The organism is Oceanicaulis alexandrii DSM 11625 (assembly GCF_000420265.1).
In the GTDB taxonomy this organism is placed as follows: domain Bacteria; phylum Pseudomonadota; class Alphaproteobacteria; order Caulobacterales; family Maricaulaceae; genus Oceanicaulis; species Oceanicaulis alexandrii.
Genome location: NZ_ATUP01000001.1, coordinates 284,806 through 395,671, shown reverse-complemented (window position 1 = coordinate 395,671; position 110,866 = coordinate 284,806). Strand labels below are relative to the sequence as shown.

Below are 110,866 nucleotides of genomic sequence, written 5' to 3'. Positions count from 1 at the left end.
TAGCGCGTATTCACAGCGCCACGGGCGACCACGCTGCGTCGATTGCCGTCTTCCGGGTCTACCGCATAGAGGTTTTTATGCTGGTTCCCGTCACGCAAGGGCAACAAGATGCGCGCTCGATCGGTTTGCCAGCCTGCGACTTGCGCAGTGTTCTGGTTGAAGCCGGTGTCGCGTCCCTCACGGATCAGCTGCTCGGCGTCCATGGTGTCGGTGTTGATGGTCAACAGCGCCTGAAAGTCGAGATCGCCGCTGATGTAGAACAGTTCGGCGGCGCGCCCGACCCGGGCCATCAGCGTATCTTCATCAGCCCAGAAGGTTTCAAAGGCGCGCATATTGCTGATGTTGATGGCGTTTTGTTCGCCCGTCTCCAGCGATTGAACGACCAGATAGCGGTCGCTGCCCGAGTGCGCGATATACGCAATCCTGTCTCCGTTCGGAGACAGGGACAGGCCCTGTCCGGCCGGCAGCCGGGCAAAGTGTTCAACCGGTATGACGTCAGACGTCTGAGCCAGCGATGACGCTGAAACACACGCCCAGGCGATGGCGGCGCCGAGCAAAGTTTTGAGCATAAAATCCCCCTGTGAGAGGGGAGTTTAGTTCGCAAAAAACGCCTTAAACAAGAGAAACTTCCGTAACGGCTTATTATTCAGCCGCTTGAGAAACCCCATTTAGCCAGGCGTCGCAGTCAGACAGGGCGCGCGCGCTCATGGCGCGTTTCTTGGCGACGGACTTGTCCTTGCCTTTCAGGCGCTTGCCTTCAGCATCCTTGGTGGGCGCCTCGATATCGGGGAAGAGGCCGAAATTGACGTTCATCGGCTGGAACGCGCCTTTCTTGCCCGGCACATGACCCGTGGTGATATGGGTCAGCAGCGCGCCCAGCGCCGTGGTGGGCGGCGGCGGGGTGACGGCCCGTCCAAGTTTCTCAGCCGCCGCGAAGCGGCCTGCCAGAAGTCCCATGGACGCGCTTTCCACATAGCCTTCAACGCCGGTGATCTGGCCGGCGAAGCGCAGGGCGGGACGCGCCTTCAGGCGCATCAGGCTATCGAGCAGCTTGGGCGAATGCAGGAAGGTGTTGCGGTGAATGCCGCCCAAGCGTGCGAAACTGGCGTTCTCCAGACCCGGGATCATCTTGAACACATCCGCCTGCGCGCCGTATTTCATCTTGGTCTGGAAGCCGACCATGTTGAACAGCGTGCCCAGCGTGTTGTCCTGACGCAGCTGCACGACCGCATAGGGCTTGGTCTCGGGATCATGAGCATTGGTCAGGCCGCGCGGCTTCATCGGGCCGTGGCGCAGGGTTTCACGCCCGCGTTCAGCCATCACTTCGATGGGCAGGCACGCGTCAAAATAGGGCGTGTCCTTCTCCCACTCCTTGAACTCGGTCTTTTCCGCCGCCAGCAGGGCGTCCACGAACGCTTCGTACTGGTCCTTGTCCATGGGACAGTTGATGTAAGCGGCCTTGTCTTCCTCGGTCTCGCCCTTGTCATAGCGCGACTGCTTCCACGCCACGTCCATATTGATGGAGTCCGCATAGAGGATTGGCGCGATGGCGTCGAAAAAGGCCAGCTCGCCCTCTTCGGTTGCGGCGTGAACAGCTTCCGCCAAAGCCTGGGAGGTGAGGGGGCCGGTGGCGACGATCACGCTGTCCCAGTCCTCGGGCGGCAGGCCGGTGATCTCTTCGCGCACGATCTCGATATTGGGATGGTTTTCCAGCGCCGCCGTAACCGCTTGGGAGAACGCTTCGCGGTCCACAGCCAGCGCGCCGCCGGCGGGCACCTGATGCGTGTCCCCCATCGCCATGATCAGCGATCCGGCGCGGCGCATCTCTTCATGCAGCAGGCCCACAGCGTTCGTTTCCGCATCGTCGGAGCGGAACGAGTTCGAGCACACGAGCTCGGCCAGGCCTTCAGTCTGGTGGGCGAAGGTGCCGCGCACCGGGCGCATTTCATGGAGCACGACGCGCACGCCGGCGTTCGCGGCCTGCCAGGCGGCTTCAGAACCGGCCATGCCGCCGCCAATGATGTGGATCGGGGTCATATCTGTCATGGCGCGTCATATAGTCGGGAAGGCGGCGCGGCTCAATTGCCTGCGCACAGGGTTTCGGCGCCCTGATCCTTGGCCTGACCGTCGTTTCGGGCTAACTGCACCCTCATGAGACTGATTGATCTTCGCGCCGTGGGCGCCGCTTACCGCTTCGTTCTGGAAAACCCTGCTCCCGTACTGGCGGCAGGCGCGCTTTATGGCGTCGTCTTCGCCGTGCAATCCCTGATGACGGCCTATGCCGGCGCTTATGCGCCGGGCGCGGCGCCAGCGGCGATCGCCTTCATGGCGGTCGCGTTTGGCGCCTTCGTCATTGGCTGGGCGAGCCTGGGGCGCTTGGCGCTTGGCATTCCGAAAAAGGGCTTTTACGGCCTGACGCTCGGCGGGGATGAAGGGCGGTTGATCTGGGCGCTGGCGCTGGTCGTGCTGTTGCTGGTGATCATCCTGATGACGGCGGGCGTCGCCATGGCCTTCATGATCGCCGGTCTCGCCTTTACAGAAATGGATCCCGGCGCGCCGCAGCCCGACGGCTATGTCAATCTGTTTGAGATGATGGGACCGGTCGCGCTGGCGGTGTCTTTCGCCCTGATCGCCGTGTTCATGGTGTTCAGCCTGTGGCTGATCACACGGCTCGCACTGACCGCTCCGGCGACTTTGGAAGCGGGCGCCATCCGGGTGCTGTCCATCTGGCCGGCGTCACGCGGGCGCAGCGTCGAGATCGCGCTGACGGGGCTGGCCAGCCTGGCGCCCGGCATCGTTGTGTTGGCCGTCTTCAATACGGTCTGCGTCGCCCTGCTGGGCGCAGGTCCGGCGATTGCGCAATCGGCGTCTGGCGAGTCGGGGGCGTTGATCGTGAAACCTGTGCTCTTCCTGCTGGCGAGCGCGATTTATGGCGTCGCCAAGATTGCATTTCTGGCTGCGCCCTTGATCGCGGCCCTCTGCGCGCTTTATGGCGTTTACAAGGCTGAAGGCGACCTTTCCCCCGATTAAGGCGAGACCTTCCCGCGGGTCTGGGTTATCCTGCCACGCGATCTTGCTATGTTCGGACACGCGGGGGGAACCATGTCCAAGCCCAGCTATAACTTTGTCGACGCCACCTTCTATTTCCTGAAGGTGTTTGGCCAACGTCCGTTAAGCGTGGCGTGGATCGGCCTGTGGCAGGTCCTGCTTTATGCGGGCTTTGGCGCGCTGATGCTCTACGGTTTCTGGCCCTTGATCCAACTAGTGATCGAGTATGGCGGCAAAGGGGAGCCGACCGACGCGGAGATGGCGCAGGCCGCCTTGCAAGGCATGGGCTTTTACATGCTGGGCATTCTCGGCATCCTGATTTCCGCTCTCATGATCCAGGGCGCCTGGCTTCGCCTTCTGGCGCGGGATCAGGTGGTGGGCGGGCTACCGATCCGTCTGGGCGCGGACGAGCTGCGCCTGCTGGTCGTCAATATCGTGCTCTGGCTGTTGATCATGGCGGCCGGCGTGCTGACCATCGTGCTCTATGCCGTCGTCAACGCAGGCTTCGCCATGGGCGGCGAGCCGGGCGGGGTCGCCGTTCAGGCCCTGGTGAACACGCTTCTGACGGTGATCGTCATTGTCGGCTGGATCATTTTCCTCCTGGGGCTCGCGCCCGCGACGGCTTTGACCGTGCGTCAGCGCGGCATCAAGGTCTTTGACGGCTTCGCCGCCGCTCAGGGCGTGATGTTCTGGATGTTCCTGTCCTATGTGGTGCTCTTTTTCGCCATTCTCCTGGCTTACGTGGTGCTGAGCGTGATGCAGCAGGCGTTCTTGATGATCGGGTCGTCAGAATTGGTGGGCGCGCTGATCAGCTTTGAACAGACGAGTGATCCGGACCTCATGATGGAGGCTTTGCTGGACGCTCTGAACTCGCCGCTATTCTGGGCGATGGCCGGGATCGCCCTGGTCCTGCAGCTGATCTTCGACATCTTCGTCCAGGGCAGTTGGATGGGCGTCGGCGCCTATGTGGCGGTGCGCCATGATGGCGGTTTCGCACCCGATACCCCGCTCGAAGCGCCTGCGGCATCCGTGGGGCAGGCGCCCAGCGAGGGCTGATCCATGACGGACATGACGACGCCGCCCGCCCACCGTTTCACGGTGGGCGGGGCGCTCAGCTTCGGCTTGGAAGTTTTTCGCGCCCGGCCCGGAGCCGTGCTGACCTTGCTGATCGGGTACACCTTTATCTATGTCGTTATGGCGGTGGGGCAGTTCGTTCTGTTCGGAGAGCTAGCGCGTACAGGCGTGCAGGCCGCTGAAATGGGCGATGCCGGTGAAGCCTATGCCCTGAGCATGCAGTTTTCATCCGCCAGTTCGCTCATCTCTCTTCTTGGGCTTCCGCTCTGGATCTGGATTGAGGCGGTCTGGCTCACGCTGTTCATGAGGGGCCGGTTCACCCTCTGGCCCGGCTGGGCGGGTATCGGTCGCCTGACCCTGAGTGGTTTGATCCTCTTTGGCGTTTATCTGGCGGCCTTTCTGGTCCTGTTCTTCGTGATCATGATCGGTATCGTGTTTGCGATGCTGGCCGCAGAGAGCGGGACCGGCGACAGCGCAGTCGCCGCCGTCCTGGTTGTGATCGCGCTGTGCCTCATCGGCGGTCTGGGCCTGGTCGCGATCTTGTCAGTCTTCTCCGGTCTTCCGGCGCATGCCCTGTCCGGGCGGTTTGATATCGGGGGCGCGATCCGCGCAGGTTGGCGACATGTGGTCGGCCTCACCGTGTCATGGGTTCTGTTCTTGATCCTCTACCTGCTGGTGATGATCGTCGGTTATGGCGCCATAGCCTTCAGCGTCGGGGACCACGTTGCGAATACGTTTGAAATGGTGCTTCAGAACCCGGAAGACCCGATGATCACCATGCGCTTGTATGCGCTGTTGATGCCTGGCGTGGACCAGGCATGGATTACTGCGCTCGTACTGACGCCCGTAATGTTCAGCACGGGCCTCGTGATGATGATCGGACGCGGCATCAGCGCCAAACTGGCGCTCTCCATGCCCAATCCTTCTGAGAAAGCTCCGTAAGATGACCCAAGCGCTGTATGCACCCTGGCCGGAAACTGCGCGTCGCACCTGGGGCTGGGGCGCGGTCGGTTTGATGGTGGCGGGCTATCTTGTCTCATCCATTCCCGTACTGGTCGGGACGATCATCTACACCATCGTCCTGACGGTCTCGTCGGGCGAGACCGACCCGCTGGCCGCTCAACGGGCGCTGAACGAGAACACGTTGACGGTGCTGCTGCCGCTGATGCTGTTGCAGTTCATCGCCTGGGCGATCATGACGCTGATGTGGGTGAAGCTGTTTGAACGTCGCCCGCTCTCGACGATCGGCCTTGAGGGACGGGGCTTTTTCGGGCGCTACATTCTGGGCTTGCCGCTGGGCGTGTTTCTTGTGGTCTTGGTCAGCGTTGTCGCGGCCCTGTTGGGCATGGGCGCCAGCACTGGCGCCGCCGATAATCTGGGGGCGATGGAGATCAGCCGCGCCGTCACCCAGACCGCCCTGATCGGCTATGCGGCGCTGTTCGTGGGCTTTCTCATCCAGGGCGGGGTGGAAGAGCTGGTCTTTCGCGGCTGGCTGATGAGCGCGCTGACCGCGCGCTGGGGCAAGCCTGTCGGCGTCTTTGTCGCCAGCTTCGCCTTCGCGCTGTTACACGCCCATGTCTTCATCTCGGGGCTGATGTTCGGCGTGCTGGCGCTGTCGGGAATCGGACTGACCGGCCTCGTCTTCTCGCTGACCGCACTGTGGCGGCGCTCCATCGTCGAGGCCGCCGCCGCCCATGGCGCGTTCAACGCCGTCGCCGTCATCGCGCCCACCTTCGCGCTTCTGGCGTCCGATCCCGATCAGACGATCAAGACCGCTGTCGCCCAGGTGTTCAGCTCCGCAACCGGCCTGGCCGGTGCGGATTCCGTCAGTCTGGGCCCGGAAACCTACGCCCAGCTCATCGCCATGGGCGGGTTGAGCGCACTGATGCTGGCGGGTTTGGTGCTGCGCGGGCGGAAGGGATAGGCGCTCAGAGAAAGCGCCCAGCTTTACCCCGCCAGCTTCTTCTGACGCGCCACATCCCGCTCCAGAAGCGGTTTGAGATAGCGGCCGGTCCAGCTGGCATCCACCTCGGCGACCTGTTCGGGCGTGCCGCAGGCGACGATCTCGCCGCCACCCGAGCCGCCTTCCGGGCCCAGGTCCAGCAGCCAGTCTGCGGTCTTGATGACATCGAGATTGTGCTCGATGACGATCACCGTATTGCCCTGATCGACCAACTCGTGAAGCACTTCGAGGAGCTTGCGCACGTCCTCGAAATGGAGGCCCGTAGTGGGCTCGTCGAGGATGTAGAGCGTCTTGCCGGTGGAACGCTTGGCGAGCTCTTTGGACAGCTTCACCCGCTGGGCTTCGCCGCCTGATAGTTGGGTCGCGGGCTGGCCGACCTTGAGATAGCTCAGCCCCACTTGTTTCAGCGTCTCCATCTTGTCGCGCACGGACGGGACGGCCTTGAAGAAGTCGGCGGCCTCCTCGACGGTCATGTCGAGCACGTCGGCGATGGATTTGCCCTTGAAGGTCACTTCCAGCGTCTCGCGGTTGAACCGTGCGCCATGACACACATCGCACTCCACATAGACGTCGGGCAGGAAGTGCATCTCGATCTTCACCACGCCATCGCCCTGGCACGCCTCGCAGCGCCCGCCTTTGACGTTGAAGGAGAAGCGGCCCGGCTTGTAGCCGCGCGTCTGGGATTCAGGCAGGGAGGCGAACCAGTCGCGGATCGGGGTGAAGGCGCCGGTATAGGTGGCGGGGTTGGACCGCGGGGTGCGCCCGATCGGGCTCTGGTCGATGTCGATGATCTTGTCGACCTGGTCGAGCCCTTCCACCGTGTCATGGGGCAGGGGCACGGCGGAGGCCTTGTTCAGGCGCCGCGCCGCCGCCTTGTAGAGCGTCTCGATGGTCAGGGTGGATTTGCCGCCGCCCGAAACCCCGGTCACACACGTCATCACGCCCAGCGGATAGGCGGCGTCGATGTTCTGAAGATTGTTGCCGGAGGCGCCCTTCACGGTGACGGCGCGGTTCAGGTCCACCGGGCGGCGCTGTTCCGGCACCGGCACCATGCGCTTGCCGGACATGTACTGACCGGTCAGCGATTTGGGGTTCGCGGCGATCTCCGCCGGCGTGCCGGCCGCGATCACTTCGCCGCCATGAACGCCCGCGGCGGGTCCGAGGTCGACCACATAATCGGCCGTCTCGATGGCTTCCTCGTCATGCTCGACCACCAGCACGGTATTGCCCAGATCGCGAAGGCCGCGCAGGGAATCCAGAAGCCGCGTATTGTCGCGCTGGTGCAGGCCGATGGACGGCTCATCCAGCACATAGAGGACGCCAGTCAGGCCCGAGCCGATCTGGCTGGCCAGACGAATACGCTGGCTCTCCCCGCCCGACAGCGTGCCAGAGGCGCGGCTGAGCGTGAGATAATCCAGGCCCACATCGACCAGGAATCTCAGGCGGTCCCGGATTTCCTTCAGGATGCGCCGGGCGATCTCCTGATCCTTGGCCGACAGCGTGTCTTCCACCGCTTCAAACCAGCGCAGCGCCGCCTTGATGGATTTCTCCCCGGCGATGGAGATGTCTGCGCCGTCGATCTTCACCGCTAGCGCTTCGGGCTTCAGGCGCTTGCCGTCGCACACATCACAGGGCTGGGCGGACTGAAAGCGCGCCAGATCCTCGCGCACCCAGCTGGAGTCCGTCTCGCGCCAGCGCCGCTGCAGGTTCGGCATCACCCCTTCAAACGCCTTGGAGGTGGTGAACTGGCGCAGCCCGTCTTCGTAGGTGAACTTGATCTTGTCCTTGGTGCCGTGCAGCACGATCTTGCGAAAGCTCGCGTCCAGATCGCGCCAGGGCGTGTACATGCTGGCGCCGTAATGGTCTGCGATCGCTTGCAAGGTTTGCTGGTAGAGCTTGGAGGTCGCCCGGCTCCACGGCGCAATGGCGCCGTCATAGAGCGACTTGTCGCGGTCAGGGACCACCATGTCCTCGTCAAACTCCAGGCTCTGACCCAGCCCGTCACAGGCCGGGCAGGCGCCGAACGGATTGTTGAACGAGAACAGGCGCGGCTCGATCTCTTCAATGGTGAAGCCGCTGACCGGGCAGGCGAATTTTTGCGAGAAGATGATCCGCTCGCCGGTTTTATGCTCGCCATGGTCTGACGCGAACTCGGCCATGGCGATGCCGTCGGCAAGACGCAGCGCGGTCTCCAGGCTGTCGGCGAGGCGTTGTTCGAGCCCCTCCTTGGTGACCACCCGGTCCACCACCACGTCGATATCGTGCTTGAATTTCTTGTCGAGCTCGGGCGCGTCTTCCAACGCATAGAACTCGCCATCCACCTTCACGCGCTGGAAGCCTTGCTTCAGCAGCTCGGCGAACTCCTTGCGGTATTCGCCTTTCCGGCCGCGCACGATGGGCGCCAGCAGGTAGAGCCGCGCGCCGTCGTCGAGCGCGGTGGTCTTGTCCACCATCTGAGAGACGGTCTGCGCCGAGATCGGCTCGCCGGTGGCGGGCGAATAGGGCACGCCCACCCGCGCCCAGAGAAGGCGCATATAGTCGTAAATCTCGGTCACCGTGCCCACGGTGGAGCGCGGGTTTTTCGAAGTGGTCTTCTGCTCAATCGAGATGGCGGGCGACAGGCCTTCGATGGAGTCCACATCCGGCTTGCTCATCAGCTCCAGGAACTGGCGCGCATAGGCGGACAGGCTCTCTACATAACGGCGTTGGCCCTCGGCGTAGATGGTGTCGAAGGCGAGCGAGGACTTGCCCGATCCCGACAGCCCCGTGAACACGATCAGCTCGTCACGCGGCAGGTCCACCGACACGCCCTTGAGATTGTGTTCGCGCGCGCCGCGCACGGAAATGGTTTTGAGCTTGTCAGTCATGGATGACGCAAAGTCCTTAGCTGGCGGCCGGGCCGGGCGGGCGTATCGGGCGTTACTTAGGGCTCCGCCGCGTCTCTATCCACCGTATAGGCGCCGACAGCGGCGCCCGGCGATGGACTCAAGGGGCGGGATAGGCTTCGTTAACACCCGACTCGCGCCTTAATTGACGCGCGGAACGGAATGTGAACAAATACGACGCGAAAGACAAGCGGGAGACGCGGTATGGCTGGTTCTGTAAACAAGGTGATCCTGGTGGGCAATCTGGGCGCCGACCCTGAAGTGCGGCGCCTGAATTCCGGCGATCCGGTCGTGAACCTGCGCATCGCCACGTCAGAAAACTGGCGCGACAAGTCCACCGGCGAACGCCGCGAGAAGACCGAATGGCACAACGTCGTCATCTTCAACGACAACCTCGCCAAGGTCGCCGAGAACTATCTCAAGAAGGGCTCGAAGGTTTACATCGAGGGCCAGCTTCAGACCCGCAAATGGCAGGACCGCGACGGCAATGACAAATACACCACCGAAGTGGTGCTGCAGCGCTATCGCGGCGAGTTGACCATGCTGGACGGTCGCGGCGAAGGCGGCGGCGACCGCATGGGCGGCGGCTATAACAACAACCAGATGGACGATCGTTCCGGCGGCGGCCAGGGCGGTTACAATCAGGGCGGTGGGCAAGGCGGTGGTCAGCGCAGCAACGCCCCGCGCGAGGATTTCACCTCCGACACCCTGGACGACGACATCCCGTTCTAGGGGCTCTCATCTGGCCCAGACGAAAAAAGCCCGGCGCAGCGCGCCGGGCTTTTTGCTGTTCATTTGCGACTTCGGCTCAGGGCGTGAACCAGTTGAGCGTCGCGGTGGTCTGGCTGCCGCTGGGCTGGGCCGCGCCGCCGATGGTGGCGATCTGTGATCCCACCGTGACCGCGCCCAGGCCGTGCCGGGGCGTGGGCATGCGGCCCATCTCGGTCCAGGCGTCGGTTTGCGGGTCATAGCGCCAGACCTGGGCGTAGACGCCGCCGCCTGAATTATCAAACCACTCGCCGCCAAACACATAGAGCGCGCCATCGACGCTGGCGGCGGCGAGGCCGCCGGCGCCGCGCGGCCCGGCTTCAGGCTCGGGCAGGGGCGCGCGGGTCTCCCAGCTGTCGCTTTGCGGGTCATAGGCTTCGTGCACGGGCGTGTTGCCGCCGGTCACCGTACGTCCGCCCACCACATGCAGGCGCCCCTCCAGCTCTGCGCCCGCTGCGGAATTGCGCGCGGTGGGGGCGGGGGCTGCGACCGACCAGGTCTGGGCGGCGGGGTCCATGACGATATGGGCGTTGGTGTCGGCGTGGTCTGACCAGGCCTTGTTGGTGAGGCCCGCCGGGCGTCGGCCGGTGACCACATGCAGGCGTCCGTTCAGCGCGACGCAGACCGTCTCGGCATAGGGTTCAGCCATGGCCGGGCCATTGCGCCATTGATTGCGACCGGGATCAAACACCCGAACGCCATTGCTCATCGCCCACATGCCGCCGGTCTGGGCGGTGAAACCTCCGACGGCGTACACTAAGCCCTCAAGGCCCACCAGATTGGGGTGGTGCAGCGGCACGGGCAAGCGCGCACGCTCGCGCCAGCGATCTGCGCCGGGCGCCAATGAGAAAACGCGATCCGAGATGCCGATCCGGCCGCGCCCCACATCGGGGCTCAAACCGCCCGCCACGTAAAGCACGCCCTCAAGGACAGCCGGGTAAATCTCCTGAACCCGCAGGGGCAGGTCTGGCCCTGCGCGCCAGGGCGACGCATCAGCCGTCTGGCCCAGAGCGCGGCCGGGCAGGGTCAGGGACAGGCCGGCGGCGCCGAGCCCGGCCAAAGCAGTCCGCCGTGTCAGCATCAGTGCGCCGCCTCGATCACGCCGCAGACATGGCGTGCGCCGGCGCCGCCAATGGGCTGGGTCGTGTGATCATCTTCATTGTCGTGGATGACGAGGGCGGAGCCGTTATCATCCAGCAAGGCCGGGGCGTCATATTCGCCATTGAGGCTGACGCGGTCCGTGAAGACCTGGGCACGCAGCATGCCGTCCTCATGCACATAGATGTTGGGCAGATCGGCGTTGTCCGGGCCTTCGGGGTTCAGAAGGCCGTGGCTGCGCTCTGACGGGTTGATATGCCCGCCGGAGCTGGTGAAATCCGCGTTCGAGCAATCGCCGATCTGGTGCAGGTGCACGCCATGCCAGCCGACGGCGCTGTCGGGAAGGCCGTCCAGCTCAAGCGTGATCAGAACGCCTGTCGGGCCTTGCTGGAGACGGGCGTGACCAACTTCGTTGCGCTCGCGATCGATCAGCACGGCATGGGCTTCGGCGGCGTCGGACATGGCCTCGGCATGGTGGTCGGCTGCGAGCGCGGGGGCGCCAAGACTGCAGGCGGCGAGCGCGGTTGTCAGAGCGAGAGTGTGAAGGGCGCGGGTCATGAGGCGTCTCCTTTGAAAGCTACGCTATCAACGTAGGCGGCGTCGCGCGCGATGCGACCCCAAGAGAGGAAGTCTGCGCTGATTTTCAACAAAAAACAGGCCGGGCCGCAAATCTGTCAGGAAACCGTGGAGACAGCCGCGCACCGTGTTTGCCGCCCGTCTCTGGCCTTGCTAGACATAACATCTAACCGTGCGCAGGTGATTCACGCCCATTCAGGTGAACTGCGCTCGACCGACGCCTCTTTACGCGCGCTGTCCCGCTTGGCGAAGACAGGCGCGCGCCAGCCAGGACGAAACGACGTTGAGCGATTTGCCCCCTGAAACGCCCATGGATGAAGACCTGCCCGCCGCGCCGAGCGGCCCGATGGTGTCCATCGAAGACGAGATGAAGCGCAGCTATCTCGATTACGCGATGAGCGTGATCGTCAGCCGCGCCATCCCCGATGCGCGAGACGGGCTGAAGCCCGTGCACCGCCGTATCCTGTGGGCCATGCATGAGGGTGGCTACACCAAGGACAAGGCGTACAAGAAATCCGCCAATGTGGTCGGCGACGTGATGGGTCGTTATCACCCGCACGGCGACAGCGCGATCTATGACGCTCTGGCGCGTATGGCGCAGCCCTTCTCCATGGGGCTGCCGCTCATGGACGGTCAGGGCAATTTCGGCTCCATGGACGGCGATCCGCCCGCCGCCATGCGTTACACCGAAATCCGCATGGACCATCCGGCCGAAGCGCTACTGGCCGATATCGACAAGGATACGGTCGAGTTTCAGGACAACTATGACGGCTCCAAGCAGGAGCCGATCGTTCTGCCGGCGCGCTATCCGAACTTGCTGGTCAACGGCGCCGGCGGCATCGCCGTAGGTATGGCGACCAATATCCCGCCCCACAACCTCAACGAGGTTGTGGACGCGACGATGGCGCTGCTCGACCAGCCTGACATCACTGATGTGGAGTTGCTGGAATTCGTGCCGGCGCCAGACTTCCCCACGGGCGGCGAGATCATCGGCCGCTCGGGCGCCCGCAAGGCGCTGCTTGAGGGTCGCGGCTCGGTGATCCTGCGCGGCAAGACCTCCATTGAGGATATTCGCCAAGGCCGCGAAGCCATCATCATTCACGAGATTCCCTACCAGGTGAACAAGGCGTCGATGATCGAGAAGATCGCCGAGCTGGTGCGCGAAAAGCGCGTTGAGGGCATTTCCGATCTGCGCGACGAGTCCGACCGCTCAGGCGTACGCGTTGTCATCGAGCTGAAGAAAGACGCCAACGCCGAGGTGATCCTCAACCAGCTGTATCGCTGGAGCCCGCTGCAAACCTCGTTCGGGGTGAACATGCTGGCGCTGATCGGCGGCCGTCCGCAACAGGCGGGGATGCGTCTCTTCCTGGAGACCTTCATCGCTCACCGCAAGGAAGTGGTGGTCCGCCGCACCAAGTTTGACCTCAAGAAAGCGCGCGACCGGGCGCACGTCTTGATCGGTCTGGGCGTGGCTGTCGCCAATATCGACGAGATCATCGCCATGATCCGCAAGGCGCCCGACCCGCAGACCGCGCGTCAGCAATTGCGTGACAAGGCCTGGCCGGCCAAGGACATCGCGCCGCTGGTGGAGCTGGTGGCTGATCCGCGCTCCCGCATCAAGGATGGCGAGATCCGCCTGACCGAAGAGCAGGCCAAGGCGATCCTTGATTTGCGCCTGCACCGCCTGACGGCGCTGGGCCGCGATGAGATCGGCGATGAAGCCAACAAGCTGGCCGAGACCATCGCCGAGCTGCTGGAGATCCTGCGCAGCCCGACCCTGATCCGCGATATCATCCGCAACGAATTGCTGGACGCCAAAGCCAAGTTCGGCGTGGAGCGTCGCTCGATCATTATCGAGGGCGATCTCGGGATCGAGGATGAAGACCTGATCCCGCGCGAGGACATGGTCGTCACCCTGACCCATGGCGGCTACGTCAAACGCACGCCGCTCTCCACCTATCGCGCCCAGAACCGCGGCGGCAAAGGCCGCGCGGGCATGGCGATGAAGGATGAGGATTTCGTGGCGACCCTGTTTGTCGCCTCGACCCATGCGCCGCTCTTGTTCTTCAGCTCGGACGGCATGGTCTACAAGACCAAGACTTGGCGTCTGCCGCTGGGCGCGCCCAACACCAAGGGCAAATTTCTCACAAACCTGCTGCCCAGCCTCAATGAAGGCGCGTGGATCACGTCTGTGATGGCGCTGCCTGAGGACGAGGATCAGTGGAGCGAGTATGACGTGATGTTCGCCACCACGGCGGGTACGGTGCGTCGCAACAAGCTATCGGACTTCGTTCAGGTCAACCGCAATGGCAAGATCGCCATGAAGCTGGATGAAGACGGCTCCGAAATCCTCGATGTGCGCCTGTGCAACAAGGATCAGGACGTGCTGCTGGTGTCTGCGGCCGGTCGGGCGATCCGTTTCTCGGTGGAAGATGTGCGGGTCTTCGCGTCACGCAACTCCACCGGCGTTCGCGGCATTCGTCTCAAAGAGGGCGACCGCCTGATCTCCATGGCGATCCTGAATCATATCGACGTCACCCCCGATGAGGCGCGCGCCTACATGAAGCACGCCAACGCCATGCGGCGTGCGGCGGGGCTGGACGAGGACGACGCCGTCGTCAGCGCGCCGGAAGAGGGCGAAGCGGCGGCGGAGGTGGCGCTGAGCCCTGAACGCATCGCCGAGCTGGGCGCTGCGGAAGAGTTCGTGCTGACCGTGGCCCAGGACGGTCTCGGCAAGCGGTCCAGCGCTTATGACTACCGCGTCATGGGGCGCGGCAATCAGGGCGTGGCCGCTCATGACATGAGCAAGGTCAATGAACTGGCGGCGTGTTTCCCGGTCATTGACGGCGACACCGTGATGGCGGTCACCGATGGCGGTCAATTGATCCGTTTCCCGGTCGACACCGTGCGCATCGCCGCCCGCGCCACCAAGGGCGTGCGGCTGATCCGACTGGCGGAAGGCGAAAAAGTCGTGTCTGTTGTGCGCATCGCGGAAAGCGATGACGACACCGGCGTTGACGAAGGCGATGAGGGTGAAGCCCCGGCGCCGGATGCGCCGCAAGACGAGCACTAGACCGAGCCAAGACCGCACCGGGCTTTGGGGAGACCGCCATGAAACGCCGCGTCGCGCTGTATCCGGGGACTTTTGACCCGGTGACCAACGGCCATCTCGATATTATCGGCCGGGCTGTGAAGCTCTATGACAAGCTGGTCATCGGCGTTGCACGCAATGACGCCAAAAACCCGCTCTTCAGCTTTGAGGAACGGGTCGAGATGGCCCGAGAGCTGGCGGAATCGGTGGCGGGCGACACCGAGATTGAAGTCTTGCCGTTTGAAGGCCTGTTGATGCATTTCGCCGAGAAAGTCGGCGCCAGCTCGATCATTCGCGGCCTGCGCGCGGTGTCGGACTTTGAATACGAGTTTCAGATGGTGGGGATGAACCAGCGCCTGAATGCGGATATCGAAACCGTATTCTTGATGGCTGACCCGCGCCATCAGGCGATCGCTTCTCGTCTGGTCAAGGAAATCGCCAAGCTGGACGGGGATATCACGCCTTTTGTTCCAGCCTTGGTCAAAGCGCGTTTGTTGGAGAAATTCGTCTAATGGCCCAGAGCGCTCTTCTGAAAGCCCGTGTGTTAGCCACCGCCTGCCTGTCAGCCATGATGCTGACGGCGTGCGCGGAGGCGGAAACTGAAAGCCAGACCCAGGACGCGGCGCCAGCAAGCGAGGCGGCTCAGCCTGCAGCGGCGGCGCCGGTTGCGGCGCCAGGCGCGGACATTATTGCAGATGCGCCTGACAGCGCCTGGCGCACTGTGGATGCGGAAGACCTGATCCACATGGTGACCAGCAAGGGCGACGTCTGGATAGAGCTGCAGGACGAGTTCACCCCGATCCATGCCGAGCGCGTACGCATGCTGGCCGAAACGGATTGGCTGGACTGGAAGGTCTTTCACCGCGTGATCGACGGCTTCATGGCGCAAGGCGGCGGGGCTGTGGACAATCCCAGCATCCAGGCGCCGTTTGATCCGATCCAGGCGGAATTCGGCATTCGCCGCGATCCCAACGCCATCATCGTGAATGAGCTTCAGGAGCGCCGCGCCACACGGGGCGGCCCCATGGCTCAGGCTGGATTCTGGAATGGCTTTCCGGTCGGCACACAGCCTGCAGCGCTTGCGGGCATCGTCGCAGACGGACGGGTGGATAGCTGGTTGATGCATTGTGACGGCGCCGTCGCCATGGCGCGCACCAGTGATCCCAATTCTGGCAATGCGCAGTTCTATATCGTGCGCGGCGAGGCTGAACATCTGAACACTCAGTATACCGTCTGGGGCAAGGTGCGTGTCGGGCAAGACGTGGTAGAAAACCTGAATGTCGGCACTCAGGGCCAGACCCTGGGCTTCCGCCCCGACATCATTGAAGAGTTTGAGCTGGCTCGCGACATGACCGATGCGCCGACGGTGCAGGTCATGGATACGCGCTCGCCCAGCTTCACTGCCTACCTTGAAGCGTTGGCGGCCAGCCGTGAGAACGGCCGCCTGCCTGACCTTTGCGCCATCGACGTGCCTGTGCGCGTCCTCGATTAAGAACCCATCCTCCAAAGGAGACCGTCGTGTCCGACGCCAAGCAAGAACTCGTGTTCACCCTGGAAGGCGGCGATGTCGTCATTCGCCTGCGCCCCGACCTGGCGCCCAAGCATGTCGCCCGTATCTCCGAGCTGGCCTCTGAAGGCTTTTATGACGGTTTGACCTTTCACCGTGTGATCGACGGCTTTGTCGCGCAGGGTGGTTGCCCGAACGGCAATGGCATGGGCGGCTCGGGCCAGAACATTGAGGCCGAGTTTACCGCCGAACCGCATGTGCGCGGCACCATGTCCATGGCGCGCGCCATGGATCCCAATTCTGCGGACAGCCAGTTCTTCATCTGCCTCGACGCCGTGCCGTATCTCGACAACCAGTACACCGTCTGGGGTGAAGTAATCTCCGGCATGGAACACGTAGATGCGCTGCCCAAGGGCGAGCCGCCCGCCGAGCCGGGCAAGATCGTCAAGGCGTCCGTACGCTAGATCTTGTTTCTGCGATGATGTGTGAAACGGGCGGCTCATCGAGCCGCCCGTTTTGTTTGTGGCGATCAGTCAGGTCTCGCACCGCTCCACCAGCGTGAAGACGGGGCGGTGATCAGACCCGGCGTCTGGCGCTGCGCCCGTCTGTGACGCGCAGAGCCCGTCACTTACCCAGATATGGTCTATCCCTAGCATAGGCATGGGGATGAGGCGTTCAGACGGCCAGGTGCGCAGGCCGTGGGTTACGCGTTTGAGCGGATAGAGAGCGTCTCTCAAAGCCCGCATTGAAAAGCCTTTTTCGGCGGTGTTGAAATCCCCGGCCAGAATCTGGGCGTGTTCCGTCTGCGCCGCGATCAACGCCGACAGACGTTCGCGATGGTATTGGTACAGGTCCGGTCGTGTCGGGCGCGCGAAATGGGTGCTGGTCAGCCGCAGGGGCGCGCCCTGGAACTCGATCTGCATATAGGCGGCCGGCACGGTGCGGTATTCATCACAGCCTTGTTCGAGCACGGGCCTGCGCGAGATCAGCGCCGTGCCCCAGGCGCAATAGACCTGATAGGGATAGTCCTCTTCCAGACTGAGCGGCGTCTGTCGGGAGGCGCCGCCGACTTCCTGCAGGAAGACCAGATCGAAATCGCCTTCGCGCAGGAAGGCGATCGCGGCGTCCGGGTCCCGGTTCAGATGCCAGTGATTGAAACTGGCCAGACGCAGGGCTTCGCCGGTTTCGCTGCGGGGCGGCAGGCTGTCCGGATGCGGTTGAAGCTGGGCGTAGGGCAGCGCCTGCAAGACCAGAACGGCGCTCGCGGCCAGACCGATGCGCCGGAGCGTCTTCAAGCCTTCTGGGCGCAAGACATAAAGCGCTGTCCCAGCCAGAACGCCGGCCATCACAGGGACTGGCCAGATCATGTTGAAGACATCAGCTTTGGGCCGAAACGCGCCGGACAGCAGCACGCCATAGGTCAGCCCCAGACACACGCACGCCGCGATGCAGATCAGATAGGCGGCCATGCGAAAGGCCTTCGTCAACAAGGGGCGGGGAGGAAGCATGCGAGATTTCTGTCCGGATGTCTGGCGGGCGAGCGAGGCTGTGCGTATATCACCGCCAGCTTGAAGGAATGTTATGACTCAATTGCGACTGACCGATTTTGATTTTCATCTGCCTGAAGACCGGATTGCGCTGCGCCCGGCGCGTCCGCGCGACACTGCGCGTCTGTTGCAGGTGAAGGATGGCGGTTTGTCGGATCTGGGCGTTCTTGACCTTCCAGACCTGCTCGAACCCGGCGATCTTCTGGTCTTCAACGACACCCGCGTCATTCCGGCGGCGCTGACAGGCGTGCGCCCGGCGCGCGCCCATGGCGGCGGCGGGGATGCGCAGATCGAGATCAATCTGCACAAGCGCGATGATGAGACGGTCTGGCGCGCTTTTGTGCGCCCCGCCAAGCGGCTGAAAGAAGGCGATACGCTGCAGTTCAAGGGCGGGCTGACCGCCCAGGTGACTGAAAAGCGCGAAGGCGGGGAGGTCGTGCTGACGTTTGATCGCGCAGGCGTTGAACTCGACAAGGCGATCGTGGAGGCGGGCGCGCCGCCGCTGCCGCCCTACATCGCCTCAAAGCGCGCCGCGGACGCCGCGGATCTCGACGATTACCAGACCGTCTACGCTGCGCCGGACAAGGCGGGGTCGGTGGCGGCGCCGACGGCCGGTCTGCACTTCACCGATCGTCTGTTTTCCGCACTCGACGCGCGCGGGATCAAGCGCACCCATGTGACGCTGCATGTGGGGGCGGGGACGTTCCTGCCGGTGAAAACCGATGATCTGTCCGAGCACCAGATGCACGCGGAATACTACGAGATCAGCGAACAGACGGCGGAGTTGATCAACCAGACCCGCAAGGCGGGCGGCCGCATCATCGCGGTGGGCACCACGTCGATCCGCACGCTGGAAAGCGCCTCGGAGGAGGACGGCACGGTCCGCGCCGAGGCGCGCGACACCGCGATCTTCATCACGCCGGGTTACCGGTTCAAGGTGATTGACGCGCTGATGACCAATTTCCACCTTCCCAAATCCACGCTCTTCATGCTGGTCAGCGCGCTGGCGGGGTTTGAGGAAATGCACGCGGCCTATGCCCACGCCATACGTGAGCACTACCGCTTCTTCTCCTATGGCGATTCCAGCCTGCTCTGGCGGAAGGGCTAGTCGGTGGTCCCGCAGACTGTTCCGTCATCCACCTGGTCATAACCCTGCCGCGTCAGATACATGGCGCAGCCGCAGGCGAGATCAGGGTCGGCTTTCACGGTGTCTTCGTCATCCAGCACCATCAGGCACAGATATTCGTATTCGTCTTTCATCATGGCGGGCTCCTTTGTGTTGAGCCCATCCTGCGCCGGCCCTTCGATCACGGTCCAATCGATAGTTTGTGTACTTGCGAGTGATTGGCTCTATGGCCGGTAACGCGTCCCCGGCGTGTCGCGGGTGCGCAGCTTGGCGGTGAGGTTCGCGAACTCCGTCAGCAAGGGCCGGGTGTCCGCCGGATCGATGATCTCCTCGATCCAGAACCGCTCGGCGGTCTTGAACGGGTCGGAGAGATCGCGCATCCGGGCGCGCAGCTCTTCCTTGAGCGCTTCGGGGTCTTCAGCTTTTTCCAGCACGGATTTGAACGCGGCTTCCACCCCGCCTTCCAGCGGCAGCGAGCCCCAATCGCCCGACGGCCAGGCATAACGATAGCGAAAGCGGGTATGGTCCATCATCGCAGCCCCCGCCACGCCATAGGCCTTGCGGATCAGCATGGTGCACCAGGGCACGCTGGCTTGATAAATGGCGGACAAGGCGCGCGCGCCATGACGGATCGTGCCGGCGCGCTCGGCGCGGGTGCCGATGACAAAGCCCGGCACGTCCACGAAATGCACCACTGGCAGGCGGAAGGTTTCCGCCAGATCCACAAAGCGAATGATCTTTTGCGCCGCTTCCGCCGTCCAGCCGCCGCCATAGACATTGGGATTGCTGGCCAGCACCGCGATGGGCCAGCCGTCGAGGCGGGCGAGGGCGGTGATCACCGAGCTGCCAAAATGACGGCCCATCTCGAACACGCTGCCTTGATCAAGGGTCGCATTCAGGATCGCGCGCATGTCATAGCCGAAGCGCTTGTCGCGCGGCACGATCTCGCGAAGGCTTTCGTCAATCCGTGCGGGATCATCACTCGGCTTTATGCGGTCCGCCGCATCGCCCGCCATGTCGGGCAGATAGGAGAGAAACCAGCGCGCCGCCTCCATGGCGTCCGCTTCGCTGGCGTAGGCGTCGTCTGCGGCGCCCGCGGCGAGCTGCAGGTCGGATCCGCCCAGCTCCTCCTTGGTGACATGCTCACCGACCCCCGCCACCACGGGCGGCCCCGCAATGAACATTTGCGACTGGCCTTTGACCATGACGCAATAGTGTGAAGACACCGCCCGCGCCGCGCCCAAGCCCGCGACCGGACCAAGCGCCAACGACACCACCGGCACCCGTTCAAGATTGGCCACCACCTGGTCCCAGGCTGGATTAAACGGCACATAGCTGGCGCCCATGTCGAGAATGGATTTGACCGAGCCGCCGCCGCCCGTGCCCTCGATCAGTCTGATCAAGGGCAGGCCCAGCTCGCCCGCCATCTTTTCCGCTTCGACCTGTTTCTCGACGATGGCGGCGTCCGCCGCGCCGCCGCGCACGGTGAAATCGTCCGCCACCACCGCCACCGGGCGCCCGCGAACCGTGCCGCGTCCGAAGATGCAATTGGCCGGAGAGAAGCCCTCAAAGCCGCCCTCTGCATTTGTGCGCGCCTTGCCGGTGAGCGAGCCGATTTCCCGAAAACTGCCCGGATCAAGCAAAAGGTCCAGTCTTTCCCGGACGTTGAGCCTTCCTGCCGCCTTTTGACGGGCGAGCTTTTCAGCTCCGCCCATGTTATGAGCCAGCGCCTGACGCTTGCGCAAATGGGCGATTTCGTCTTTCCAACTCACTCAACTCTCTCCCGCAGTATCGCCAGGTTCTGATGCCCAGCTTTGATTTTGATCTTCACGCCACCGACGGCGCCGCCCGAACCGGCGTGCTCAAGACCCCGCGCGGGGATATTCGCACGCCCGCCTTCATGCCGGTCGGCACGGCGGCGACGGTGAAGGCGCTGTATCCTGAACAGGTCAAAGCCGTCGGCGCTGACATCATTCTGGGCAACACGTACCACCTTATGCTGCGGCCTGGGGCGGAGCGGGTCAAACGTTTGGGCGGCCTGCATCATTTTATGCGCTGGGATGGGCCGATCCTGACCGATTCGGGCGGCTTCCAGGTCTGGTCGCTGTCTGATCTGCGCGACATGACCGAAGAGGGCGTGGCGTTCAAAAGCCATCTCGACGGCTCAAAGCATATGCTGACGCCCGAGCGCTCCATCGAGATCCAGGCGGACCTTCTGGGCGCGGACATCTCCATGCAGCTTGATGAGTGCACGCCCTATCCGTGCGAGCGCGACGCCGCCGCCAGCTCCATGCAGCTGTCCCGCCGCTGGGGGAAGCGCTCCAAAGACGCGTTCGGTGAGCGCTCAGGCCAGGCGCTGTTTGGCATCGTCCAGGGCAGCACCTATGAGGATTTGCGCCGCGAAAGCGCTGAAGGACTGATCGAGATCGGCTTTGACGGATACGCCATTGGCGGCCTCGCCGTGGGCGAAGGGTTCGAGATGATGTGTCAGGTGCTCGATGTCACCACGCCGCATCTGCCCCATGAACGGCCGCGTTATCTGATGGGCGTGGGCAAGCCGATTGATCTGGTGGAAGCGGTCGCGCGCGGCGTGGACATGTTTGACTGCGTGCTGCCGACCCGCTCGGGCCGTCATGGTCAGGCGTGGACGGATTGGGGCCCGGTGAACGTCAAGAACGCCCGCTTCGCCGAAGATACCCGGCCCATGGACGAGACGCTCGATTGCCCGGCCAGCCGGGATTATTCACGCGCCTATCTGCACCATCTGATCCGGGCGGGTGAGTATCTGGGCTCGATGCTCTTGTCCTGGCACAACATCGCCTATTTCGAGACCCTGACTGCGCGCATGCGCGCCGCCATCGCGGCGGGGGAGTTCGAGGCGTTTCGCGCCCAGTTCCATGCCCGCATGGATGAAGGCCCGGACGCGATCTAGTCCTCGGATTCCGCCTCTGCATCATTGAGCAAACCATAGGCGTCCATGGCTTCGATCAGGGTCGCCCGCTCACAGTTCAGCGCATCAAAACCTCCGCGCAGCCAGGCGCGGCGTTTGAGCGCCAGCTCGCGCTCTTGCGCGGCGGCGGCTTCAATCTCGCTCGCCCGGCCCAGGAAGCGCACCACGGGACGTGTCGGGTTCAGCCCCACAATCGTGTCGCGCGCCGTATCGGCGGCGAGATCCGGCGCATCTTCAGCGATGGACGAGGCGAAATCGCGCGAGCGGTCCAGCATGCCCTCTGAGTCTTCGTTAGTTTCGGTCTGCACCTCCGGGCGTGGCGCCTCGACATCAGGCCCCAGCAGTGAGGTGAGTCGCGCAATGTCGCGGGCGAGGGCCGGGCAGCTGATCGCTGCGCCAGAACCGCCATAAGGGGTGGGCACGGTTTCATCGCCATTATCGATCACGATCTGGCCGGGCCGCGCCCGCGGCAGGCCCACCGTGTCAGACGCGACTGATTCGGTACGCCCCAAGGGCGTCTCCGGCAGGTCGGGCAGGCTGGAGCACGCGGTCAGGATGAGCGCGAACGCGCCGGAGATCAGCAAATTGGACAGGGTGTTCTTCATGCTTATGTCCTATCATGATCGTGCAACTGTAAAAGAGGGGGTTTCCCGCATATAGCCGGGTTGACCGTATGGGGCGCCGGTTATAGGTTCCGCGCCTCTCGAGACGGAGAGCCGATAGCTCAGCTGGTAGAGCAACTGACTTTTAATCAGTAGGTCCAGGGTTCGAATCCCTGTCGGCTCACCACTTCTCCCTGAAAACATGGCGTTTTATGGGGTGGTGGTGATTGTTTCTCCAGACTATTGCGCTTCCTCATTCCTGACATCGCTATCTCATCAAGCGTTGACGGTGTCGTCAGGCGCGCTTCACTCTGTCTGTCGTTAGATGGAAAATGGGGTCCCCGATGATGATTGTCAGTGCGCTCGCCGCCGCTTTTCTCGTTCAGGCCCAGACGGACGCGCCTTCCTGCAGCGGAACGGGCGCTGAGGTTCAGTCGATCTGTGAGGTGCTGACCGCCCAGCAGGACGCCTGGAACGCCGGCGATATTCCCGGCTTCATGGACGGATATCTTCAAAGCGAGGATTTGCGGTTCGCCTCGGGTGGATCGGTGACCACGGGCTGGGCGGCGACTTTGGCGCGCTATCAGGCGCGCTATGACACGCCGGACGCCATGGGCTGGCTGGCGTTCACCGATCTCGACGTCACCCAGCTCTCAGACGACGCCGCCTATGTGTTCGGGCGCTGGACGCTCTACCGCGAGGCGGATGAACCCACCGGGCTGTTCACGCTGATCGTTCGTAAACGCGAGGAGGGCTGGCGCGTGGTGCATGATCACACGTCGGCGGCGGAATAAGGCCTAGAGCCCGCCCCACCAACTGATCACATGAAGCGTCAGGGCGCCGGCGCCCAGCAGGACGCCGAGCCAGGCGATATCCGCAAGCCCGCCTTTTGGCCTGTAATCGGGCCCGGAGGTCAGCGGTCCTGATATGTGAGGCGGGGCGCTTGCCTGCGAGGCTGAGAAGCCCTGTGGGGCCTGTCTCTGGCGCAGTTCCTTCAGAGCGAGCCGTCTGGAGCGCACATTATATTTCTGGTGCGCCACAAACAGACGCAGATCCGTTTCAGAGAGGCTTTTCAACTGATCATCAGACGGGGTGCGGAACAGGGGACGCATGGCGACGCCTTTGGCGGCTGGCGGTCAACAGACAAGCGGTCTGAAACGGAGTCCCCGTTTCAGACCGCCGATGGAACAGGCTTCTTGTCTAGAAGGCTTTGGAGATGGTGAAGACGGCGGTTTCATCCGACCCGTCCGTGTCTTCGCTGGTGTCGATATAGGCCAGCGCCCAATCCACGCCATACGCCGAGCCGCCGACGCCGATCGTCCAGTCGACCTTGTCGTCGCCATCGCCATCAAGATCGCCGAAGGCGCCGGTTTCATAACCGATGCCCGCCATCAGGCTGAGACCGGACTCACCCAAGGGCGCTGAGCCTGAGAGATTCAGATAGAGATTGTCGTCATCGCCCAGATTGTCCTGTTCGGGGGCGTAGGCGACCGTGCCGGTGGTCTCCACCAGACCGATCGTGCCGGTCAGGCTGCCATAGACTTCGGCATAGGCGACATCTTCAGCGCCGGGATAGAAATATCCGATCAAGCCCACATCATAGCTGAGCGCGCCGACCGTGCCGCCATATCCGGCGTACAGGTCCAGCTCAATTTCCGAATTGCCCACGGGCTCGATGCTCGATCCCCATGTTCCGGCGTAAAAACCGGAGTCAAAGGCAACGTCAAAGCCGCCCTGGATGGCGATGGCCTCATCGCTGAGCGAGGCGCCGCGGAAGCGATAATCCGTGGTCATCGCCACATTCGCCGAGACTTCCTGCGCCTGGGCGGCCCCGGTGGAAAGGCTCGCGGTGGCCACCAGGGCCAGAGGGAGCGCGCTTGCTGCGAGTAAGTTTGCGGATTTCATGGTTGTTCTCCATTTAAAATTGTATCGGTGGTCATATGGCTTACCGGGGGCAGGCGAGGCGGCGCATCAGCCGCCTCGCTGATCCGGTTATTCAGCGGGTTTGTGCGCGGTTTTTGATGTGAACTCGGGATAGGCGCTGTGACCCAGTTCAGAGAGGTCGCCACCGACCTCTTCCTCATCGGGGTTCAAGCGGATGCCGAGCGTGACTTTCAAAGCCAGCCAGAGAACGAAGCTGGTGATGAAGACGAAGGCCCCAATCGCGCCGACGCCGACAGCCTGTCCAAGAAAGCTTGCATCAGAGTTGGTCAAAGGTACGGCCATGGTGCCCCAGATGCCGGCCATGAGGTGGACCGGGATCGCGCCAACCACGTCATCCAGGCGGATGGCTTCCAGCAGCACCGCGCCGAAGGTGGCGATCACCGCGCCGACGCCGCCGATCAGGATGGCTTCCAGAATGGTCGGGGTCAGAGGTTCCGCTGTAATGGCGACAAGGCCGGCGAGGGCGCCGTTCAGAACCGAGCCCAGATTGGCTTTGCCCTTACCCAGAAGCATGGAGACGATATAGGCGACCACGACGCCGGAGGCGGCGGCCATGTTGGTGTTGGCGAAGATCTGCGACACGGCGGTGGCGTCGGCTGCGCTGCCCAGGGCGAGTTGCGAAGCGCCGTTAAAGCCGAACCAGCCGAACCACAGGATGAAAGTGCCCAGCGTCGCCAGCGGCAGGGATGAGCCGTGCATGGTCACCGGCTTGCCGTCGACAAAGCGTCCGCGGCGTGCGCCCAGCAAGATGACTCCGGCCAGCGCCGCCCAGCCGCCGGTGGAGTGCACCAGGGTGGAGCCTGCAAAATCGGAGAAGCCGAACTGCGAATCCAGCCAGCCAGCGCCCCATTCCCAGGATCCCTGGATGGGGTAGATCACCCCGGCGAGCACCGCCGTGAAGATGAAGAAGGATCCGATACGCACGCGTTCCGCGACAGCGCCTGAGACAATCGAGGCAGTGGTGGCCACGAACACCATCTGGAAGAACCAGTCGGACGCGCTTGAATAGCCCGCGGCCGTGACGTCGATCGCGTCATCCGCGGCGGTTTCAGAAGGCGACCACATGGAAGGCGTGCCGATCAGGCCGCCATGGTCCCCCACGCCGGAGTACATCAGATTGTAGCCGATGACGAAGAACATCAGGCCGGCGACAGAATAAAGCCCGATATTTTTCAGGCAGATGACGGCTGCGTGCTTGGTGCGCACAAAGCCCGCTTCCAGCATGGCGAAGCCGGCCGCCATCCACATCACCAGGAAGCCGCCAATCAGGAAGAGCAGCGTGTTGAAAATATAAGCTGTTTCATCGCTTACCTGGGCGAAGGCGGATTCTGACGCCAGGGCCGTGAAACTCAAAGCGGCCAGCGCCAAAGCCCCCAGGCGCGTGGCGCGTGCGCGCAGGCTAGTCTGCGCGCCGTTAAAATCGGTCATGATGGTGTCCTCGGTCGCACTCTGACGGGACGGAGCAAGGCCGGCCTCGTCCAGTCGGGTCGAATGAATACGACGAAGGATGCGGCGCGCTTGCGTGCCGAAGAGCCGGGCGGCGCCGGTCTGGTCCTGTCTCATATGTGCCTCCGTCGCGGTTTGCGGCGGCCGGCGGTGCGTCTCTAAATACGCGCGCAGCTTGAGCTGCGTCTGTCGTTAACAAAACCTTTGCAGAGCGCTTGCTGCGTCGCAACAAAAAAGTGAAAACTTTTTGATGCGCATCAGAGTTCTATGGCGAAGAAGCCACAGTCGCCCTGATTACAAATCTGGATTTGAAAGCAGAAAAAAAGGCGGGACCAGCCCGCCTTCTAGTTTTAGAGACGACCCCGAGGCCGCATGTGCACGGTTCCAGACGGCTAGGACTTTGGTCAAAGAGAATAAAAAATATGCGGACAAGCAGATCGCTGTTGCTCGTCTATCGTGCACCAATTCCTGACTATCGAGCACATGAGTGCCCGCAATCCGCTATTTTCTCGCCAAAAGAGTGTCTAGAGCTCGTTTTCAATCACGGCAAGAAACTCGGCGCCATAGCGCTCGAGCTTGCGGGCGCCGACACCAAAGACATGTGACATGTCTTCCGCGGTTCGCGGTTTGCTGGCCGCCATTTCGATCAGGGTCCGGTCAGCGAAGATGGTGTAGGCGGGTTTGCCGGAGTCCTTGGCGAGCTCCAGACGTTTTTTGCGCAGTGCAGTATAAAGGGCGCGATCAGCCTCGGATAATAATTGGTCGGCGGCGTCGCTGGGGCGGGCCCGGGACGAACGGACGCCGCGTTGTTCCTCCGGCGGACGCAACTTGATCGGAAGCTTGCCGAACAGGATCTGCTTGCCCTTGGGGGTGATGATCCATTCGCCATGACCATCGATCGGCTGATCGATGGCGCCGGAGGCGAAGAGCTGACGAAAGACGCTCATCCATTGGTCCTTGGACAGGTCTTCGCCGACGCCGAAGGTGGGCAGGGCGTCATGGCCCCGCGCCATCACCTTGTCGGTTTTCAGGCCGCGCAGAACGCTGATCAGATGCTCCAGGCCGAAACGCTGGCCCGTCCGGGCGATCGCCGACATGGCTTTTTGCGCCAGGACCTGCCCGTCAATCAGCTTGGGCGGATCATCACACAGATCGCAATGCCCGCAGGGCTCAATCTCGTCGCCAAAATAACCCAGCAGGGTCTGACGCCGACATTGGGGGGCTTCGCAATAGGCGATCAGCGCGGACAGGCGCCGCAGCTCCATGCGCTTTCGCTCTTCGTCCGAGTCGCCTTCATTGATCTGGCGACGGCGCAAGGCGGCGTCAGACAATGACCAGAGCATGAGCGTATCCGCCGGGTCGCCATCGCGTCCGGCGCGCCCGATCTCCTGGTAATAGGCTTCCATGGAGCTGGGCAGGGCGGCGTGAAGGACATAGCGCACGTCAGGTTTGTCCACGCCCATGCCGAAGGCGATGGTGGCGCACATCACCACGCCGTCGCCCTTGACAAATTCGTCCTGTCGGAAGCTGCGCGTCTGGGCGTCAAAGCCTGCATGATAGGACAGGGCGTAGATGTTCTCGGCTTGCAGCTTGGCGGCGATATCGTCGCACGCCTTCCGGCTGGAGCAATAGATGATGCCCGCCCGTTCTGGCCGCGCCTTGACGAAGTCGATGATCTGGGCGGCGCCGGACCGCCGCGCGCCGACGGCCAGGTGCAGGTTGGGGCGATCAAAGCCGGAAACGAATTCGTCGGGGGCCTGCTCGAACAACCGACCGGCGATGTCGCGCCGCGCTGCAGCGTCAGCGGTGGCGGTGAAGGCGGCGATTTGTGGCCGGCCCGCAGCCTGGGCGAACTCCGAGATCCTGAGATAATCGGGACGGAAATCATGGCCCCATTGCGAGACGCAATGGGCTTCATCCACAGCGATCATCGACAGGCCCGCCCGGCCCAGCCGTTCCGCAAGGCCAGGAACCGCCATGCGTTCGGGCGCCATGTATAACAGCCGCAAGCTGCCGTCATCGAGTGCGCGCCAGGCTGCTTCGCGGTCCTGCGCTTCATCGGTGGACGTCAGGGCGGCGGCGTTCACGCCCACGGCCTGCAGTGCGCTGACCTGGTCGCGCATCAGGGCGATCAGGGGAGATATCACGACCGTCAGCCCGCCTCTGAGCAGAGCGGGTAATTGAAAACACATGGATTTGCCGCGGCCCGTAGGCATCACCGCCAGCACGTCGCGGCCTTTGAGGACGCTGTCGATGATCTCGGCCTGTCCGGGCCGGAAGTCGTGATAGCCGAACACCTCCGCCATGGTTTGACGGGCCTGATCGAGCTGCGGGGAAAGGGTCGAATCGCTGTGCGCCATGACGGGCAGGCTAGGCGGCGGGAGAGCGGGAGCAATACGCAAGGGCTGCTTGCGCTGGCGCAGGCGCGGGGGTAGCCCAGACCTCAGCTGTTTTTTCCGCCCACAAGGATCTGTCCATGAGCCCTGCGCCATTATCTCATATTCGCGTTCTGGATCTTTCGCGTGTGCTGGCGGGCCCATGGTGCGCTCAAATTCTGGGAGACCTCGGCGCGGATGTGATCAAGGTCGAAAATCCCAAATCAGGCGATGATACGCGGCGCTGGGGACCGCCGTTTCTCAAAGATGAGGGCGGACAGGACGCCGACGCGGCGTATTATCTCTGTGCGAACCGCAACAAGCGCTCGATCGCCGTGAACATCGCTGAGCCCGAAGGCCAGGCGATGTTGAAAAAGCTGGCCGCAGACAGCGATGTGGTGATCGAAAACTATAAAACCGGCGGCTTGAAGAAATACGGCCTGGACTATGACAGCCTGAAAGCGGTCAATCCCGATCTCGTCTATTGCTCGGTTACGGGCTTTGGCCAGACCGGGCCCTGGAAAGACCAGCCCGGCTACGATTTTCTCATCCAGGCCATGGGCGGACTGATGAGTGTCACGGGCGAGGACGCGCCCATGAAGGTGGGGGTGCCGGCGGTGGACCTGTTCACCGGCGTATATGCGGCCGGCGCCGTGATGGCGGGGCTCCTGGCCCGAACGAAAGGGCAGGGCGGTCAGCATATCGACATGGCGTTGTTTGATGTGCAGGCGGCGATGCTGGCCAATCAGGCGGCGAATTTCTTCGTCTCGGGAAAAACACCCGGCCGCCAGGGGAACGCGCATCCCAATATTGTTCCCTATCAGGACTTTCCGACCTCTGACGGCCGCATAGCTGTGGCTGTAGGCAATGACGGCCAGTTTCAGGCTTTCGCACAGGCGTTGGGACGGCCTGACTGGGCGACTGATTCGCGTTTCATGCGTAACGCGGACCGGGTGGCCAATCGGGAGGTTCTGGTTGCGGACATCACGCTCACCCTGAATGCGGCGACGTCAGCTCACTGGATGGAGCGTTTGCATGAGGCCGGGGTTCCGTGCGGACCGATTCTGGCGCTTGACCAAGTGTTTGGCCATGAGCAAGCGCAAGCTCGAAACTTGGCTTTCACCTTGCCGATGACCGGGGTCGGTGATGCGCCGATGATCGCGAATCCCATGCGGCTTTCAGAGACCGGGCCGCAATACCGAAAAGCGCCGCCTCGTTTCGCGGAACACACGTCTGAGGTGTTGCAAGAACGCCTCGGGTTGACTGAAAATGAAATACAGAGCCTCCGGGACCGCTCAATCGTGCGCTGAGAGGCCTGATTTCACTACAATGCCAGTGGTGTTGTGAAACTAAATCAGGTATCGATGAGCGTGACATGGAACTGGAGCGCATCTTGATGCGTTGGGGCCTGTGTTAAACTTAATGCTCACACGAAGGGCGTTCTCCGCCCGGAGGGGGATAGGATGAAAACAAAGCTTCTTTCGGCAGTCGCCGTCGGGGCCATCCTCGCCGCGCCGTCCATGGCGGTCGCGGATGAAGGTTGGTACGTCAGTGGCGCGCTGGGTTATGGCGCGCCGGGCGACGTAGACGTCTCTGGCAGCCTGAATGGTGAAATTCAAGGCGCTGGCGATATCCGCGAAAAGTTGGCCCTGGGTTACCAGTGGAACAACAACTGGCGTCTGGAAGGTGAGCTCGCTCACCGTTTCAACGACACTGGCGCCGTCGGCAATTTTGAGAACAGCAGCTCGGACTTCCAAGTCTGGTCCGGCATGCTGAACCTCATCTATGATTTCGACACCGGATCCTTCTGGACCCCCTATATCGGTGGTGGTCTGGGCTGGGTTCAGTCCGAGATTTCCGCAGCTGGCTGGGACACCGGTACGTTCAACGCGTCTTCCAACTTCGTCACCGTTGACGATTCTGACGCGGCGCTCGGCTATCAGCTGATCGCTGGTATCGGTTGGGAGCTGGCTCGCAACCTGACCCTGGACACCGAGTATCGCTACTTCGGTTACGGCGACACCGATTACGCTCCGAATCTGGAGCTGGATCGCGTTGGTGGTCACGAGGCCTGGATCGGCCTGCGCTATCTGTTCTCCGCTCCGGAGCCTGCAGCGCCGCCGCCCCCGCCGCCTCCTCCGCCGCCCCCGCCGCCTCCGCCGCCGCCTCCGCCGCCTCCGGCGCCGGTGTGTGACGACGCTGGCTTCGTGGTCTACTTCGCTTGGGATCGCTCCGAGATCTCCAGCCAGGCTGCTGCGGTGATCAACCAAGCTGTCAACCAGGCTCGCGAATGTGGTGTGGCGTCTGTGAACATCGACGGTCACGCTGACCGCTCGGGCGCAGCCTCCTACAATGTCGGCCTGTCCGAACGCCGCGCTCGTGCGGTTCGCGACGAAATGGTGCGCCTTGGCGTTCCGTCGTCCGCCATCTCTCTCGACGCCTTCGGCGAAAGCCGCCCGGCCGTTGAGACCCCGGATGGCGTGCGTGAGCCGCTGAACCGTCGCGCTGAAGTGATGATCGACCTCAACTAGGTCTATCGCACTGGCGAAAGATTGCGGCCCGGCGCTTCATGCGCCGGGCCGTTTTCTTTTGAGCAAAGGGTCAGGGCGGCAAGGACATCCCTCACGGGGGCGCCTTCATTGCGCTGCAGCATCTCGCGTCTGTGAGCGTCCGGGCTGGGGCTGGTCGCCCTCGGCGGGTTGACCGCGCGGAACACGCGTCGCAAGAACCTGCCATCACATTTTTCGATTTGAACGCCCGTGCCTTCGCGTCCGGGCGTCTTGCAGAAGGACTGGCCCATGAGCAAGCCGGACACCCCTTATCGCAAACGTGCGCTGGGCGACCGCGCGCTGAGCCCTGAAACCCTGATGATGAGCTATGGCTTTGACGCGAAAATGTCAGAGGGCTCCATCAAGCCGCCGGTGTTTCTGACGTCCACCTTCGCCTTTGCGACGGCGGAAGAGGGCGCGGCTTACTTCCGCATCATGGGCGGCAAGAAAGAAGCGGGCGATCCGGAAACCGCCGGCCTTCTGTATTCGCGGTTCAACAATCCCAATATGGAAGTGCTGGAAGACCGCTTGGCGGTGTTTGAGGGCGCCGAGGACGCGCTGGTGTTCTCGTCGGGCATGGGCGCCATTTCCACGGTGTTGATGGCGCATTCGAAAGCCGGCGACGTGGTCTTGCAGTCCACGCCGCTTTATGGCGGGACGGAGACCCTGATCCGTTCGATCCTGCCGCAATATGGCATTTCCAGCGCTGACTTTTTCGCCGGCGCGTCTGAAGACGAAATCCGCAAGGTCGTGGACGTCGCCATGAAACAGGGCCGTATTTCGGTTCTGTATTGCGAGACGCCGACCAACCCGACCAATGAAGTGGTTGATCTTCAGCTCATGGCGAAACTCGCCGATGAGATTGGCGAGCGTCAGGGACATCGCCCGCCCGTGGTGGTGGACAACACCATTCTGGGACCGATCGGCCACAAGCCGCTGGAGCTGGGCGGCGATATCGTCGTCTATTCCCTGACCAAATATATCGGCGGTCATTCTGACCTGATCGGCGGCGCGGCTCTGGGCGCATCTGATCTGATGCTGCCCGTGCGCAAGCTGCGCTCGGGCATCGGCACCAATCTCGATCCGCACACGTGCTGGATGCTGGCCCGCTCTCTGGAGACGGTCACGCTGCGCATGCGCGCCGCCTTTGAGGGCGCGCGCAAGGTGGCGGAGTATCTGCGCGACCACCCCAAGGTGAAGCGTGTGCGGTATCTGGGGTTCCTTGAAGAAGGGTCGCGCGATTACGACGTGCACAAGCGTCAGTCAGGCGACATGCATGGCTCGACCTTCGCCTTTGACGTAGAAGGCGGCCAGGCGGCATCTTTCCGCATGCTCAATGCGCTTAAGGTCGCCAAGCTCGCCGTGTCGCTCGGCGGCACTGAAACCCTGATCTGTCATCCGGGCAGCACCACGCACGCCGCTGTAGCGCCGGATCTCCAGGAACGGTTGGGCTTTGATCCGGGCATGGTGCGGGTCTCGATCGGCGTGGAGAACCCTGACGATCTGATCGCTGATTTCGAACAGGCCCTCGCAGAGGTCTAAACCAGAAGGACGGCCATGACTGACATCTCCCTCGACCAGGACGAACGCAAGATTCTCGATTGGGTTGAAAGCCGGGGCGATCACATGATCGACACGGTCAAAGCCTGGTCGCGGATCAATTCAGGCAGCCGCAATCTCGACGGGCTCGAGACCATGCGGTCTGTTTTGTCCGACGCGTTTTCCGAGCTTGAGGGCGATGTCAGCGCGGTCGAGCTGAAGCCGTCCACGACGGTGGAGCTTGATGGCGACATCAAGGAGGTGCCGTACACGCCCTCCATGAAGGTCTCCAAACGTCCCGAAGCGCCAGTGCGGATTGTCCTGACGGGCCATCATGACACGGTGTTTCCAAAGGGCTGCGGGTTTGAAGACTGGCGCCTCCTTGATGACGACACCCTCAACGGGCCAGGCGTGGCGGACATGAAGGGCGGCCTTCTGGTCATGCTTCACGCGCTTCTGGCGTTGGAGCGCAGCCCCTGGGCGAGCCAGATCGGTTATGACGTTCTGGTCAGTCCGGACGAAGAGATCGGCTCTCTGGGTTCGGGGCCGGTGCTGATGGATCTCGGCGCCAAGGCGCATGTGGGCATGACCTATGAACCCGCGCTGGCGGATGGCTCGCTGGCCGGCGCCCGCAAGGGCTCGGGCAATTTCTCGCTCCGGTGCCGCGGCCGCGCCGCCCATGCAGGCCGTGAACACCATCTGGGACGCAACGCCATCGTCGCAGCGGCGGAGTTCGCCCGCGGACTGGATCTGCTGAATGGTCAGCGCCCCGACATCACCTTCAACGTCTCACGCATTGATGGGGGTGGAGCGCCGAACGTGGTGCCGGATCTGGGCATCTGCCGTTTCAATGTGCGGGTGAAGACGGAAGATGACGCCCTATGGGCCAAGACCAAGATCGAGAAACTGGTGCGCGCAGCCGATGCACGCGACGGGATCACGGCGGATTTGCATGGCGGGTTCACGCGTCCGCCCAAGCCGATGAGTCCGGCCAATCAGCGCATGTTCGACTGGACGCGCACTGCGGGACAGGCCATAGGTCTAGACATAAAATGGGCCGATACGGGCGGTGTTTGCGAAGGCAATAATCTGTGGGCGTCTGGCTGTCCGAATGTGGATACGCTGGGGGTTCGCGGCGCCGACATTCACTCTGACCGCGAGATCGCCAAGCTTTCGAGCTTTGTGGAGCGCGCGCAATTGTCAGCGGTGATGTTGATGCAGTTCGCCCGGGGACGGTTCAACGCATCAGACGCCCGCGCGCTCAGTCCGGCGGGATAAGTAAAGTAAAAAGGGGGACGCGCCATGCTCGTGGTGCGCGCCGCACGGTCTGACGACCATGCCGCATTTGTCGACCTGGCGAGGGCTGCTGGCCCTGGCTTTACCAGCCTGTCGCTTGATGACGAAGCGCTGCACGCCAAGCTGTTGAAGTCTGAACAGGCGTTTGAAGGCAAGCTGCCGGACCGGTCAGACTGCGTCTACCAGCTGATGCTGGAAGATGACGTGACGGGTCAGGTTTACGGCACCGCCGCAGTGAAGGCGGAAGTGGGGGTGAAGAAGCCCTATTTCGACTTCAAGATTTTCACTATCGCCCAGTCGTCCAAGGAAGCGGAGCGTCGCTTTGATATGGACGCCATGTTGCTGGTGAATGATTTCGCCGGCTGCACCGAAGTGGGGTCGCTGTTCGTCAGCGACGCCCTGCGCGGTTCGGGGGCCGGGCGCCTCACCTCTCAATGCCGGTACATGCTGGTGGCCGCAGACCGGTCTCGCTTTGGCGCGCGCATCTTGTCTGAGTTGCGCGGCGTGGTGGACGAGGCGGGGGAGTCTGTTTTCTACGAACATGTCACGCGGCCGTTTTTTCGTATGACGTTCGAAGAGGCGGATTCCCTGTCGGCTTCCACGGACAACCAGTTCATCCTGGACCTGATGCCGCGTAGCGCGATCTTTCTCGACTTGCTGCCCGGCGAGGTCCAGGCGGTGATCGGAAAGACCCATCCCCATGGCGCCAACGCCTTGCGTCTTCTGGAGGATGAGGGCTTCCGCTATGATCGCTATGTGGACATTTTTGACGGCGGGCCGCTGGTCAGTTGCGAAACTGACGATGTGCGCACCATCAAGGATAGCCGCCTGATGACTGTGGCGGGCAGTGCGCCGGGTTCAGAGCGGATCCGGGCGCTGGTCTCCAACAATCAAATGCCTGATTTTCGATGCGTGCATGCAGAAGTCAGCGTCACAGGCGACGCTGTGTCTCTGGATGCCGACGCAACCCGGGCGCTGAAGGCCAGCGCGGGGGACACCGTACGTCTATGGACGAAGGAGCTAAGCTGATGGCGCATTCCGCATTTATCTCGGGGCAGTGGGTGTCTGGCGGCGGCGCTGACATCGTTTCCATCAACCCTGCGGACGGCGAGACGGTCTGGACCGGCTCCAGCGCCACGCCCGAGAGCGTCCGGCAAGCCTTCGCCGCCGCACGCACCGCTTTTGAAGACTGGGCGCTGACCTCATATGACGAGCGCCGCTCTGTGGTTCAGGCCTATGGCGATATCGTCAAGGCGGAAGCCGACCATATCGCCCAGCTGATCAGCCGCGAGACCGGCAAGCCGCTCTGGGAGACCAAGGGCGAAGCCGGCGCCATGGCGGCGAAGGTGGGCGTGTCCATTCAGGCTCATGACGAGCGCGCAGGCCGCAAGGTCACCGAAACCGAGTTCGGCGAGGCTGTGCTCGATCACAAGCCTCTGGGCGTGATGTTCGTGTTGGGGCCGTATAATTTCCCCGGTCATTTGCCGAACGGCCATATCATTCCGGCGCTGCTGGCGGGCAACACCATCGTGTTCAAACCGTCTGAACTGACCCCGGCTGTGGGCGAGTTCATGGTGCAGTGCTGGGAGAAGGCGGGCCTGCCCGCCGGCGTTCTGAACCTTGTGCAGGGCGCGCGCGAGACCGGCGCGGCGGCGCTGGACGATCCTGATCTTGACGGCGTGCTGTTCACCGGCAGCTGGAATACGGGCGCCTTCATTCACAAGAAATTCGCCGGTCGCACCGGCATCCAGCTGGCGCTGGAGATGGGCGGCAACAACCCGCTTGTGGTGTGGGACGCTGCGGACGCGGAAGCCGCCGCCCGGATCGCCGTCTTGTCGAGCTATATCACTGCCGGCCAGCGCTGTTCGTGCGCGCGTCGCCTGATCCTGCCGCAAGGCGCGGCGGGTGATCAGGTGGTCGATCATCTGGTAGAGATGATCAAAAAGCTCAGCGTCAATGTCTGGAACGCCGATCCCGAGCCCTTCATGGGGCCGCTGGTCTCCGCGCAAGCGGCGAGCCATGTGCTCAAGGCGCAGGACGACCTGATCGCGCTGGGCGCGAAACCCATCGTCAAATCCGAACGCATGGCGCTGGGCGACGCCTTTGTCAGCCCGGGCCTTCTGGATGTGGACGGCGTGACCACGCCGGACGAGGAAGTCTTCGGTCCGCTTCTGCAGGTGCGCCGTGCGGACAGTTTTGAAGCCGCCCTCGCAGAAGCCAATAACACCGCCTATGGCCTCTCGGCCGGGCTGGTGTCAGACTCAGAAACGCTGTGGAAGCGGTTCTGGGCGGGCAGCCGCGCCGGCATCGTCAATCGCAACCGCCCCACGCCGGGCGCCGCGTCCTCCATGCCGTTCGGCGGGCCGGGCCAGTCGGGCAATCTGCGTCCGAGCGCGTATTATGCGGCGGATTATGTCGCTTATCCGGTGGCGACCCAGGCGGCTTCGACAGTGGAGAAAATGCCGGTGAAAGGGCTGTAAGTCATGACGGCGGTGGAAGCCAATTTCGACGGTCTGGTCGGGCCGACCCATAATTATGGCGGGCTTGCGCCGGGCAATCTGGCCAGCGCGAAGAACTCAGGCTCCATCGCCGCCCCGCGCGCCGGCGTATTGGAAGGCTTGGCCAAGGCGAAATCATTGGCTGATGCGGGCCTGGTCCAGGGCGTTCTGCCGCCGCAGGAACGTCCTTACATTCCGCAACTCAGAGCGCTGGGGTTCTCGGGCGCCAGCGACGGCGCGATCTGGGAAGCCGCCTACAAGGCGCAACCGGCGCTGGCGCTGAACATGTTGTCGGCCAGCTCCATGTGGGCGGCGAACGCCGCGACGGTCAGTCCAAGCGCCGACACATCAGACGGGTGTGTGCATTTCACGCCTGCGAACCTTCTGACGGCGCTGCATCGATCCATCGAGGGCGAGCAGACCCGGCGGGCGCTGTCCGCGATCTTTCCCGATCCAAGCCGGTTCGCCGTCCATGAGACCTTGCCTTACCAGTCTGCTTTCGCGGATGAGGGGGCGGCCAATCATGTGCGCCTGTGCGCCGAGCATGGCGGTCAGGGCGTCGAGATTTTCGTTCATGGCCGCGACGCCTTTGAAGCCTGGGCGGGCAAATACCCCGCGCGGCAAACCCTGCAAGCGTGCGAAGCGGTTGAGCGGCGCCATGGCCTGAAGTCTGAGCGCACGGTGCACATTCGCCAGTCGCGCAAAGCCATCGACGCCGGCGCCTTCCATAATGACGTGGTGTGTGTGGGAACCGGCCCGGTGCTGTTCTTTCATGAGCATGCCTTCGAGGACAAAGCCGCGGCGCTCGACGCCATCCGCAAAGCTGCGGACGGTCTGTTCGACCCGATCTTTATGGAAGTGCCCGACGCTGAAGTGCCGCTCGGCGATGCGATCACCTCTTATATCTTCAACTCCCAGCTTCTGATCATGCCGGGCGTCGACCGTCAGGTTTTGTTGGCGCCCAGCGAAACCGAAGAGACGGATTCCACCAATGTCTATTGCGCCAATATGGTGGCGGGCAACGGCCCAATCGGCGCCGTGAAGTTCGCGCATGTTCGCCAGTCCATGCGCAATGGCGGCGGCCCGGCTTGCTTGCGCTTGCGGGTGGTGCTGACCGAAGACGAGCTTAGGTCAGTCAATCCCAAGGTGATGATGAATGACGCGCTTTATGCGGCTCTGACGGCTTGGGCGGAGACCCATTACCGCGAAGCGCTGGCGCCGAGCGATTTGGGCGATCCGGCGCTTGTGGCGGAAAGCCGTGCCGCTCTGGATGCGTTGACGGGCATTCTGGGGCTGGGTTCGGGTTTTTATCCGTTCCAGCGCGCGGGCGCCTGAGGCTTTTGACCTGATAGCGGACACAAAAAACCCCGGCGCTGAGCGCCGGGGTTTGTCTTGATAGACCGGTGTGTGTCTAGCGAACGCAGAGCACGTCAGCCAGCGCTTCACGGCCCTGGGTCGTGCGGCGCTCATCGAGCGACCAGACCGATCCCCGAGCGCGCACCGTGCCGTAATAGACAGCGCGGTTCATCCCGCTGGCCCGGCACAGATCATCGGCGGCGCTTTGTCCGCAGCGGCCATAGCCGCCGCGTTCACACGCGGACACCGCATAGCCGTTGATGGTGGGTTCAGCGAAGAAGACCGTCTCCACGCCGCGCACGCCGCCATCCACACGGTTGGAGCCATAGCCGGGGCGCCCGCCATAATTGTCGTCATCGCGCGGGATGCGCTGATTGGTGGCGGAGGTGATCTCGCGGTTCAGGTTGAGAACGCCCAGATTGCGCACATCGCGATCGACTTCCACGCAGCGCCCGCCGAAGTCATCATGTTGGCAGAAGGTCCAGTCGCCTGAATGCACCTCGATGGACTGGGCGGCGTCGTTGAAGCCCAGCCGGCTCAGATTTCCTACCGGCTCGATCAGGGTAACACTGCGGCCGGTGAAGTTCGTGCCGGACCACAGGGTGACGCCATTGTCGCGCGTGCGGCCGCGACGGCCCTGATCATGAACCGGGCGGATCGAGCTGATGCGGTCGTTGAACGCCCATTGGGTCATGTTCGGCAGATCGGAATCGATCACCTGGCAGGACCCGCGATAGCTGGCGTCGACACAGACTTCCCATTGACCGCCGCTGACGCGGATGGAGCTGGCCATGTCGTTGAAGTTCACCCAGTCGAGGTTCTCCGCGTCAGAATCGATCACCACGGACCGGCCCTGATAATTCGGCGCGTCATAAAGGGTGATGCTGGCGCCCCGCTGACGATCGCCGCGATCGCCGCGGCCATTGCGCTGGGCTTCCGCCAGATCCGCCGTCACGACCAGTCCGGCCAGCGCGGCGAGCATTACAGGGGCGAAACGCATTTCAGTCTCCTAACAACCAGATCAGAGTATGCCTCAGTCTATGAAGCCTCCAACCTGAACCGGGACTGAAAGCGTTTTCGCCCCGCCGTTCATCTACGCTCAAAGGCTTAATACCCTTGAGCGTTTCCGTCCTTGCGCATCTCGCTGGCGCCATAGAGGACGCCGGTTTCGCGATCGCGCCAGATGGCCTGATAGCCGCCGAATCCGCCATCGCTATCGCCGATGACGTGGCCGCGCGCTTCCAGCGCGGCGCGGACTTCTGAAGGCACGCCGCTTTCCAGATGCACGACGCCGACGCCTGCAGTTTCGCCCGCATCATCGGTTTCAGAGGTCGAGCCTTCATGGCGCCAGCGGGCGGCGTCGCCCGCTTCCTGAACATTGAGCCCAAAGTCGATGATATTGGAGACGATCTGCACATGGCCCTGCGGCTGCATGCCGCCGCCCATCAGGCCGAAACTCATCACGCCATCGCCGTCCTGGGTGATCATGGCGGGGATGATGGTGTGGAAGGGGCGTTTGCCCGGCGCGTAGACATTGGGGTGATTGGGATCAAGGCTGAACAGCTCGCCGCGGTCCTGGAACATGAAGCCCAGGCCGTCCGGCACCAGGCCTGAGCCCATGCCGCGGAAATTGGACTGGATCAGCGACACCATCATGCCGTTCCCGTCCGCCACCGTCAGATAGGTGGTGTCGCCGTCTTCCAAAATGGCCGGATCGCCATGGGTGACGCTCTGCATCGCCTGCTCCATGGAGATCAGCGCGCGGCGCTGATCAGCGTAGGCTTCGCTCAGCAGCGCCTCGACCGGGGCGGGGGCGAAGTCGGGATCCGCATAGAAGCGCGCCCGGTCTTCAAAGGCGAGACGCTTGGCTTCGATCTGAACATGCAGGGCGTCCGCGCTCATATAGCCCATGCTCGCCAGATCATAGTCTTCAAGGATCTGGAGCATTTGCAGGGCGGCGATGCCCTGGCCCTGGGGCGGCAATTCCCAGACGTCATAGCCGCGATAATTGACGCTGACCGGGTCCACCCATTCCGAGCGATGGTTGGCGAGATCCTCATAGCGAATCCAGCCGCCGATGCGCTGCATATAGGCGTCGATGGTGCGCGCGATCTCACCTTCGTAGAACGCGTCACGGCCACCTTCGGCGATCTGCTGCAAGGTGTTCGCCAGATCCGGATTGCGGAAAATCTCGCCCTCAAGCGGCGCGTCGCCGTCTTCGGTCAGATAGGTGGCGCGGGCGTTGTCGAACTCCTCGAACTGGTCCTGCGCGAACCGGTTCTCGAGGATGGTCATGTTGCGGTCCCAGTAATAGGCGATGGTCTGGGTGAGGGGGAAACCCTCCTGCGCGTAATGAATGGTGGGGGCGAGGACGTCGGCCATCGGCATTTCGCCAAAACGCTCGTGCAGGGCGAACCAGCCATCCACCGTGCCCGGCACGGAGACAGGCATGGCGCCAAGCGGCGGAATGGCGCCGTCTTCGCCGACAATCTCCACGACCTCGTCATAGCTCAGCCCCATCGGCGAGCGGCCGGCGCCGTTCAGGCCATAGACCTGGCGCGTCTCGGGGTCATAGACGATGACGAAGATGTCCCCGCCTATGCCGTTGCCCGTGGGCTCCATCAGTCCCAGAGCCGCATTGGCGGCGATGGCGGCGTCCACCGCATTGCCGCCAGCCTTGAGCACGTCCAGCGCGATCTGTGTGGCCAGCGGGTGAGCGGTGGCGGCCATGCCGTTCGTCGCGGTGACGGGAGAACGGGTGGCGAAATGATCGCCGCTGACCCGGTCGCCGGGATAGAAGTCCTGCGCGCCTGCTGACGCTCCGAATTCACTAAAGGTCATGGCGGCGACCACGCCGGCGGCGGCGATCTTTTTCATCTGCTTGCTCCCCGTATGTGCGGCAGACTTCTGGCCTGCGCGTTGAGGGCAAGTAGATAAGCCCGCGCCCTAAGGATCAAGACCTAGTTCGGCGCCTCACCTTGTTCATCGTCTCCGTCTGTCGGCTCGTCTGCGGCGTCGTCATCATCATTGCGCGCATTGTTCAGAAGCTGGCCAAACAGGCCGCGCACCACGTCTTCGGGCGATGCGGGTTCTTCACCGTCGCCGCTGTCGCCGGTCTGACCGCCGATCAGGCGCCCGGCTTGCTGGCGCAGCAGATTGCGCGCCACGGCTTCAAAGTCGATCCCGGCGGAGACCGAGTTAAAACCGCCCCGCAGACGCACCGGCACTTCCAGCCCCTGAAGGTCGAGCTCGCCGCCCTGACCGGCCAGGGACTGCACCGCACGTGCGGTGAGGCGGTAATCAATGTTTTGACCGCCCAGATCGATTTCTCCATTGCCCAATACGCGCAGGAGCGGGCTCAGCATGGTCGTGTCGGTATTGCGCACCACGCCATTGGTGACCGTAAAGCTGCCGCCCAGGCTGGAGAAGTCGGTCTGCTCGGTGTCGGCGAAGGCCGTGGGCAGGGCGCGGTTCTGCAGCGCGGTCTGAATGGTTCGGATCATCTGGGCCAGGTTCACGCCGCGCAGCGCGCCGTCGGTGAAATCAAACCGTCCCGTGCCCGAGAGGGAGTTCATGATGGCCGCCGGGCTGGCGCCGCTGGCGGTGAGGTCCATGGTCATGCCGCCATCGCCGATCAGGCGATCAAACTGCGCCGCAGCCAGCAAGAAGGGTTGCGCCTCCAGCCCGTCCAGACGGGCGTTGAAGGAATAGCTGGGCGTGTTCGAGCGTGCATTGATCACCGCGGTCGCCTCACCCGACCCGCCATAAAGCTGGAACCGGTTCAGACGCGCGGTCATTCGGCCCTGATCCACCGAGATCAGCGCGGTCACGTCGCTGATCTCGATATCGCGCGCTTTCAGCTCATCGGCGCGAATGGTCAGCTCTGAATCCATGGTGCGCAGGGGCGCCAGATCAATCGGTTCATCGCTCCATTGCGACACGCCTGCATTGGCGTTTCGATTGCCTTGAGGCGCGCTGTCGGCAGGGATGTAGGGGGTGAGGTCGAGCATGGCCGTGCTCAGATCCCCTGTGATGCGCGGCCGTGCGCCGGAAGAGTTCAGCGTCAAGTCGCCATTGGCCGCGATATCATCAAAGCGGATGGCGGCATTGCGCAGCCGCACGATTCCCGGCTCCCCCGACAGGTCCGAGCGGGCGCTGAATTGGCGGAAAATGTCGCCATCGGGCAGGTCTGCGCCCAGATAGCGCGCCAGGGCCCGCAAGGGCAAAGTCACGTCCACATCCCCGTCAAAAGCCAGCTCTGTGCTCTCCAGAAAGCGGCCTTCCAGCGTCAGATCCGCCAGCGGGCCATTCAGCGTGGTTGAGAAGGGGGTTTCCTGCCCTTCAAAGAAGCCGCGCAAGGAGCCAAGCTCGATGGAGAACGTCATCGGCCGACCGTCCGCTTCAAACGAACCGCGCAAGCGCACAGGATCATCCACGGAGGGCAGCTCCACGCTCAGATCCAGCGCTTCGATCTGGCGGCTTTGGGAGCCGTCTTCAAAATAGACGGCGCCGTTTTCAATACGCACATCGCCAAAGCTCGCTTCAAAGGGCAGGGCGCCCGGCTGGCGCCGGAAGCCGTCGCTGGAGGACGCCTGCGCTGTCTGATCAGCGGCGTCCCCGAAGGTCCAGTTATTGCCGCGAGCGTTCGACTGAAGCCGGATCACCGGCTCGACCAGCACAAACTCCTCGATTTCGACCTGGCGCGACAACAGCGGGATCAGCGCCACCGACACCCGCATTTCCTGCATTTCGGCGAACGGCGCATCGCCAAAACCCGGCGCATTGGCGATCTCCGCGTTCTGGGCGCGCACCTGAAGCTGGGGCAGGATTTGCAGGCGGATATCGCCGGTCAGCCGCACCTCGCGCCCCAGGGTCTGACTGGCTGCGGTCTGGGTGCGTTCACGAATGAGGTCTGCGGGGATGAGCGCGGGCGCCAGAACAGCCACGCCGATCACCAGAATGAACAGAACGAGCAGGGCGATAATCAGACGGCGCATGGGCTCAGCTCCAAAAACAGCGCGTTCAGGGGCGGGCGCGTCCCGTCCCCGGCTTGCGGATTTCCCGCGATGAGCGACAATGATTCACCATATCGCTCAGTCTGGCCACAGCAGGTAAGGGCTGGAAGCGGCGATTTAATGGCGAACAGGCCGGAAGATCATACAGGGGGAGACCATTATGACCGAAGACGAACTGAACGCGTTGCCGCGCGTCACCATGGGACGCCGTGAATTGCTGGTCGGACTGGCGGCGGGCACGGTGTTTCCGCTGGCCGGATGCGCCACCGATGGTGGTTTCGGCGCGGCGCTGGTGTCTGACGCCCAGATCATGCAGGCCTCGCAGGCCGCTTGGGAACAGGCGCGCCAGCAAGAACGCATCAGCCAGGACCGCAATCTGAACAACAAGGTCCGCCGCGTGGGCCAGCGCATCGTGCCGGCGTCGGGGCTGACCCAATACCAATGGGAATTCGTGGTCTTTGACTCAGACCAGCAAAACGCCTGGGTGCTGCCCGGCGGCAAGGTCGCCTTTTATCGCGGCATTCTCGAGACCATGAGCAATGACGACCAGGTGGCCACGGTCATGGGCCATGAAGTGGCCCATCTCAGCCGCAATCACGCCGCCCAACGCGCGCGTCAACAGGCCGCGGCGGGGCTGGGGCTCGCAGTGGTGAACGCCGGTCTCGGCGCCGCCAATGTGGAGAACAGCGACACCTGGGCCGGCATTCTGGGCACGGGCGTGACCTATGGCGTGCTGTTGCCCTATTCGCGTCAGCACGAGCTGGAAGCGGACATTCTGGGCGTCGATTACATGGCGCGATCAGGCTACCGTCCGTCAGAAGCGCTGGCGTTCTGGCGCGCCAAGGCCGCGCAAAACGCCCGCCGGCCGATTGAGCTGATGTCCACTCACCCCTCGGACGCCACGCGCATCGAAAACCTCGAGCGTCATATCGCCGAGCAGGGCTATGCCTGAGCACTGAAACGGGTGTGCGCAAAGCGCAGACACGGGTCTTGCGCGCCGCCGCGCGCGGCGCTAGTTTCCGCGCCCTGCCGACCGGGCTTCCAGGCCCCGGCAGGGCGCATTGCGTGCCGCCTTAGCTCAGTTGGTTAGAGCGCTAGATTGTGGATCTAGAGGTCCCCTGTTCAATCCAGGGAGGCGGTACCATTTTCTCCAAAATTTGATGGCCAGAAGCAGAGCCTTGATCTTTGCTAGCTCAGCGCCTGTTTGAGCGCTGTGACCGCCTCATCCCTCGATCCGGACACGTCGACGCGGGTCCAGCCTTGGGGCTCGTCTTCGAGCAATTGTTTTTCGAGCACGTCCACGCCGGCGTCGGACGCATCCCCGCGGCGCGCGGCGACGCGGGCGCGCAGCACGTCTGTCGGCGCCTCCAGCCAGAGCGTTTTCACCTCGCCGTCGAAATCCTGGGTGATGTCCGCCAGGTTCGCCTCGGACTTTTCCGATAGGAAGGTCGCATCGAGGATGCAGGCATAGCCTGCAGCGAGGCAGGATTTCGCTTGCCTCACTAGTTCGGCATAGACGCGGGCCGAGGTTTCGGGGGTGTAGGCGCTGGGCGGCAAGGGGTCTTCCGGCGCCTGTCCGGCCATCACCTTGCGGATGACGTCGCTGCGCAAAATGATCGCGCCTGGGCGCTTGCCAAGCGTCGGCGCGATGGCGCTGGCGAGGGTGGATTTACCGGTCCCTGAACGGCCGCCCAGAGCGATCAGTTGAGGTGCGGGCGCGGGGGCGAGACTCTCAAGCGCCAGATCAAGATAGGCGTCGGCCTCGGCCTGTTGATCGGCCAGACCGCTGGCCATGGCGCGCACGGCGGCGCGCAGTGACAGATACAGATCAAACAGGGGCAGGCCGTCATACTCTCGGGTCCGGGCGAGATAGCGAGTGAGCAAAGCGCTCGCCGCCCAGCCCGCCTTGTAGTGCAGGAAATCCATGACCGGGAAGGCGGCGTCGTAGAGCACGTCGATCGTGCTCAGCGCATCGTCAAATTCCAGCGCGTCATAACCGACGAGCCGGTCCTGCCAGACACAGATATTTTTCAGATGCAGATCGGCGTGAACCTGGCGCACCTTGCCGGTCTGGCCGCGCGCGTCAATGAGGCCCCTGTGTGTTCTCAGCGCGGATCTCGCCCGTTCATGCCAGCGCTCGCTGGCTTCGCGAAAGAGTGGGGTTGCGCCAGCCGCCGCCATATCGCCGGCGACCTGATCAATCAGCCCTGAAACGTTCTGAGACAGGCTGGACGTGTCCGAGATCGGCGCGCGCTCATGATTTGCAGCCAGATCATCGGCGAAGCGCTCGACCTGCGCCAGGGTTAGCCTGCCAGCCGCCAGTCGCTTGTCGAGCCGGTCTTCGTCCGCGAACCGATGCATGCGCACCAGCCAGTCCACCGGGGCGTCGCCGGGCCTGTCGCCGCCAATCTGGAACCCTTCGGGTGTTTTCCAGACCGGCGCGGCGTCCAGATATAACGATCGCGCCCATTGTGTATTGGCGGCCAGCTCCCGCTCGCAATACGTCCGGCGCTGGTCAGGCGTGGAATAATCCACAAAGTCGAGCGTGAGGGCGCGTTTGAGCTTCAGGACGGTCTGCGGACCCAGAAAGACATGCGACAAGTGCGTGTCGATGCGCTGGGGCGTTGCGCCGCCATGCGCCTCCGGCGTGCCCAAAAAGGCGACGAGTTCAGCCTGTTCCGGGGCGATGGGGTGGGGCGCTGCGGGCTCCGGCATGAGAGGCGACTCCGGCCTGTCTGGTCGCTGGAAACGTGACGATAGGCTGGCCTACGGTCCGCTGTCATCCATCCGCCGCCCGCTTAAGGCTCGCCATCAGAGCGCATCATGGGCGGCGACACGGAGAACTTTCTCCAAATGCGGGAAAATATGATTTCCAAGCTTCTGTGAAATATAACAAAAGAGAAGTCTTCCACAGCTTCCGCCCAAATCGTTAACGCGGGGTCTTGCGACTCTGGCGAATTGCGACACCATTATTTCTTCACGCGAATCCCTAAGCTCGAAGAGGCGGATATGGGACGGTTGAGTTCAGGCGGGACGACACAGTTTGTCATTATCGAGAGCGATCCGATTTATTCGGACTCCGAACTCGACCGGATTTGCGCGCGTCACGACATTGCGTCCACGCACCGCAGCGCCCTGAAGCGGGTGCTGGAGGAGGCGGGTCAGATCTATCTCGATCAGATGCAGCTCAATGGCCGACCGACCCAGACCATCCGCCTGCGACAGGATCTGCGCAAAGGCCTGTGCCTGCTGACCGAGTTGATCGAGCTTGTGCCCGATCTCCGGGAGCCGGGGCAGTCCGGGGCTGATTCCGCGCATGCCGCGGCCTTGCGCGAGGGCGACCGGCAGGTCAAGGCCGCAGCGACCAGCAGCCTGGCTTTGCTGGCGGATGCGCCTTCGACCTTGTCTTATCTGCGCGATGTCTACGAACTGGCGCTGGAAAGCGCGGCCCGCGGCGCCCGCGGCGCGCCTGAGCGCGCCCGGACTGTGGATCGCTGGCGTAGTCCGATCATCGAGTTTTACACCCTGACGCTGGGGCGGACCTGGATGGATACGGGCACCGAGCATGACGGCGAGCGCTTCGTGCGTGATTGCCTGTCCGTGCTTGAAGAAGGCGCTGAGAGCGAAGAGGCTGTGATCGCGACTGCGGAAGCGGCCAGCTGACTGAGGCCCCCCCCCTGAGCGGCCGCCGCTCTACCGGCTCTCGCCTTCTGACGGCTCCGCGCGCGCGTCGATCAGGCGCCGGGCGGCCTGCACATCGTCCACCGCTTCGATGGACTGGATGCGGCAACGCCCCCCTTCAGGAACCACCAGATATTCAAGCGACGCATTGCAGATGCGGGCGGTGTCGGGAAAGCTGAGACCGACCTGCATGCCATGCTCCAGCCCGTAACAGGATCGCTGCGTCGTCACCAGATAATGACGGCTCGCACCTCCAGACAATAACAGATGCTGATCATCCAGCGTGGTGTAGCCATTGATATTGATCAGGCGCACGCAGGTTCGTTCGACCGGGTCTTCAGAGGTGGAGGGGGAGTGCGCCATCGCCGCTCCGGACAACACACTGGCTGTAAGCAGGGCGGCGCCCAGCACGGTTGCAGCTTGTCCCATGGCTATGCCTTTCATCTCAGATTACATCACAGAGGTCGATAATGACTTCGCCCCGTGGATGCGCCCGCCCCATGCCTGCTCGCAGTTTACCTGAAAACCTGCCCGAACGCATTGTCATCGTCGGTGGTGGCGCGATGGGTCTGGCGAGCGCCTGGGCGCTTTGCGAAAAGGGCGTGCGAGTCACGGTTCTTGAGGCCGGCAAGGCGGGTCAGGGCGCGCTCTGGGCGTCTGGAGGCATGCTGGCGGCGGGATTTGAGACCTGTTTCGAGCTGGATTCCGACCATCCGCTCGCTGATCCTTACGCCGGGCTTCTCAGCCAGTCGCTCCAGCTTTGGCGGGATTGGGCGCCCAGGCTGCAAGCCGCTAGCGCGGTCGCGCTGGGCTATGATCCACAAGGCGCCGTGACGCCGGCGTTCAGCCAGGCTGATGAGGCGCGCCTCGATCAAGCCGAGGCTTTGGCCAAGCGTTTCGGTGTGACGGCGGACCGGATCAGCGGCGAGGCGCTCACCGGGCTTGAACCGGCCCTGGCGCGGGCGCGCGGCGCTCTGCTTTTTCCCAGCGACGCGCAACTCGACAACCGGGCGCTCGGCAGCGTCTTGTCAGACGCCATTCGCGCCAGGGGCGGCGACATTGCGGAAGGGCGCCGCGTGACGGGTCTGGACATGACCGCCGGCCGGGTCAGCGGCGTCGTCCTGGAGGAGGGTGAGCGCCTTGCTGCAGACGCCGTGGTTCTGGCGACTGGGGCGGAGCGCTTTGCTGATATGCCGAGCTTTGCGCAGATCAAGCCTGTGAAAGGTCAGATGATCCGCTTTGACGCCACGGATCTGCAGGTTCCCCAGCGTGTGGTGCGCGGTTTGTCGATCTATCTGGCCGCCAAATCCGGCGGGCGCCTGATCGCCGGCGCCAGCTCTGAACCGGGTCAGGCGGGGCTCGGTACGGACCCTGACACGCTGGAGCGCCTGACAAAGGCGGCGCAGGCTGCGATTCCAGCGCTGCAAGGCCACATGGTGGTGGAAAGCTGGGCCGGGTTGCGACCCTGCTCGTCTGACGCCATGCCCATCGTGGGCGAGGCCAGGCCAGGGCTTTACCTGGCTCTGGGCGCGTACCGGAACGGGGTTCTGACGGCGCCCGGCATGGCGGAGCTGGTAGTGCAGGCGTTAGGCGCGTCCTCGCGAAGCGATGGTGCAGATTTTTTCTCGCCTGGGCGGTCGGGGCTGAAGGCTTAACGAATGTTTACCACATCGCAGGCACTCTGGATGAGTAACGATTCGCGGTGTCAGCCATGTCCGATCCAATCAGCAATTCCGGCGCAAATGCGCTGTCGCCCTCGAGCCTGATCGCGCGAGCGGCGCAGAGCACGGGCGCAGACTTTGACTTTCTGATGCGCACCGCGGCGCGCGAGAGCAACTTTGACGCCAATGCGCGGGCGACCACCTCCAGTGCCGCGGGCATGTTCCAGTTCATCGAACAGACCTGGTTCGCAATGGTGTCGCGCTATGGCGCCGAGCATGGCCTTGGGGATGCGGCGGCGTCGATCGAGCAGAATACGGACGGGCGCTTTCGCGTGTCTGATCCGGCCCAGCGTGAGGCGGTGCTTAATCTGCGCCTTGATCCGCAAGCTGCGTCCGTCATGGCCGGAGAGCTGGCGGCGGAGAATGCGAACCGGATCGAGACCGCCATCGGGCGCAAACCCACCAGCGGTGAGCTTTATGCGGCCCATTTTCTGGGCGCAGGCGGGGCGGTGCGGCTGATCGAAGGGGTTGAAGCCAATCCCAACCAGCGCGCGGATCAGTTGTTTCCCAACGCCGCCGCGGCCAACCGGCCAGTCTTTTATGACAACGGGCGCCCGCTCAAAGCCAGTGAGCTGATGGAGAAGCTGACTGGCGAGGCGGTCACGCTGACCCGTGAAGTGGCCTCTGTCACGGATGCCTCATCGCCTGTGACCGCAATGGCGGCGTCCTGGGCGCGCTATGCGCAGGGCGCTTACGGCTCGGCCCGTGTGGGCGACGGTGTGTTGACCCCGGCAGTGGTTGAACTGCTCGCATCTCTGCGCGCTCCGGAGCGCTCGTCTTCCGAAAGATAAATCGGCGATAATTCGCGCAACAGGTCATTAACTTCTTGTTGAGACCCTAGAGGCGCGAACAGACCAAGTATGAGGCTCGTATTGCCATGACTGTTCAGACCCTTCGCGCCCGCCTGACCCGCGACGATATTCAGCGCTTGTCAGACGCCACTGATGCAGAAGGCCGCGCGCTGGCTGCGCGCAAATTCTGCGCCCGCTTCGCGTCTGTGGACCTTAGCGATGACGAACGAAAGATCGGCTCGGAAGTCGTCCGGCTTCTCGCTGATGACGCCGCCGAGCTGGTGCGCCGTTCGCTTTCGGTCACCTTGCAGCGCTCTTCGCACCTGCCGCCTGATGTGGCGCGCAAACTGGCTCAGGACATCGACTCTATCGCCATGCCGGTGATCGCAGGATCGCCCGTGCTCAGCGATGAAGATCTGGTGGAGATCGTGCGGACGTCGCCCTCGCGGCGGCAAGCGGCGGTTGCGGCCCGGTCTGAAGTCTCTGAAATCGTCGTGCATGAGATCGTCGAAGTCGGTGACCGCGAAGCGGTGAAAATTCTGGCCTCCAATAACGGCGCCCGGTTTGATGATCGCGGCTATGCGTCCGCGCTCAACCGGTTTGACGGTGATGCGGATGTGCTGGACCAGTTCGTCCTGCGTGACAGCCTGCCGATCACCATCACTGAGAAGCTGATCGCGCATATTTCTGACAGCGCCATGCAGACTCTCGTAAACCGGCATGCGCTTCCCGCCCAGCTGGCTGTTGAGCTGGCCGAAGGCGCGCGTGAGCGCGCGACGGTCGATCTTGTGGAGCAGGCGGGGCTGTCTGATGAGCCGCGCCGCTTCGTGCAGCAATTGCAACTGAACGGACGCCTGACGCCGTCCTTGATCCTGCGCTCGCTATTCCGCGGCCATATGAGCTTTTTTGAGCATTGCATGGCCGAGATGGCCGGTGTGACTCATGAAAAAGCCTGGCTGCTGGTCCATGACGCGGGTTCTTTGGGGCTTGAGACTCTGTTTAAACGCGCCGGCATGCCCGAGCGTATTTTGCCAGTGGCGCGTTCTGCGGTTTCAGCCTGGCATTCGCTGGAGATTGGCCCGAACGGAACACCGGACATTGTCCGCTTCCGTCGTCTTCTGGCCGAACGCATTCTGACCCAGTTCCAGGGCGTGCCGCAGGCTGAACTGGATTACATCCTGGACCGTCTCGACGCTGATGAAGCGGAGCTGGGCCAGATGCGCTTGTCCGCCGCCAGCTAGGTGCGGGCGGGCAAAACGTCTTGTTGAATTGAAAAATCGCGAGGTCGGCGGGGATCAGTCCGCGCCGACCAGTGCGATGACCTGGGTTTCCAGCTCTTCGGCAAGCTGACGGCCAACCGGATCGTCTTCCGTGCGGATATTCTGGATCAGCGCGGCGCGGATCGAACTGGCGTGCGCGCGAACCAAGGCCAGCGGCGCGATCGAGCGACGTTCCTTGGTCTCGATCAGTTTCGCGAGCGATCCTGAAATGCGCGAGATGATCGGAAACTCGTAAGTGGAGCCAAGCCCGCGCAAATCATGGGCGGACGTGAACAGCATTTCACCGCTTTCACCCAGCAGGCCATCCTGACTGACAGACTCGATCAGGGCTTCCATCTTGGTGACTTCTTCAGCCAGCCAGTCCTGGAACTGGTGTTTGATCTGTCCCAGAGCCATCTCAGCGCGCTCAATCGCAGCCTGGTCTGCAGGAGGAAGTTTTCCGCCGACCTTGGCCTTGAGCATGTTCGGCGGATTGATGATCTCAACCGACTTATCAGGTTTTGCCATGCTTAGAAGGCTCCGCTTCCCATGTCTTCGTCGTGACCCTACGCACCGCGACGTTCAGCATCGATGTGCGAGTCTATCTTACGGCGCCTGTCGGGTCCAAAAAAGCTGTCAGAGTCGACAAACCGCCGCGGTTTTCTGAATATCGCCGAAATGTGTTGGTAAATGCTTTCCGGGCTGAACGGTTTCACCATGAATTCAGTGACACCGGCGTCGCGGGCGACTTTGACGCGCTCGGCTTCCGCATAACAGGTGAGCATCATGATCGGCAGCGTGGGGCAGGGGCTCTTGCGCGGATCGCGCACCCAGCGCACCAGTGCGATGCCGTCCACGGGTTTCATTTTCCAATCGCAAATCAGCAAATCCACATGCTCGTGCTGCAGTATGTCCATGGCCGCCCGCACATCGCCCGCTTCATAAATTCTCGGCGCGCCCATGGCGTTCAGAATGGTGCGCAGAATCCCGCGCATGGCGGCGTTGTCATCGACAATCGCCACGGTCATGCGGTCCAGTGCGAGATAGGCGTCCTTCGGTTTCAAACCGGGCTCCCTGCCAGCGTATCCCTTTTGCTACCAGTCAGACTTTAATGCCGGGTAAGCCAAAAGGTTAGGTGGCGAATTGCTCCAGCAGGATGCGCTCATCCAACGCCCGACCCTTGTCAAACAGCATGGTCAGGGTGTGTCCGGGCGCCTGGCAGATGGTGACAGTCTCGGCGTCACGAAATTCCTTGTTGTCTGCGACCACGGCCACCGGGCGCTTGCGCGGCTCCAGTACGTCAAAGCGAACCATTGAAGACTGCCGCAGCAACGCGCCACGCCAACGCCGGGGGCGGAAAGCGCTGATTGGCGTCAGCGCCAGCAAGGTCGCATCCAGCGGCAGGATCGGACCGTGAGCGGAGAAGTTATACGCCGTGGATCCTGCGGGGGTGGCCACCAGAACGCCGTCCGCCGCCAGTTCTTCAAGCCGCGTTTTGCCGTCAATGCTGACGCGGATCTTGGCGGTCTGCCGGGTCTCGCGCAACAAGGAGACCTCGTTGATCGCCAAGGCTTCGAAGGTCTGGCCCTGGGTGTCACGGACAATGGCCCGCAGGGGATGAATCTCTGCGCGTTCGGCCTGCTCAAGGCGTGCGATCAGGTCCTCAACGCATGGCTCGTTCATCAGAAAGCCGACCGACCCGAAATTCATGCCGAACACCGGGATCTTGCGTCCCATGACGGAATGCAGCGCATCCAGCATGACGCCGTCGCCGCCCAGGGCGATCAAAACGTCTGCGTCCAGAAGCTCGCTTTCGCCATAGCGGTTGATCAGTTCGGCCTTGGCCGCTTGGGCGTCGTCACGATCAGAGGCGTGGTAGGCCAGGCGCATAACGGCTCCTGTCAGCTCGCCGTAAAGGCGCTTCGGGAAAAGAGGGGCTTAGTGGATTGAACCGTCTGCGCTCATCCGGTGCAAGGCCTGACGTGCGGCGTCTCTGGAGTATTGCTGGTACAATTCTCCCACAGCCCTCTTGGCGGCGTCCAGAGGTAAAGGGTGCGCGCGGCCCTGCTCGCACAGAGCTTCAAAGAACAGATGAGCGTGATCAATATTCATCGCCATGGCGCGCGCCGCGAGAATTGATACGCGCACCGGAGAGCGCCGCAGCGCTTGCCGCCAGTCCGCAGGCTCCAGGCCGGTCAGGCGCGCAACGGCGTGGTCGGAAATATCTGCGCGACCGTTCTGTGTAGCGCGCAGGACATCTGCGGCGTTCAGCGCGTCAATTTTGCGCAGTTCGTCAGTCAGGCTGGCGCCGAGATCGTCAAGTTTGTCCTCATCATCCGCCGTGCCGTATTCGCCCAGATGGTCCAGGGCTTCGGGACAAACCTCTTTCAATAGGGCGCTCACGGCTTCGCCCGCAGCTTCATAGAGCGCTTGCGCGAAATCAAGCTCGAGCGAACCCCGTCTCGACAAAGCGCTCTGCAACATGGCGTCCGCCTTGATGATGTCAGCAGTCTGTTCCGCGCAGGTTGCGGTCAGCTGAGCGCCAAGGTTTGCGAAAAGCAGAGCCAGACAGCCGCGTTCGCGATACTGGCTGATACGTTCCGCCAGCTTGTCACTGATCACACGTCGTTTTGCGAGGGCGCTCCTTTGCTCGGCCCCCAATCCCGCCAGCGCCAGAAGGTCCTGCTCTTTAAGGCATTCCGAGTGCAGCAGTACGGGCGCAGAAACAGCATAGGCGTCAAACGCCAGAACGCGGATGGTTTCCAGCGGCGCCCAGTCGCACTGAGAGAGTTTCAGCGCCGCCTGTGCGCGCACCCGGGCTTCGGCCGCTTGTAAAAAGCTCGTGAGGTGACGGTCGATCTCTTCAAGGACCGGTTCAGGCAAAGGCCGAAGCATGCAAAGATCGGTCAAAGCAAGCGCTTTACGGCCCGCCCTGTCAGGCGGGTTTGCAGACGCGATCACGGGGTCTGAGGTCGAACGCAGCATTTGCCCCTCATGCTAAATCGGCCTGACCGAACGAATCATAAGCATCAAATTGACTGAATCTTGGTTAGTGAATCATTATCAACGGCGGAGATTAAGATGGCTAAAGACATGAATGCAGTCGCCTTTAGTGCTCTGAGAGACCGCTATAACGCTGTTCGCTCTCAGACCGAGGCCCTCTCTGCGGCTTTTTCTGCGGAAGATCTGTGTGTCCAGACCATGCCGGACGTTTCGCCCGGCAAATGGCACCTCGCTCATGTGACCTGGTTCTGGGAGACGTTTCTGCTGTCAGAGGCGCTACCGGGCTATCAGCCTTTTGATCGGCGATTCAACTATCTGTTCAATTCTTATTATGAAGCGATTGGCGAACGCCATGCGCGCCCGGAGCGGGGCTTTCTGACCCGGCCAGGTCTTGAAGAGGTTCTGGCCTATCGCACCCATGTGGACCGCGCCGTGAATGGCTGGTTTGACCAGGCGAGCGCTGAAGCGATTGAAACCTATCGCACCGTGATTGAGACCGGCTTCGCGCATGAAGAACAGCATCAGGAACTCTTCCTCACAGACATCAAGCATGTGCTGTCACGCAACAGCTTTCCCGAGGCCGCCTATGCCCGGACGCTGGACACTGCGCCGGATCTGATCGCCACGCGCCCGGACCCGGTCTGGCTGACCTTTGAGGGCGGGCTCGCGGAGTTCGGGCATGAAGGCGAGGCCTTCGCTTTTGACAATGAAGGCCCGCGGCACAAGGCGTGGCTGGATCCCTTCGCCTTGGCGAGCCGTCCGGTCAGCAATGCCGAGTATCTCGCCTTCATAGAGGATGAGGGCTATGGGAGGCCGGAATTCTGGCTCTCGGAGGGCTGGGCGCGGATGCAGGATGAAGGGCGCACTCAGCCCTTTTACTGGCGCCGTCGGGACGGTCGATGGGCCGAATTCACCCTGCACGGCGAGCAGGCCTTGCACCCTGACGCGCCCGTCAGCCATCTCGACTATTTCGAGGCGAGCGCTTTCGCCAGCTGGGCCGGCGCCCGTCTGCCTGAAGAGCGCGAATGGGAACAGGCTGCGCAAGGGCTTGCCGTTCAGACAGTGCGGTGGGCGAGCGCTGACGGCTTGCTTCACCCCCAGCCGCAGACATCCGCCACAGATTTGCAAGCCCTGTTCGGCGAAGTCTGGGAATGGACCCGGTCCGCCTATAGCGCCTATCCCGGTTTTGCGCCCGCAGCAGGCGCCATCGGCGAGTACAATGGCAAATTCATGTGCGGCCAGTTCGTCTTGCGAGGCGGTTCATGCCTGACGGCGCCCGACCATGCGCGGACCACCTATCGCAATTTCTTCCCGCCTGACGCCCAGTGGCAAATGACCGGGTTGCGCCTTGCGAAAGACCTTTAGTCGCGCCTGACCTTGTCCGCCGGGCATGGGCAGAGCCGGAAAAATGCGGTAAACAGTGTTCACACAACCGCCAAAGAGCGGGTGAGCGCACAATCGCCTGTCAGAGGGAGGAGAGCCTTATGGACGACGCCAGCCAAATCTCGGTGAAAGACCAGGTCAGCGAAGACGAGTGGAAAGCGCGGTGCGATCTCGCGGCGCTCTACCGTCTGGCGCGGATGCACAAATGGGATGACTTGTTTTTCACCCATATCTCCATGCGCGTGCCAGGCCCGGACGAGCATTTCCTGATCAACCCCTTCGGTCTTCTGTTTGAAGACGTCACCGCGTCCAACCTGGTCAAGGTTGATATAGACGGCAATGTGCTGCCGCCATCGCGCTATGGCATCAATCCGGCGGGCTTCACGATCCATTCCGCAATCCACCATGCGCGCCCGGATGTGAAAGTGGCCATGCACCTTCATACCGATCAGGGCGTCGCCGTGGCGGCGCAGAAACGCGGCCTGTTGCCGATCTCGCAACTGGCGATGAATGTCATGAAGGACGTGACCTATCATGACTATGAAGGCATTGCGCTGGATGCGGACGAAAAAGAACGCCTGGTCGCTGATCTGGGCTCCAACAACCTGATGATCTTGCGCAATCATGGCACGCTGACGGTCGGGGACCACCCGTTCAATTGCTATCTGCGCATGTATCTTCTGGAGCGCGCCTGTTCGATCCAGACCCTCGCTCAGGGCGCAGGCGCAGAGCTGATCGAGTGGGATGACGCCATGCAGACCCGGGTCTTCAAGCAAGGCGAGGAAGGGGTCACCAATGAGCTCTTCCTGGAGATCGCCTGGCACGCCCTTCGTGGCCGCGTGGACCGGGAATGCCCGGGATATGATGTGTAGATTTCCCGTTTGAGGGGAATTTTCTGGACAAGTCGCCGCGCCTGAGTTTGGCTCCCTTCAAGGGGGCTAGGCGATGGGCGGCGATGTCCGGGCGAAGCGATCAAGACCAGCGGCCGCTCTGTGGTTGTGCGGGTGCGCGATCGGTTTATGGGGGCTGGCCGTCGCGCCCGCTTCAGCGGGTGCCTGGACACGCCCTGCGGGCAGCGGGCTGACGATCACCTCCGCCAGTCATCACGCCTTCGACTTGAGCAATTCCGATGCGGCGTTCTCAAAGATTGAAACGTCGATTTTCACAGAATACGGGCTGACTGACCGCCTGACTCTGGTGGGTCGGGTGGCGCGGGAAACGCGCTTTCGTCGTTCTGTGAGCCAGGTCAGCAAGGCGGGCGCCACCTACAGCCTATCTTTCAACACCGTCAGTCAGGGCTGGGGCGAGCTCGAGGCCGGCATGCGGCTGAACGCGCTTGAGTATGGGGATTGGGTGCTGAGCAGCCAGATCAGCGCCGTGCGGTTTCCAGGCGACCCAGACGACGCCCTTAACGCCGTTCCGGTCTGGGGCGCGGATGCGCGGCTTCTGCTCGGGCGCAGCCTGGGGGCGCGCATGTTCGCAGAGGCGCAACTGGCTCACCGCAGCCGCTTTGATAATGCAGGCGGCGAGCACCGCATGGACCTGACGTTTGGCCTCCGTCCATCTGAGCGCTGGCTGGTTATGGCGCAGACTTACTCGGCTTGGGGTGAGCGCTACGCCCAGCCGTATGAAAGTCATCGGCTTCACATATCTGTGACTGCGCCAGTTGCAGACCGGCTTTCTTTACAGCTAGGCGCCACTAATTCTTTTTATAACGACGGATTATCACCTGAGCGCGCATATGTAATAGCGCTATGGCGTGAGTTTTAACTGCATTTCAGCGTGCGAATTTTGATTTTCGCATTAAACGGCGCATATCGAGCGCACAAACAGGTTCAGGAGACGGGCAGATGCAGCGTTGGCTCTTTTTGGCGGCGACGGCAGTGATTTTTGCAGTCATGGCCCTGGCTGTGATCATCCGCGCCATATCCGGCGGCGAAGAGCAGGGCGGAGGATGGGGCGGCGGTCGAACGCTGGTTTCAGTCTACACCGTTCAGCCTGACACTTTCGCTGATGTGGTTGAAGCGCTGGGCAATGCGGGCGCCAATGAATCTGTCAGCCTGACCGCGAAGGTCTCCGACATCATTGCGCGACTTGATTTTGACTCAGGCGCGCGTGTCGAACAGGGCGAAATCCTTGTGGAGCTCGCGGACGCAGAAGAAGCCGCTGGATTGAGTGAGGCGCGCGCCACCCTGCGCGAGACGCAGCGCGATATCGCCCGCATTCAGGACCTGACAGATCGCGGCGTCGCTTCACGCACCCGTCTGGACGAGGCGCAGGCGGCGCTGGATCGCGCCCGGGCGCGGGTCGAGGCGATTGAAGCGCGTATGGCGGATCGCATCATCCGGGCGCCGTTTTCCGGCGTGATCGGCCTGCGGACCGTCAGTGTTGGCGAATTGGTGGGGCCGGGCGATGTGATCGCCCGCCTCGACGACACGTCCGTGATCAAGCTCGACTTCACCGTTCCAGAGCGGTTCTTGTCCGTGATCGACGCCGGCCAGGTCGTCCGCGCGCGCAGCGCGGCCTTTCCTGAAGAGGTGTTTCAAGGCGAGGTCAGCCAGGTTGATAGCCGGATTGATCCCGCCACGCGCACGGTCACGGTGCGCGCGCTGATCGACAATGCCGATGGACGCTTGCGCCCGGGCATGCTGATGACGGTCGAGCTGCGTCGCGACGAGCGTGAAAGTCCCGCCGTTCCGGGGTCTTCTATCGTCCGTTTTGGTGAGCAGACTTTTGTTTACGTGATCACCGAAGGCCAGGCAGGCCCGATGGCGGTGCGTCGTGACATCGAGCTGGGCCTGCGCAATGCGGGCATGGTCGAAGTCGTGAACGGCCTGAGCCTGGGAGAGCGCATCGTGTCTGAAGGCGTACACCGCGTGCGTGAGGGCGCCCCGCTGGAGCTGGCGAACGCGCCTGCGCAAGGCGGTGGTCAGGGCCTTGAAATTCAGACCGGGGAGGCTGCCCGATGACCCTGACGGATATTGCAGTTCGCCGTCCCGTGCTCGCTTTCGTGGCGAGCGCCCTGATCATCGTTTTCGGCTTCATGGGCTTGCAAGAGCTGCCCTTGCGAGAAATGCCCGATGTGGACCGCCCCATCGTCTCTGTCAGCGCAGACTATCCCGGCGCCAACGCCGAGGTGATGGAAAACCGCGTCACCCAGGTGATCGAAGACAGCCTGTCCGGCATTGAAGGCGTGGATACGATCAGCTCATCCTCTCGCGATGGGTCGTCCCGCGTCACCATCACCTTCACCCTGGAGCGCGATATTGAAGCGGCGGCGAACGATGTGCGTGACGCCGTCTCCCGCATTCGCGACCGCATGCCAGAAGACGTGCAGGGCCTTGAAGTGTCCAAGCAGGACAGCGATGCGCGGCCCTTCCTGTGGTACATGCTCAGCTCGGACCGGATGACGCGCGAAGAGCTGACCGATTACGCGGACCGCAACATCGTCGACCGGTTCACCGTGCTCGACGGCGTTGCCAATGTGCGTATTGGCGGACAACGCCGTTACGCCATGCGCATCTGGCTTGACCCTTATGAGATGGCGGCGCGTTCTGTGACGGTGTCAGACATTGAAGCGGCGCTGCGTTCTGAAAATGTCGAGGCGCCGGGCGGCGCCGTTGAAACCTCCGACACGCAATTATTTGTCCGGGTCGAGCGCCTGTTCGCCGATGAAGACGCCTTCGCGCGCATGCCGATCCGGGTGTCAGAAGATGGCCATGTGATCCGTCTGGGCGAGGTCGCGGATGTCGAGCTGGCCGCTGAAGAGCATCGATCCCTGTTCCGCGGAAATGGCGAGAACATGGTGGGCCTGGGTTTTGTGCGTCAAAGCAAGGCCAATTCGGTCGCCGTGGCCGAAGAGATCAACGCCGCTATTGATCGCCTGCGTCCGCAATTGCCTGAGGGCATGCAAATTGTCGCCGGGTCTGACGATACGATCTTCATCAAGGAATCCATCAAGGAAGTCTGGCGCACCTTCGCCGTGGCCGCCACATTGGTGGTGCTGGTGATTTACCTCTTTCTGGGCAGCTTTCGGGCCGCCATCGTGCCGGCGGCCGTGGTGCCCGTCTGCATGATCGGCACGTTCGCCATCCTCGCGGCCGGCGGCTTCTCCATCAATATCCTGACCCTTCTCGCGCTCGTGTTGGCGATTGGTCTGGTGGTGGACGATTCCATCGTTGTTCTGGAAAACATCCAGCGCCGGGTCGATCTGGGCGAACCGCCCATGCTGGCCAGTGAACGCGGCGGTCGTCAGGTGTTTTTCGCCGTGATCGCGACCACCGCGACCTTGGTGGCGGTGTTCATGCCGCTGATTTTCCTTCCGGGCCTCATTGGACGGATCTTCGCTGAGCTGGCGGTGACCATCACCGGCGCCGTGGTGTTGTCGAGCTTCGTCGCGCTCACCTTGTCTCCGATGATGACGTCAAAACTGCTCAAACCCAGCACCGAGCTGCGTGGTCCCGCCCGATGGGTGAACAGAGGCCTCGATCAGGTTCAGGTGAGCTATCGCCACAGCCTGAAGCTCATTTTGAGCATGCCCTGGATCGTCGCGCCGCTGATCATCGTTGCGGTGGCGGGTTCGGCTTTCATGTTCTCACGCTTGCCTGGCGAGCTGACCCCGCCGTCTGATCGCGGCAGTTTCTTTGGGTTTGTCGGCGCTCATGAAGGCGCAAGCTTTGACTATATGAGCGGCCAGATGATGCAGGCCGAAGAGATCGTGAACAGCTATCTGGACAATGGCGAACTGCGCCGGGTTCTGGTGGTGTCGCCGGGTTGGGGCGGGTCGGGGTACAATTCCGGCATTGTCATCGGCAGCATGACCGATTGGGGCGAGCGCCGTCCGGGTGATGAGATCGTCAATGAAATCAACGCCCGTTTGGGCCAGTTGCCAGGCGTTCGCGCCTTTGTCTCCATGCGCTCGCCCTTGGGCGGCGGGGGTGGCGGCGACGACATCCAGTTCGTGCTGCAAGGTCCGGAATATGAGCTTCTGGACCGTGAAGCGGACCGGCTGATCGCGGACATGGCCGAGCGCAACCCCAATCTCATCCGCGCCCGCAAGGATTACCAACCCACCGCGCCGCGTCTTCTGGTCGATATTGACCGCGAACGCGCCGCAGCCCTTGGCGTGTCGGTGTCTGACATCAGCGGCGCCTTGCAAACCCATCTGGGATCACGCCGGGTCGGACAATTCATTGATCGCGGCGAGGCTTATAACGTGATCATGGAGAACCGGCAGGCGGACCGGTCCAGCCAGAACGACCTGGAGGCCTTGTTCGTCAGGGCGCAATCTGGCGATCTCATCCCGCTTTCGAGCCTTGTGAACCTGCGTGAGGTGGGCGAAGCGCCCAGCCGCTCGCGGATTGACCGCCAGCGCGCGGTCACCGTCTCGGCCACCATCCAGGGCGATTACACTATCGGTCAGGCTGTGGAATGGCTCGACGCCTGGGCGGCGAACACGCTGCCGCCGGAAGTGGGCACGACCTATGTGGGCGAAGTGCGCGAATTCCTGCGCTCCAACAACGCGATCTATTTCGCGTTTGGCCTGGCCCTTCTGATCGTTTTCCTGGTGCTGGCGGCGCAGTTTGAAAGCTTCATCCAGCCCGCCGTGATCATGCTCACCGTGCCGCTCGCCGTCGCGGGCGGCCTGTTCGGCCTTTATATGGGCGGGTCGAGCCTGAACATCTTCTCCCAGATCGGATTGATCATCCTGATCGGGCTGGCGGCAAAGAACGGCATTCTGATCGTGGAGTTCGCCAACCAGCTGCGTGAAGAGGGGATGACCCTCGCCGAGGCGACGCTGGAGGCGTCTGTCACCCGTCTGCGTCCGATCCTGATGACCGGCGTTTCGACCGCCATCGGCGCCTTCCCGCTGGTGATCGCCAGCGGCCCGGGCTCTGAAACACGCGTGACCATCGGTCTGGTGATCTTCACCGGCGTGATGGTGGCCACGCTGTTCACCCTGTTCGTGGTGCCGGCCGTGTACGGTGTTCTGGGCCGATACACCAAGACGCCGAACTGGGTGACGCGCCAGCTCGAAAAAGAAGCACGCGAAGTGCGCGGCGCCGACCCGATCGATCCGCCCGCGGCGCCCGCGGAATAGCAAAGAAAAACCCCGGAGCGCTGCTCCGAGGTTTTTTGTTCAGGGCTTTTGCGGACAACGCTTAGTGCGTGTTCACCGCCAGCCAGGCGATCAGGTCGTTGCGATCTTCTTCGTCACGCAAACCGGCGAAGCTCATGCGGTTACGCGGGATGTATTCACGCGGATTGGTCAGATAGGCGTCCAGCGTTTCAGCGGACCAGACGATCCCGGATTCTGACATGGCCGGTGAATAGCGGAAGTCTTCCTTATGGCCGGCTTCCGCGCCGAACACGCCGTGAAGATTGGGGCCGACCATGTTGCGGCCGCCTTCATCCACAGTGTGGCAGGATTGGCAGCGGCGGAAGATGCGGGCGCCGTTTTCGATGCTGGCGCTCACATAGGGCTCGCCCAGCTCTGTCAGGATGCTGGCTTCGGCGTCGTCTTGCGCCTGCGCCGCGCTGGTCAGGGCGAGGGCGGCGAAACCGGCGAAAATCATACGCATTGGGAACTTACTCCTGTTGCACTCGGGTCTGGATGAGCATCTAGCGCGTCGCATGGGGCCCGGCAAATGCGCCAAGCGTCGCAGGATGCGCCAATCTCCACTCTAAAATCATGAGCTTGCGGCCTGATTAAGGCAGTGCGTGAGCAGGTGCGGCAAGATGAAACAGCCCCGCGCATCTGTCCTGGCTGACCATCGGTCCCCGATCTCGTTAAGATGGTTCCTGATCAGGCGGGGATGAAAAAGGCCGGATGGCGAACACATCACCCATAGCGTGTTTTGAAACGCGCGATCTTTGCAAGGTTTACGGGGAAGGCGCAGGCGCCGTTCACGCCTTGCGCGGCGTCAACCTGCTGGCGCCGGAGGGCGAGCTCGTCGTGTTGCTCGGGCCGTCAGGGTCCGGCAAATCCACCTTGCTCAACATTCTGGGCGGCTTGGATCGCGGCTCCAGCGGCGAAGTGTTCTTTCGCGGCCGACCGCTGCATGAAGCCAGCGAGCGTCAGCTGACGCGCTATCGGCGCAATCATGTGGGCTTTGTCTTTCAGTTCTACAATCTGATGCCCAGCCTGACCGCGCTTGAAAACGTGGCGCTGGTCACCGAAGTGGCGCCCAATCCGCTGCCGCCGGAAGAGGCGCTGGCGCTGGTAGGCCTGCACGAACGCATCCATCATTTTCCCGCTGAGCTGTCGGGCGGCGAGCAGCAACGCGTCGCCATTGCGCGCGCCATCGCGAAACGGCCTGAAGTCCTGTTATGCGATGAACCCACAGGCGCGCTGGATTCCGCGACGGGCGTCAAGGTTCTGCAGGCGCTGCGCGAGGTCAATGAGACCTTGGGCGCGACGACGTTCATCATCACCCATAACGCGTCTGTGGCGGACATGGCTGATCGGGTCATCGTCTTCGGCGATGGTCAGATCCGGGAAAACCGGGAGAACGCCACCAAGCTGGACCCCAAGGAGATTGTCTGGTGACCCGGCGCTGGCTCTCAGTGCTGGACCTCAAGCTCTGGCGCGATGTCTGGTCCATGCGCGGCCAGGCGCTGGCGATTGCGCTGGTGATTGCGGGCGGCGTGTCGGTGCATCTGGTGATGGCGGGCATGCTGGGCTCGCTCGATGAGACCCGCTCCGCCTATTACGAGCGCTATCGGTTCGCTGATATCTGGGCGCCGGCGGTGCGGGCGCCCAATGCGGTGCTGGATGATATTCGCCGGATCGACGGGGTGGCGGCTGCCCAGTCGCGCATCCTGTCGCCGGTCCTGTTCGACATTCCAGACATGGCCGAACCGCCCAGCGGCGTCATCTATTCCTTGCCACACGCTGGACGCCCCCTGGTCAATGACATTCATCTGGTTTCCGGCTCCATGCCCGACCCGGCGCGCCGCGATCAGGTGGTTGTGCTGGAGGGGTTTGCGACCGCTCATGGTCTGACGGTCGGCGATACGGTCACGGTCACCATTCGGGGCGGGCGAGAGCGGCTTTCGATCTCTGGAATCGCTCTCTCGCCTGAATACGTCTACGCCATCGCGCCCGGCCAGATCGTGCCCGACCCGTTATTGTTCGGCGTTTTATGGATGGACCGTGAGGCGCTGGAGACCGCCGCTGATCAGCAAGGCGCCTTTAATGAGGTGGTGGTGCGTTTGTCACGCGGGGCGGATCCAGCGCCCGTACGCGCCGCGATTGACCGCATTCTCGAGCCTTATGGCGGGGCGGGGGCGTATACGCGCCGCGAGCATGTCTCCGCCGCCTTCTTGCAAAGCGAGCTCGATCAGCTGCAGACCATGGGCGCTATCTTGCCGCCAATCTTTCTGGCGGTCGCAGCGTTCCTGGTGAACATCGTGATCTCACGGCTGATCGCGGTGGAACGTGAGCAGATCGGGCTGTTGAAGGCTTTCGGATATTCGTCAGAGGCTGTGTCCCTTCACTATCTCAAGCTGGTCGGCGTTATCGCCGCGCTGGGGCTGGTGATCGGTTTCGCTTTGGGGACCTGGCTCGGTCACGCCATGGCGATGATGTATGTGCAATACTACAGCTTCCCCTTTCTCATTTTTTCGGCCAGCCCGTCTGTTTACGCCATCGGCGTTCTGGTCACTGTTGTTGCAGTTGGCGGCGGCGCGGTCTGGTCCGTGCTCAAAGCGGCCCGGCTGGAGCCGGCGGTGGCGATGCGCCCGCCGCCGCCGCCTGATTATTCGCGCGGCGCGGGGGTGATGTTGACCCGGCTGAGCTTGCTCGACCATCAAAGCCGGATGGTGTTGCGCCAGATCTTCCGCTGGCCTGTGCGGGCGGGACTGACCGTGACCGGCATCGCCGCCTCCGGCGCTCTTTTGGTGATGACGCTCTATTTCCTCGACGCCATGGAGGTGATGATCGAAAATTATTTCGACCTCTCCAACCGGCACGACATGGCGGTCAGCTTTACCGAGCCGCGCACCATGGCGGCCTTTCATGACCTTGCCGGACGTGAGGGCGTACTGGAGGCGGAACCCTTCCGGATAGCGAGCGCGCGTCTTCGCTATGACAATCGTGAGGTTCTGATGGGAATAACGGGCGTCATCGACGATCCGGCCCTGTCGCGCATGATGGACAGCCAGGGGCGCACGGTGTCGCCGCCGCCCGGCGGTCTGATCTTGTCGCAGGATCTGGCGAACCGGCTTCATGTGCAGTCAGGAGAGCTTTTGACCGCTCAGATCACCGAAGGCTCCAGGCCGCGGCTTGAGCGTCTGGTGGTCCAGACGCCTGACGTGCTGATCGGCTCGGGCGCGCAGATGCGACTTGAAGACCTGAATGCGGCGCTGGGTGAGGGACGGGTGATCTCTGGCGTATATTTGCGCGTGGATCCGGCGTTTGCGGACGCGCTCTATCTGGCGCTGAAAGATGCGCCGCTGGTGGCGGGCGTCCAGCTTCACACCATCGCCAGAGAGAACTTCACCGAGCTGATGGACCGGTCCATCGGCCGCTCGATCTTCATCTACACGTTGTTCGCCGGCATGATCGCGCTGGGGGTCATTTATAACTCTGTACGTGTCTCCCTCGCCGAGCGCGAACGCGAGCTGGCCTCATTGCGGGTTCTGGGTTTCACCAAGGGCGCGGTCAGCTACATCTTGCTCGCCGAAAGCGCCATCCTGACCCTGGTGGCCCTGCCGATTTCTCTGGTCGCTGGCGCGGCTCTGGCCTGGGGCATGGCCAAGGCGATGAGCTCGGACTTTTTCCGCCTGCCGTTCGTGATCGAGCCGTCCACCTATGGCTATACGACGTGCGTGCTGATCGTGATCGCCCTGATCAGCGGGTTGATCGTGCGCCAGCGCATTAACCGGCTTGACCTGATCTCCGTGCTGAAAACTCGCGAATAGCCCAGGAGGCGCTTGATGACATTGAACTTTCGAACGGTGTTCTGGTCTGCAGCCGGGCTGATCGCCCTGGCGTTGATCATTTACGCCTTCCTGCCGCGCCCCGTGCCGGCGGATTTCGCAACTGTCGAGCGCGGCGTCCTGACCGTGACCGTTCAGGATGAGGGCTATACGCGGGTGCGAGAGGTCTACACGGTCTCAGCGCCTGTCGGCGGACGGCTGCTGCGGGTGGAGCCTGAAGCGGGGGATACGGTGAGCGTGGGACAGGTCCTGGCCAATATCCTGCCCTCTGACCCGGCCTTTCTGGACGCGCGCAGCCAGGGTGAAGCCGAGGCGGCTTTGCGCTCGGCTGAGGCCTTGTTGGGCTTTGCGCAAGCCGATGTGGAGCGGGCGCGCGCTGAAGCTGATTTCGCACAGACCGAGATGGATCGGATCAATACGCTTTACGAGCGCGGCACCGTCAGCGAAGGCGCGCTGGACCGGGCGCGTCTGGCGCTCAGAAGCGCTGATGCCGCTTTGAACACAGCCCGCGCCAATGTGCGCGCCCGTCAGGCGGAGCGCGACGCGGCGGCGGCGCGACTGATGGAGCCGGGCGATAACGGTGATGCGCGCGGCCTGGTGGAAGTGACGAGCCCGGTCAGCGGCCGCGTGCTCCGGCTGGTTCAGGAGAGCGAGACGGTTGTCGCGCCCGGCGCGCCCTTGCTGGAGCTGGGCGACCCTGAAGATCTGGAAATCGTCGTGGAGTTGTTGTCCACCGACGCCGTCCGCATCACCGAGGGCGCTGCGGCGACGCTGGAAGACTGGGGCGGGGCGCCGCCCTTGCGCGCCCGGGTCAGCCGGGTGGAGCCGTTCGGATTTCTGAAAATCTCTGCGCTGGGCGTCGAGGAGCAACGGGTGCGGGTGCGGCTGGATCTGCTGGACCCGCCGCAGATGTGGGAGAGCCTGGGCCATGGCTTCCGGGTGGAGCCGGCGATTGAGGTCTGGCGCGGCGAGGACGTGCTGATCGCGCCGGTGGCGGCGCTGTTCCGACGTGAAGGCGGCTGGGCCTGTTATGTGGTGGAGAATGGACGCGCGCGCCTGCGCCAGGTCGAGATCGGACAGGCCAATGGCGTTGACGCTGAAATCCTCAATGGCCTCGAAAGCGGTGAAACCCTGGTGCTCTACCCCTCAGACCGGATCGAGGATGGCGTGCAAGTCACCGAGCGCGGGGAGTGAGGCTGGCGTCACCGAACCCACAGGGTTCGCAAGCGCGACTGTGCGCCCGCAGCGTCAGCGAGGAACTTCAAGAAAACAGAGAAAATGGCGCCGGCTGAGGGAATCGAACCCCCGACCTTCGGTTTACAAAACCGCTGCTCTACCAGCTGAGCTAAGCCGGCGCGTCTGGGCTTTCTACGCGGGAGCCGGTCTGTTGGGCAAGCGCCCGGATGCAGACAATGCAGGTTATGGGGGCGGGCCGCTGAACCGGGCTGGTTTCCCTTTGCCGTGAGCTTGGGTAAGAGTGCGCGTCTCATCCCGTGACAGACCGGATCTATTTCCCATGGCCCGCATACTCATCACCAGCGCTCTACCGTATATCAACGGCGTCAAGCATCTCGGCAATCTGGCCGGCTCCATGCTGCCCGCCGACGTATATGCGCGTTTCATGCGGTTGAGCGGCCATGACGTGCTGGCGATCTGCGCGACGGACGAACATGGCACGCCCGCCGAGCTGGCCGCGGCGGCCGCCGGGCAGGACGTGCGGGCTTATTGCGACGAGCAGCACAAGATCCAGAAATCCATCGGTGAGCAGTTTGCGCTGAGCTGGGATTATTTCGGCCGCACTTCCTCAAAGCAGAATGCTGAACTGACCCAGCACTTCGCTGAAGTTCTGGAAGCAAACGGGCTGATCGCCGAAGTCGTCGAGCAGCAAGTCTATTCCATTGATGACGAACGCTTCTTGCCCGACCGCTATGTGGAAGGGACTTGCCCCAATTGCGGGTTTGAGAAAGCCCGCGGCGATCAGTGCGACAATTGCGGCAAGCTGCTGGATCCGATCGAACTGATCGAGCCGTATTCAGCGGTGTCGGGCTCCAAGAATCTCGAAGTGCGCGACACACGCCATCTGCAGCTCAAGCAGACCGATATGGAAGCGCGCATTCGCGCCTGGGTGGACGCGGCCGACGGGTGGCCGCAATTCGCTAAATCCATCGCCTATAAATGGCTCGATGAAGGCCTGCGCGACCGCACCATCACGCGCGACCTCAAATGGGGCGTGCCGGTCACCAAGGACGGTAAGCCGCGTGAAGGCTTTGAAAACAAGGTCTTCTATGTCTGGTTTGACGCGCCCATCGGATACATCTCCGCGACCCGTGAGTGGGCGGAGACAAGCGGCGGCGACTGGGAGAGCTGGTGGCGCACCGACAAGGGCGCCGACGATGTGCGCTATGTGCAGTTCATGGGCAAGGACAATGTGGCCTTCCACACGGTCAGCTTCCCGGCCACGCTTCTGGGCTCAGAGGAGCCGTGGAAGACGGTGGACGCGCTCAAGGCGTTTAACTGGCTGACCTGGTATGGCGGCAAGTTCTCCACTTCCAACAAGCGCGGCGTCTTCATGGATCAGGCGCTGGAGCTTTTGCCGTCCGATTACTGGCGCTGGTATCTCACCGCCTATGGCCCCGAAGGCTCTGACGCGCAATTCACCTGGGATCATTTCCAGGCCAGCGTGAACAAGGATCTTGCGGATGTTCTGGGTAATTTCGTCAACCGCATCCTGAAATTCGGCGCCAGCCGGTTTGACGGCGTGATCCCTGAGGGCGGAACGCCGGGAGAGGCGGAAGCCTGGCTGGAAACCGAAGTCGAGACGCGTCTTGCCGCCATCGCTAGCCATTACGAGGCGATGGAGTTCCGTAAAGCCGCCGCGGAAACGCGCGCGCTGTGGGCGGCGGGCAATGAATACCTGACCAAGGCTCAGCCCTGGGTGCATTTCAAGACCGATCCGGTCCAGGCGGCGTTGGGCGTCCGTGTGGGGATCAATCTGGTGCGCCTGTGCGCCATCGCCGCTCAGCCGGTAATTCCCAATGCGGCGGGCAAGATCTTGTCAGCGCTGGGTCTTGAAGGGGCGCAGGGCTGGCCGACGGGGGATGCGAAAACCCTTCTGGCTGCGCTTGAGCCGGGTCAGAGCTTCACGCCGGCTGAAATCCTGTTCGCAAAGATAGAGGATGATCAGGTCGCAGAGTGGGCGGAGCGCTTCGGCGGCGCCGAATAAGGCGAGTTCGCGCGCTGAATACGCCCATGACGGTTAGTCTTTCGTTTAGGCTGACTTGGCATTGTCTGCGTTGGACCAGACGACGGGGCTGATCATGAGCGAAGCGGCGACCTTGGGTGCGGGCGCGCTGTCAGCGGAGGCGTTGACGGCGGCCAACGTGCATCCCGACACCGGCTTGGCGACTGACTATCTCAATCATTTCAATGAGGTGGTCATGCTTCTTGAGATGTTGCCCGATATGCCGGACTTCGCCGAGGAAGTCCTGGCGTGGGAGCCTGTTCCCTATGAAGAGCATTTCGAGCGCACCAATTATGTGGGCAAGGAAACTGTAATCGCCGCATACGCCGCGGTGGACCACACCTTGAAAGCGCATCTTGAGACCATCGTCGCCGCCGTGAACGACGAAATGCGCGAAGCCCAATCCAAAGTCGAGGCCGGCGATTTCGCGGGCGCTTCGGCCATGGCGGGCAGCGAAATTGAATCGCTTCTGGCCGCGGCCCGCGCCGCCGTACAGGGGCGAATCGAAGGCGAAGGCATTGATGACAGCGCCGCCGCCCAGGCCGCAGCCGACGCCCTGTTTGATTGACCCTGAATTTCTTTCTTCGTTGACCTCTCCTCTCTAGCGGTCTGCAATGCCGCCAAGAAAAAAGGGGAGTCGCACTTATGCGTCATTTGTTCATGGCCGCCGCCGCAGGGCTGGCGCTGACCGCGCCGTCTTTGGCTCAAGACGATCTACGCACCGCCATCGCCACTGACTGGGATAACCATCTGCAAGCGCTCTACGAGCACTTCCATGAAAATCCCGAACTGTCCTTCATGGAGACCGAAACCGCCGCCCGTCTGGCGCAAGAGCTGCGCAGCGCCGGCTTCGAAGTGACCGAAGGCGTTGGCCGTACCGGCGTTGTCGCGGTGATGGAGAACGGCGAGGGGCCGACCATCATGCTGCGCGCCGACATGGACGGGCTGCCGGTGCGTGAAGACACGCCGGTGGATTACATCTCTGAAGTCATGGGCGAGGACCGGATGGGGAACACCTTCCCGGTCATGCATGCCTGCGCGCATGACACGCACATGACCTCGCTGGTCGCCTCGGCGCGTTATATGAGCCAGAACCGCGATGACTGGTCGGGGACGCTGGTGTTGATCGGTCAACCCGCCGAAGAAGTGGGCCTGGGCGCGCTCGCCATGTTGTCAGACGGCCTTTATGAACGCTTCCCGGCGCCGGATGCGGTCGTATCCTATCACACCTGGGGATACATGCCGGCGGGCGTGATCCGCTATGCGCCGGGTTGGGCGATGGCGAATGTGGATTCGGTAGATCTTTACGTGCGCGGCGTCGGCGCTCATGGCGCCTCGCCGCATCTGGGCAAGGACCCGGTGGTCCTCGCCAGCCAGATCGTCACCAATCTGCAGACGCTGGTCAGCCGCGAGCTGTCGCCGCTTGAAACAGGCGTCGTCACCGTCGGCGCCTTCAACGCCGGGACCAAGCACAACATCATCTCCGACGAGGCGCATCTTCAGATTACCGTGCGGTCCTATTCTGACGAGGTGCGCGAACGCCTGATCAGCGGGATCGAACGGATCGCGCGGGGTCAGGCCATGGCGGCGGGCCTGCCTGATGAACTGATGCCGGTGATGGAAGTCGAAGAGATCTACACGCCTGCGCTCTATAACGATCCGGCGCTGTCTGATCAGGCGGGCGCCGTGCTGTCCGCCCGGTTTGGCGAGAACGCCGTGGGGACCGCGGACCCTGTGACCGGCGGAGAAGACTTCTCCCGTTATGGCCGCACCGAGGAAGACGTGCCGATCTTCATGTTCTGGGTGGGCGGCGCCCCGCAGAGCGTGTGGGAAGAGTATCAGGCGCGCGGTGAAACTCCGCCCGCCAATCACTCGCCCTTCTTCTATCCCGATGGCGAGGGCGCCGTGACCGTCTCTTCTGAAGGCATGGTCGCGATTGCGCTCGACCTGTTCGCCAACGGCGTGCCTGAAGGCGAGTAGATCTTGACCAAGCCCCGTCACGACATCCAGCGCGTCACCTCCGGCGCGCCGTGGGAAGAGCTGGTCGCCTATCGCCGCGCCGTGCGCGTCGGCGACCAGGTGTTCGTGGCGGGGACGGTGTCGGTCGATGCAAAGGGACAGCCCTTCGCGCCCGGCGACCCCGGCGCCCAGACCTCACAATGTCTTGAAATCATCGCGCAAGCGCTGGACAAGGCGGGCTCCCATATCAGTCATGTCGTGCGGACTCGGCTTTACGTGACCGATATGAGCCCTGAAACACAACGCGCAGTGGGGCAGGCGCATCGCAAGGTGTTCGCAGAGTTTCCGCCCGCCAGCGCGATGATCGGCGTGGCGGCGCTCGCCGGGCCCGAGTTTATAGTTGAGATTGAAGCTGATGCGGTCATTCCGCCCGGCGACTGACCCATTCAGGATATTATGATGGATGCTTCCCTGATCCCCGCCGACCAGCACCTTGCGGTGATGGCCGGGCTGACCGTGATCGCCGCTGCCGGCTTTCTGCTTGAAAAAACCAAATTCGGCGCTCTGCTGACCGGCACGGTGTGGACGATCCTGCTGGCGATCCTGGCGTCCAATCTGCGCATCCTGCCGTTTGACGCGCCCGCCTACGGGTTCGTGTTCTCCTACGCTGTGCCGGTGCTCATTCCGCTCTTTCTGATGAAGGCGGACCTCAAGCGCATCTTCTTTGAGACCACCCGCATGACCGGGGCGTTCCTGATCGCGTCCCTGGCGACGGTGATCGGCGTCTTCACCGCTGTGCTGGTGGTCCGATTGGGTGATTGGGAAGCGGCGGTCGCTGCGTCTCTGACGGGGTCGTATGTGGGAGGATCGGTGAATTTCGGGCCGCTGACCGAGATGACCGGTCTCGCCGAGGGCGCTCCCAGCCTTGTCTCCGCGATTGTCGCGGCTGACCATCTGGCGAGCGCGGCCTATCTGGGTGTTCTGGCCGTACTGCCGAGCGTGGCCTGGATCGCCAAGCGCTTCGTGTCGCGTGATCACACGCAAGACCACACCGACACCCTGAAAGAGGGCAGCGAGGGCGCGACCACGCCCTTGTCTCTGGCGCTGACCCTGGCCTATGCGCTGACGGTCGTCGCCATCGGCACATGGCTGTCGAGCGTGGGCGACGGACTGGTGTCGCCTGATGCGATGCGCGAGGCCATCGGCGTATCCTTCGGCGATCTCAAATACGTCTTCATCACGCTATTGGCGCTGATCCTGCCAACGGCCATTCCGACACAAATGGCCAAGCTCAATGGCGGGTTCGAGCTGGGCGTGGTGTTCGCCTTCCTGTTTTTCGGCGCCATCGCCGCCGGCGCCAATGTGGCGCAATTGCTGGCCGATGCGCCGCTGATCATGCTCTTCATCGCCATTCTGGTGAGCGTTCATGGCGTGGTGGCGTTCGTGCTCGCCAAGTTCTGCAAGCTGTCCCTGCCTGAAATCATCATCGCGTCCAACGCTGCCATTCTGGGCGCGACCACCGCTCCGGCGCTGGCGGCCGCCAAGGGGTGGCGCGACCTTGTGACGCCGGGCGTGCTCGTGGGCGTTCTGGGCTATGCGCTGGGCACCGTGCTGGGCACGGTCGTCTATGGCCTTTTGGGCTGACGTGTGCAGCCGATGCCACGCGATCACGGACGGGTGGAACATTGTCCGCCCGTTTCCTCTCGCTGTTCATGGATGACGCTTCGCGGCCATAATCGCCACTCTCGGATAGGCGGCGTCCATCCGCCATGTGTTTTGCCTCGGTAAGACTTGTTGGGGTTGCGAGCGCTCACAGGGTGTCGATAATTCGCCTGTCAGGGAGGTGTCATGGCGGATGTACCTATGCAGGAACCAAACGGCGCGGGGGGCGGCTTCGGCGGTTTTCGCGGCGATTTCGGCGATGATGGTGACGGTGAGTTTCATGTCAGCCTGGAGATTGAGGTCAGGCTCGACCTTGAGACAAGCGAGTTGGGCTCTGTCGCTGCGCAGTTCGCTGACGGTCTCAGGGATCGACTGAACGCCTGGTATCAGCAAGAGGTCGCTCCGGCGGACAGTTTCCCGCCAACGCATGACCAGCTCAGTGTGGAGCTGATCGAGGTTCGCCCCGGCAGCGTCATCGCGCGGCTTCGTGTGAGCCTGAGCGTCTGGGGAGGCCGTGCCTGGAAAGCAATGCAGGCTCTGGCTGTTTTGATCACGCTGACAGGCGCCGTACCCGACAGCGATCCACCGTCCAAGACAGAGGCGGCTGCAGGCTTTGAGGTGCTCGTGATCAAGCAATGCGAGATCACGGGTGAACAGATGACGGGCAAGAAACCCGTGGTTACGCCCATCGGACCTTCGGACACCAAGCCGGTCATGAAATCCTGATCAGCCCGCCAATCGCGCCCGCCCGATCAGCCAGTCATGATCGATGGCGGCTTCGCCGGCGCCCAGAGATGTCGGGTTTTCGGCGATACGGCGCCCGATATAGGCGTCCGCCGCCGGCTCCAGCCCGGCGCGGATCAGGGCGCTGGCGGTCAAAGCCGTGGCTGACCACTCCGCAAATCGCCGTGCATCCGCTTCGCCAATTCCGCCTGAGGCCATCTGGGTCAGCGCGTTCAGACGCGCGTCCAGAGCGGGGTGTCGGCCGAAGGCGGGCGCCAGCTCGGCGGCGAGGGCGTCCCGCGCCGCCGTATCACGCGACAGGGCGCGCAGCACGTCTAGGGCGATGACATTGCCCGAGCCTTCCCAGATGGCGTTTAGCGGACTTTGGCGGAACATGCGCGGCAGGGGATGCTCTTCCACGTAACCGGCGCCGCCATGGGCCTCCATCGCTTCATAGGTTAAGTACGGCGCGCGCTTGCAGATCCAGTATTTCGCGATCGGGGTAAGCAAGCGCGCCAGCGCAGCTTCGTGCGGGTCGGTCTCGGCCTTGTCAAAGCTTTCCGCGACCCGGAAGGCGAGGGCGAGGGCGGCTTCCGCCTCCATCGCCAGTTCGCCCAGCACTTCGCGCATCAGCGGCTGATCAATCAGGCGACGCTGAAAGGCGCTGCGTCGGTCGGCATGCCAGACCGCATAGGCGGCGCCGTTGCGAATGAGGCCCGCCGAGCCCGCCAGGCAATCAAGACGGGTGTGATTGACCATTTCGATGATGGTACGCACGCCGCGGCCCGGATCGCCGACACGGCGGGCCCAGGCGTCCTTGTATTCGATCTCGGAGCTGGCGTTGGACCGGTCCCCCAGCTTGTCCTTCAGACGCTGGATCTCGATGGTGTTGCGCTCCCCGTCCGGGGTCCAGCGCGGCACGAGAAAGCAGCTCAGCTGCGCATCATCGCCTGAGCCTTCATAAGCCAGGGTCAGAAAGCCGTCGCTCATGGGCGCCGAGCAGAACCATTTATGACCGGTCAGCGTCACCACATCGCCGTCCTGGCTTTCTGCGGTGGTGGCGTTGGCGCGCACATCAGACCCGCCTTGTTTCTCGGTCATCGCCATGCCCAGCGTCAGCCCGACCTTGTCTTCAGGCGGCAGGAAGCGGGGGTCGTAGCGCCCCGACGTGACGCCCTGAATCCAGGGGCCGGTCCAGTTTGATTTCTTCAGCGCCGGCACGCTGGCATAGGTCATCGATTGCGGGCAGCACACACCGGCGTCCGCGGTCCCCATCAGCATCAGAAGCGCGGCGTGCAGCGAGTGCGGCGCTTGCTTTTCCGTCCAGGCCGCGGACGACACGCCATGGCTCAGCCCCAGCTCCATCAGCGCATGATAGGCGGGGTGGAACTCGACCTCGTCTATGCGATGACCAAACCTGTCGAAGGGTTTGAATTTGGGCGGGTTTTCATTCGCTATCCGGGCCAGGTCCTGAACGCTGTCAGAGCCGATTTCGGCGCCCATGGAAGACAGCCGGTCTGCATGCACATCCGCGCCATTGCGCGCCAACGCGTCCCTGAGCATGGCGTCGTCAGAATACCAATTCACGCCGACAAGCGGTTCGGACTGGTTTTCAACACTGTGGGTGGCGAGGTCGGTGCGGGGGGCGTGATGTCTCATGCCTGGCATCAAAGCGCTTTGAGCGGCGGCTGTCGACCGGCGCGACATGGAGAAAAGTTTAGTTTGCCGCAATGTTGCGGTGGGGTCTGATCAGCCAGCATGCTGATGCGACGGCGCCGGGGGGGAACAACCCGCGCTGAACGATAACAACACTCAAAGAGATGAGGGTCGATATGACGGTCATGGTTCTGGCGCTGGCGACGGCGATGCAAGCGGGCGGCGCGCCGTCCGTAGAGATTGAAAACTTCATCGGGACGGTGCGTGTGGAACAAGGCGCTGCGCTTGAAGCCCGATACGAACGCGGCGGCTCGAGCGCTGATATCCGCAATGCCAACGGCGCGCTTTACGTGGACGGCGGTGAAACCATGCGGCGCATGCGATGCTTTGGCGGCTGGCGGGACCAGCGTGTCGGGCGCAATCGGCGCGAAGCGCTGTCTTTTGACGAGCTGCCGATTCTGATCATCACGACGCCGAACCCGGCCAGCGTGGAGCTCGATGACTCCATTGTCCGCGCCGAACTGGGCGCGACCCAATCGCTTGATCTGGTGATGTCGCATTGCTCAACGCTTGAAGCAGGTGATGTAAACAACGACGCAAACTTGGCTATTCGCGGTTCGGGCCATGTGAGCGTAGGCGAAATCGGCGGCGCCTTGAATGCGGCCCTGTCTGGCTCGGGACATCTGAGCGCCGAGGATATCGGCGAGTCAGTCGATCTGGCCGTGTCCGGTTCCGGCGATGTGGAGCTTGGGGATGTGGGCGGCGACTTGGAAGTCGGTATTTCCGGCTCCGGCGAAGTCGAGGCTGGTCATGTGGCGAGCCTTGAGGCGAGCGTGTCTGGCTCCGGCAATGTTGAAATCGGCAATGCCCCGGGCGGTGTTCAATACGCAGCATCAGGCAGCGGTGATCTGTCGGTTGGCGCCACGACGAATGTGTCTGTCAGCATTTCAGGCTCCTCCAACATGGAGGTCGCCAGCATGGACGGCGTTCTGGAGATGAGCAGCAGCGGCTCGGGCGATGTGCGCATCGAGCAGGGCCGCGCCAGCTCGGTGGAGGCGCGCTTGGGCGGCTCGTCCGATCTGTGGTTCGGCGGGATCGCCGAGGATGTGGACATCCATGTGAGCGGCGGCTCTGACGCTTACATCCGCACCGTCACCGGCCAGCGCAATATCCGCACCTCCGGCGGCGGCGACTTCACCACCGGCGGCTAGACCGACCGAGAATCGGGTCAGTCCGCTTTGGGGGTGATCCGGGGATCAAAGCGGGAAGCTTCATAAAGCGCGATCGCCGCGGCGTTCGACACATTGAGGCTTTCCGCTTTCGGCCCCATCGGAATGCGCGCCAGCGCCGAGCAATGCTCGGCCACGCGCGGGCGCAGGCCATCGCCTTCCGCGCCCAGCACCAGCACCAGGCCCGGCCCGGCGTTCGCGGCGACTTCGTCTGACAGGCTGGCTTCCGCTTCGCCCGCCAGTCCGATCACATAGCGGCCGGCCTCCTGGAGCGCGATCAGTGTATCGGCGATGTTGGTGACCTTCACATGGGGAATGGTCTCCGCGCAGCCGACCGCGGTCTTGCACAGGGCGCCAAAAAACGGCGGCGATTTTCGGTCCTGAACAATGACAGCCCGGACGCCGAACGCGGCGCACGAACGCAGGATCGCGCCGACATTATGCGGGTCGGTGATTTGGTCCAGGACGACCAGCAAGCCATGGGTGGGCTCCATCACGGCGTTCAGCGATTCCGCAGGCGGCGCGCCGGTTTTCAGCGCGAAGCCCTGATGCACCGCGCCTTCGGGCAAGCGGGCTGTGATCTGGCCGGGCAATTCGATGTCGGCGAGCTTCTGAAAGGTGTCGTCCAGCTCGGTCGCGGCATTGCGCGTCACATGCAAAGAGATGTGTTTTCGCTTGGAGTTGGCCAAGGCCGCCAGGACCGCATGGCGACCCCAGATCCACCCCTGATCGGGGCCGTCACGTCGGGCTGCATTTCGCGCTGCAGAACCCTTTTTATCGGTGTTGCGCCGTTGAAAAGCCATGACTATAGTCCGCGCTCCAAATCAGGGAGCGGCCTCGTTAAAGCCCTTAGCGCTCTTGCGCAATCGGTTGATGCGGTGGAACCCTGAATTGGCCCGGCGACTGAGCTCCCAATCAGTCGTTCTCGCGGTGACGCGAACCCTGTGGAGGGGTGGGAGAGTGGTTAAATCCAGCAGACTGTAAATCTGCCCGTTTCGGCGTACGCTGGTTCGAATCCAGCCCCCTCCACCACTTCTTTTCAAATGAGCTGAAACGTTACCCGTCTTGCCGTCAGGCATGGGCGGAAAAGTGTTCGTGCGCATCCCGGCATCTGCATTCTGACCGCTTCTGCCATCTCGACAAGCGGGTCAGGGACACGCTATCTAATTCGTCCGGCGCGGGTATAGCACAATGGTAGTGCAGCAGCCTTCCAAGCTGAGGATGCCGGTTCGATCCCGGCTACCCGCTCCATTTCCCTGCATTTCCTGAAATCGAACGCGTGCAGGCCGTGACGGCGATTGCGCCGCGAGGGCGAACCACGTCACACTTTGAGCAAGACTTGCTGGCGAGGCGGGTCATGGTGACAGGGTGGAGGAAGCATGGCGCGCGTACTGGTTTACTTCGCTCATCCCGGTCGACGCTATTCACGTGCGAATCTGAGCATGGCGGAAGCCGTCAATCATCTGGCCGGCGTCACCTTCGTTGATCTGTACGAGCTGTATCCGCGCCACGATATCGAAATCGAGGACGAGCAGGCGCGTCTGGTCGAGCACGATGTCATCATCTTCCAGTTTCCGCTGTTCTGGTATTCCACGCCCTCGCTTCTGAAAGAGTGGATGGATCTGGTTCTGGAGCATGGATTCGCCTATGGCTCCGGCGGAGAGGCGCTGAAGGACAAGATCTTCATGTGCGCCGTCACCGCGTCGTCTCCGGAAGACGCGTACAGCCCTGACGGCTTTCAAAATCACTCTTTGCGCACCTTCCTGACTCCGCTGGAGCAGACCGCGCGGCTCTGTCAGATGCGGCACTTGCCTCCCTACGTTTTGTTTGAATCGCTCGTCGCGTCGGAGGATGACCGCCTGCCCGATCATGTGAAAGGCTATAAGGCGCTGATCATGGCGTTGCGCGAGGAGCGCTATGATTGCGACCGCGCTGGCGAGCTCGACCTGGTTCAGGCCCGAGACCTTGAGGCTCTGGTGCGCGATGGGGAGACGGCCTGATGGGTGATTTTCTGCTTCTGGCGACCGTGTTTCTCACCGCGGGGGTCATCGCTGTTCCGCTGGCGTCTCGTCTGGGGCTGGGATCGGTGCTGGGCTATCTGCTCGCAGGGATCGTGCTGAGCCCGATCCTGGGTCTGCTTGATGTGGATGTGATCGCCATCCAGCACTTCGCCGAGTTCGGCGTCGTGATGATGCTGTTCATCGTCGGGCTGGAGCTTGAGCCGCGTCGCCTGTGGGATATGCGCGCCCGGTTGATGGGGCTGGGCGGGCTGCAGGTTGGGGTGACCGCAGCGGTCGTCATCGCCGTCTGCCTGATGCTGGACATGCCCTGGCGGCAAGGGGTGGCCATAGGTTTCATTCTGGCGCTCTCCTCCACCGCCATCGTCATCCAGACCCTGAACGAGCGGGGGCTGATGAATTCGGATGGCGGTCGCAGCAGTTTTTCGGTGCTGTTGTTTCAGGACATAGCGGTCATTTTCATGCTGGCCTTGTTCCCGTTGCTCTCTTCACCAGAGATCGCGGCCGACGCAGCCGCACATGCCGGGGCGTCCGCCTCTGATCATGGCGGCGAAAGCGCAGATCTGGCGCTGTTCGCAGGCGTGCCCGGATGGGGGCGAGGGCTGATCAGTCTCGCCGCGATTGCGCTGGTCGTGGGAATTGGCAGCTATCTGACCCGTCCATTGTTCCGGTTCATCGCCATGGCGCGGCTCCGCGAGCTGTTCACTGCGGCGGCGCTCATGCTGGTGGTGGGGATCGCTTTGCTGATGACGCTGGCGGGATTGTCGCCGGCTCTGGGGGCGTTCCTGGCGGGCGTGGTTCTGGCCAATTCCGAATACCGGCACGAGCTGGAAAGCCATATCGATCCGTTTCGCGGGCTTTTGCTGGGTCTGTTTTTCATCACGGTCGGGGCGGCTGTCGACTTCACGCTGTTGGCGGACCAGCTCTGGGTGACGTTGGGTCTCACGCTCGGACTGATCGTGATCAAGGCTCTGATACTGTGGGGGCTCAGTCTGATCTTCCGGATCGGCGGGGCGGATCGCTGGCTGTTCACGCTGGGACTGGCGCAAGCGGGCGAGTTCGGTTTCGTGCTTTTGACGCTGACCGTCTCTGAATCGATCTTGCCGCCCGCCACCGCAAGCCTGCTTTTGCTTGTGGTTGCCTTGTCCATGCTGATCACGCCGGGCCTGTTCGTGCTCAATGACAAGATCAGCGCGATGATGGCCAGATCGCGAACGCCCCGGGACGCCGACGAGATCGATTCCAAGGCCAAGATCATCATCGCCGGACATGGGCGCGTCGGGGGCATAGTCAACCGCATGCTCCGCGCCTACGGGCATGACACGACCGTTCTGGACTATTCCTCAAGCCAGCTCGAAGTGCTTCGCGCCTTCGGCATCAAGGTCTTCTTCGGAGATGCGACTCGGCCCGACCTGCTGCACGCCGCCGGGATCGAGCAGGCGGAGCTGCTTGTGGTCGCCATCGACAACCGAGATCAGATCACCGAACTGGTCCGCCATGTGCGCCGCAATCATCCGCATGTGCATGTGATCGCCCGGGCGGTCTCGCGCGAGCATGTCTATGATCTGTATGCCGTAGGGTGCCGGGACATGATCCGGGAGACGTTTGATTCCAGCGTGCGGATCGGGCGTAGCGCGTTTGAGGCGCTGGGGGCGCATCCGTTCGACGCTGAACAGATGTGCCGCGCCTACGTTCAGGAGGATCGCAAGATCCTGCGTGAGATGGCGGAGGTTTATGACCCGGAAATCCCAAATCACAAGAACCCGCCCTTCGTCGCCAGAGCTCGCGAAGCGCGCGAACGTCAGCAGAACGAGTTGAGCGGCGGCGGGCGCGTTCTGGGTGCGATGAATGACCGACGCTGGTCGCCGCCGACGCCGAAAGATGTCCGGGTCGAACGCGATCAGGCGCGTTCGGACCCGGACACTCCAGATTAGGCGGCGCGATTGATGAGGCCCATGGCCTCGCCGATGCTGAGAGAGCCTTCTGACAGCTCAAACACGGCGCCAGAGGCTTCGGGGACGCTGACGCATCGTTCCAGCACTTCCGCCACATCTTCACGGGAAATACTCTCTCCGCTCACATGACCGGCGGAGACCTCGACCTGTCCTGCGCCGGTCTCATGAGTGAGTGCGACAGGGCGCACGATAGTGAAGTCAATGCCAGCGGTTTCCAGGTAGGCGTCGGCCTCGCCCTTGGCCTTGAGATAATGGCGCAGCGCTTCTGGTCCGCGCTCAGGCTGGTCTGCGCCGACAGTGCTGAGCATGACGAAGCGTTGAACCCCGGCCTGCTTGGCTTTCTCGATGAGCGAGATGGCGCCGTCCCGGTCGATGGCGTCGGTCAGGGCGTCCGGCGTGTCGCCGCCCGAGCCGGCGGCGAAGATGACCGCATCCATCGAGTCGGCCACGTCGTCGGGCAGCGCGGTCAGATCTCCCGTCCGCGTCTCGACGCCCTCAGGCAGAACGGATACGTCAGAACTCTCCCGCACAAGCGCGACCGGCGTGCCTCCCGATTGCTGGATCTTGCGGGTGAGGGCGCGGCCGGTGTGACCCGTGGCGCCTGCAATGAGAATACGCATCGTCTTCTCCTGTTCTGCTGGACGGCTGACGGTCGCCAGCCTGGTAAAACAACGAAGGGGCAGGGCTTTTGTTCCGTTCCAGGAACATGAAGGGGTGGCGGAGGAGGGGGCGGAACGAAGCTTCATCTGCAGAAGCCTGCGTCCGGGGCGCTTTCTCCCTTGCCTTGCGGGCGAGCGGGCGCTATGCCCCGCGCCATCGCCAAGGCGCATCGTTCAGCAGTCGGACCGTCGGCTGATGCAAGCGCCGCAAATCCATGTTCCAGCTTGAGGGTCCACGACAATGGCCAAGGAAAAGTTTGAGCGTACGAAACCGCATGCCAATATTGGCACGATTGGTCACGTTGACCACGGCAAGACGACGCTGACCGCCGCGATCACCAAATACTTTGGTGACTTCCGCGCGTACGACCAGATTGACGGAGCGCCTGAAGAGAAGGCGCGCGGCATCACGATTTCGACGGCTCACGTTGAGTATGAGACGGAAAACCGTCACTACGCGCACGTGGATTGCCCCGGTCACGCCGACTACGTGAAGAACATGATCACGGGCGCTGCGCAGATGGACGGCGGCATCCTGGTTGTGAACGCGGCTGACGGCCCGATGCCGCAGACGCGCGAGCACATCCTTCTGGCGCGCCAGGTCGGCGTTCCGGCTCTGGTGGTGTTCCTGAACAAGGTTGACCAGGTCGACGACGAAGAGCTTCTGGAGCTTGTTGAGATGGAAGTTCGCGAACTTCTGTCCTCTTACGACTTCCCGGGCGACGACATTCCGATCATTGCGGGCTCTGCGCTTGCTGCGATGGAAGGCCGTGACCCTGAGATCGGCGAGAACAAGATCCGCGAACTGATGGCGGCTGTGGATGAGTACATCCCGACCCCTGAGCGTCCGGTTGACCAGGCGTTCCTGATGCCGATCGAGGACGTGTTCTCGATTTCGGGCCGCGGCACGGTTGTGACCGGCCGTATCGAGCGCGGCGTGATTCACGTGGGCGACGAGATCGAGATCATCGGTCTGCGCGACACCGTGAAGACGACGTGTACGGGCGTTGAGATGTTCCGCAAGCTGCTCGACCAGGGCGAAGCGGGCGACAATGTGGGCCTTCTGCTGCGCGGCATCGACCGTGAGGGCGTTGAGCGCGGCCAGGTTCTGGCCAAGCCGGGTTCGATCACGCCGCACGCGAAGTTCGAAGCCGAGGCCTACATCCTGACGAAGGAAGAGGGTGGCCGCCACACGCCGTTCTTCTCCAACTATCGTCCGCAGTTCTACTTCCGCACGACGGACGTGACCGGCGTTGTGACCCTGAAAGAGGGCACCGAGATGGTGATGCCGGGCGACAATGTTGAAGTGTCTGTTGAGCTGATCACCCCGATCGCGATGGAAGAGAAGCTGCGCTTCGCCATCCGTGAAGGCGGCCGCACCGTGGGCGCTGGCGTGGTGTCCAAGATCACCGACTAAGCGCACGCGCTGTTCGCAGCGTACCGCACAGATCAACGCCCCGGAGCCCAGCTCCGGGGCGTTTTTCGTGCGCAGAAAGAGGACGCGCTGAATCGCCCTGGAGCCAACAGAGAATCGGTGCGGAATAACTGCAGCGGCGTGTTGATTCCGAGGGGCGGAGGGCGCACTGTGTGCCTGTCAGAATCGTGTCACACGGACTGGCGCGGCTTTCTATGCCGTTCATGCTCTTTGACAGCCCTTCGGGGCGATCAATTCCCCGTCAATCGCGACTAGCGCGCCTGACACAGAGTTTGAACTGCCGAAGTCGCGGTGAATCTTGTGGCAAGGTGTTGACGGGGAGGGGCGGAGCGCGTATTGCACGGTCCCTCTAGCGAGCTGGCTGTGCCGACAGGCAAACGCAGTTCCTCGAAGCGAAAAAAATTTGGATTGCAAGAGCTGCCGGGGCGACATGTCCTTTGCGCGGCTCTTGTGCATGTTGGGACCGGACCGATGGCGCAACAAAACATCAGAATCCGCCTGAAGGCGTTCGACCACCGCGTGCTCGACACTTCGGCGCGTGAGATCGTTTCCACCGCAAAGCGCACCGGCGCGAATGTGCGTGGCCCGATTCCGCTGCCGACGCGGCTGGAGAAATTTACTGTTCTGCGCGGTCCGCATATCGACAAAAAGTCGCGCGAGCAGTTCGAAATCCGCACTCACAAGCGGATGCTGGACATCGTAGACCCCACCCCGCAGACCGTGGACGCGCTGATGAAGCTCGACCTGTCTGCTGGTGTGGACGTCGAGATCAAGCTGGGAGCGTAGGGCCATGAAGCAGGCTGCATCCATGCGCACCGGCCTACTGGCCAAGAAGCTGGGCATGACCCGTATCTTCTCTGAAGATGGCGATCATGTGCCGGTGACCGTGCTTCACCTGGACGGGCTCCAGGTGGTTGCACAGCGCACCTCCGATACCGATGGCTACACCGCAGTCCAGCTGGGCGCGGGCAAGGCCAAGGCGAAGCGCACCTCGAAAGCGATGCGCGGCCATTTTGCGAAGGCTTCTGTTGAGCCCAAGCGCAAGCTGGTTGAATTCCGCGTGCCGGAAGACGCGCTGATCGAAGCGGGCTCCGCCCTCTCTGCCGAGCACTTTGTGGTCGGTCAGAAAGTGGACGTGTCCGGCACCTCGATCGGTAAGGGCTTCGCTGGCGGCATGAAGCGTTGGAACTTTGGTGGTCTGCGCGCCTCGCACGGCGTGTCGATCTCTCACCGTTCCCACGGTTCGACCGGTCAGTGTCAGGATCCGGGCAAGGTCTTCAAAGGCAAGAAAATGGCCGGTCACCTCGGTTCCGAGCGTGTCACTATCCAGAGCCTTGAGATCGTCCGTGTGGACGCTGATCGCGGCCTGGTGCTGGTGAAGGGCGCTGTTCCGGGATCCAAGCAAGGCTGGGTCGAAATTCGCGACGCCGTCAAGGGTGTTGGCGTTGACGATCTGCCGTACCCGGCAAAGCTGATCGAAACGGCCGAATCGGCTCCGGCCGAGGCTCCGGCTGCGGCTCAAGAAGCCCAGGACGAAGGGGCTAACTGATGAAACTCGATGTTGTGACGCTCGACGCCGGCAAGGCCGGCTCGATTGATCTCTCCGACGCCGTGTTCGGCATCGAAGAGATCCGCGCGGACATCCTCCAGCGCGCCGTCAAGTGGCAGCTGTCGCGCCGTCAGGCCGGCACTCACAAGACGAAAGAGCGCGGGGAGATTTCCCGCACCAAGAAGAAGTTTGGTCGCCAGAAAGGCGGCGGCGGCGCCCGTCACGGTTCGCGCAACGCCCCGATCTTTGTGGGCGGCGGCGTGGCTCATGGCCCGCGCGTTCGCTCTCACGCGACCGAACTGCCGAAGAAAGTGCGCGCCATGGCGCTCAAGCACGCCCTGTCCTCCAAGGCTGGCTCCAAGCAGCTGGTGGTTCTGGACGAGGCGCGCCTGGATGAAGCCAAAACCAAGGCCCTGATCGAGAAGTTCTCGAAACTGGGTCTGGCCAAGGCGCTGATCATTGATGGCGAGACGCTGGACGAGAACTTCGCCCGCGCCGCTCGCAACATCCCGCTGATCGACGTTTTGCCGGCTCAAGGCCTGAACGTGTACGACGTGCTGCGTTGTGACACGCTGGTGCTGACCAAGGCGGCTGTCGAGAAGATCAATGAGCGGCTTGCGCCGCAGGAGGCTGCGTAACATGCCCGCTGCTCGCCATTACGACACCATTCTGTCGCCGGTGATCACCGAGAAGGCGACTATTCTCTCTGAAGAGAACAAGGTCGTTTTCCGTGTGCCGCTGTCTGCGAACAAGAAAGAGATCGCCGAAGCGATCGAGGAATTGTTCAAGGTCAAAGTGAAGGCCGTGAACACGCTCGTTCAAAAAGGCAAAACCAAACGTTTCCGCGGCATTGCGGGCAAACGTGATGACGTCAAAAAGGCGGTTGTGACCCTTGAAGAGGGCCACTCCATCGACGTCAGCACTGGCCTGTAAGCGCGGGCAGAGGAGAGAGAACCATGGCTCTGAAGACTTTCAAGCCGACCTCGCCTGGCCGCCGCGCACTCGTGCTGGTGGACAAGTCCGGGCTGCATTCGGGTCGCCCCGAAAAGACGCTCGTCGAGGGTCTGCATAAATCTGGCGGTCGTAACAACACCGGTCGCATCACGTCGCGTCGTCGCGGCGGCGGCGCCAAGAAGCTCTATCGCGTCATCGACTTCAAACGTCGCAAGTTTGATGTCCCGGCGACGGTCGAGCGTCTGGAATACGACCCGAACCGCACCGCCTTCATCGCACTGATCAAGTACGAAGATGGCGAGCTGGCCTACATCCTGGCTCCGCAGCGTCTGTCTGCTGGCGACACTGTCCTCGCGGGTGATCGCGTTGATGTGAAGCCTGGCAATGCGATGCCGCTGAAGAACATGCCGGTCGGCACCATCATCCACAATGTTGAGCTCAAGCCGCTCAAGGGCGGCCAAGTGGCCCGCTCCGCCGGCGCCTATGCTCAGCTGGTGGGTCGTGACGCAGGTTACGCTCAGGTTCGCCTGATGAGCGGCGAGCTGCGCATGGTGCACCAGGACTGCATGGCCACTGTCGGCGCCGTGTCGAATTCTGACCACCTGAACACCAATCTGGGTAAAGCCGGCCGCAAGCGCCATATGGGCAAGCGTCCGGCGGTTCGCGGTGTGGCCATGAACCCGGTTGATCACCCCCATGGCGGCGGCGAAGGTCGCACCTCGGGCGGTCGTCACCCGGTCACCCCGTGGGGCAAACCGACCAAGGGCCGCAAGACCCGGTCGAACAAATCCACCGATAAATTCATCATTCGCTCGCGCCACGAGCGCAAGAAACGCTAAGGGACGGCTGCGCCATGCCTCGTTCTGTCTGGAAAGGTCCGTTTGTCGACGGATACCTCCTGAAGAAAGCCGATGCTGCTCATGATGCCGGCCGCAAGCAGGCGATCAAAACCTGGTCGCGTCGCTCGACGATCATGCCGCAGTTTGTGGGTCTGACCTTCCAGGTCCACAACGGCAACAAATTCATTCCGGTTCTCGTCTCCGAAGAGATGGTCGGTCACAAGTTGGGCGAATTTGCTCCGACTCGGACCTATTACGGCCACGCGGCGGACAAGAAAGCCAAGAGGAAGTAAGCGATGGGCAAGGCTGCAAATCCCCGCCGCGTCGCGGACAACGAAGCTCGTGCAAAACTGCGCATGCTTCGCATCAGCCCGCAGAAGCTCAACCTGATCGCCCAGTTGATCCGTGGCAAGAAGGTTGAACGCGCTCTGGCTGACCTGGAATTTTCGCGCAAGCGTCATTCCGCCGACGTCAAGAAGGTGCTCGAGAGCGCCATCGCCAACGCGGAAAACAACCACGGTCTGGACATCGACTCTCTGGTCGTGTCCGAGGCCTATGTGGGCAAGAACCTGGTCATGAAACGCTTCCGCGCCCGTGCGCGTGGTCGCGGCGCCAAGATCCTGAAGCCGTTTTCCGAGCTGACGATCGTCGTGCGCGAAGTTGAGGAGGCCGCCTAATGGGTCAGAAGGTTAATCCGATCGGCCTTCGCGTCGGCATCAACCGCACGTGGGAATCGCGTTGGTTCGCCAAAGGCGACGAGTATGCGGACCTGCTGCACGAAGACCTGCGCATTCGCGACTTCCTCAAAAAGGAACTCAAGAACGCGTCTGTGTCGCGCATCATCATCGAGCGCCCGCACAAGAAATGCCGCATCACCATCTACACGGCTCGTCCGGGTGTGGTGATCGGTAAAAAGGGTGCGGACATCGAGAAGCTGCGCCGCAAGGTCTCGAAGATGGTTGACGGCGAAGTGTTCCTCAACCTCGTCGAAGTGCGCAAGCCGGAAGTCGATGCGACCCTGGTCGCAGAGAGCGTGGCTCAGCAGCTCGAGCGCCGCGTGGCGTTCCGCCGCGCCATGAAGCGCTCCCTGCAGACGGCCATGCGCATGGGCGCACTGGGCTGCAAGATCATGTGCGGCGGCCGTCTGGGCGGCGCCGAGATCGCGCGCGTTGAAAAGTATTCTGAAGGTTCGGTTCCGCTGCACACCCTGCGTGCGGACATCGACTATGGTTTCGCTGAAGCCAAGACCGCGATGGGCATCATCGGCATCAAGGTCTGGATCTACAAAGGCGAGATCATGGAACATGACCCGATGGCGCAAGAGCGCCGCATGCTCGACTCTGGCGAGCAGCGCGCACGCTCTGGCCGTCAAGCGGCGTAAGCGGAACGAGGGAGTAGAACCATGCTTCAGCCGAAGCGCACCAAATTCCGCAAGGCGCATAAAGGCCGCATCCACGGTCAGGCCAAGGGCGGCTTTACGCTGACCTTTGGCTCTTATGGCCTGAAAGCGGTTGAGCCGGAGCGGATCACCGCCCGTCAGATCGAGGCGACCCGTCGCGCCATCACCCGTCACATGAAACGGGCTGGTCGCGTCTGGATCCGGGTGTTCCCGGATCTGCCGGTCTCCAAGAAGCCGACCGAAGTCCGGATGGGTAAAGGTAAAGGCTCACCCGAATACTGGGTGGCCAAAGTCAAGCCTGGCCGGATCATCTTCGAGATCGACGGTGTTCCGGATGATGTCGCCCGCGAAGCCCTGCGCCTCGGCGCAGCCAAGCTTCCGATCAAGACCAAAGTCGTCACCCGTCCGGGTGAGTAAGAGGAGGGAAGAATGAAAGCCGAAGACGTCCGCGCGTTTAGCGACGATCAGCTTCAGGACGAACTCCTCAAGCTGAAAAAAGAACAGTTCAACCTGCGTTTCCAACAGGCCACCGGCCAGCTGGAAAACACTGCGCGCTTTATGCAGATCCGCCGGGATATCGCCCGGGTCAAAACGGATCAGCGTCGCCGCGCGCTTGAAAATTAAGGGGGCTTGGGTCCATGCCGAAGCGCATCCTTCAAGGCGTCGTGGTGAGCGACAAGCAGGAAAAAACCGTGATCGTGCGCGTTGAGCGCACCTTCCTGCACCCCCTGCTGCGTAAAACCGTGCGCCGTACGAAGAAATATCACGCCCACGACGAGTCGGGCGCGATCAAAGTGGGTGAGCGCGTCCAAATCCAGGAGTGCTCGCCGAAGTCGAAGCTGAAGCGGTGGGAGATCGTCTCCGAGCAGGCGTAAGCCTGGCCCGGTGGATGATCCACTGATAACGGAGGATTAGCGATGATCCAGATGCAAACTAATCTGGACGTGGCCGACAATTCCGGGGCCCGCCGCGTACAGTGCATCAAAGTACTGGGCGGCGCGAAACGCCGCTATGCAGGCGTCGGCGACATCATTGTCGTCTCGGTCAAGGAAGCCACGCCCAAGGGCCGCGTTAAGAAGGGCGATGTCCGCAAGGCCGTCGTCGTGCGCACCGCTCGCGACATCAAGCGTCGTGACGGCAGCGTCATCCGTTTCGACGGCAACGCGGCTGTGATCTTGAACACCAACAACGAGCCGGTCGGCACCCGGATCTTCGGCCCGGTTCCTCGTGAACTTCGCGCCAAGAGCCACATGAAGATCGTCTCCCTCGCGCCGGAGGTCCTGTAACCATGGCTGCGAAGATCAAAAAAGGCGACAAGGTCATCGTTCTGACCGGTCGCGACAAAGGTAAGACCGGCGAGGTCACCCAGGTTCTTCCGAAAGAAGATCGTGTGGTGGTGTCGGGCGTCAACGTGGTCAAGCGCCACCAGCGCGCGACCCAAACGGCCCCGGGCGGTATTGTTGAGAAAAACGCGTCCATCCACGTGTCCAACGTGGCTCTGGCCGATCCGAAATCTGGCGAAGCCACCCGTGTGGGCTTCAAGATTGAAGACGGCAAGAAGGTTCGCGTGGCCAAGAAATCCGGTGAGGTGATCGATGGCTGACGTTGCTGCATACGAACCGCGCCTGAAAACGAAGTATCGCGAGGAAATCCGCGCGACTTTGAAAGAAAAGTTCGGTTACGCCAATGAAATGATGATCCCGCGCCTGGATAAGGTCGTGATCAACATGGGCGTCGGCGAGGCTGCTCAGGATTCCAAGAAAATCCGCGGCGCGCTCGCAGATCTCGAACTGATCGCTGGCCAGAAGCCGGTCGGTACGATCGCCAAGAACTCCATCGCCGGCTTCAAGCTGCGCGAAGAGCAGATGATTGGCGCCAAAGTCACCCTGCGCAAGGATCGCATGTTCGAATTCCTTGATCGTCTGGTGACCATTGCTCTGCCGCGCGTCCGCGACTTCCGCGGTCTGAACGGCAAGAGCTTTGACGGCCGGGGCAATTACGCGATGGGCTTGAAAGAGCATATCGTTTTCCCCGAGATCGATTACGACAAGGTCGAGAAAATCCGCGGTATGGACATTGTTGTCTGCACTACGGCTAACACCAATGAAGAAGCGAAGGCCCTGCTGGCCGAGTTCGATTTTCCGTTTTCGAACTAACGCAGCAGGAGAGCGAGACCGTGAGGGTCTCGCACGCGAGGAGAAGAACTGAATGGCTAAGAAGAGTGCAGTCGAACGCAATCTCAAGCGCCAGCGCCTGGCTCAGCGTTTCGCCGCCAAGCGCGAAGCGCTGAAAGCGATCGCACGCGACACGGACAAGCCGGTTGAAGAGCGCTTTGCAGCGCAACTGAAGCTGGCCTCGTTGCCGCGCAACTCGGCGCCGACCCGCATCCGTAACCGATGCCAGGTGACCGGCCGCCCGCGCGCTTATTACCGCAAGCTCAAGATGTCGCGCATCGCGCTGCGTCAGCTGGCCAGCCACGGGCTTATCCCGGGCATGGTCAAGTCGAGCTGGTAGGAGGGATTTAGATGTCCGTGAACGATCCTCTCGGCGATATGCTGACCCGCATCCGTAACGCGCTCATGCGCAAGCGGAGCAATGTGGTGACCCCGTCTTCCAAACTTCGTGGCCGCGTGCTCGAAGTGCTTCTGGAAGAGGGCTTCATCCGCGGTTACACCGAGACCACCGACGCCAAGGGCTTCAAGCAGTTCGAAATAGAACTGAAATACCATGAAGGCCAGCCGGTGATCTCCGAGATCAAACGCGTGTCCAAGCCGGGCCGTCGCGAATACCGCAAGGTGCGCGATCTGCCGCTCGTCATGAACGGCCTGGGCATCGCCATCATTTCGACTCCGCAAGGCGTTATGAGCGATGCACTGGCGCGCTCAAAGAATGTCGGCGGCGAAATCCTTTGCCACGTCAGCTAGAGACAGGGAGGCTAGAACTATGTCGCGTCTAGGCAAACTGCCTGTCGAAATCCCCGCCGGGGTGACCGCCAATATCACTGGCGCTCAGGTGTCGGTCAAAGGCCCGAAAGGCGAACTCAGCTTCGAAGCGCCCGCATGCGTGCGTCTGAAGCAAGAGGACAACGCCATTACGGTCGAAATGGCTGACGGCACAAAATTCGCGAAAGCCATGTACGGCACCGCGCGCGCCCGCATCAAAAACATGGTGCAAGGCGTCACTCAGGGGTTCTCAAAGAACCTTGAGCTGGTCGGTGTTGGTTACCGCGCCCAAATGCAGGGCACGGATCTCAAGCTTTCGCTCGGTTTCTCGCACGACGTGATCTACACGCCGCGTGAGGGCGTCAAAATTGCGACGCCGAAACCGACCGAGATCACCATTGAGGGCGCTGACGCCCAAACCGTGGGTCAAACCGCGGCGGAAATTCGTGAATTCCGTCCGCCTGAGCCTTACAAAGGCAAGGGTGTGAAGTATTCCGACGAATATGTCCGTCGTAAGGAAGGCAAGAAGAAGTAAGGGGCCAGGCGATGAAAAATGCTGCAGAAACCATGCGGCGCCGCGCTCAGCGCACGCGCACCCGGCTCCGCAAAATGGGCAATGGACGACCGCGTTTGTCGGTGTTCCGTTCCTCAAAGAATATTTACGCCCAGATCATCGACGATGCGAACGGCGTGACCCTGGTGTCGGCCTCCACTCTGGAGAAAGACGCCAAGATCTCTTCGAACGGTGTCGAAGCGGCTGCCGAAGTCGGCAAGCGCGTCGCAGAACGGGCGAAGGAAAGAGGTCTGATCGACGTGGTGTTCGACCGCGGCGGTTACATCTTCCACGGGCGTGTTAAAGCGCTCGCAGACGCCGCTCGCGAGGGCGGTCTGAACTTCTAAGGAGCGAACGCATGGCACGAGAAGACAATCGCGGCCGCGATCGCCGCCGCCGGGACGACGATAACGCCGAACCGGAACTGGTCGACAAGCTGGTCCAGATCAACCGCGTCGCCAAAACCGTGAAAGGCGGCCGGAACTTCCAGTTCGCCGCTCTCGCGGTGGTCGGCGACCAGAAGGGCCGCGTCGGCTTCGGACAGGGCAAGGCGCGTGAAGTGCCGGAAGCCATCCGCAAGGCGACCGAAGAAGCCAAGAAGATGATGGTGCGCGTGCCGCTGCGTGAAGGCCGCACCCTGCACCATGATGCAAAAGGTCGTTGGGGCGCCGGCAAGGTGATCCTGCGTTCCGCGCCTCCGGGCACCGGCGTCATCGCCGGCGGTCCGATGCGTGCGGTGCTGGAATCGCTCGGCGTTCAGGACGTGGTCGCAAAATCGACCGGTTCGTCCAACCCGTACAACATGGTTCGCGCAACGTTCGAGGCCCTCAAAGCCCAGAACAGCCCGCGTTCGGTGGCCGCCAAGCGTGGCATCAAGGTCGCTGATCTGGTTGAGCGTCGCCAAGATGGCGCCAGCTCACCTGAAGCCATCGAATCCTAGGAGGGACGCATGGCTGAACAAAAAACCCTGGTGGTGCGCCAAACCGGCAGCCCCATCCGCCGTCCGAAGGACCAGGCCGCGACCCTCAAGGGTCTTGGCCTGGGCCGGATCGGCCGCGAGCGCGAGCTTGAGGACACCCCGTCCGTGCGGGGCATGATCCGCAAGGTCGCCCACATGGTTGAGATTGTGGAGGAGCGCGGTTAATCCCGCGCCCTCTCACCAAGGAGACGAACGATGCGCTTGAATGAACTGCGCGATAACGACGGCGCGACCAAATCGCGTACGCGTGTCGGCCGTGGCATCGGCTCTGGCAAAGGCAAAACCGGCGGACGCGGCGTTAAAGGCCAGAAGTCTCGCTCGGGTGTCGCCATCAAGGGCTTTGAGGGCGGTCAGATGCCGCTCTATCAACGTCTGCCCAAGCGCGGCTTTAACAAGCCGAACCGTTTGGCGTTCGCTGAAGTGACCCTGGGCCGCCTGCAAACGGCAGTGGACGCCGGCAAGCTGGACGCGAAAGCGCCTGTCGACGCCGCCGCTCTGATCAAGGCTGGCGTCATTCGCCGCGCCAAGGACGGCGTGCGAGTGATTGGCGGCGGCGAACTGACCGCGAAACTGGACCTGACGGTGGCTGGCGGCTCCAAGCCGGCGATCGAAGCTGTGGAAAAGGCTGGCGGTAAAGTCACCGTCACCGCCAAATCCGCCAAAGACCAGTCCGAATAAGCTGGCGTTGAGACGGACCGCTTCCTAACTGGAAGCGGTCCCTCCGCGCTTTGAGGGCTTTCTCAGGGAGCATCCGACCGATATGGCGTCAGCCGCTGAACAGCTCGCCCAGAACATGAATTTCGGGGCGTTCGCCCAAGCGAAGGAGCTGCAGAAGCGCATTCTGTTCACGCTCCTGGTCCTGGTCATCTACCGTATCGGCACGTTTGTGCCTGTGCCGGGCATCGACCCCTCGCAATTTGCGCTGGCCTTCCAGCAGCAAAGCCAGGGCGTGCTGGGCATGTTCAACATGATGTCCGGCGGCGCCGTCGAGCGCATGGCGATCTTCGCGCTGAACGTGATGCCCTATATCTCCGCCTCCATCATCATGCAGCTTATGGCGGCCACCGTGCCGTCGCTCGAGCGCTTGAAAAAAGAAGGCGGCGAGGCGGGTCGCAAGCAGATCAACCAATACACACGCTATCTGACCGTGGTTCTGGCCGGCGCTCAGGCGTTCGCCATCGCCATCGGCATGCAGACGGTGACCGACGGCGCCTCCATCGCGATCAATCCCGGACCGTTCTTCCTGATCACCACCGTGACGACCCTGGTGGGCGGCACCATGTTCCTGCTGTGGCTGGGTGAGCAGATCACCGCACGCGGCGTGGGCAATGGCGTGTCCCTGATCATCTTCGCCGGCATTGTGGCCGAGCTGCCCCGCGCGCTGGTCAATGCGCTGCAACAGGGCGCTTCGGGCGCCATTCCCGGCGGCGTCATCATCGCCATGCTGATCGGCATCATCGTCGTGCTGGCCTTCGTGGTGTTCATGGAGCGCAGCCAGCGCCGGCTCTTGATCCAGTATCCCAAGCGTCAGGTGGGCAACCGCATGATGGGCGGCGAATCGAGCTTCCTGCCGCTCAAACTGAACACGGCCGGCGTGATCCCGGCGATCTTCGCCTCGTCGCTGCTCTTGCTGCCGGCGACTGTGGCGGGTTTCTCCACCACCGGTCCGGAATGGATGACGACCATCGTCGCCCTGCTGGGCCCGGGGCAGCCCCTGTTCCTGGCGTTCTACGCCTCGCTGATCATTTTCTTCACCTTCTTCTACACCTCGCTGGTCTTCAATCCGGAAGACACCGCGGATAATCTGAAGAAGTATGGCGGCTTCTTGCCGGGCATCCGTCCTGGCAAGCGGACGGCGGAATATCTCGACTATGTGCTCTCGCGTCTGACCGTCATCGGGGCGGCGTATCTGACCATTGTCTGTGTTTTGCCCGAGTTCCTGAAGGCGCAAGTTTCCGGCATCCCGTTCTACATTGGCGGCACCTCGCTGCTGATCGTGGTGTCGGTGACGCTTGATACGGTTGGTCAGATCCAGTCCCATCTGCTGGCCCACCAGTATGAAGGCCTGATCAAGAAGACCAAGCTGAAGGGGCGCAAGAGATGAATCTGGTACTGTTCGGACCGCCTGGCGCGGGCAAGGGCACCCAAGCCAAACGTCTGGTCGCTGATTACGGATGGCTGCAATTGTCCACCGGCGACATGCTGCGCGCCTCTATCGCCGCAGGCACCGAGTTGGGCCAGAAGGTCAAAGGCATTATGGACCGGGGCGACCTGGTTTCCGATGACATCGTCATCGCACTGATCGAGGAACGTCTGCCGGAGGCTGAAATCGCCGGCGGCGCCATTTTCGACGGTTTCCCGCGCACCGTGGCCCAGGCCGAAGCGCTGGATGAACTCCTGCAATCACGCGGCACGCAGATCGACACGGTCTTGCGGCTGGTGGTGGACCAGGACGAGCTGGTGGCGCGTATGGAAAAACGCGCCGCTGAAGAGGGCCGCGCCGACGACACTGTCGAGGCGTTCAAAGTGCGGCTTGAGAATTATAACGCCCAGACCGCGCCGCTGATTCCCTATTATGAGGGGCAGGGCAAACTGTCTGATGTGGACGGCATGGGTGAGATGGACGAGGTTGCTGCACGTATTGCAGCCGCGCTCGGCCAATAAAAGAGCAGCTTCCAGATCAGCATGGTCTGGAAAAACAGGACGGGTGGCTTCCTCTCGCGGTTGACGTGACTGGTGAGCGCCTATAATAAGCGCCCTTCGCTCGCAGGGGCAGACGTCGAAACAAGCGCCGCCATTCCGGTTGCGCTCTTTCGCCGTCTTCTGTGCGAAGGCTGATGAGACAAGGAGAGCGTCGTGGCACGTATCGCCGGCGTCAACATTCCGACCAACAAGCGCGTCACGATCGCGCTGCGCTATATCCACGGCATCGGCCCGGCTATGGCGACGGAAATTTGTGACAAGGTGGGGATCCCCGCCGAAAAACGTGTGAGCCAGCTCACCGACGCAGAAATTCTGCAGATCCGTGAAGCCATCGACGGTGGATACACCGTTGAAGGTGATCTGCGCCGCGAAGTTGCGGTGAATGTGAAGCGTCTGATGGACCTGGGTTGCTATCGTGGTCTGCGTCATCGCCGCGGCCTTCCGGTCCGCGGTCAACGCACGCACACCAATGCGCGCACCCGTAAAGGCCCGGCCAAGCCGATCGCCGGCAAGAAGAAATAAGGAAGCAGGGTAATGGCAAAAGAACCGTCCCGCGTCCGCCGCCGCGAGCGCAAGAATATCACGGCCGGCGTCGCACACGTGAACGCCAGCTTCAACAACACCATGATCACCATCACCGATGCGCAGGGAAATGCGATTTCCTGGTCGTCGGCTGGCGCCATGGGGTTCAAGGGCTCGCGTAAATCCACGCCGTATGCTGCGCAGGTTGCTGCTGAAGATGCAGGCCGTAAAGCGCAAGAGCACGGCGTGAAGACGCTGGAAGTGAAAGTCTCTGGTCCGGGTTCGGGCCGTGAGTCTGCGCTGCGTGCGCTGCAGTCTGTCGGTTTCACGATCACGACGATCCACGACGTGACCTCGATTCCGCACAATGGCTGCCGTCCGCCGAAGCGCCGCCGCGTCTAAATTCAATCAACGCCGTAATGCGTTGATTGACGACTTTGGTCCGGCGCGCAGTCCCTATGACTGTCGCGCCGCACGCCTGAAGGGGTGATGTCCGTGATTGAGAAGAACTGGCAGGAACTGATCCGCCCGATGAAGCCGGAAGTCCAACCTGGCTTTGATCCGGTGCGCCAAGCCAAAATCATTGCTGAGCCGCTCGAGCGCGGCTTCGGCATGACTTTGGGCAATGCGCTGCGCCGTATTCTGCTGTCCTCGCTGCAGGGCGCGTCGATCACGGCCGTGCAGATTGATTCCGTGCTGCACGAGTTCTCGTCCATCAAGGGCGTGCGGGAAGATGTCACCGACATCATCCTGAACCTCAAGCAGGTCGCTCTGCGCATGCATGGCGAAGGTCCCAAGCGTCTGACCCTGAAAAAGCAGGGCCCGGGCGAAGTGACCGCCGCAGACATCGAAGAGACCGCCGACGTCGAGATCATCAACAAGGATCACGTCATCTGCACTCTCGACGAGGATGCGGACGTGCGCATGGTCCTGACCGTGAACACCGGCAAAGGCTATGTCCCGGCTGACCGCAACCGTCCCGAAGACGCCCCGATCGGCCTCATCGGCGTGGATGCGCTGTACAGCCCGGTCAAGCGCGTGGCCTATCGCGTGGAGAACACGCGTGAAGGTCAGGTGCTCGACTATGACAAGCTGATCCTGGAAGTCGAAACCAACGGCGCTGTGACCCCTGAAGATGCCGTGGCTTATGCTGCGCGCATCCTGCAGGACCAGTTCCAGATCTTCGTGAACTTCGAAGAGCCGTCCGAAGCCCGTGCGGCGGAAGACGACAAACCCGAGCTGGACTTCAACCCGGCCCTCCTCAAAAAGGTGGACGAGCTGGAACTGTCCGTGCGTTCGGCGAATTGCCTGAAGAACGACAACATCGTCTATATCGGCGACCTCATTCAGAAGTCCGAGGCGGAAATGCTCCGCACCCCGAACTTCGGTCGCAAATCGCTCAACGAGATCAAGGAAGTTCTCGCACAGATGGGTCTGCATCTGGGCATGGACGCGCCGAACTGGCCGCCGGAGAACATCGAAGATCTCGCCAAAAAATATGAGGATCAAATCTAGGAGGCGCGCCGCGAGGCGTCCCTAACCGGGATTGAAGGAGAACACCGATGCGTCATGGCGTCGCCCACCGCAAGCTTAACCGCACCTCGACCCACCGTCGCGCCATGTTCGCCAACATGGCCGCGTCGCTGATCGAGCACGAACAAATCGTCACCACCCTGCCGAAGGCCAAAGAGCTCAAGCCGATCATGGACAAGCTCATCACCCTGGCCAAACGCGGTGATCTGCACGCTCGCCGTCAGGCGATCTCCAAGATCCGCAACAAGGATCAGGTGGCCAAGCTGTTTGAAGCCCTCGGCCCGCGCTACCAGGAGCGTCAGGGTGGTTACACCCGCGTTCTGAAAGCCGGCTTCCGTCATGGCGACAACGCTCCGATGGCTGTGATCGAACTGGTTGATCGCGATCCGTCCGCCAAAGGCGCCGCCGACCGTGCGCGCGAAGAGGCGGCCGAGGCCGCTGAAGACTAGGTCTTCGCACTCTCGACTGAATAAAGGGCCGCATCTTCTGGATGCGGCCCTTTTTCGTTTGCAGGTGTCTAGACCGTGGCGTTCAAGCAGATCTTGTTGTTGTCGAGATCTCTTACATACGCGGAATAATACGGCCCGCGCTGTCCGGGTTTGCCTTCATCCGAGCCGCCGAGTTCAAGAACTTTCCGATAGAGTGCGTCCACCTGATCCGCAGATCCGACATTGAAGCCGATCATGGTCCCGTTGCCATGTGTTGCAGGCTCGCCGTCAAAGGGTTCAGCGACAGCGAACGCGAAACCCTCTCCCAGCCAGTAGGTCATGCGCTCGGTCCGCGCCGCCTGCGCGATGCCGAAATGGCCGAAGAGCTGATCGTAGAAGGCTGTGGCAGCCGCCATATTGTTCGTCCCGGCGACGAAATAGTTCATCTGCACGTCAAAATCTCCCAAGTGACGATAGGTTTGTGAGCCGCGACGCTATTGGCAAATATAACATTTTATGTCGTATTAGTTTTGTGCCCCGGTCAAATTCATCCAATCGCCTGCAACGGCTTGAGCGGCTGACCGCGCAGCTGAAGGCCGAGCCGTTCTGCATCATCAAGGATCTGGCTAAGCAGCTTGGCGTCAGCGAGCGTACGCTGGCGCGTGATCTGGCGCTCTTGCGTGAACAAGGGCTGCCTGTCGAGGCTGATCGCGGGCGAGGGGGCGGCGTTCGGCTTGACCGTCGATGGGGCGTGGGGCGGCTGAATCTCGCTTACGCTGAAGCGGTCGACCTTCTCATAGGCATCGAAGTCGCTCAGAAAATGGGCTCGCCGATCTTTCTGGCGAGCCTTGAGAGTGTGAGACGGCAGCTCATTGCGTCCTTCTCTGCGGATAAACGGGAGAGGGTGGAGGCCCTGAAATCGAGGATACTCGTGGGGGTGACCGCATCGACCTTCGTTCAGGTGAGCGCATCGCCGCCGCCTGATCTGGTGATCAAGGCGTTGCATCAGGCCTTCATGGACAAGGAGCGGCTCGAGATTCGCTATCAGCGCGAAGACCTGGAGATGTCAGAGCGTCAGATCGAGCCTCACTATCTTTTGCTGAAATATCCGGTCTGGTACGTCATCGCCTTTGATCATTTCCGAGGCGAGCCGCGGACCTTCCGCTGTGATCGCATACAGGCGGCCAGCCTGACCGGTACGCGGTTCAGGCTGCGCCCGCTCGATGAGTTCAAGCACATCTGGAACGGTGAGGATTTACGGGTCTGACTGAGGCGTGGCCATGCCCAGAGCCTCGCGCGCCTTGGCGCGGTGGGCGTCCGTGATCGCGCCGCCCACTTGCAGGATGATCGTGGTCAGCACGGTGCCGTCATCGGCGTATCCGACGAAGCCGAGAAAATCGGGAATGATGTCGAAGATCCACAAAAAGTAGAGCAGGCCCAGGGCGAGGGCGGCGCGCACCCGGAGCGGCGTTTCCGGGTCACGCATGGCGTAATAGGCGGCCACCAGATCTTCCAGGAACGGGATTTGCCGGGCGACTCGCTGGACCTTCGGCCAGAAACCGGCTTCGACCTTGGCTTCGTCGCGCGCAAATTCGTCTTCGGTGCGCTCAGCCGCCTCGGCCACGCGCTGAAGGGCCAGCTCTTCGGCGCGGTCCAGCGCAGGCGTCCGTCCCTCCCGATAGAGCGGAGTGTAGGCCGCCTCGGCCTTTTCCTGGATTTTCGCCAGAGTTTTCTCGCCTTTGCCGCGACGGAATATCAGACGATTGATCGTGTTGCGCATGACGTTTCCCTTCCTGAGCAGTTTAGCCCAAATTCTGACGTGTTGGGTGTCGATCTTGCGAAATCGTAATTGCTCAGCCTCTGTTCAGGCCCGGTTGGCCATCCTACATCGGCCTGACATTTGCTTTGTCATTACAGGCTTACCCTGAGGAGATTGCTCCATGTTCCGAACCCTGTCCCTCGCGCTTGCAGCCAGTGCGGCTCTCATCGCGCCGGTTACGGCGCAAGAGCGCGCCGTTCCTGACACACAGGCTCAGGTTCAGTTGTCCTTTGCGCCCGTGGTGCGTCAGGCGGCGCCTGCGGTGGTGAACGTCTATTCGCGCCGGGTCATCGCTCAACGCACGCCGTTCGCGGGCGATCCCTTTTTCGAGCGTTTCTTCGGCCCGCAAGTGCGTGAGCGTGAGGTGAACTCACTGGGGTCCGGCGTGATCGTGGACGCCAGCGGCGTCATCGTCACCAATAACCACGTGGTTCAGGGCGCGCAGGATCTGCGCGTCGTCTTGTCAGACCGGCGCGAGTTTGAAGCGGAGTTGCTGCTGGCGGACGAGCGTACGGATCTCGCCGTCCTCAAGATCAGCACGGACGAGGCCTTGCCCGTCCTGCCGTATGATGACGCTGGTGATAGCGAAGTGGGCGATCTGGTGCTCGCCATCGGCAATCCGTTCGGTGTGGGGCAGACGGTGACCAGCGGCATTGTCTCGGCGCTGGCGCGCACGGATGTGGGCATTTCCGACTATGCCTTCTTCATCCAGACCGATGCGGCGGTGAATCCGGGCAATTCCGGCGGCGCCCTGGTGGATATGGATGGTCAGCTGATCGGCGTGAACACCGCGATCTTTTCGCGCTCTGGCGGATCAAACGGTATTGGCTTCGCCATTCCCTCTGAAATGGTGCGCACTGTGGTCGAAGCGGCTTTGGTGGATGGCGAGATCATCCGGCCCTGGCTGGGCGCCCGCCTGCAGCCCGTGACTCAGGACCTCGCCAGCTCTCTGGGGCTGGACCGTCCGCGCGGGGCGATCGTCGCGGATCTGTGGGAGGGCGGCGCGGCGGACCGCGCCGGGCTCGAACAGGGCGATGTGGTGATTGCGGTGGATGGCGTCGAGGTCAATGACGAGATCGGCGCACGGTTCCGCTTTGCGACCCGCATGATTGGCGATAGCGCTGCGCTGACCGTGCTGCGTGACGGACGTGAGCGTGTGCTGAATGTGGATGCGGAACCGGCGCCCGGCGCGGTTGAGGGCGCCCGGATGGATATTTCCGGTGAAAATCCGCTTCACGGCGCCGAGCTGGTCCAGCTCAGTCCCGCCTTTAATGAAGAGAATGGCATTGACCCCTTTATGGATGGGGTGCTCGTTTCTGGCGTCACGCGTCGCTCAGCGGCGGCGTATTTCGGGTTCCGCCCGGGGGACCGCATTCTCTCCATCAATGAAGAGCGGATCGAAACCCTGATCGACCTCAACCGGGTCTTGCGCGATCTGGACGGCGAGAAAAACTGGCCGATGGAAATCGAACGCCAGGGTGAGCGGTTCTCACGGACGCTGTCGCTTTAGCGGCTTAGGACCAAAGCGCCGGATCGGCCCAGGGCGCGGGGACTTGCAAGGTCCCGCGCTCGGGCGCCTGCGGGCTTAGAGTTCTCATACGCCAGGCGTCGCGCCATTCCGGTTTGAGCGGATAAGGCGGCTCGATCGGGCTGACCTGATCAAAGCCGCGCAAGGCATAATAATCGGGATCGCCCAGCACCAGCATTGCGCTCACGCCTTCAGCTTCCAGTTGATGAGCCGCCTCTTCGATCAAGGCGCGGCCCAATCCCTGACGCTGGGCTTCCGGCGCCACGCAGAGCGGCCCCAGCAGAGCCACACGCGCATCGCTCTCAGTGACGGAGCATCGGGTCAGCGCGGCGTGCCCGGCAATGCTGAGTCCTGTCCAGGCGGTCAGGGACAAGACGTCGGGGTGGCTGAGCAGAGCCGCGACCAGCCCCGTCAGGTCTTCCTCTGGAAAGGCTCGCGGATAAAGCGCAAGAAGCGCGTCCTGGTCCTCGGGCGTGCTGATCGTGATCCGGGTGGCGTCCATAGTATGCCTTACTCGCGGTTGAGGGCTCGCCAGGCGATGTCGCGGCGACAGACGCCTTCGGGCCAGTCAATCGTGTCCACGGCCTTGTAGCACCGCTCTACGGCTTGTTTCAGGTCATCGCCGACAGCGGTCACATTGAGCACACGACCGCCCGTGGCGATCAGGTCGCCATTGTCATTGGTGCCGGTTCCGGCGTGAAACACGGTGACGCCGTCGATCTCGCCGGCGGCTTTCACGTTCTGGATCACCGAGCCTTTGGCGTAGGCGCCGGGATAGCCGCTGGTCGCCAGCACAACAGTCGCAGCCGGCAGGGCCTGATCCGCAGCAGGCAGCAGGGACTGGAAATCGCGTTCGGGCATGCCGCCCGTCGCGCAGGCCAGGAGCACCGGCACGATGTCGTCCTGCATGGACGCCATCAGAACCTGGCACTCCGGATCGCCAAAGCGGACATTGAACTCAACCACTTTGGGGCCTTCTGGGGTGATCATCAAACCGATGTAAAGCACGCCCTGATAGGGATGGCCGGCCTGGTTGAGGCCGTCGAGCATGGGCGCAGCGATCTCTTCATCCACTTGCGCCATCAGCTCAGGCGTCATCACCGGGGCGGGGCAGTACGCGCCCATGCCGCCGGTATTGGGGCCTTCGTCATGATCCAGAAGGCGCTTGTGATCCTGGCAGGCGGGCAGGGTGATGCGGTTCACGCCATCGGTCAGCACGAAGACGCTGGCTTCCTCGCCATGCATGAACTCCTCGATGACCAGTTCGGCCGAGGCGTCGCCGAACTTGCCCGACAGCATGTCTTCGGCTTCGGCTTTGGCCTCCTCAAGGGTGGGGGCGATCACCACGCCCTTGCCGGCGGCCAGGCCATCGGCCTTGAGCACATACGGCGCGTCCAGCGTCTCCAGAAAGGCCTTGGCCTTGCCGGCGTCGGTGAAGCGGCCATAGGCGGCGGTCGGGACGCCCAGCTTCGCCATCAGATCCTTGGAAAAGCCTTTGGAGGCTTCCAGTTGCGCGGGTTCCTTGTTGGGGCCGAACACGTCAAATCCGCGCGCGCGCAGCATGTCCGCCGCGCCGAGCGCCAGCGGCGCTTCGGGACCGATGACAATCAGGTCCGGCTCCAGCTGCAACGCAAGCGCTTGCAAACCCTCCAGATCATCGGGCTGGACGTCAAAGCACGGACCGATCTGATCCAGCGCGACGCTGCCCGGCGCGGACCAGACCGTGTCCACCAGCGGGCTCTGAGCGATTTTCCAGGCCAGGGCGTGCTCACGGCCGCCCGATCCGATGATGAGAATATTCATGTGCCGCCCTTGCCGTCTTTGGCGCAATCGCTGCGCCCGATATCCTTGGTGCCTGCTGAATGGCCTCGGGAAGGCCGCACGTCAACGGCGCCTGAGCGGTACACGCCGTCCGAATCCGCAGCTAGGGTGAGCCCATGACTGACGCCAGCGCCTCCAATACGCCCGAATACACCGTCTCCGAGCTCTCCAACGCGCTCAAGCGCACGGTGGAGCAGGCCTATGACCATGTGCGGGTGCGTGGCGAGCTGGGGCGCGTGACAATCGCCAAGTCCGGCCATGTCTATCTGGACATGAAGGACGAGAAGGCCGTCATCGACGCGGTGATGTGGAAGGGCGTGGCCGCCCACCTCAATTTCCGGCCCGAGGAAGGCCTCGAAGTGATCGCTGAAGGGCGGCTCTCGACTTTCCCGGGGCGCTCCAAATACCAGATGATCATCGAGCGCATGGAGCCGGCGGGCGAGGGCGCCCTGATGGCGCTGCTGGAGGCGCGCAAAAAGGCGCTGGCCGCTGAGGGCCTCTTCGCGCCCGATCGCAAGCAGGCTCTGCCCTATTTGCCGCGCGTGATCGGCGTGGTGACCTCGCCCACAGGCGCCGTGATCCGCGACATCCTGCATCGACTGGAGGATCGCTTCCCCACCCATGTGCTGCTCTGGCCGGTGCTGGTGCAAGGGGACAAGGCCGCCGAGCAGATCACGCGCGCCATCGAGGGGTTCAACGCCATCACGCCGGGCGGGCCCGTCCCTGTGCCCGATTTGCTGATCGTGGCGCGGGGCGGGGGCTCCATCGAGGATTTGTGGTGCTTTAACGAGGAGAGCGTGGTGCGCGCCGCCGCGGCGTCTCGCATCCCCTTGATCTCGGCTGTGGGGCATGAAACCGACACCACCTTGATCGATTATGCGTCAGATCGGCGTGCGCCCACGCCCACCGGGGCGGCGGAGATCGCGGTGCCGGTCCGGCGTGAGCTGGCCGAACGCATCTCCACCACCAGCGCCCGGTTGATGAGCGCGCTGGTGCGCGGGCTGGACCGCAAGGCCGCCGATCTCAAATCCGCCTCACGGGGTCTGCCCAGTCCCAAGGCGATGCTCAATGAGAATGCGCAAAAGCTCGACTTCATCGCCAGCCGCCTCAATGGCGCCGCGCAGACCGGGTTGGAGCGCAAGCGCAACCGCCTGCAGACCGCCGCGCTTCAGATGCGCCCGGCGGCGCTCCGGCGCGATCTGGCGCTGAAAGGCGAGCGGTTCAATCAGGCGGGCGTCCGTCTGGACCAGGCGTTCCGGCGTGAACTGTCAGACCAGGAGCGGACCTTGTCAGGCCTGGGCGCTCGGCTTGACTCCCTGTCGCACAAATCCGTCCTCAAGCGCGGCTTTGCGCTGGTCAAGGACGAGAACGGCGCGCTGGTGCGTCAGGGCGCAGCGCTTGCAGCCGGTCAAGCGGTGTCGCTGGTCTTTGACGACGTTGAGCGCCGGGCGGTGATTGACGGTAAGCCCTCTGTTCCCGCCGCAGCGCCGTCTCCGACCCCGCCAGCGAAGCCAAAGCCTGCGCCTAAAGCGAAGAAGCGCCAGGCCAATCCGGATCAGGGTAGCCTGTTCTAGGCGGCTCTCAGACGCTTGAGGAATTGAGCCACGTCTTCCCGCAGCTTGTCCGCCTGTCGCCCGAGGTCGTCTGACGACTGCACCAGGCCTTGAGCAGAGCTGGCGGTGCTTTGCACGCTGCTCAGCACGCCCACTATCGTCTGTGACACGGAACCGGCGCTCTGGGCGGTCTGCTCGGTGTTGCGGCTGATCTCGGCGGTCGCAGCGTTCTGTTCTTCGACCGCAGCGGAAATTGAGGTGGAGACCCCATTCACGCGATCGACGGAGCGGGCCACATCCTCGATGGCTTCGACCGCGCTCTTCACAACGGTTTGGATGTTGTTGATTTGTTGTGATATTTCGTCGGTCGCCTTGGCGGTTTGACCGGCCAGGGATTTCACTTCGCTGGCCACGACCGCAAAGCCCTTGCCGGCGTCTCCGGCGCGGGCGGCTTCGATTGTGGCGTTCAGCGCCAGCAGGTTGGTCTGCTCCGCGACGCCCGTAATCAGGGTGATTATCTCACCGATTTTCTGGGCGGCCTCATCAAGCGTGTTCATGGTTATGCGAGTCTTCTCAGCCTGCTCGGCGGCTTTCGAGGACCCGTCCGCGGCTTCACCGGCGCTGGAGGAGATTTCCTGGATGGCCTTGGTCAGCTCTGACGAGGCGCCCGCTACGCTCTGTGCGGTCGCCGTGGCTTCTTCGGCGGCGGCGGCGACGGTTGAGGCCTGTTGAGACGAGGTCTCGGCGTCCTTCGCCATGGTGCGCGCGCTGTCGGCCAGATGGGTGGAGGTTTTCGCCAGTGTATCGGAGATGACGCCGATCTGGGCCTCCATCTCGTTGGCGAGCGTGTCAAACATCTCCAGTCGTTCTTCGTTCTGGCGCTCATAGATGACGCTCAGCACCAGCTCCATATCGAGCATGACCGCTTTGACCAGAACCGAAACCCGCTTGCGGGCCGCTTCAGCATGGCTGCGCCAACCGTTGAGGCCGCCCTGTTTGCGGCGCTCGTCGAGCACGGCCTGGATCAGGTCCATCATCAGGAAGTTGTAGGCGCCGAAATACCATTGCGGCTGGAGCTTCAAACGGGCGTGCGCATTGCCGATCGCCGTTACGGAGCGGGCGTAGTCCTCGTCAAACTTGGCGTCAGCGATCCTGAGCCAGTGCTCCAGCTGCTTGGATCGGGCGTGCTTGACGCCAGCCTCGCCGCCGAACATGCCGTAGATCTCTGGCCAGCCTTTGAGGTGTTCATAAAACGCATCAAGAATGGACGGGAACTCACGCTCTATGACCGGCTTGAGCCGCCGCAACAATTCCCGTTCCTCCTCCTCGATTTTCATGAAGGCGACGCGGGTTTTGAAATCAATCGAATAGGACATGGGGCCCTGCAAAGCTGACTGTGAATCGCGCCCGTTCAGCGCACAGTGACACTCGTGCCGGGATGGTTAACAGCTCGCTTCACCACTGCGGTGATCGCTGCTCAATGTCTGAGTGCGGCTCGACAATAAGGCCAGGCTGACCAGGCGGTCACCAGCGCCAGGAACCAGACCGCGCCGATCCAGTAATGATACCAGGCGGCCACATCGCGAAAGCCCATAGAGATCAACACAAAAGGGGCTGCAGTTATAAGCATTTGCAGCGCAGTCTTGGTCTTCGCCATGAGTGTCACGTGCAGTGTGCCAGGAGAGGGGCGAACAAAGCGCAGGACCGTAACTGCGACATCACGTCCCACAATGACCAGGACGGGCAAAACCAGATAGGCGTCAAAACCGCTGATCGCGCAATAGGCGATCAGATAAGCGCCCACGAGGCATTTGTCGGCGATCGGGTCTAGCAAGGCGCCGAGCGCGCTTTCCGCGTTCAGAAGGCGCGCCAGCCAGCCATCGAGCCAGTCTGTCAGCGCAGCGATGATGAATATCAGAGCGGCGAAAAGCCCCAGACGCACAGCCTCACTTTCCACGCTGGCCTGAGAGCTTTGCACCAGCAAGATGGCGCCGAGCGGCCCGGCGAGAGCCCGCGCCAGGGTCAGGGCGTTAGGCGAGTGGCGCAGAAGGCTATTCATGAAAATGCTCGTAGATTTTGCGGGCCAGCGCCTTGGAGACGCCGTCCACCGCTTCCAGATCCGCCAAGTTGGCGCGAGAGACTGCTTTCGCCGAGCCGAAATGCTTCAGCAATGCGCTTTTACGGTTGGCCCCGACGCCCGCAATGTCGTCTAGCGGATTTTCGCGCATCTGCTTGGCGCGTTTGGCCCGGTGGCCGGTAATGGCGAAGCGGTGGGCCTCGTCACGAATGCGCTGCAGGTAATAGAGCACCGGATCATTCATCGCCATGCGGATCGGCGGCTTGCCCGGCATGTAGAAGACTTCACGTCCTGCATCCCGGTCCGGTCCTTTGGCGACCGCGGCGACCGCCACATCGTCCACGCCCAGCTCTTCCATCACCTCCATCACCGAGGAGAGCTGACCCTTGCCGCCATCGATCAGAATCAGGTCGGGAACCGGCGCGCCGTCCTCTCGGTCTTTCTGCAGCCTCATGAAACGGCGCCGGAGCATCGCCTTCATCATGGCGAAGTCATCATTGGTGGCCGCGTCGTCGCCCTTCATGTTGAACCGGCGATAGCTCTGTTTATCAAAGCCGTCCGGACCTGCCACGATCATGGCGCCGAGCGCGTTCGTGCCCTGAATGTGGGAGTTGTCATAAACCTCGATCCGGTCGGGGCGCTCTTCGAGTTCGAAAACCTTCGCCACACCGTCCAGCAATTTCGCCTGGGACTGGCTTTCCGCCAGCGTCCGGCCAAGGGCCTCCTTGGCGTTGCGCTCCGCCGCTTCGACCAGCGCCTTTTTCGAGCCGCGGAGCGGCGTCTTGATCTCCACGGAATGCCCGGCGCGCAAGCTCAGCGCTTCAGCCAGCAGCTCGGATTGCTGCGGGTCTTCTCCGGTCAGGATCAGACGCGGGGCGGGTTTGTCGTCATAGAACTGGGCGATGAAGGCGGCGAGGATTTCATCGGTGGAGGCATCGGCTTCGTGCTTTGGATACAGAGAGCGATTGCCCCAGTTCTGACCGGCGCGGAAGAAGAAGATCTGTACGCAGGTCTTCCCGCCCTCCTGATGCAGGGCGATCACGTCCGCCTCTTCAACGCCATCGGGATTGACGTCTTGCTGGCTTGTGACGGCGGCGATGGCGCGGATACGGTCGCGCAGCTTGGCGGCGGTCTCGAAATCGAGCGTCTCTGACGCCTCGGTCATCTCGTCCTGCAGCCGCTGACGCAGGGCGTTGGAGCGTCCTGACAGGAAATCCTTCGCTTCGCGCACCAGCTCGTCATAGTCAGCCGGGCTGACCAGGTCGACGCACGGCCCGGCGCACCGCTTGATCTGGTAGAGCATGCAGGGACGCGTGCGAGCCTCATATGTGCTGTCGGTGCAGGTCCTGATTCCGAACGCCTTTTGCAGCGTGTTCAGCGTGTTGTTGACCGCGCCGGCGCTGGCGAAGGGGCCGAAATAATCGCCTTTGGCCTTGCGGGCTCCGCGATGCTTGACCAGCTGCGGGCTCTCATGCTCGCGCCGGATCAGGATGTAGGGAAAGCTCTTGTCGTCGCGCAGCAGGATGTTGAAGCGCGGCTTCAGGCGCTTGATCAGGTTCGCTTCCAGCAGCAGCGCTTCGGTCTCGGTGCGCGTGAGCACGAACTCCATGGATCGCGTCAGCGAGATCATCAGGGCGATGCGATTGGTGTGGCCGCCGGACTTGGCGTAGCTCGAAACCCGGTTCTTGAGCTTTTTCGCCTTGCCCACATAAAGGACTTCGCCGTCCGCGCCATACATGCGGTAGACGCCCGGTCCCTGGGACAGGTTCTTCACATAGTCGGCGATGATCTCCGGACCGGTGCGATACTCCTTCGGCGCCGGCTTGGGGCCAGCGTCAGAAGTCTTGTCTAGCGGCGGAGCGTCGGGGCGATTGGCTTTGACCATGGGCCTAAGATAGGCGCGAAGGACTGAGTCGTCAGCGCCAGCGACTGAGGCTGACGCCCACGCTCTGCGCATCCTCCAGCGCCGTCAGCTTGTCGAGCGTCAGATCAAGGCGTTTGACGCGCGGATCGGCGAACAGGGTGTCGGCGATGATTTGGGCCAGATCTTCCAGCAGATCATGATGGGCGGCGCCGACGATCTGGCGCACGGTTTCGGCCATGGCGGCGTAATTGACTGCGTCGCCCAAAGCGCCGTGGGGGTGGGTGGCCTCGGGCGCGACTTCCGCTTCCAGACTGATTTCCAGGGGCTGTTTGCGGCCGCGCTCTGAATCATACACGCCCACTTCCGCCTCAAGGCGCAGGCGGTTGACGCGCACGCTCACCCGTTCGCCCGCATAATCGGGGCGAGGGTTCGCGGCGTTTTGTGCAGCCAGAGCGTCGAGTTTCATAAGGCGGCCTCTACATCCATCTCTCTGACAGCGGTATAAGCCGGATTGCCGGCGCGCCAAACCGCTGAGGGCTGACAGAGTGCAGATAGGATTATCATGAGCGATTACACCTGCGACAAACCCGCCGCCCTGGTCACAGGCGGCGCCAAGCGTCTGGGCCGCGCTTTCATCGAGGCGCTGGCGGCGGACGGTCATGATGTGATCATCCATTACAACAGCTCGTCAGACGAGGCAGAAGCGCTGGCGGCCGAGTTGTCAGAGAGCGGCGTGAAGGCGATTGCTCTGGGTGCGGACCTCTCACAGCCTGAAGAGGCGGCGGGGCTGATCGCCCGCGCCAATGAAGCGCTGGGGCCGGTGGGCGTGCTGGTCAATTCCGCGTCGGTGTTTGAACAAGACCAGCTCGAAGATCTGGGCGCAGACAGTTTTCATCGGCACATGACCGCGAACACCTTGTCTCCGGCGCTTTTGACCAAGGCGCTAGCCGGGCAGGGGCTGGAGCGGGCCTGCGTGGTCAATGTGCTCGATTACAAGCTCTTTAATCTCAACGCGGATTATTTTTCTTACACGCTCTCAAAAGCCGCGCTGAAAACCATGACGGAGATGCTGGCGAAGTCGCTGTCGCCCAAAGTGCGGGTGAACGCCATCGCGCCGGGGCTGACGCTGCCGAGCGCGCATCATTCCGAAGCCGAGTTCGAGCGGGTCCATGACGACACGCCGCTCAAGAAGGGCTCGACGCCGGAGGATCTGGTCGCGGCGCTGCGCTTTTTCGTGAACACGCCCTCCGTCTCGGGGCAGACTCTGTGCGTGGATGGCGGTCAGCATTTTGACCCAAGGCTCAGTCGGGACGTGTTCGAGGCGCTTTGATTGGGGTCACGCCCTTAAGGCGTGACGATCCTCGCTTCGCTGCGGGCGGCCTTTGGCCTAGCGAACCCTCTGGGTTCGATGCGCATTACGGGGGGCAGGTCCTAACCCCGACGCACCACAGCCTTTTCGCCACAGCTGGGACGGCGAATCTCGACGGCGGTCAGACCGGGCAGGGTCTTCTCAAGGCGTTCGAACACCCAGAAGGCGATGGCTTCGAGCGAGGGGTGTTCGAGGCCTTCCACATCATTGAGAAGGCGGTGGTCGAGCTGATCGCGGATCTTGTTGATCTCGGCGTCGATCTCCCAGAAATCGCGCACCATGCCGCTTTCGGCCGCACGAGGTCCGGTCAGCGTCACGGTTCCGGCAAAGGAATGCCCATGCATCCGTGAAAACGGATGGCTGGCGTCCTTGTGCTCGAAATGGTGCGCAGCGTCGAAGGTGAAGTCCTTCGAGATTTCCAGATGTAGATCGGCCATGGGATCAGGGTTTCTTGTTCAAGCAAGCCGGGCCATATACAGCCCTAACGCCCAAAAGAGAACCTTTGACTGCGGTTTGACGCAGTCTTGCTGGAAAGACCGCCCCATGTCCGACGCCCCGACGCCCCGTCCCATCTCCAAGCTGACCCTCGCGCTCTGGGCCTTGCCGGTTCTGGCGGGCTTCGTGGTTCTGGCTCTGGCCTACGCCCTGAACTGGGAGCCCTGGTTCGGCTTCGCCAGCATTATCGCCGGCGGCTTGCTGACCATCATGCTGGTGGGCAATCACTATAATGTGGGCCCGGACGCTTAAGGCGCTCTAGTCCGCCGACTTCAGCGTCACCAGCGACCAGACATGGCCATACGGGTCGCGCACCTTGCCGTGACGGCCGAAGAATTCATCGGTGACGTCCCGGATGGAGATGCATCCGGCCTCAACGGCGCGTAAGTGCCAGGCGTCCGCATCATCCACCTGCAGGCTGATGGTGAAGGTGGTGCGGCCCTCCAGCGTCGGCGGCGCCACATTGCCGGTCATCGCCTCGTGTTCGGGAAATTCGTCCGCCATGAAGATGACCCCGCCATTGATGCGCAGGGCGGCATGGCCAAGCTTGCCTTCGAACTCATAGCGTTCGGCTTCTTCGGCGCCGAAGGCGGTCTCGTAAAACCTGATCGCCTCAAGGCCGTTGCGGACGGACAGATAGGGCGCGACCGAGTGGCGGGCGGGCGCTTGGGGCATGACGCGTGCTCCACTGGCTAGAACATTTGCGAACAATCCCCAGCTTAGCCCATAGTCCGCGCCATGAGTGATCTGTTTTCTTCCGCCGGACTTGAAACCGAGGCGCCGCGTCCGTTGGCCGACCGACTGCGCCCGCAAACGCTCGAAGACGTGGTCGGCCAGGACCATGTGCTGGGCCCCGACGGTCCTTTGGGCCGCATGCTGGCGCAGGGGCGCTTGTCATCGCTGATCCTGTGGGGGCCGCCCGGCGTTGGCAAGACCACCATTGCGCGCCTGCTGGCCGAGCGGGCGGGGCTGGAATTTGACGCCATCTCGGCGGTGTTCTCCGGCGTCGCCGATCTCAAGAAAGCCTTTGAACGCGCCCGCGCCCGGCGTCAGGCGGGATGGGGCACGCTGTTGTTCGTGGACGAGATACACCGCTTCAACCGCGCCCAGCAGGACGGCTTCCTGCCGGTCGCCGAGGAAGGGATCATCACCCTTGTCGGCGCCACCACCGAGAATCCCAGTTTCGAGCTGAACGCCGCTTTGCTGTCGCGCTGTCAGGTGATGGTGCTCAAACGCCTCGACGCCGAGGCGCTGGAAAAACTGCTCAGGCGCGCCGAGGCCGAGGAGGGGACGACATTGCCCCTCACCGAAGACGCGCGTGAAGGCCTGATCGCCATGGCTGATGGCGACGGACGCTACATGCTCAATCTGGCGGAAGAACTGATCGCGCTGAAACCCGAGGCGCCGCTCGATCTCAAGGACCTGTCCTCGGTGCTGCAAAAGCGCGCCCCGGTCTACGACAAGGACCGCGAGGAGCATTACAACCTTATCTCGGCGCTCCACAAATCCGTGCGCGGCTCGGACCCGGATGCGGCGCTCTACTGGCTGGCGCGGATGCTCAGCGCCGGCGAGGACCCGCTCTATCTGGCGCGGCGCATTGTGCGCATGGCGAATGAGGAGATTGGCCTCGCTGATCCCGGCGCCGTACATGCCGCGCTGGCGGCCAAGGATGTCTATGAATTCCTCGGCAGTCCCGAAGGCGATCTGGCGCTGGCCCAGGCGGTCGTTCACATCGCCTGCGCGCCCAAATCAAACGCGGTCTATTCCGCCTGGAAAGCCGCCCTGCGCACCGCCAAGGGCACCGGCTCCCTGATGCCGCCCGCCCATATCCTCAACGCCCCCACCAAGCTCATGAAAGAGGTGGGCTATGGCCAAGGGTATGAGTACGACCACGATGTGGAAGGCGGCGTCTCGGGCCAGAACTATTTCCCGACCGAAATGGGCAAGCCCCCCACCTTCTACGAGCCCAAACCCCAGGGCCGCGAAGCCGCGCTGCTGGAGCGGCTAGAGCGGTTTCGCGCTGTGCGCGCCGACCGCGCGAAACGCGGGGATTAGGCGCTGCCGTCTCATAATTCATTCCCCACCGCCTGATCCTCTTGCGCCAGCGCGCTCACACGCCTAACCCTCTCGCCCATGCAACATGTGCTTCTCATAGCGCTGGGCGGCGCGTTGGGCGCGGTGTCGCGGCATGTCGTCAATCAGGCGGGAATGCGCCTGATCGGGCCGGAATGGCCGTACGGCACCTTCACGGTGAATGTGCTGGGCTGTTTCCTCCTGGGCGGCCTGGTGGGCTGGCTGGCGCTGGCCGGGCGGCCGGACGCTACCGAGCTGCGCTATGCGCTGGGCGTGGGGTTCCTGGGTGCGTTCACGACGATGAGCGCCTTCTCCCTCGACGTCATGGTGATGGTGGAGCGCAAGACTTATGTAATGGCCGCGATGTATGCGGGCGGAACGCTGATGGCCTCGATGGTCGCTGTGTTCGCCGGGCTCATCCTGGCGCGAAAGGTATTTGCCGCATGAGCGGAGTTCAGACCAAAGACGTGACCGCCGACGAAGACGAGATGCGTCTCGATCGCTGGTTCAAGAAACATTTCCCCCATGTCAGCCATGGCATGATCGAGAAATTGCTGCGCAAGGGCCAGATCCGCGTCGAGGGCGGCCGGGCCAAGGGCAGTCAGCGCCTGAGCGCGGGCCAGTCCGTGCGCATTCCGCCCATGCCGGAACCCGGCGAGCAGAGCGAAGCGCCCGCGATCAATCGCGATGACGCCGCCTATGCCCGTTCTCTGGTGATCTATCAGGACAAGCATCTGATCGCGCTGAACAAGCCGCCGGGGCTGGCGGCGCAGGGCGGCTCCAAGATCAAGATGCATCTCGATCATCTGCTGCAGGCGTTCGGCAAGGGCGATCAGAAACCGCGTCTGGTCCACCGGCTCGATAAAGACACCTCCGGCGTGATGGTTGTCGCCAAGACCGCGCAAAGCGCCAAATCGCTGGCGCGCCTGTTTCAGACCCGCGATGTGAAAAAGACCTATTGGGCGGTCTGTCTGGGCGTGCCCACCCCGCGCGCCGGCGAGATCAAGGGCTTCATCAAGAAGTCCACCGAAGGCGATCGTGAGCTGATGGTCGGCGCCCACCATGGCGAAGAGGGCGCCCAGCATGCGCTGACCCGTTATGCTGTGGCCGATAATGCCGGCCAACGCGTGAGCTGGGTCGTGCTGCGGCCCGAAACCGGACGCACGCACCAGCTGCGCGTGCACATGCAGGCCCTGGGGCATTCCATCTATGGCGATGGCAAATACCCGTGCGATTATCCCGACCCTGAAGGCCTGTCGCGCAAGCTGCACCTGCATGCGCGCAAGATCGAGATTC

Annotated in this window: 113 protein-coding genes and 5 tRNA genes (2 of these 118 running past the window's edge); 81 read left to right on the top strand and 37 right to left on the bottom strand. The window is 62.6% G+C overall.

Features of this window, described 5'->3' with window-relative positions:
• Both G405_RS16295 and trmFO read right to left on the bottom strand, forming a co-directional pair.
• Positions 1-569 carry the start of an alpha/beta hydrolase family protein gene (locus G405_RS16295; RefSeq protein WP_022699812.1) on the bottom strand. It extends 1,366 nt beyond the left edge of the window, so 569 of the gene's 1,935 nt are visible here — the first part of the coding sequence; it begins with the start codon at positions 567-569; its stop codon lies beyond the left edge, outside the window.
• Positions 570-642: 73 nt separating this feature from the next.
• Complete coding sequence (trmFO, locus tag G405_RS0101950) at positions 643-2,046, bottom strand: methylenetetrahydrofolate--tRNA-(uracil(54)-C(5))-methyltransferase (FADH(2)-oxidizing) TrmFO (protein ID WP_022699811.1); 1,404 nt, start codon at positions 2,044-2,046, stop codon at positions 643-645.
• A 105-nt stretch (positions 2,047-2,151) separates the two neighbouring features.
• Between trmFO and G405_RS0101945 the strand changes: the two genes are divergently transcribed.
• The 4 genes from G405_RS0101945 to G405_RS0101930 all read left to right on the top strand — a co-directional run bounded on the left by G405_RS0101945 (position 2,152) and on the right by G405_RS0101930 (position 6,046).
• Complete coding sequence (locus G405_RS0101945) at positions 2,152-3,030, top strand: hypothetical protein (protein ID WP_022699810.1); 879 nt, start codon at positions 2,152-2,154, stop codon at positions 3,028-3,030.
• Between the two features lie 72 nt (positions 3,031-3,102).
• Positions 3,103-4,104 carry a hypothetical protein gene (locus G405_RS0101940; RefSeq protein WP_022699809.1) on the top strand — a complete coding sequence of 334 codons (1,002 nt, stop codon included), beginning with the start codon at positions 3,103-3,105 and terminating at the stop codon, positions 4,102-4,104.
• Positions 4,105-4,107: 3 nt separating this feature from the next.
• The gene (locus tag G405_RS0101935; protein ID WP_022699808.1) at positions 4,108-5,064 is read left to right on the top strand and encodes a hypothetical protein; all 957 of its coding nucleotides are present in this window, start codon (positions 4,108-4,110) and stop codon (positions 5,062-5,064) included.
• Position 5,065: 1 nt separating this feature from the next.
• Positions 5,066-6,046, top strand: coding sequence for a CPBP family intramembrane glutamic endopeptidase (locus tag G405_RS0101930; protein WP_022699807.1), 981 nt, complete (start codon positions 5,066-5,068; stop codon positions 6,044-6,046).
• Between the two features lie 23 nt (positions 6,047-6,069).
• Here G405_RS0101930 and uvrA read toward each other — a convergent pair whose 3' ends face one another.
• Entirely contained in the window at positions 6,070-8,952 is a 2,883-nt protein-coding gene (gene uvrA, locus G405_RS0101925) for an excinuclease ABC subunit UvrA (RefSeq protein ID WP_022699806.1), read from the bottom strand.
• 222 nt (positions 8,953-9,174) lie between these two features.
• On the opposite strand from uvrA, the gene ssb reads away from it, so the two are divergent.
• Positions 9,175-9,702 carry a single-stranded DNA-binding protein gene (gene ssb / locus G405_RS0101920; protein ID WP_022699805.1) on the top strand — a complete coding sequence of 176 codons (528 nt, stop codon included), beginning with the start codon at positions 9,175-9,177 and terminating at the stop codon, positions 9,700-9,702.
• A gap of 76 nt (positions 9,703-9,778) precedes the next feature.
• Here ssb and G405_RS0101915 read toward each other — a convergent pair whose 3' ends face one another.
• The gene (locus tag G405_RS0101915) at positions 9,779-10,819 is read right to left on the bottom strand and encodes a Kelch repeat-containing protein (RefSeq protein WP_022699804.1); all 1,041 of its coding nucleotides are present in this window, start codon (positions 10,817-10,819) and stop codon (positions 9,779-9,781) included.
• On the bottom strand, positions 10,819-11,394 hold the full coding sequence (locus G405_RS0101910; RefSeq protein ID WP_022699803.1) for a superoxide dismutase family protein: 576 nt from the start codon (positions 11,392-11,394) through the stop codon (positions 10,819-10,821). Before G405_RS0101910 ends, G405_RS0101915 begins: the two co-directional genes overlap by 1 nt.
• Before the next feature lie 328 nt (positions 11,395-11,722).
• On the opposite strand from G405_RS0101910, the gene gyrA reads away from it, so the two are divergent.
• From gyrA to G405_RS0101890, 4 genes are read left to right on the top strand one after another with little or no spacing between them, the layout of a single operon-like run.
• Positions 11,723-14,485, top strand: coding sequence for a DNA gyrase subunit A (gene gyrA, locus G405_RS0101905; protein WP_022699802.1), 2,763 nt, complete (start codon positions 11,723-11,725; stop codon positions 14,483-14,485).
• 38 nt (positions 14,486-14,523) lie between these two features.
• On the top strand, positions 14,524-15,015 hold the full coding sequence (gene coaD, locus G405_RS0101900; protein WP_022699801.1) for a pantetheine-phosphate adenylyltransferase: 492 nt from the start codon (positions 14,524-14,526) through the stop codon (positions 15,013-15,015).
• Positions 15,015-15,995: a peptidylprolyl isomerase gene (locus tag G405_RS0101895; RefSeq protein ID WP_022699800.1), complete on the top strand. Its 981-nt coding sequence runs from the start codon at positions 15,015-15,017 to the stop codon at positions 15,993-15,995. The genes coaD and G405_RS0101895 overlap by 1 nt, the downstream gene beginning before the upstream one ends.
• Before the next feature lie 26 nt (positions 15,996-16,021).
• Positions 16,022-16,474, top strand: coding sequence for a peptidylprolyl isomerase (locus G405_RS0101890; protein WP_022699799.1), 453 nt, complete (start codon positions 16,022-16,024; stop codon positions 16,472-16,474).
• 69 nt (positions 16,475-16,543) lie between these two features.
• On the opposite strand, the gene G405_RS0101885 is transcribed toward G405_RS0101890, so the two are convergent.
• Positions 16,544-17,479 carry an endonuclease/exonuclease/phosphatase family protein gene (locus G405_RS0101885; RefSeq protein ID WP_022699798.1) on the bottom strand — a complete coding sequence of 312 codons (936 nt, stop codon included), beginning with the start codon at positions 17,477-17,479 and terminating at the stop codon, positions 16,544-16,546.
• 121 nt (positions 17,480-17,600) lie between these two features.
• On the opposite strand from G405_RS0101885, the gene queA reads away from it, so the two are divergent.
• Positions 17,601-18,665 (top strand): tRNA preQ1(34) S-adenosylmethionine ribosyltransferase-isomerase QueA, encoded by a 1,065-nt coding sequence (queA, locus tag G405_RS0101880; protein ID WP_028284470.1) that lies wholly within the window; start codon positions 17,601-17,603, stop codon positions 18,663-18,665.
• Here queA and G405_RS14715 read toward each other — a convergent pair.
• Positions 18,662-18,820, bottom strand: a complete 159-nt coding sequence (locus G405_RS14715) for a hypothetical protein (protein WP_156861318.1) — start codon at positions 18,818-18,820, stop codon at positions 18,662-18,664. The two genes, queA and G405_RS14715, sit on opposite strands and share 4 nt — an antisense overlap.
• 87 nt (positions 18,821-18,907) lie before the next feature.
• A complete protein-coding gene (locus G405_RS0101870; protein ID WP_022699795.1) occupies positions 18,908-20,455 on the bottom strand; it encodes an acyl-CoA carboxylase subunit beta in 1,548 nt (515 codons plus the stop codon).
• Between the two features lie 32 nt (positions 20,456-20,487).
• Here G405_RS0101870 and tgt point away from each other — a divergent pair, with 32 nt between their 5' ends.
• Complete coding sequence (tgt, locus tag G405_RS0101865; protein WP_022699794.1) at positions 20,488-21,615, top strand: tRNA guanosine(34) transglycosylase Tgt; 1,128 nt, start codon at positions 20,488-20,490, stop codon at positions 21,613-21,615.
• On the opposite strand, the gene G405_RS0101860 is transcribed toward tgt, so the two are convergent.
• Complete coding sequence (locus tag G405_RS0101860; protein WP_022699793.1) at positions 21,612-22,238, bottom strand: hypothetical protein; 627 nt, start codon at positions 22,236-22,238, stop codon at positions 21,612-21,614. The genes tgt and G405_RS0101860 overlap by 4 nt on opposite strands.
• 108 nt (positions 22,239-22,346) lie before the next feature.
• Between G405_RS0101860 and G405_RS0101855 the strand changes: the two genes are divergently transcribed.
• Positions 22,347-22,422: transfer RNA gene (locus tag G405_RS0101855), tRNA-Lys, on the top strand.
• 157 nt (positions 22,423-22,579) lie between these two features.
• A complete protein-coding gene (locus tag G405_RS0101850) occupies positions 22,580-23,029 on the top strand; it encodes a YybH family protein (protein WP_022699792.1) in 450 nt (149 codons plus the stop codon).
• A 3-nt stretch (positions 23,030-23,032) separates the two neighbouring features.
• On the opposite strand, the gene G405_RS0101845 is transcribed toward G405_RS0101850, so the two are convergent.
• The 4 genes from G405_RS0101845 to recQ form a co-directional block, all read right to left on the bottom strand.
• Positions 23,033-23,347, bottom strand: a complete 315-nt coding sequence (locus tag G405_RS0101845; protein WP_022699791.1) for a hypothetical protein — start codon at positions 23,345-23,347, stop codon at positions 23,033-23,035.
• 88 nt (positions 23,348-23,435) lie between these two features.
• Positions 23,436-24,140, bottom strand: a complete 705-nt coding sequence (locus tag G405_RS0101840) for a TorF family putative porin (RefSeq protein ID WP_022699790.1) — start codon at positions 24,138-24,140, stop codon at positions 23,436-23,438.
• An 87-nt stretch (positions 24,141-24,227) separates the two neighbouring features.
• Complete coding sequence (locus tag G405_RS0101835; RefSeq protein WP_199285744.1) at positions 24,228-25,607, bottom strand: ammonium transporter family protein; 1,380 nt, start codon at positions 25,605-25,607, stop codon at positions 24,228-24,230.
• A gap of 542 nt (positions 25,608-26,149) precedes the next feature.
• A complete protein-coding gene (gene recQ, locus G405_RS0101830; RefSeq protein ID WP_040704883.1) occupies positions 26,150-27,985 on the bottom strand; it encodes a DNA helicase RecQ in 1,836 nt (611 codons plus the stop codon).
• A 116-nt stretch (positions 27,986-28,101) separates the two neighbouring features.
• On the opposite strand from recQ, the gene G405_RS0101825 reads away from it, so the two are divergent.
• The 7 genes from G405_RS0101825 (at position 28,102) to astB (ending at position 37,217) form a co-directional block, all read left to right on the top strand.
• Positions 28,102-29,310, top strand: coding sequence for a CaiB/BaiF CoA transferase family protein (locus G405_RS0101825; protein ID WP_022699787.1), 1,209 nt, complete (start codon positions 28,102-28,104; stop codon positions 29,308-29,310).
• A 153-nt stretch (positions 29,311-29,463) separates the two neighbouring features.
• Positions 29,464-30,531 carry an OmpA family protein gene (locus G405_RS0101820; protein WP_022699786.1) on the top strand — a complete coding sequence of 356 codons (1,068 nt, stop codon included), beginning with the start codon at positions 29,464-29,466 and terminating at the stop codon, positions 30,529-30,531.
• Between the two features lie 267 nt (positions 30,532-30,798).
• Positions 30,799-32,091: a cystathionine gamma-synthase family protein gene (locus G405_RS0101810; protein ID WP_022699784.1), complete on the top strand. Its 1,293-nt coding sequence runs from the start codon at positions 30,799-30,801 to the stop codon at positions 32,089-32,091.
• A gap of 15 nt (positions 32,092-32,106) precedes the next feature.
• Positions 32,107-33,366 carry a hydrolase gene (locus G405_RS0101805; protein WP_022699783.1) on the top strand — a complete coding sequence of 420 codons (1,260 nt, stop codon included), beginning with the start codon at positions 32,107-32,109 and terminating at the stop codon, positions 33,364-33,366.
• Positions 33,367-33,390: 24 nt separating this feature from the next.
• Positions 33,391-34,413, top strand: coding sequence for an arginine N-succinyltransferase (locus G405_RS0101800; protein ID WP_022699782.1), 1,023 nt, complete (start codon positions 33,391-33,393; stop codon positions 34,411-34,413).
• Positions 34,413-35,864: a succinylglutamate-semialdehyde dehydrogenase gene (gene astD / locus G405_RS0101795; RefSeq protein ID WP_028284467.1), complete on the top strand. Its 1,452-nt coding sequence runs from the start codon at positions 34,413-34,415 to the stop codon at positions 35,862-35,864. Before G405_RS0101800 ends, astD begins: the two co-directional genes overlap by 1 nt.
• A gap of 3 nt (positions 35,865-35,867) precedes the next feature.
• On the top strand, positions 35,868-37,217 hold the full coding sequence (astB, locus tag G405_RS0101790; RefSeq protein WP_022699780.1) for an N-succinylarginine dihydrolase: 1,350 nt from the start codon (positions 35,868-35,870) through the stop codon (positions 37,215-37,217).
• Positions 37,218-37,293: 76 nt separating this feature from the next.
• Here astB and G405_RS17065 read toward each other — a convergent pair whose 3' ends face one another.
• The 3 genes from G405_RS17065 to G405_RS0101775 all read right to left on the bottom strand — a co-directional run bounded on the left by G405_RS17065 (position 37,294) and on the right by G405_RS0101775 (position 42,235).
• On the bottom strand, positions 37,294-38,238 hold the full coding sequence (locus tag G405_RS17065) for a beta/gamma crystallin-related protein (RefSeq protein ID WP_084683384.1): 945 nt from the start codon (positions 38,236-38,238) through the stop codon (positions 37,294-37,296).
• A gap of 107 nt (positions 38,239-38,345) precedes the next feature.
• Positions 38,346-40,079: a gamma-glutamyltransferase gene (ggt, locus tag G405_RS0101780; protein ID WP_407667927.1), complete on the bottom strand. Its 1,734-nt coding sequence runs from the start codon at positions 40,077-40,079 to the stop codon at positions 38,346-38,348.
• A 119-nt stretch (positions 40,080-40,198) separates the two neighbouring features.
• Entirely contained in the window at positions 40,199-42,235 is a 2,037-nt protein-coding gene (locus G405_RS0101775; RefSeq protein WP_022699777.1) for an AsmA family protein, read from the bottom strand.
• A gap of 178 nt (positions 42,236-42,413) precedes the next feature.
• Here G405_RS0101775 and G405_RS0101770 point away from each other — a divergent pair, with 178 nt between their 5' ends.
• Entirely contained in the window at positions 42,414-43,205 is a 792-nt protein-coding gene (locus G405_RS0101770) for a M48 family metallopeptidase (protein ID WP_022699776.1), read from the top strand.
• Positions 43,206-43,320: 115 nt separating this feature from the next.
• Positions 43,321-43,397: transfer RNA gene (locus G405_RS0101765), tRNA-His, on the top strand.
• 44 nt (positions 43,398-43,441) lie between these two features.
• Here G405_RS0101765 and G405_RS14705 read toward each other — a convergent pair.
• Positions 43,442-44,968, bottom strand: coding sequence for a bifunctional aminoglycoside phosphotransferase/ATP-binding protein (locus tag G405_RS14705; RefSeq protein ID WP_022699775.1), 1,527 nt, complete (start codon positions 44,966-44,968; stop codon positions 43,442-43,444).
• Positions 44,969-45,262: 294 nt separating this feature from the next.
• Between G405_RS14705 and G405_RS0101755 the strand changes: the two genes are divergently transcribed.
• Complete coding sequence (locus tag G405_RS0101755) at positions 45,263-45,916, top strand: hypothetical protein (protein ID WP_022699774.1); 654 nt, start codon at positions 45,263-45,265, stop codon at positions 45,914-45,916.
• Between the two features lie 30 nt (positions 45,917-45,946).
• On the opposite strand, the gene G405_RS0101750 is transcribed toward G405_RS0101755, so the two are convergent.
• Entirely contained in the window at positions 45,947-46,363 is a 417-nt protein-coding gene (locus G405_RS0101750) for a DUF6491 family protein (RefSeq protein WP_022699773.1), read from the bottom strand.
• A gap of 71 nt (positions 46,364-46,434) precedes the next feature.
• Between G405_RS0101750 and G405_RS0101745 the strand changes: the two genes are divergently transcribed.
• The 3 genes from G405_RS0101745 (at position 46,435) to G405_RS0101735 (ending at position 49,687) form a co-directional block, all read left to right on the top strand.
• Entirely contained in the window at positions 46,435-47,589 is a 1,155-nt protein-coding gene (locus tag G405_RS0101745; RefSeq protein ID WP_022699772.1) for an NAD(P)/FAD-dependent oxidoreductase, read from the top strand.
• 56 nt (positions 47,590-47,645) lie between these two features.
• Positions 47,646-48,446 (top strand): hypothetical protein, encoded by an 801-nt coding sequence (locus tag G405_RS0101740; protein WP_233345974.1) that lies wholly within the window; start codon positions 47,646-47,648, stop codon positions 48,444-48,446.
• Between the two features lie 86 nt (positions 48,447-48,532).
• Positions 48,533-49,687 (top strand): DUF2336 domain-containing protein, encoded by a 1,155-nt coding sequence (locus tag G405_RS0101735; protein ID WP_022699770.1) that lies wholly within the window; start codon positions 48,533-48,535, stop codon positions 49,685-49,687.
• Positions 49,688-49,741: 54 nt separating this feature from the next.
• On the opposite strand, the gene G405_RS0101730 is transcribed toward G405_RS0101735, so the two are convergent.
• The 4 genes from G405_RS0101730 to G405_RS0101715 form a co-directional block, all read right to left on the bottom strand.
• Entirely contained in the window at positions 49,742-50,233 is a 492-nt protein-coding gene (locus tag G405_RS0101730; RefSeq protein ID WP_022699769.1) for a hypothetical protein, read from the bottom strand.
• Between the two features lie 38 nt (positions 50,234-50,271).
• The gene (locus tag G405_RS14700) at positions 50,272-50,769 is read right to left on the bottom strand and encodes a response regulator (protein ID WP_022699768.1); all 498 of its coding nucleotides are present in this window, start codon (positions 50,767-50,769) and stop codon (positions 50,272-50,274) included.
• A 67-nt stretch (positions 50,770-50,836) separates the two neighbouring features.
• On the bottom strand, positions 50,837-51,595 hold the full coding sequence (locus G405_RS0101720; RefSeq protein WP_022699767.1) for an NAD kinase: 759 nt from the start codon (positions 51,593-51,595) through the stop codon (positions 50,837-50,839).
• A 48-nt stretch (positions 51,596-51,643) separates the two neighbouring features.
• Positions 51,644-52,690 carry a DUF2336 domain-containing protein gene (locus G405_RS0101715; protein ID WP_022699766.1) on the bottom strand — a complete coding sequence of 349 codons (1,047 nt, stop codon included), beginning with the start codon at positions 52,688-52,690 and terminating at the stop codon, positions 51,644-51,646.
• Between the two features lie 96 nt (positions 52,691-52,786).
• Here G405_RS0101715 and egtB point away from each other — a divergent pair, with 96 nt between their 5' ends.
• From egtB to G405_RS0101690, 5 genes are all read left to right on the top strand, one after another.
• Positions 52,787-54,073: an ergothioneine biosynthesis protein EgtB gene (egtB, locus tag G405_RS0101710; RefSeq protein WP_028284466.1), complete on the top strand. Its 1,287-nt coding sequence runs from the start codon at positions 52,787-52,789 to the stop codon at positions 54,071-54,073.
• Between the two features lie 119 nt (positions 54,074-54,192).
• Positions 54,193-54,963: a class II aldolase/adducin family protein gene (locus tag G405_RS0101705; RefSeq protein ID WP_022699764.1), complete on the top strand. Its 771-nt coding sequence runs from the start codon at positions 54,193-54,195 to the stop codon at positions 54,961-54,963.
• A gap of 73 nt (positions 54,964-55,036) precedes the next feature.
• The gene (locus tag G405_RS16285; protein ID WP_022699763.1) at positions 55,037-55,861 is read left to right on the top strand and encodes a hypothetical protein; all 825 of its coding nucleotides are present in this window, start codon (positions 55,037-55,039) and stop codon (positions 55,859-55,861) included.
• Positions 55,862-55,941: 80 nt separating this feature from the next.
• On the top strand, positions 55,942-57,060 hold the full coding sequence (locus G405_RS0101695) for an efflux RND transporter periplasmic adaptor subunit (RefSeq protein ID WP_022699762.1): 1,119 nt from the start codon (positions 55,942-55,944) through the stop codon (positions 57,058-57,060).
• A complete protein-coding gene (locus G405_RS0101690; protein ID WP_022699761.1) occupies positions 57,057-60,191 on the top strand; it encodes an efflux RND transporter permease subunit in 3,135 nt (1,044 codons plus the stop codon). Before G405_RS0101695 ends, G405_RS0101690 begins: the two co-directional genes overlap by 4 nt.
• A 61-nt stretch (positions 60,192-60,252) precedes the next feature.
• On the opposite strand, the gene G405_RS0101685 is transcribed toward G405_RS0101690, so the two are convergent.
• Complete coding sequence (locus G405_RS0101685; protein ID WP_233345973.1) at positions 60,253-60,672, bottom strand: c-type cytochrome; 420 nt, start codon at positions 60,670-60,672, stop codon at positions 60,253-60,255.
• A gap of 248 nt (positions 60,673-60,920) precedes the next feature.
• On the opposite strand from G405_RS0101685, the gene G405_RS0101680 reads away from it, so the two are divergent.
• Genes G405_RS0101680 through G405_RS0101670 form a run of 3 tightly spaced genes read left to right on the top strand, consistent with a single transcriptional unit; the run spans position 60,921 to position 65,227 of the window.
• A complete protein-coding gene (locus G405_RS0101680) occupies positions 60,921-61,640 on the top strand; it encodes an ABC transporter ATP-binding protein (RefSeq protein WP_022699759.1) in 720 nt (239 codons plus the stop codon).
• Positions 61,637-64,015, top strand: coding sequence for an ABC transporter permease (locus G405_RS0101675; RefSeq protein WP_022699758.1), 2,379 nt, complete (start codon positions 61,637-61,639; stop codon positions 64,013-64,015). The genes G405_RS0101680 and G405_RS0101675 overlap by 4 nt, the downstream gene beginning before the upstream one ends.
• Before the next feature lie 15 nt (positions 64,016-64,030).
• The gene (locus G405_RS0101670; protein WP_022699757.1) at positions 64,031-65,227 is read left to right on the top strand and encodes an efflux RND transporter periplasmic adaptor subunit; all 1,197 of its coding nucleotides are present in this window, start codon (positions 64,031-64,033) and stop codon (positions 65,225-65,227) included.
• 85 nt (positions 65,228-65,312) lie between these two features.
• Here the strand turns inward: G405_RS0101670 and G405_RS0101665 are convergent.
• Positions 65,313-65,388: transfer RNA gene (locus G405_RS0101665), tRNA-Thr, on the bottom strand.
• Positions 65,389-65,549: 161 nt separating this feature from the next.
• Between G405_RS0101665 and metG the strand changes: the two genes are divergently transcribed.
• The 6 genes from metG (at position 65,550) to G405_RS0101635 (ending at position 71,621) form a co-directional block, all read left to right on the top strand.
• Positions 65,550-67,256 carry a methionine--tRNA ligase gene (metG, locus tag G405_RS0101660; RefSeq protein WP_022699756.1) on the top strand — a complete coding sequence of 569 codons (1,707 nt, stop codon included), beginning with the start codon at positions 65,550-65,552 and terminating at the stop codon, positions 67,254-67,256.
• A gap of 94 nt (positions 67,257-67,350) precedes the next feature.
• On the top strand, positions 67,351-67,842 hold the full coding sequence (locus tag G405_RS0101655) for a hypothetical protein (protein WP_028284463.1): 492 nt from the start codon (positions 67,351-67,353) through the stop codon (positions 67,840-67,842).
• Between the two features lie 77 nt (positions 67,843-67,919).
• Complete coding sequence (locus G405_RS0101650; RefSeq protein ID WP_022699754.1) at positions 67,920-69,254, top strand: amidohydrolase; 1,335 nt, start codon at positions 67,920-67,922, stop codon at positions 69,252-69,254.
• A gap of 3 nt (positions 69,255-69,257) precedes the next feature.
• Complete coding sequence (locus G405_RS0101645; RefSeq protein WP_022699753.1) at positions 69,258-69,674, top strand: RidA family protein; 417 nt, start codon at positions 69,258-69,260, stop codon at positions 69,672-69,674.
• Between the two features lie 18 nt (positions 69,675-69,692).
• The gene (locus G405_RS0101640) at positions 69,693-70,877 is read left to right on the top strand and encodes a DUF819 family protein (protein WP_028284462.1); all 1,185 of its coding nucleotides are present in this window, start codon (positions 69,693-69,695) and stop codon (positions 70,875-70,877) included.
• 204 nt (positions 70,878-71,081) lie between these two features.
• Positions 71,082-71,621 (top strand): hypothetical protein, encoded by a 540-nt coding sequence (locus G405_RS0101635; RefSeq protein WP_156861316.1) that lies wholly within the window; start codon positions 71,082-71,084, stop codon positions 71,619-71,621.
• On the opposite strand, the gene G405_RS0101630 is transcribed toward G405_RS0101635, so the two are convergent.
• Positions 71,622-73,277, bottom strand: a complete 1,656-nt coding sequence (locus G405_RS0101630) for an acyl-CoA dehydrogenase family protein (protein WP_022699750.1) — start codon at positions 73,275-73,277, stop codon at positions 71,622-71,624. It abuts the gene before it with no gap.
• 173 nt (positions 73,278-73,450) lie between these two features.
• Here G405_RS0101630 and G405_RS0101625 point away from each other — a divergent pair, with 173 nt between their 5' ends.
• Positions 73,451-74,485 carry a GIN domain-containing protein gene (locus tag G405_RS0101625; protein WP_022699749.1) on the top strand — a complete coding sequence of 345 codons (1,035 nt, stop codon included), beginning with the start codon at positions 73,451-73,453 and terminating at the stop codon, positions 74,483-74,485.
• A 17-nt stretch (positions 74,486-74,502) separates the two neighbouring features.
• On the opposite strand, the gene G405_RS14690 is transcribed toward G405_RS0101625, so the two are convergent.
• Positions 74,503-75,306 carry a TrmH family RNA methyltransferase gene (locus G405_RS14690; RefSeq protein WP_022699748.1) on the bottom strand — a complete coding sequence of 268 codons (804 nt, stop codon included), beginning with the start codon at positions 75,304-75,306 and terminating at the stop codon, positions 74,503-74,505.
• A gap of 143 nt (positions 75,307-75,449) precedes the next feature.
• Between G405_RS14690 and G405_RS0101615 the strand changes: the two genes are divergently transcribed.
• The 4 genes from G405_RS0101615 to G405_RS0101600 all read left to right on the top strand — a co-directional run bounded on the left by G405_RS0101615 (position 75,450) and on the right by G405_RS0101600 (position 78,455).
• Positions 75,450-75,535, top strand: a tRNA-Tyr gene (locus G405_RS0101615).
• A gap of 145 nt (positions 75,536-75,680) precedes the next feature.
• Positions 75,681-75,754, top strand: a tRNA-Gly gene (locus G405_RS0101610).
• A gap of 128 nt (positions 75,755-75,882) precedes the next feature.
• Positions 75,883-76,503 (top strand): NAD(P)H-dependent oxidoreductase, encoded by a 621-nt coding sequence (locus G405_RS0101605; RefSeq protein WP_022699747.1) that lies wholly within the window; start codon positions 75,883-75,885, stop codon positions 76,501-76,503.
• Positions 76,503-78,455, top strand: a complete 1,953-nt coding sequence (locus G405_RS0101600; RefSeq protein ID WP_022699746.1) for a monovalent cation:proton antiporter-2 (CPA2) family protein — start codon at positions 76,503-76,505, stop codon at positions 78,453-78,455. The genes G405_RS0101605 and G405_RS0101600 overlap by 1 nt, the downstream gene beginning before the upstream one ends.
• Here G405_RS0101600 and G405_RS14685 read toward each other — a convergent pair.
• Positions 78,452-79,096 carry an SDR family oxidoreductase gene (locus G405_RS14685; RefSeq protein WP_022699745.1) on the bottom strand — a complete coding sequence of 215 codons (645 nt, stop codon included), beginning with the start codon at positions 79,094-79,096 and terminating at the stop codon, positions 78,452-78,454. The genes G405_RS0101600 and G405_RS14685 overlap by 4 nt on opposite strands.
• 280 nt (positions 79,097-79,376) lie before the next feature.
• Between G405_RS14685 and tuf the strand changes: the two genes are divergently transcribed.
• The 28 genes from tuf to rplQ all read left to right on the top strand — a co-directional run bounded on the left by tuf (position 79,377) and on the right by rplQ (position 94,992).
• The gene (tuf, locus tag G405_RS0101590; protein ID WP_022699744.1) at positions 79,377-80,552 is read left to right on the top strand and encodes an elongation factor Tu; all 1,176 of its coding nucleotides are present in this window, start codon (positions 79,377-79,379) and stop codon (positions 80,550-80,552) included.
• Positions 80,553-81,041: 489 nt separating this feature from the next.
• The gene (gene rpsJ / locus G405_RS0101585) at positions 81,042-81,356 is read left to right on the top strand and encodes a 30S ribosomal protein S10 (protein WP_022699743.1); all 315 of its coding nucleotides are present in this window, start codon (positions 81,042-81,044) and stop codon (positions 81,354-81,356) included.
• A 22-nt stretch (positions 81,357-81,378) separates the two neighbouring features.
• A complete protein-coding gene (rplC, locus tag G405_RS0101580) occupies positions 81,379-82,119 on the top strand; it encodes a 50S ribosomal protein L3 (RefSeq protein WP_022699742.1) in 741 nt (246 codons plus the stop codon).
• On the top strand, positions 82,119-82,757 hold the full coding sequence (rplD, locus tag G405_RS0101575; protein WP_022699741.1) for a 50S ribosomal protein L4: 639 nt from the start codon (positions 82,119-82,121) through the stop codon (positions 82,755-82,757). The genes rplC and rplD overlap by 1 nt, the downstream gene beginning before the upstream one ends.
• 1 nt (position 82,758) lies before the next feature.
• Entirely contained in the window at positions 82,759-83,052 is a 294-nt protein-coding gene (locus tag G405_RS0101570; protein WP_022699740.1) for a 50S ribosomal protein L23, read from the top strand.
• A 23-nt stretch (positions 83,053-83,075) separates the two neighbouring features.
• Positions 83,076-83,912 carry a 50S ribosomal protein L2 gene (gene rplB, locus G405_RS0101565; protein ID WP_022699739.1) on the top strand — a complete coding sequence of 279 codons (837 nt, stop codon included), beginning with the start codon at positions 83,076-83,078 and terminating at the stop codon, positions 83,910-83,912.
• Positions 83,913-83,926: 14 nt separating this feature from the next.
• Complete coding sequence (rpsS, locus tag G405_RS0101560; RefSeq protein WP_022699738.1) at positions 83,927-84,205, top strand: 30S ribosomal protein S19; 279 nt, start codon at positions 83,927-83,929, stop codon at positions 84,203-84,205.
• Positions 84,206-84,208: 3 nt separating this feature from the next.
• Positions 84,209-84,589: a 50S ribosomal protein L22 gene (gene rplV / locus G405_RS0101555; RefSeq protein ID WP_022699737.1), complete on the top strand. Its 381-nt coding sequence runs from the start codon at positions 84,209-84,211 to the stop codon at positions 84,587-84,589.
• Positions 84,589-85,293 (top strand): 30S ribosomal protein S3, encoded by a 705-nt coding sequence (rpsC, locus tag G405_RS0101550; protein ID WP_022699736.1) that lies wholly within the window; start codon positions 84,589-84,591, stop codon positions 85,291-85,293. The genes rplV and rpsC overlap by 1 nt, the downstream gene beginning before the upstream one ends.
• 21 nt (positions 85,294-85,314) lie before the next feature.
• A complete protein-coding gene (gene rplP / locus G405_RS0101545; protein ID WP_009801130.1) occupies positions 85,315-85,728 on the top strand; it encodes a 50S ribosomal protein L16 in 414 nt (137 codons plus the stop codon).
• 12 nt (positions 85,729-85,740) lie between these two features.
• Positions 85,741-85,935, top strand: coding sequence for a 50S ribosomal protein L29 (gene rpmC / locus G405_RS0101540; RefSeq protein ID WP_022699735.1), 195 nt, complete (start codon positions 85,741-85,743; stop codon positions 85,933-85,935).
• 14 nt (positions 85,936-85,949) lie between these two features.
• On the top strand, positions 85,950-86,186 hold the full coding sequence (rpsQ, locus tag G405_RS0101535; RefSeq protein WP_022699734.1) for a 30S ribosomal protein S17: 237 nt from the start codon (positions 85,950-85,952) through the stop codon (positions 86,184-86,186).
• A gap of 42 nt (positions 86,187-86,228) precedes the next feature.
• On the top strand, positions 86,229-86,597 hold the full coding sequence (gene rplN, locus G405_RS0101530) for a 50S ribosomal protein L14 (RefSeq protein ID WP_022699733.1): 369 nt from the start codon (positions 86,229-86,231) through the stop codon (positions 86,595-86,597).
• 2 nt (positions 86,598-86,599) lie between these two features.
• Positions 86,600-86,914: a 50S ribosomal protein L24 gene (gene rplX, locus G405_RS0101525; protein WP_022699732.1), complete on the top strand. Its 315-nt coding sequence runs from the start codon at positions 86,600-86,602 to the stop codon at positions 86,912-86,914.
• The gene (rplE, locus tag G405_RS0101520; protein ID WP_022699731.1) at positions 86,907-87,467 is read left to right on the top strand and encodes a 50S ribosomal protein L5; all 561 of its coding nucleotides are present in this window, start codon (positions 86,907-86,909) and stop codon (positions 87,465-87,467) included. Before rplX ends, rplE begins: the two co-directional genes overlap by 8 nt.
• 52 nt (positions 87,468-87,519) lie before the next feature.
• A complete protein-coding gene (gene rpsN, locus G405_RS0101515; RefSeq protein ID WP_022699730.1) occupies positions 87,520-87,825 on the top strand; it encodes a 30S ribosomal protein S14 in 306 nt (101 codons plus the stop codon).
• A gap of 11 nt (positions 87,826-87,836) precedes the next feature.
• Complete coding sequence (gene rpsH, locus G405_RS0101510; RefSeq protein WP_022699729.1) at positions 87,837-88,235, top strand: 30S ribosomal protein S8; 399 nt, start codon at positions 87,837-87,839, stop codon at positions 88,233-88,235.
• Positions 88,236-88,254: 19 nt separating this feature from the next.
• Entirely contained in the window at positions 88,255-88,788 is a 534-nt protein-coding gene (rplF, locus tag G405_RS0101505) for a 50S ribosomal protein L6 (protein WP_022699728.1), read from the top strand.
• Positions 88,789-88,799: 11 nt separating this feature from the next.
• Entirely contained in the window at positions 88,800-89,153 is a 354-nt protein-coding gene (gene rplR, locus G405_RS0101500; protein ID WP_028284461.1) for a 50S ribosomal protein L18, read from the top strand.
• 11 nt (positions 89,154-89,164) lie between these two features.
• Entirely contained in the window at positions 89,165-89,746 is a 582-nt protein-coding gene (gene rpsE, locus G405_RS0101495) for a 30S ribosomal protein S5 (RefSeq protein ID WP_022699726.1), read from the top strand.
• A gap of 9 nt (positions 89,747-89,755) precedes the next feature.
• Positions 89,756-89,950, top strand: a complete 195-nt coding sequence (gene rpmD, locus G405_RS0101490; protein WP_022699725.1) for a 50S ribosomal protein L30 — start codon at positions 89,756-89,758, stop codon at positions 89,948-89,950.
• 30 nt (positions 89,951-89,980) lie between these two features.
• Positions 89,981-90,463, top strand: a complete 483-nt coding sequence (gene rplO, locus G405_RS0101485; protein WP_022699724.1) for a 50S ribosomal protein L15 — start codon at positions 89,981-89,983, stop codon at positions 90,461-90,463.
• A gap of 82 nt (positions 90,464-90,545) precedes the next feature.
• Complete coding sequence (gene secY / locus G405_RS0101480) at positions 90,546-91,889, top strand: preprotein translocase subunit SecY (protein WP_022699723.1); 1,344 nt, start codon at positions 90,546-90,548, stop codon at positions 91,887-91,889.
• The gene (locus G405_RS0101475; RefSeq protein WP_022699722.1) at positions 91,886-92,449 is read left to right on the top strand and encodes an adenylate kinase; all 564 of its coding nucleotides are present in this window, start codon (positions 91,886-91,888) and stop codon (positions 92,447-92,449) included. Before secY ends, G405_RS0101475 begins: the two co-directional genes overlap by 4 nt.
• Before the next feature lie 192 nt (positions 92,450-92,641).
• Positions 92,642-93,010: a 30S ribosomal protein S13 gene (rpsM, locus tag G405_RS0101470; RefSeq protein WP_022699721.1), complete on the top strand. Its 369-nt coding sequence runs from the start codon at positions 92,642-92,644 to the stop codon at positions 93,008-93,010.
• 12 nt (positions 93,011-93,022) lie between these two features.
• Entirely contained in the window at positions 93,023-93,412 is a 390-nt protein-coding gene (gene rpsK, locus G405_RS0101465) for a 30S ribosomal protein S11 (protein ID WP_009801114.1), read from the top strand.
• Between the two features lie 93 nt (positions 93,413-93,505).
• Positions 93,506-94,525, top strand: a complete 1,020-nt coding sequence (locus G405_RS0101460; RefSeq protein ID WP_028284460.1) for a DNA-directed RNA polymerase subunit alpha — start codon at positions 93,506-93,508, stop codon at positions 94,523-94,525.
• 47 nt (positions 94,526-94,572) lie between these two features.
• Entirely contained in the window at positions 94,573-94,992 is a 420-nt protein-coding gene (rplQ, locus tag G405_RS0101455; protein ID WP_022699719.1) for a 50S ribosomal protein L17, read from the top strand.
• 68 nt (positions 94,993-95,060) lie between these two features.
• On the opposite strand, the gene G405_RS0101450 is transcribed toward rplQ, so the two are convergent.
• Positions 95,061-95,423 (bottom strand): VOC family protein, encoded by a 363-nt coding sequence (locus G405_RS0101450; protein ID WP_028284459.1) that lies wholly within the window; start codon positions 95,421-95,423, stop codon positions 95,061-95,063.
• 80 nt (positions 95,424-95,503) lie between these two features.
• Between G405_RS0101450 and G405_RS0101445 the strand changes: the two genes are divergently transcribed.
• Positions 95,504-96,238: a helix-turn-helix transcriptional regulator gene (locus tag G405_RS0101445; RefSeq protein ID WP_022699717.1), complete on the top strand. Its 735-nt coding sequence runs from the start codon at positions 95,504-95,506 to the stop codon at positions 96,236-96,238.
• On the opposite strand, the gene G405_RS0101440 is transcribed toward G405_RS0101445, so the two are convergent.
• On the bottom strand, positions 96,227-96,751 hold the full coding sequence (locus tag G405_RS0101440; protein WP_022699716.1) for a YkvA family protein: 525 nt from the start codon (positions 96,749-96,751) through the stop codon (positions 96,227-96,229). The two genes, G405_RS0101445 and G405_RS0101440, sit on opposite strands and share 12 nt — an antisense overlap.
• 160 nt (positions 96,752-96,911) lie before the next feature.
• On the opposite strand from G405_RS0101440, the gene G405_RS0101435 reads away from it, so the two are divergent.
• Entirely contained in the window at positions 96,912-98,300 is a 1,389-nt protein-coding gene (locus G405_RS0101435) for a DegQ family serine endoprotease (RefSeq protein WP_022699715.1), read from the top strand.
• A 4-nt stretch (positions 98,301-98,304) separates the two neighbouring features.
• Here the strand turns inward: G405_RS0101435 and G405_RS0101430 are convergent, their stop codons facing one another.
• Both G405_RS0101430 and purD read right to left on the bottom strand, forming a co-directional pair.
• On the bottom strand, positions 98,305-98,820 hold the full coding sequence (locus tag G405_RS0101430) for a GNAT family N-acetyltransferase (protein ID WP_022699714.1): 516 nt from the start codon (positions 98,818-98,820) through the stop codon (positions 98,305-98,307).
• Positions 98,821-98,828: 8 nt separating this feature from the next.
• The gene (gene purD / locus G405_RS0101425) at positions 98,829-100,121 is read right to left on the bottom strand and encodes a phosphoribosylamine--glycine ligase (RefSeq protein ID WP_022699713.1); all 1,293 of its coding nucleotides are present in this window, start codon (positions 100,119-100,121) and stop codon (positions 98,829-98,831) included.
• A 134-nt stretch (positions 100,122-100,255) separates the two neighbouring features.
• On the opposite strand from purD, the gene xseA reads away from it, so the two are divergent.
• Positions 100,256-101,713, top strand: a complete 1,458-nt coding sequence (xseA, locus tag G405_RS0101420) for an exodeoxyribonuclease VII large subunit (protein ID WP_022699712.1) — start codon at positions 100,256-100,258, stop codon at positions 101,711-101,713.
• Here the strand turns inward: xseA and G405_RS0101415 are convergent.
• The 4 genes from G405_RS0101415 to folB all read right to left on the bottom strand — a co-directional run bounded on the left by G405_RS0101415 (position 101,710) and on the right by folB (position 106,099).
• Positions 101,710-103,068, bottom strand: coding sequence for a globin-coupled sensor protein (locus G405_RS0101415; protein ID WP_022699711.1), 1,359 nt, complete (start codon positions 103,066-103,068; stop codon positions 101,710-101,712). The genes xseA and G405_RS0101415 overlap by 4 nt on opposite strands.
• Positions 103,069-103,169: 101 nt before the next feature.
• On the bottom strand, positions 103,170-103,751 hold the full coding sequence (locus G405_RS14680; RefSeq protein WP_022699710.1) for a CDP-alcohol phosphatidyltransferase family protein: 582 nt from the start codon (positions 103,749-103,751) through the stop codon (positions 103,170-103,172).
• Complete coding sequence (uvrC, locus tag G405_RS0101405; RefSeq protein WP_022699709.1) at positions 103,744-105,654, bottom strand: excinuclease ABC subunit UvrC; 1,911 nt, start codon at positions 105,652-105,654, stop codon at positions 103,744-103,746. Before uvrC ends, G405_RS14680 begins: the two co-directional genes overlap by 8 nt.
• 31 nt (positions 105,655-105,685) lie before the next feature.
• Positions 105,686-106,099 carry a dihydroneopterin aldolase gene (gene folB / locus G405_RS0101400; protein ID WP_022699708.1) on the bottom strand — a complete coding sequence of 138 codons (414 nt, stop codon included), beginning with the start codon at positions 106,097-106,099 and terminating at the stop codon, positions 105,686-105,688.
• A 96-nt stretch (positions 106,100-106,195) separates the two neighbouring features.
• Here folB and G405_RS0101395 point away from each other — a divergent pair, with 96 nt between their 5' ends.
• The gene (locus tag G405_RS0101395; RefSeq protein WP_022699707.1) at positions 106,196-106,963 is read left to right on the top strand and encodes an SDR family oxidoreductase; all 768 of its coding nucleotides are present in this window, start codon (positions 106,196-106,198) and stop codon (positions 106,961-106,963) included.
• Between the two features lie 101 nt (positions 106,964-107,064).
• Here G405_RS0101395 and G405_RS0101390 read toward each other — a convergent pair whose 3' ends face one another.
• Positions 107,065-107,439, bottom strand: a complete 375-nt coding sequence (locus G405_RS0101390; protein ID WP_022699706.1) for a 6-pyruvoyl trahydropterin synthase family protein — start codon at positions 107,437-107,439, stop codon at positions 107,065-107,067.
• 106 nt (positions 107,440-107,545) lie between these two features.
• Here G405_RS0101390 and G405_RS0101385 point away from each other — a divergent pair, with 106 nt between their 5' ends.
• Positions 107,546-107,749 carry a hypothetical protein gene (locus G405_RS0101385; protein WP_022699705.1) on the top strand — a complete coding sequence of 68 codons (204 nt, stop codon included), beginning with the start codon at positions 107,546-107,548 and terminating at the stop codon, positions 107,747-107,749.
• Between the two features lie 6 nt (positions 107,750-107,755).
• Here G405_RS0101385 and G405_RS0101380 read toward each other — a convergent pair whose 3' ends face one another.
• Positions 107,756-108,172: a VOC family protein gene (locus G405_RS0101380; protein WP_022699704.1), complete on the bottom strand. Its 417-nt coding sequence runs from the start codon at positions 108,170-108,172 to the stop codon at positions 107,756-107,758.
• A 63-nt stretch (positions 108,173-108,235) separates the two neighbouring features.
• On the opposite strand from G405_RS0101380, the gene G405_RS0101375 reads away from it, so the two are divergent.
• From G405_RS0101375 to G405_RS0101365, 3 genes are all read left to right on the top strand, one after another.
• A complete protein-coding gene (locus G405_RS0101375; RefSeq protein ID WP_022699703.1) occupies positions 108,236-109,552 on the top strand; it encodes a replication-associated recombination protein A in 1,317 nt (438 codons plus the stop codon).
• Positions 109,553-109,630: 78 nt separating this feature from the next.
• On the top strand, positions 109,631-110,017 hold the full coding sequence (gene crcB / locus G405_RS0101370) for a fluoride efflux transporter CrcB (protein WP_022699702.1): 387 nt from the start codon (positions 109,631-109,633) through the stop codon (positions 110,015-110,017).
• On the top strand, positions 110,014-110,866 hold the 5' portion of the coding sequence (locus G405_RS0101365) for an RluA family pseudouridine synthase (RefSeq protein ID WP_022699701.1). Its footprint extends 125 nt past the window's final position; 853 of the gene's 978 nt are visible here — the first part of the coding sequence; its start codon is at positions 110,014-110,016; its stop codon lies beyond the right edge, outside the window. The genes crcB and G405_RS0101365 overlap by 4 nt, the downstream gene beginning before the upstream one ends.

Excerpts from the sequence above, each read along its gene's own strand:
- G405_RS0101635 (WP_156861316.1), top strand. The coding sequence starts at position 71,082 with ATGGCGGATGTACCTATGCAGGAACCAAACGGCGCGGGGGGCGGCTTC.
- ggt (WP_407667927.1), bottom strand. The coding sequence starts at position 40,079 with ATGACCTTTAGTGAATTCGGAGCGTCAGCAGGCGCGCAGGACTTCTAT.
- uvrA (WP_022699806.1), bottom strand. The coding sequence starts at position 8,952 with ATGACTGACAAGCTCAAAACCATTTCCGTGCGCGGCGCGCGCGAACAC.
- G405_RS0101810 (WP_022699784.1), top strand. The coding sequence starts at position 30,799 with ATGAGCAAGCCGGACACCCCTTATCGCAAACGTGCGCTGGGCGACCGC.
- rpsE (WP_022699726.1), top strand. The coding sequence starts at position 89,165 with ATGGCACGAGAAGACAATCGCGGCCGCGATCGCCGCCGCCGGGACGAC.
- rpmC (WP_022699735.1), top strand. The coding sequence starts at position 85,741 with ATGAAAGCCGAAGACGTCCGCGCGTTTAGCGACGATCAGCTTCAGGAC.
- purD (WP_022699713.1), bottom strand. The coding sequence starts at position 100,121 with ATGAATATTCTCATCATCGGATCGGGCGGCCGTGAGCACGCCCTGGCC.
- rpsQ (WP_022699734.1), top strand. The coding sequence starts at position 85,950 with ATGCCGAAGCGCATCCTTCAAGGCGTCGTGGTGAGCGACAAGCAGGAA.
- G405_RS0101385 (WP_022699705.1), top strand. The coding sequence starts at position 107,546 with ATGTCCGACGCCCCGACGCCCCGTCCCATCTCCAAGCTGACCCTCGCG.
- secY (WP_022699723.1), top strand. The coding sequence starts at position 90,546 with ATGGCGTCAGCCGCTGAACAGCTCGCCCAGAACATGAATTTCGGGGCG.
- rplB (WP_022699739.1), top strand. The coding sequence starts at position 83,076 with ATGGCTCTGAAGACTTTCAAGCCGACCTCGCCTGGCCGCCGCGCACTC.
- G405_RS0101690 (WP_022699761.1), top strand. The coding sequence starts at position 57,057 with ATGACCCTGACGGATATTGCAGTTCGCCGTCCCGTGCTCGCTTTCGTG.
- rpsN (WP_022699730.1), top strand. The coding sequence starts at position 87,520 with ATGGCTAAGAAGAGTGCAGTCGAACGCAATCTCAAGCGCCAGCGCCTG.
- G405_RS0101475 (WP_022699722.1), top strand. The coding sequence starts at position 91,886 with ATGAATCTGGTACTGTTCGGACCGCCTGGCGCGGGCAAGGGCACCCAA.
- rplQ (WP_022699719.1), top strand. The coding sequence starts at position 94,573 with ATGCGTCATGGCGTCGCCCACCGCAAGCTTAACCGCACCTCGACCCAC.
- G405_RS14705 (WP_022699775.1), bottom strand. The coding sequence starts at position 44,968 with ATGCCGGAGCCCGCAGCGCCCCACCCCATCGCCCCGGAACAGGCTGAA.
- G405_RS0101740 (WP_233345974.1), top strand. The coding sequence starts at position 47,646 with ATGTCCGATCCAATCAGCAATTCCGGCGCAAATGCGCTGTCGCCCTCG.
- G405_RS0101375 (WP_022699703.1), top strand. The coding sequence starts at position 108,236 with ATGAGTGATCTGTTTTCTTCCGCCGGACTTGAAACCGAGGCGCCGCGT.
- G405_RS0101770 (WP_022699776.1), top strand. The coding sequence starts at position 42,414 with ATGACCGAAGACGAACTGAACGCGTTGCCGCGCGTCACCATGGGACGC.
- G405_RS0101640 (WP_028284462.1), top strand. The coding sequence starts at position 69,693 with ATGGATGCTTCCCTGATCCCCGCCGACCAGCACCTTGCGGTGATGGCC.
- G405_RS0101945 (WP_022699810.1), top strand. The coding sequence starts at position 2,152 with ATGAGACTGATTGATCTTCGCGCCGTGGGCGCCGCTTACCGCTTCGTT.
- G405_RS17065 (WP_084683384.1), bottom strand. The coding sequence starts at position 38,238 with ATGCGTTTCGCCCCTGTAATGCTCGCCGCGCTGGCCGGACTGGTCGTG.
- G405_RS0101570 (WP_022699740.1), top strand. The coding sequence starts at position 82,759 with ATGCCCGCTGCTCGCCATTACGACACCATTCTGTCGCCGGTGATCACC.
- G405_RS0101650 (WP_022699754.1), top strand. The coding sequence starts at position 67,920 with ATGCGTCATTTGTTCATGGCCGCCGCCGCAGGGCTGGCGCTGACCGCG.
- G405_RS14690 (WP_022699748.1), bottom strand. The coding sequence starts at position 75,306 with ATGGCTTTTCAACGGCGCAACACCGATAAAAAGGGTTCTGCAGCGCGA.
- rplD (WP_022699741.1), top strand. The coding sequence starts at position 82,119 with ATGAAACTCGATGTTGTGACGCTCGACGCCGGCAAGGCCGGCTCGATT.
- G405_RS14680 (WP_022699710.1), bottom strand. The coding sequence starts at position 103,751 with ATGAATAGCCTTCTGCGCCACTCGCCTAACGCCCTGACCCTGGCGCGG.
- G405_RS16285 (WP_022699763.1), top strand. The coding sequence starts at position 55,037 with ATGGGCGGCGATGTCCGGGCGAAGCGATCAAGACCAGCGGCCGCTCTG.
- G405_RS0101655 (WP_028284463.1), top strand. The coding sequence starts at position 67,351 with ATGAGCGAAGCGGCGACCTTGGGTGCGGGCGCGCTGTCAGCGGAGGCG.
- G405_RS0101715 (WP_022699766.1), bottom strand. The coding sequence starts at position 52,690 with ATGCTGCGTTCGACCTCAGACCCCGTGATCGCGTCTGCAAACCCGCCT.
- G405_RS0101775 (WP_022699777.1), bottom strand. The coding sequence starts at position 42,235 with ATGCGCCGTCTGATTATCGCCCTGCTCGTTCTGTTCATTCTGGTGATC.
- rplP (WP_009801130.1), top strand. The coding sequence starts at position 85,315 with ATGCTTCAGCCGAAGCGCACCAAATTCCGCAAGGCGCATAAAGGCCGC.
- xseA (WP_022699712.1), top strand. The coding sequence starts at position 100,256 with ATGACTGACGCCAGCGCCTCCAATACGCCCGAATACACCGTCTCCGAG.
- rplV (WP_022699737.1), top strand. The coding sequence starts at position 84,209 with ATGGGCAAGGCTGCAAATCCCCGCCGCGTCGCGGACAACGAAGCTCGT.
- G405_RS0101430 (WP_022699714.1), bottom strand. The coding sequence starts at position 98,820 with ATGGACGCCACCCGGATCACGATCAGCACGCCCGAGGACCAGGACGCG.
- G405_RS0101750 (WP_022699773.1), bottom strand. The coding sequence starts at position 46,363 with ATGGGACAAGCTGCAACCGTGCTGGGCGCCGCCCTGCTTACAGCCAGT.
- G405_RS0101720 (WP_022699767.1), bottom strand. The coding sequence starts at position 51,595 with ATGCGCCTGGCCTACCACGCCTCTGATCGTGACGACGCCCAAGCGGCC.
- G405_RS0101910 (WP_022699803.1), bottom strand. The coding sequence starts at position 11,394 with ATGACCCGCGCCCTTCACACTCTCGCTCTGACAACCGCGCTCGCCGCC.
- G405_RS0101680 (WP_022699759.1), top strand. The coding sequence starts at position 60,921 with ATGGCGAACACATCACCCATAGCGTGTTTTGAAACGCGCGATCTTTGC.
- G405_RS0101835 (WP_199285744.1), bottom strand. The coding sequence starts at position 25,607 with ATGACCGATTTTAACGGCGCGCAGACTAGCCTGCGCGCACGCGCCACG.
- G405_RS0101685 (WP_233345973.1), bottom strand. The coding sequence starts at position 60,672 with ATGCGTATGATTTTCGCCGGTTTCGCCGCCCTCGCCCTGACCAGCGCG.
- G405_RS0101915 (WP_022699804.1), bottom strand. The coding sequence starts at position 10,819 with ATGCTGACACGGCGGACTGCTTTGGCCGGGCTCGGCGCCGCCGGCCTG.
- G405_RS0101695 (WP_022699762.1), top strand. The coding sequence starts at position 55,942 with ATGCAGCGTTGGCTCTTTTTGGCGGCGACGGCAGTGATTTTTGCAGTC.
- tuf (WP_022699744.1), top strand. The coding sequence starts at position 79,377 with ATGGCCAAGGAAAAGTTTGAGCGTACGAAACCGCATGCCAATATTGGC.
- G405_RS0101670 (WP_022699757.1), top strand. The coding sequence starts at position 64,031 with ATGACATTGAACTTTCGAACGGTGTTCTGGTCTGCAGCCGGGCTGATC.
- G405_RS0101930 (WP_022699807.1), top strand. The coding sequence starts at position 5,066 with ATGACCCAAGCGCTGTATGCACCCTGGCCGGAAACTGCGCGTCGCACC.
- rpmD (WP_022699725.1), top strand. The coding sequence starts at position 89,756 with ATGGCTGAACAAAAAACCCTGGTGGTGCGCCAAACCGGCAGCCCCATC.
- G405_RS0101755 (WP_022699774.1), top strand. The coding sequence starts at position 45,263 with ATGGGACGGTTGAGTTCAGGCGGGACGACACAGTTTGTCATTATCGAG.
- G405_RS14685 (WP_022699745.1), bottom strand. The coding sequence starts at position 79,096 with ATGCGTATTCTCATTGCAGGCGCCACGGGTCACACCGGCCGCGCCCTC.
- G405_RS0101745 (WP_022699772.1), top strand. The coding sequence starts at position 46,435 with ATGCCTGCTCGCAGTTTACCTGAAAACCTGCCCGAACGCATTGTCATC.
- rplO (WP_022699724.1), top strand. The coding sequence starts at position 89,981 with ATGCGCTTGAATGAACTGCGCGATAACGACGGCGCGACCAAATCGCGT.
- G405_RS0101935 (WP_022699808.1), top strand. The coding sequence starts at position 4,108 with ATGACGGACATGACGACGCCGCCCGCCCACCGTTTCACGGTGGGCGGG.
- metG (WP_022699756.1), top strand. The coding sequence starts at position 65,550 with ATGGCCCGCATACTCATCACCAGCGCTCTACCGTATATCAACGGCGTC.
- G405_RS0101825 (WP_022699787.1), top strand. The coding sequence starts at position 28,102 with ATGAGCCCTGCGCCATTATCTCATATTCGCGTTCTGGATCTTTCGCGT.
- ssb (WP_022699805.1), top strand. The coding sequence starts at position 9,175 with ATGGCTGGTTCTGTAAACAAGGTGATCCTGGTGGGCAATCTGGGCGCC.
- G405_RS0101860 (WP_022699793.1), bottom strand. The coding sequence starts at position 22,238 with ATGAAGAACACCCTGTCCAATTTGCTGATCTCCGGCGCGTTCGCGCTC.
- rpsK (WP_009801114.1), top strand. The coding sequence starts at position 93,023 with ATGGCAAAAGAACCGTCCCGCGTCCGCCGCCGCGAGCGCAAGAATATC.
- G405_RS0101820 (WP_022699786.1), top strand. The coding sequence starts at position 29,464 with ATGAAAACAAAGCTTCTTTCGGCAGTCGCCGTCGGGGCCATCCTCGCC.
- rplE (WP_022699731.1), top strand. The coding sequence starts at position 86,907 with ATGGCTGACGTTGCTGCATACGAACCGCGCCTGAAAACGAAGTATCGC.
- G405_RS0101630 (WP_022699750.1), bottom strand. The coding sequence starts at position 73,277 with ATGAGACATCACGCCCCCCGCACCGACCTCGCCACCCACAGTGTTGAA.
- G405_RS0101380 (WP_022699704.1), bottom strand. The coding sequence starts at position 108,172 with ATGCCCCAAGCGCCCGCCCGCCACTCGGTCGCGCCCTATCTGTCCGTC.
- rplN (WP_022699733.1), top strand. The coding sequence starts at position 86,229 with ATGATCCAGATGCAAACTAATCTGGACGTGGCCGACAATTCCGGGGCC.
- G405_RS0101735 (WP_022699770.1), top strand. The coding sequence starts at position 48,533 with ATGACTGTTCAGACCCTTCGCGCCCGCCTGACCCGCGACGATATTCAG.
- egtB (WP_028284466.1), top strand. The coding sequence starts at position 52,787 with ATGGCTAAAGACATGAATGCAGTCGCCTTTAGTGCTCTGAGAGACCGC.
- G405_RS0101885 (WP_022699798.1), bottom strand. The coding sequence starts at position 17,479 with ATGGCCGCCTATCTGATCTGCATCGCGGCGTGCGTGTGTCTGGGGCTG.
- G405_RS0101805 (WP_022699783.1), top strand. The coding sequence starts at position 32,107 with ATGACTGACATCTCCCTCGACCAGGACGAACGCAAGATTCTCGATTGG.
- recQ (WP_040704883.1), bottom strand. The coding sequence starts at position 27,985 with ATGGCGCACAGCGATTCGACCCTTTCCCCGCAGCTCGATCAGGCCCGT.
- G405_RS0101415 (WP_022699711.1), bottom strand. The coding sequence starts at position 103,068 with ATGTCCTATTCGATTGATTTCAAAACCCGCGTCGCCTTCATGAAAATC.
- rpsH (WP_022699729.1), top strand. The coding sequence starts at position 87,837 with ATGTCCGTGAACGATCCTCTCGGCGATATGCTGACCCGCATCCGTAAC.
- folB (WP_022699708.1), bottom strand. The coding sequence starts at position 106,099 with ATGAAACTCGACGCTCTGGCTGCACAAAACGCCGCGAACCCTCGCCCC.
- astB (WP_022699780.1), top strand. The coding sequence starts at position 35,868 with ATGACGGCGGTGGAAGCCAATTTCGACGGTCTGGTCGGGCCGACCCAT.
- rpsJ (WP_022699743.1), top strand. The coding sequence starts at position 81,042 with ATGGCGCAACAAAACATCAGAATCCGCCTGAAGGCGTTCGACCACCGC.
- gyrA (WP_022699802.1), top strand. The coding sequence starts at position 11,723 with ATGGATGAAGACCTGCCCGCCGCGCCGAGCGGCCCGATGGTGTCCATC.
- G405_RS0101600 (WP_022699746.1), top strand. The coding sequence starts at position 76,503 with ATGGGTGATTTTCTGCTTCTGGCGACCGTGTTTCTCACCGCGGGGGTC.
- coaD (WP_022699801.1), top strand. The coding sequence starts at position 14,524 with ATGAAACGCCGCGTCGCGCTGTATCCGGGGACTTTTGACCCGGTGACC.
- uvrC (WP_022699709.1), bottom strand. The coding sequence starts at position 105,654 with ATGGTCAAAGCCAATCGCCCCGACGCTCCGCCGCTAGACAAGACTTCT.
- G405_RS0101940 (WP_022699809.1), top strand. The coding sequence starts at position 3,103 with ATGTCCAAGCCCAGCTATAACTTTGTCGACGCCACCTTCTATTTCCTG.
- G405_RS0101390 (WP_022699706.1), bottom strand. The coding sequence starts at position 107,439 with ATGGCCGATCTACATCTGGAAATCTCGAAGGACTTCACCTTCGACGCT.
- G405_RS0101840 (WP_022699790.1), bottom strand. The coding sequence starts at position 24,140 with ATGAAATCCGCAAACTTACTCGCAGCAAGCGCGCTCCCTCTGGCCCTG.
- G405_RS0101800 (WP_022699782.1), top strand. The coding sequence starts at position 33,391 with ATGCTCGTGGTGCGCGCCGCACGGTCTGACGACCATGCCGCATTTGTC.
- G405_RS0101845 (WP_022699791.1), bottom strand. The coding sequence starts at position 23,347 with ATGCGTCCCCTGTTCCGCACCCCGTCTGATGATCAGTTGAAAAGCCTC.
- G405_RS14715 (WP_156861318.1), bottom strand. The coding sequence starts at position 18,820 with ATGATGAAAGACGAATACGAATATCTGTGCCTGATGGTGCTGGATGAC.
- G405_RS0101895 (WP_022699800.1), top strand. The coding sequence starts at position 15,015 with ATGGCCCAGAGCGCTCTTCTGAAAGCCCGTGTGTTAGCCACCGCCTGC.
- G405_RS0101435 (WP_022699715.1), top strand. The coding sequence starts at position 96,912 with ATGTTCCGAACCCTGTCCCTCGCGCTTGCAGCCAGTGCGGCTCTCATC.
- trmFO (WP_022699811.1), bottom strand. The coding sequence starts at position 2,046 with ATGACAGATATGACCCCGATCCACATCATTGGCGGCGGCATGGCCGGT.
- G405_RS0101395 (WP_022699707.1), top strand. The coding sequence starts at position 106,196 with ATGAGCGATTACACCTGCGACAAACCCGCCGCCCTGGTCACAGGCGGC.
- rplX (WP_022699732.1), top strand. The coding sequence starts at position 86,600 with ATGGCTGCGAAGATCAAAAAAGGCGACAAGGTCATCGTTCTGACCGGT.
- rplR (WP_028284461.1), top strand. The coding sequence starts at position 88,800 with ATGAAAAATGCTGCAGAAACCATGCGGCGCCGCGCTCAGCGCACGCGC.
- rplF (WP_022699728.1), top strand. The coding sequence starts at position 88,255 with ATGTCGCGTCTAGGCAAACTGCCTGTCGAAATCCCCGCCGGGGTGACC.
- G405_RS0101730 (WP_022699769.1), bottom strand. The coding sequence starts at position 50,233 with ATGGCAAAACCTGATAAGTCGGTTGAGATCATCAATCCGCCGAACATG.
- G405_RS0101440 (WP_022699716.1), bottom strand. The coding sequence starts at position 96,751 with ATGCGCAACACGATCAATCGTCTGATATTCCGTCGCGGCAAAGGCGAG.
- tgt (WP_022699794.1), top strand. The coding sequence starts at position 20,488 with ATGCCCAGCTTTGATTTTGATCTTCACGCCACCGACGGCGCCGCCCGA.
- G405_RS0101625 (WP_022699749.1), top strand. The coding sequence starts at position 73,451 with ATGACGGTCATGGTTCTGGCGCTGGCGACGGCGATGCAAGCGGGCGGC.
- G405_RS0101605 (WP_022699747.1), top strand. The coding sequence starts at position 75,883 with ATGGCGCGCGTACTGGTTTACTTCGCTCATCCCGGTCGACGCTATTCA.
- crcB (WP_022699702.1), top strand. The coding sequence starts at position 109,631 with ATGCAACATGTGCTTCTCATAGCGCTGGGCGGCGCGTTGGGCGCGGTG.
- rpsS (WP_022699738.1), top strand. The coding sequence starts at position 83,927 with ATGCCTCGTTCTGTCTGGAAAGGTCCGTTTGTCGACGGATACCTCCTG.
- rpsC (WP_022699736.1), top strand. The coding sequence starts at position 84,589 with ATGGGTCAGAAGGTTAATCCGATCGGCCTTCGCGTCGGCATCAACCGC.
- astD (WP_028284467.1), top strand. The coding sequence starts at position 34,413 with ATGGCGCATTCCGCATTTATCTCGGGGCAGTGGGTGTCTGGCGGCGGC.
- rplC (WP_022699742.1), top strand. The coding sequence starts at position 81,379 with ATGCGCACCGGCCTACTGGCCAAGAAGCTGGGCATGACCCGTATCTTC.
- G405_RS0101705 (WP_022699764.1), top strand. The coding sequence starts at position 54,193 with ATGGACGACGCCAGCCAAATCTCGGTGAAAGACCAGGTCAGCGAAGAC.
- G405_RS0101850 (WP_022699792.1), top strand. The coding sequence starts at position 22,580 with ATGATGATTGTCAGTGCGCTCGCCGCCGCTTTTCTCGTTCAGGCCCAG.